The 112,028-nt window shown below is 68.8% G+C and carries 120 protein-coding genes, 2 tRNA genes, 1 rRNA gene, 2 pseudogenes and 1 riboswitch (2 of these 126 only partly in view); of the genes and pseudogenes, 46 read left to right on the top strand and 79 right to left on the bottom strand.

The genetic code is table 11. The features are described 5' to 3' along the window. The 8 genes from GC106_RS21675 to GC106_RS21640 all read right to left on the bottom strand — a co-directional run. Positions 1 to 1,321: ribosomal RNA gene (locus tag GC106_RS21675) — 16S ribosomal RNA — on the bottom strand; it reaches 198 nt to the left of the window's first position. Between the two features lie 317 nt (positions 1,322 to 1,638). Further along, on the bottom strand, positions 1,639 to 3,036 hold the full coding sequence (locus GC106_RS21670; protein WP_173133579.1) for an NAD(P)(+) transhydrogenase (Re/Si-specific) subunit beta: 1,398 nt from the start codon (positions 3,034 to 3,036) through the stop codon (positions 1,639 to 1,641). Then, complete coding sequence (locus GC106_RS21665) at positions 3,033 to 3,320, bottom strand: NAD(P) transhydrogenase subunit alpha part 2 (protein ID WP_173133655.1); 288 nt, start codon at positions 3,318 to 3,320, stop codon at positions 3,033 to 3,035. The genes GC106_RS21670 and GC106_RS21665 overlap by 4 nt, the downstream gene beginning before the upstream one ends. After that, the gene (locus tag GC106_RS21660) at positions 3,320 to 4,396 is read right to left on the bottom strand and encodes an NAD(P) transhydrogenase subunit alpha (protein WP_173133576.1); all 1,077 of its coding nucleotides are present in this window, start codon (positions 4,394 to 4,396) and stop codon (positions 3,320 to 3,322) included. The genes GC106_RS21665 and GC106_RS21660 overlap by 1 nt, the downstream gene beginning before the upstream one ends. Before the next feature lie 84 nt (positions 4,397 to 4,480). Then, positions 4,481 to 5,131 (bottom strand): phosphatidylglycerol lysyltransferase domain-containing protein, encoded by a 651-nt coding sequence (locus GC106_RS21655; protein ID WP_173133573.1) that lies wholly within the window; start codon positions 5,129 to 5,131, stop codon positions 4,481 to 4,483. A gap of 34 nt (positions 5,132 to 5,165) precedes the next feature. Beyond that, on the bottom strand, positions 5,166 to 6,548 hold the full coding sequence (locus GC106_RS21650) for an FAD-binding oxidoreductase (RefSeq protein WP_173133570.1): 1,383 nt from the start codon (positions 6,546 to 6,548) through the stop codon (positions 5,166 to 5,168). An 80-nt stretch (positions 6,549 to 6,628) separates the two neighbouring features. Continuing rightward, positions 6,629 to 8,173 (bottom strand): acetolactate synthase large subunit, encoded by a 1,545-nt coding sequence (locus GC106_RS21645; RefSeq protein WP_173133567.1) that lies wholly within the window; start codon positions 8,171 to 8,173, stop codon positions 6,629 to 6,631. A gap of 36 nt (positions 8,174 to 8,209) precedes the next feature. After that, positions 8,210 to 9,598 carry an FAD-binding oxidoreductase gene (locus tag GC106_RS21640; protein ID WP_376777759.1) on the bottom strand — a complete coding sequence of 463 codons (1,389 nt, stop codon included), beginning with the start codon at positions 9,596 to 9,598 and terminating at the stop codon, positions 8,210 to 8,212. Between the two features lie 246 nt (positions 9,599 to 9,844). Here GC106_RS21640 and GC106_RS21635 point away from each other — a divergent pair, with 246 nt between their 5' ends. Together GC106_RS21635 and GC106_RS21630 are read left to right on the top strand one after the other, a co-directional pair. Next, the gene (locus GC106_RS21635; RefSeq protein WP_173133564.1) at positions 9,845 to 10,426 is read left to right on the top strand and encodes a 23S rRNA (adenine(2058)-N(6))-methyltransferase Erm(C); all 582 of its coding nucleotides are present in this window, start codon (positions 9,845 to 9,847) and stop codon (positions 10,424 to 10,426) included. Continuing rightward, positions 10,426 to 11,337, top strand: a complete 912-nt coding sequence (locus tag GC106_RS21630; RefSeq protein ID WP_217280758.1) for a S1 family peptidase — start codon at positions 10,426 to 10,428, stop codon at positions 11,335 to 11,337. The genes GC106_RS21635 and GC106_RS21630 overlap by 1 nt, the downstream gene beginning before the upstream one ends. Positions 11,338 to 11,390: 53 nt before the next feature. Here the strand turns inward: GC106_RS21630 and tuf are convergent, their stop codons facing one another. After that, positions 11,391 to 12,584 carry an elongation factor Tu gene (gene tuf, locus GC106_RS21625; RefSeq protein WP_173133561.1) on the bottom strand — a complete coding sequence of 398 codons (1,194 nt, stop codon included), beginning with the start codon at positions 12,582 to 12,584 and terminating at the stop codon, positions 11,391 to 11,393. A gap of 256 nt (positions 12,585 to 12,840) precedes the next feature. Then, positions 12,841 to 13,899 carry a WD40/YVTN/BNR-like repeat-containing protein gene (locus GC106_RS21620; RefSeq protein ID WP_173133559.1) on the bottom strand — a complete coding sequence of 353 codons (1,059 nt, stop codon included), beginning with the start codon at positions 13,897 to 13,899 and terminating at the stop codon, positions 12,841 to 12,843. Between the two features lie 99 nt (positions 13,900 to 13,998). Between GC106_RS21620 and GC106_RS21615 the strand changes: the two genes are divergently transcribed. Then, entirely contained in the window at positions 13,999 to 14,574 is a 576-nt protein-coding gene (locus tag GC106_RS21615) for a DM13 domain-containing protein (RefSeq protein ID WP_173133556.1), read from the top strand. Between the two features lie 2 nt (positions 14,575 to 14,576). On the opposite strand, the pseudogene GC106_RS21610 reads toward GC106_RS21615, so the two are convergent. The 4 genes and pseudogenes from GC106_RS21610 to GC106_RS21590 all read right to left on the bottom strand — a co-directional run. Continuing rightward, positions 14,577 to 15,056, bottom strand: a pseudogene (locus GC106_RS21610) (methylated-DNA--[protein]-cysteine S-methyltransferase); the annotation flags it as partial. Positions 15,057 to 15,105: 49 nt separating this feature from the next. Beyond that, complete coding sequence (gene xylB / locus GC106_RS21605) at positions 15,106 to 16,383, bottom strand: xylulokinase (RefSeq protein ID WP_173133550.1); 1,278 nt, start codon at positions 16,381 to 16,383, stop codon at positions 15,106 to 15,108. Positions 16,384 to 16,478: 95 nt separating this feature from the next. Further along, positions 16,479 to 17,615 carry a hemerythrin domain-containing protein gene (locus GC106_RS47960; RefSeq protein WP_246366422.1) on the bottom strand — a complete coding sequence of 379 codons (1,137 nt, stop codon included), beginning with the start codon at positions 17,613 to 17,615 and terminating at the stop codon, positions 16,479 to 16,481. Then, positions 17,612 to 18,784 carry a hypothetical protein gene (locus GC106_RS21590; RefSeq protein WP_173133547.1) on the bottom strand — a complete coding sequence of 391 codons (1,173 nt, stop codon included), beginning with the start codon at positions 18,782 to 18,784 and terminating at the stop codon, positions 17,612 to 17,614. Before GC106_RS21590 ends, GC106_RS47960 begins: the two co-directional genes overlap by 4 nt. A gap of 95 nt (positions 18,785 to 18,879) precedes the next feature. Here GC106_RS21590 and GC106_RS21585 point away from each other — a divergent pair, with 95 nt between their 5' ends. Next, entirely contained in the window at positions 18,880 to 19,053 is a 174-nt protein-coding gene (locus tag GC106_RS21585; protein WP_173133544.1) for a hypothetical protein, read from the top strand. Between the two features lie 10 nt (positions 19,054 to 19,063). Here GC106_RS21585 and GC106_RS21580 read toward each other — a convergent pair whose 3' ends face one another. Beyond that, entirely contained in the window at positions 19,064 to 19,732 is a 669-nt protein-coding gene (locus tag GC106_RS21580) for an alpha/beta hydrolase (protein ID WP_246366420.1), read from the bottom strand. 147 nt (positions 19,733 to 19,879) lie between these two features. On the opposite strand from GC106_RS21580, the gene GC106_RS21575 reads away from it, so the two are divergent. Beyond that, positions 19,880 to 20,371, top strand: a complete 492-nt coding sequence (locus GC106_RS21575; protein ID WP_173133542.1) for a hypothetical protein — start codon at positions 19,880 to 19,882, stop codon at positions 20,369 to 20,371. Continuing rightward, on the top strand, positions 20,368 to 20,811 hold the full coding sequence (locus GC106_RS21570) for an SRPBCC family protein (RefSeq protein WP_312872775.1): 444 nt from the start codon (positions 20,368 to 20,370) through the stop codon (positions 20,809 to 20,811). Before GC106_RS21575 ends, GC106_RS21570 begins: the two co-directional genes overlap by 4 nt. Here the strand turns inward: GC106_RS21570 and GC106_RS21565 are convergent. Continuing rightward, positions 20,808 to 21,812, bottom strand: coding sequence for an NAD-dependent epimerase/dehydratase family protein (locus GC106_RS21565; protein ID WP_173133539.1), 1,005 nt, complete (start codon positions 21,810 to 21,812; stop codon positions 20,808 to 20,810). The genes GC106_RS21570 and GC106_RS21565 overlap by 4 nt on opposite strands. Further along, the gene (locus tag GC106_RS21560) at positions 21,809 to 23,404 is read right to left on the bottom strand and encodes a phytoene desaturase family protein (protein ID WP_173133536.1); all 1,596 of its coding nucleotides are present in this window, start codon (positions 23,402 to 23,404) and stop codon (positions 21,809 to 21,811) included. The genes GC106_RS21565 and GC106_RS21560 overlap by 4 nt, the downstream gene beginning before the upstream one ends. 222 nt (positions 23,405 to 23,626) lie before the next feature. Between GC106_RS21560 and GC106_RS21555 the strand changes: the two genes are divergently transcribed. Further along, positions 23,627 to 24,046 (top strand): hypothetical protein, encoded by a 420-nt coding sequence (locus tag GC106_RS21555; RefSeq protein WP_173133533.1) that lies wholly within the window; start codon positions 23,627 to 23,629, stop codon positions 24,044 to 24,046. A 242-nt stretch (positions 24,047 to 24,288) separates the two neighbouring features. Here GC106_RS21555 and GC106_RS21550 read toward each other — a convergent pair whose 3' ends face one another. The 4 genes from GC106_RS21550 to GC106_RS21535 all read right to left on the bottom strand — a co-directional run bounded on the left by GC106_RS21550 (position 24,289) and on the right by GC106_RS21535 (position 30,461). Next, positions 24,289 to 26,778 carry a DNA gyrase/topoisomerase IV subunit A gene (locus GC106_RS21550; protein WP_173133530.1) on the bottom strand — a complete coding sequence of 830 codons (2,490 nt, stop codon included), beginning with the start codon at positions 26,776 to 26,778 and terminating at the stop codon, positions 24,289 to 24,291. 34 nt (positions 26,779 to 26,812) lie between these two features. Beyond that, positions 26,813 to 28,864: a DNA gyrase/topoisomerase IV subunit B gene (locus GC106_RS21545; RefSeq protein WP_312872774.1), complete on the bottom strand. Its 2,052-nt coding sequence runs from the start codon at positions 28,862 to 28,864 to the stop codon at positions 26,813 to 26,815. Positions 28,865 to 28,948: 84 nt separating this feature from the next. Continuing rightward, complete coding sequence (locus GC106_RS21540; RefSeq protein WP_173133524.1) at positions 28,949 to 29,767, bottom strand: GNAT family N-acetyltransferase; 819 nt, start codon at positions 29,765 to 29,767, stop codon at positions 28,949 to 28,951. A gap of 28 nt (positions 29,768 to 29,795) precedes the next feature. Continuing rightward, entirely contained in the window at positions 29,796 to 30,461 is a 666-nt protein-coding gene (locus GC106_RS21535; protein ID WP_173133648.1) for a methyltransferase domain-containing protein, read from the bottom strand. 298 nt (positions 30,462 to 30,759) lie between these two features. Between GC106_RS21535 and GC106_RS21530 the strand changes: the two genes are divergently transcribed. Both GC106_RS21530 and GC106_RS21525 read left to right on the top strand, forming a co-directional pair. Next, on the top strand, positions 30,760 to 31,101 hold the full coding sequence (locus tag GC106_RS21530) for an RNHCP domain-containing protein (RefSeq protein WP_173133520.1): 342 nt from the start codon (positions 30,760 to 30,762) through the stop codon (positions 31,099 to 31,101). 1 nt (position 31,102) lies between these two features. Next, positions 31,103 to 31,516 (top strand): RNHCP domain-containing protein, encoded by a 414-nt coding sequence (locus GC106_RS21525; RefSeq protein ID WP_173133517.1) that lies wholly within the window; start codon positions 31,103 to 31,105, stop codon positions 31,514 to 31,516. Here the strand turns inward: GC106_RS21525 and GC106_RS21520 are convergent. Both GC106_RS21520 and GC106_RS21515 read right to left on the bottom strand, forming a co-directional pair. Beyond that, the gene (locus tag GC106_RS21520) at positions 31,509 to 32,381 is read right to left on the bottom strand and encodes an exodeoxyribonuclease III (RefSeq protein ID WP_173133514.1); all 873 of its coding nucleotides are present in this window, start codon (positions 32,379 to 32,381) and stop codon (positions 31,509 to 31,511) included. The genes GC106_RS21525 and GC106_RS21520 overlap by 8 nt on opposite strands. A gap of 87 nt (positions 32,382 to 32,468) precedes the next feature. Beyond that, the gene (locus tag GC106_RS21515; RefSeq protein ID WP_415830325.1) at positions 32,469 to 32,957 is read right to left on the bottom strand and encodes a DinB family protein; all 489 of its coding nucleotides are present in this window, start codon (positions 32,955 to 32,957) and stop codon (positions 32,469 to 32,471) included. A gap of 128 nt (positions 32,958 to 33,085) precedes the next feature. Here GC106_RS21515 and GC106_RS21510 point away from each other — a divergent pair, with 128 nt between their 5' ends. After that, the gene (locus GC106_RS21510) at positions 33,086 to 33,970 is read left to right on the top strand and encodes an SPFH domain-containing protein (RefSeq protein ID WP_173133511.1); all 885 of its coding nucleotides are present in this window, start codon (positions 33,086 to 33,088) and stop codon (positions 33,968 to 33,970) included. An 8-nt stretch (positions 33,971 to 33,978) separates the two neighbouring features. Here the strand turns inward: GC106_RS21510 and GC106_RS21505 are convergent, their stop codons facing one another. Continuing rightward, positions 33,979 to 35,091 (bottom strand): trans-sulfuration enzyme family protein, encoded by a 1,113-nt coding sequence (locus GC106_RS21505; protein ID WP_217280757.1) that lies wholly within the window; start codon positions 35,089 to 35,091, stop codon positions 33,979 to 33,981. 131 nt (positions 35,092 to 35,222) lie between these two features. On the opposite strand from GC106_RS21505, the gene GC106_RS21500 reads away from it, so the two are divergent. Next, positions 35,223 to 35,696, top strand: coding sequence for an Lrp/AsnC family transcriptional regulator (locus tag GC106_RS21500; RefSeq protein ID WP_173133505.1), 474 nt, complete (start codon positions 35,223 to 35,225; stop codon positions 35,694 to 35,696). Between the two features lie 272 nt (positions 35,697 to 35,968). Here GC106_RS21500 and GC106_RS21495 read toward each other — a convergent pair. Both GC106_RS21495 and GC106_RS21490 read right to left on the bottom strand, forming a co-directional pair. Next, a tRNA-Ile gene (locus tag GC106_RS21495) sits at positions 35,969 to 36,042 on the bottom strand. Between the two features lie 41 nt (positions 36,043 to 36,083). Further along, positions 36,084 to 36,156, bottom strand: a tRNA-Asn gene (locus GC106_RS21490). A 136-nt stretch (positions 36,157 to 36,292) separates the two neighbouring features. Between GC106_RS21490 and GC106_RS21485 the strand changes: the two genes are divergently transcribed. Continuing rightward, positions 36,293 to 36,487, top strand: a complete 195-nt coding sequence (locus GC106_RS21485; protein WP_173133502.1) for a hypothetical protein — start codon at positions 36,293 to 36,295, stop codon at positions 36,485 to 36,487. Here GC106_RS21485 and GC106_RS21480 read toward each other — a convergent pair. From GC106_RS21480 to dnaG, 3 genes are read right to left on the bottom strand one after another with little or no spacing between them, the layout of a single operon-like run. After that, a complete protein-coding gene (locus tag GC106_RS21480) occupies positions 36,480 to 37,235 on the bottom strand; it encodes a trans-aconitate 2-methyltransferase (RefSeq protein ID WP_173133499.1) in 756 nt (251 codons plus the stop codon). The two genes, GC106_RS21485 and GC106_RS21480, sit on opposite strands and share 8 nt — an antisense overlap. 33 nt (positions 37,236 to 37,268) lie before the next feature. Continuing rightward, positions 37,269 to 37,802, bottom strand: a complete 534-nt coding sequence (locus GC106_RS21475; protein WP_312872773.1) for a hypothetical protein — start codon at positions 37,800 to 37,802, stop codon at positions 37,269 to 37,271. Next, complete coding sequence (gene dnaG / locus GC106_RS21470; RefSeq protein ID WP_173133496.1) at positions 37,799 to 39,703, bottom strand: DNA primase; 1,905 nt, start codon at positions 39,701 to 39,703, stop codon at positions 37,799 to 37,801. The genes GC106_RS21475 and dnaG overlap by 4 nt, the downstream gene beginning before the upstream one ends. A gap of 36 nt (positions 39,704 to 39,739) precedes the next feature. On the opposite strand from dnaG, the gene GC106_RS21465 reads away from it, so the two are divergent. Continuing rightward, positions 39,740 to 40,666, top strand: a complete 927-nt coding sequence (locus GC106_RS21465; RefSeq protein ID WP_312872772.1) for a sigma-70 family RNA polymerase sigma factor — start codon at positions 39,740 to 39,742, stop codon at positions 40,664 to 40,666. 9 nt (positions 40,667 to 40,675) lie between these two features. On the opposite strand, the gene GC106_RS21460 is transcribed toward GC106_RS21465, so the two are convergent. The 6 genes from GC106_RS21460 to GC106_RS21435 form a co-directional block, all read right to left on the bottom strand. Then, positions 40,676 to 41,245, bottom strand: a complete 570-nt coding sequence (locus tag GC106_RS21460; RefSeq protein ID WP_173133493.1) for a carboxymuconolactone decarboxylase family protein — start codon at positions 41,243 to 41,245, stop codon at positions 40,676 to 40,678. Positions 41,246 to 41,311: 66 nt separating this feature from the next. Further along, on the bottom strand, positions 41,312 to 42,088 hold the full coding sequence (locus tag GC106_RS21455) for a crotonase/enoyl-CoA hydratase family protein (RefSeq protein WP_173133490.1): 777 nt from the start codon (positions 42,086 to 42,088) through the stop codon (positions 41,312 to 41,314). Between the two features lie 26 nt (positions 42,089 to 42,114). Beyond that, positions 42,115 to 43,260, bottom strand: a complete 1,146-nt coding sequence (locus GC106_RS21450) for a serpin family protein (RefSeq protein ID WP_312872771.1) — start codon at positions 43,258 to 43,260, stop codon at positions 42,115 to 42,117. Next, positions 43,257 to 43,478, bottom strand: a complete 222-nt coding sequence (locus GC106_RS21445) for a hypothetical protein (RefSeq protein ID WP_173133487.1) — start codon at positions 43,476 to 43,478, stop codon at positions 43,257 to 43,259. Before GC106_RS21445 ends, GC106_RS21450 begins: the two co-directional genes overlap by 4 nt. A 36-nt stretch (positions 43,479 to 43,514) precedes the next feature. After that, positions 43,515 to 44,777: a deoxyguanosinetriphosphate triphosphohydrolase gene (locus GC106_RS21440; RefSeq protein WP_312872770.1), complete on the bottom strand. Its 1,263-nt coding sequence runs from the start codon at positions 44,775 to 44,777 to the stop codon at positions 43,515 to 43,517. After that, complete coding sequence (locus GC106_RS21435) at positions 44,777 to 45,352, bottom strand: YdcF family protein (RefSeq protein ID WP_173133633.1); 576 nt, start codon at positions 45,350 to 45,352, stop codon at positions 44,777 to 44,779. Before GC106_RS21435 ends, GC106_RS21440 begins: the two co-directional genes overlap by 1 nt. A gap of 492 nt (positions 45,353 to 45,844) precedes the next feature. On the opposite strand from GC106_RS21435, the gene GC106_RS21430 reads away from it, so the two are divergent. Next, on the top strand, positions 45,845 to 46,771 hold the full coding sequence (locus GC106_RS21430) for a hypothetical protein (protein WP_173133485.1): 927 nt from the start codon (positions 45,845 to 45,847) through the stop codon (positions 46,769 to 46,771). Positions 46,772 to 47,357: 586 nt separating this feature from the next. Here GC106_RS21430 and GC106_RS21425 read toward each other — a convergent pair. The 3 genes from GC106_RS21425 to GC106_RS21415 all read right to left on the bottom strand — a co-directional run bounded on the left by GC106_RS21425 (position 47,358) and on the right by GC106_RS21415 (position 50,115). Beyond that, complete coding sequence (locus GC106_RS21425) at positions 47,358 to 48,743, bottom strand: glycine--tRNA ligase (protein WP_173133483.1); 1,386 nt, start codon at positions 48,741 to 48,743, stop codon at positions 47,358 to 47,360. Between the two features lie 332 nt (positions 48,744 to 49,075). Then, positions 49,076 to 49,231, bottom strand: coding sequence for a hypothetical protein (locus tag GC106_RS21420; RefSeq protein ID WP_173133481.1), 156 nt, complete (start codon positions 49,229 to 49,231; stop codon positions 49,076 to 49,078). A 509-nt stretch (positions 49,232 to 49,740) separates the two neighbouring features. Beyond that, complete coding sequence (locus GC106_RS21415) at positions 49,741 to 50,115, bottom strand: antibiotic biosynthesis monooxygenase family protein (RefSeq protein WP_173133478.1); 375 nt, start codon at positions 50,113 to 50,115, stop codon at positions 49,741 to 49,743. Positions 50,116 to 50,183: 68 nt separating this feature from the next. Between GC106_RS21415 and GC106_RS21410 the strand changes: the two genes are divergently transcribed. The 3 genes from GC106_RS21410 (at position 50,184) to GC106_RS21400 (ending at position 51,326) form a co-directional block, all read left to right on the top strand. Further along, positions 50,184 to 50,459, top strand: coding sequence for a hypothetical protein (locus GC106_RS21410; RefSeq protein ID WP_312872769.1), 276 nt, complete (start codon positions 50,184 to 50,186; stop codon positions 50,457 to 50,459). Positions 50,460 to 50,529: 70 nt separating this feature from the next. Further along, positions 50,530 to 50,910, top strand: coding sequence for an ArsR/SmtB family transcription factor (locus tag GC106_RS21405; protein ID WP_173133476.1), 381 nt, complete (start codon positions 50,530 to 50,532; stop codon positions 50,908 to 50,910). Continuing rightward, positions 50,910 to 51,326, top strand: coding sequence for a Fur family transcriptional regulator (locus GC106_RS21400; protein WP_173133474.1), 417 nt, complete (start codon positions 50,910 to 50,912; stop codon positions 51,324 to 51,326). The genes GC106_RS21405 and GC106_RS21400 overlap by 1 nt, the downstream gene beginning before the upstream one ends. Before the next feature lie 51 nt (positions 51,327 to 51,377). Here the strand turns inward: GC106_RS21400 and GC106_RS21395 are convergent, their stop codons facing one another. The 12 genes from GC106_RS21395 to GC106_RS21340 form a co-directional block, all read right to left on the bottom strand. After that, a complete protein-coding gene (locus tag GC106_RS21395) occupies positions 51,378 to 52,115 on the bottom strand; it encodes a TIGR03943 family putative permease subunit (RefSeq protein WP_173133471.1) in 738 nt (245 codons plus the stop codon). Then, positions 52,115 to 53,134, bottom strand: coding sequence for a permease (locus GC106_RS21390; RefSeq protein WP_173133468.1), 1,020 nt, complete (start codon positions 53,132 to 53,134; stop codon positions 52,115 to 52,117). The genes GC106_RS21395 and GC106_RS21390 overlap by 1 nt, the downstream gene beginning before the upstream one ends. Beyond that, the gene (locus GC106_RS21385; RefSeq protein WP_173133465.1) at positions 53,131 to 53,550 is read right to left on the bottom strand and encodes a YbjN domain-containing protein; all 420 of its coding nucleotides are present in this window, start codon (positions 53,548 to 53,550) and stop codon (positions 53,131 to 53,133) included. Before GC106_RS21385 ends, GC106_RS21390 begins: the two co-directional genes overlap by 4 nt. Next, positions 53,547 to 54,374: an isoprenyl transferase gene (locus GC106_RS21380; protein ID WP_173133462.1), complete on the bottom strand. Its 828-nt coding sequence runs from the start codon at positions 54,372 to 54,374 to the stop codon at positions 53,547 to 53,549. Before GC106_RS21380 ends, GC106_RS21385 begins: the two co-directional genes overlap by 4 nt. 129 nt (positions 54,375 to 54,503) lie before the next feature. Further along, positions 54,504 to 55,241 (bottom strand): DNA repair protein RecO, encoded by a 738-nt coding sequence (gene recO, locus GC106_RS21375; protein ID WP_173133459.1) that lies wholly within the window; start codon positions 55,239 to 55,241, stop codon positions 54,504 to 54,506. A 27-nt stretch (positions 55,242 to 55,268) separates the two neighbouring features. After that, positions 55,269 to 55,703: an RDD family protein gene (locus tag GC106_RS21370; RefSeq protein ID WP_173133456.1), complete on the bottom strand. Its 435-nt coding sequence runs from the start codon at positions 55,701 to 55,703 to the stop codon at positions 55,269 to 55,271. Continuing rightward, on the bottom strand, positions 55,703 to 56,602 hold the full coding sequence (gene era, locus GC106_RS21365) for a GTPase Era (protein WP_173133627.1): 900 nt from the start codon (positions 56,600 to 56,602) through the stop codon (positions 55,703 to 55,705). The genes GC106_RS21370 and era overlap by 1 nt, the downstream gene beginning before the upstream one ends. 20 nt (positions 56,603 to 56,622) lie before the next feature. After that, a complete protein-coding gene (locus GC106_RS21360; RefSeq protein WP_173133453.1) occupies positions 56,623 to 56,946 on the bottom strand; it encodes a cytidine deaminase-like protein in 324 nt (107 codons plus the stop codon). Beyond that, entirely contained in the window at positions 56,939 to 58,255 is a 1,317-nt protein-coding gene (locus GC106_RS21355) for a hemolysin family protein (protein ID WP_173133450.1), read from the bottom strand. The genes GC106_RS21360 and GC106_RS21355 overlap by 8 nt, the downstream gene beginning before the upstream one ends. Positions 58,256 to 58,267: 12 nt before the next feature. Further along, a complete protein-coding gene (gene ybeY, locus GC106_RS21350; RefSeq protein WP_173133447.1) occupies positions 58,268 to 58,816 on the bottom strand; it encodes an rRNA maturation RNase YbeY in 549 nt (182 codons plus the stop codon). 10 nt (positions 58,817 to 58,826) lie between these two features. After that, on the bottom strand, positions 58,827 to 59,876 hold the full coding sequence (locus GC106_RS21345; RefSeq protein ID WP_312872768.1) for a PhoH family protein: 1,050 nt from the start codon (positions 59,874 to 59,876) through the stop codon (positions 58,827 to 58,829). A gap of 180 nt (positions 59,877 to 60,056) precedes the next feature. Continuing rightward, complete coding sequence (locus GC106_RS21340) at positions 60,057 to 60,407, bottom strand: histidine triad nucleotide-binding protein (protein ID WP_173133441.1); 351 nt, start codon at positions 60,405 to 60,407, stop codon at positions 60,057 to 60,059. A 520-nt stretch (positions 60,408 to 60,927) separates the two neighbouring features. Here GC106_RS21340 and GC106_RS21335 point away from each other — a divergent pair. Further along, complete coding sequence (locus GC106_RS21335) at positions 60,928 to 61,554, top strand: hypothetical protein (protein WP_246366416.1); 627 nt, start codon at positions 60,928 to 60,930, stop codon at positions 61,552 to 61,554. Continuing rightward, positions 61,457 to 61,738, top strand: a complete 282-nt coding sequence (locus GC106_RS49370; protein WP_173133438.1) for an alpha/beta hydrolase — start codon at positions 61,457 to 61,459, stop codon at positions 61,736 to 61,738. The genes GC106_RS21335 and GC106_RS49370 overlap by 98 nt, the downstream gene beginning before the upstream one ends. 21 nt (positions 61,739 to 61,759) lie before the next feature. Here GC106_RS49370 and GC106_RS21325 read toward each other — a convergent pair whose 3' ends face one another. The 3 genes from GC106_RS21325 to hrcA form a co-directional block, all read right to left on the bottom strand. Further along, positions 61,760 to 62,500, bottom strand: a complete 741-nt coding sequence (locus GC106_RS21325) for a 16S rRNA (uracil(1498)-N(3))-methyltransferase (RefSeq protein WP_173133436.1) — start codon at positions 62,498 to 62,500, stop codon at positions 61,760 to 61,762. Between the two features lie 9 nt (positions 62,501 to 62,509). Next, positions 62,510 to 63,661 (bottom strand): molecular chaperone DnaJ, encoded by a 1,152-nt coding sequence (gene dnaJ / locus GC106_RS21320; protein WP_173133624.1) that lies wholly within the window; start codon positions 63,659 to 63,661, stop codon positions 62,510 to 62,512. An 82-nt stretch (positions 63,662 to 63,743) separates the two neighbouring features. Beyond that, on the bottom strand, positions 63,744 to 64,766 hold the full coding sequence (gene hrcA, locus GC106_RS21315; RefSeq protein WP_173133433.1) for a heat-inducible transcriptional repressor HrcA: 1,023 nt from the start codon (positions 64,764 to 64,766) through the stop codon (positions 63,744 to 63,746). 244 nt (positions 64,767 to 65,010) lie between these two features. Here hrcA and GC106_RS21310 point away from each other — a divergent pair, with 244 nt between their 5' ends. The 5 genes and pseudogenes from GC106_RS21310 (at position 65,011) to GC106_RS49365 (ending at position 68,805) form a co-directional block, all read left to right on the top strand. Beyond that, entirely contained in the window at positions 65,011 to 65,691 is a 681-nt protein-coding gene (locus tag GC106_RS21310; RefSeq protein WP_173133430.1) for a hypothetical protein, read from the top strand. A gap of 95 nt (positions 65,692 to 65,786) precedes the next feature. Continuing rightward, the gene (locus GC106_RS21305; protein WP_173133427.1) at positions 65,787 to 66,887 is read left to right on the top strand and encodes a helix-turn-helix domain-containing protein; all 1,101 of its coding nucleotides are present in this window, start codon (positions 65,787 to 65,789) and stop codon (positions 66,885 to 66,887) included. A 269-nt stretch (positions 66,888 to 67,156) separates the two neighbouring features. After that, positions 67,157 to 67,920, top strand: a pseudogene (locus GC106_RS21300) (SDR family oxidoreductase). Further along, on the top strand, positions 67,898 to 68,269 hold the full coding sequence (locus tag GC106_RS21295) for a helix-turn-helix domain-containing protein (RefSeq protein ID WP_173133424.1): 372 nt from the start codon (positions 67,898 to 67,900) through the stop codon (positions 68,267 to 68,269). Before GC106_RS21300 ends, GC106_RS21295 begins: the two are co-directional and overlap by 23 nt. Before the next feature lie 41 nt (positions 68,270 to 68,310). After that, positions 68,311 to 68,805 carry a permease-like cell division protein FtsX gene (locus tag GC106_RS49365; protein ID WP_173133421.1) on the top strand — a complete coding sequence of 165 codons (495 nt, stop codon included), beginning with the start codon at positions 68,311 to 68,313 and terminating at the stop codon, positions 68,803 to 68,805. Here the strand turns inward: GC106_RS49365 and GC106_RS21285 are convergent. Together GC106_RS21285 and GC106_RS21280 are read right to left on the bottom strand one after the other, a co-directional pair. Continuing rightward, complete coding sequence (locus GC106_RS21285; protein ID WP_173133418.1) at positions 68,795 to 69,208, bottom strand: Hsp20/alpha crystallin family protein; 414 nt, start codon at positions 69,206 to 69,208, stop codon at positions 68,795 to 68,797. The genes GC106_RS49365 and GC106_RS21285 overlap by 11 nt on opposite strands. An 80-nt stretch (positions 69,209 to 69,288) precedes the next feature. Further along, positions 69,289 to 70,800, bottom strand: a complete 1,512-nt coding sequence (locus GC106_RS21280; protein ID WP_312872767.1) for an FAD-dependent monooxygenase — start codon at positions 70,798 to 70,800, stop codon at positions 69,289 to 69,291. Between the two features lie 82 nt (positions 70,801 to 70,882). On the opposite strand from GC106_RS21280, the gene GC106_RS21275 reads away from it, so the two are divergent. Next, positions 70,883 to 71,575 (top strand): TetR/AcrR family transcriptional regulator, encoded by a 693-nt coding sequence (locus GC106_RS21275; protein ID WP_312872766.1) that lies wholly within the window; start codon positions 70,883 to 70,885, stop codon positions 71,573 to 71,575. Here the strand turns inward: GC106_RS21275 and hemW are convergent. Next, the gene (gene hemW, locus GC106_RS21270; RefSeq protein ID WP_173133413.1) at positions 71,572 to 72,789 is read right to left on the bottom strand and encodes a radical SAM family heme chaperone HemW; all 1,218 of its coding nucleotides are present in this window, start codon (positions 72,787 to 72,789) and stop codon (positions 71,572 to 71,574) included. The genes GC106_RS21275 and hemW overlap by 4 nt on opposite strands. Positions 72,790 to 73,141: 352 nt before the next feature. Here hemW and GC106_RS21265 point away from each other — a divergent pair, with 352 nt between their 5' ends. From GC106_RS21265 to GC106_RS21230, 9 genes are read left to right on the top strand one after another with little or no spacing between them, the layout of a single operon-like run. After that, positions 73,142 to 74,824 carry a nitrite/sulfite reductase gene (locus tag GC106_RS21265; RefSeq protein ID WP_173133410.1) on the top strand — a complete coding sequence of 561 codons (1,683 nt, stop codon included), beginning with the start codon at positions 73,142 to 73,144 and terminating at the stop codon, positions 74,822 to 74,824. Continuing rightward, positions 74,821 to 74,976, top strand: coding sequence for an Insertion element protein (locus GC106_RS21260; protein ID WP_173133407.1), 156 nt, complete (start codon positions 74,821 to 74,823; stop codon positions 74,974 to 74,976). The genes GC106_RS21265 and GC106_RS21260 overlap by 4 nt, the downstream gene beginning before the upstream one ends. Beyond that, positions 74,973 to 75,671, top strand: a complete 699-nt coding sequence (locus GC106_RS21255) for a phosphoadenylyl-sulfate reductase (RefSeq protein ID WP_173133404.1) — start codon at positions 74,973 to 74,975, stop codon at positions 75,669 to 75,671. The genes GC106_RS21260 and GC106_RS21255 overlap by 4 nt, the downstream gene beginning before the upstream one ends. A gap of 12 nt (positions 75,672 to 75,683) precedes the next feature. Next, on the top strand, positions 75,684 to 76,595 hold the full coding sequence (cysD, locus tag GC106_RS21250; protein WP_173133401.1) for a sulfate adenylyltransferase subunit CysD: 912 nt from the start codon (positions 75,684 to 75,686) through the stop codon (positions 76,593 to 76,595). Beyond that, positions 76,595 to 77,884, top strand: coding sequence for a sulfate adenylyltransferase subunit 1 (locus GC106_RS47945; RefSeq protein WP_246366407.1), 1,290 nt, complete (start codon positions 76,595 to 76,597; stop codon positions 77,882 to 77,884). The genes cysD and GC106_RS47945 overlap by 1 nt, the downstream gene beginning before the upstream one ends. Positions 77,885 to 77,915: 31 nt before the next feature. Next, positions 77,916 to 78,968: an ABC transporter substrate-binding protein gene (locus tag GC106_RS21245; RefSeq protein WP_246366405.1), complete on the top strand. Its 1,053-nt coding sequence runs from the start codon at positions 77,916 to 77,918 to the stop codon at positions 78,966 to 78,968. A gap of 13 nt (positions 78,969 to 78,981) precedes the next feature. Further along, positions 78,982 to 79,758 (top strand): ABC transporter ATP-binding protein, encoded by a 777-nt coding sequence (locus GC106_RS21240; protein WP_173133396.1) that lies wholly within the window; start codon positions 78,982 to 78,984, stop codon positions 79,756 to 79,758. Continuing rightward, on the top strand, positions 79,745 to 80,623 hold the full coding sequence (locus GC106_RS21235; protein ID WP_173133393.1) for an ABC transporter permease: 879 nt from the start codon (positions 79,745 to 79,747) through the stop codon (positions 80,621 to 80,623). Before GC106_RS21240 ends, GC106_RS21235 begins: the two co-directional genes overlap by 14 nt. Further along, positions 80,620 to 81,357, top strand: coding sequence for a sirohydrochlorin chelatase (locus GC106_RS21230; protein ID WP_173133390.1), 738 nt, complete (start codon positions 80,620 to 80,622; stop codon positions 81,355 to 81,357). The genes GC106_RS21235 and GC106_RS21230 overlap by 4 nt, the downstream gene beginning before the upstream one ends. Before the next feature lie 58 nt (positions 81,358 to 81,415). Here the strand turns inward: GC106_RS21230 and GC106_RS21225 are convergent, their stop codons facing one another. From GC106_RS21225 to GC106_RS21205, 5 genes are all read right to left on the bottom strand, one after another. Next, positions 81,416 to 82,168, bottom strand: coding sequence for an enoyl-CoA hydratase-related protein (locus tag GC106_RS21225; RefSeq protein WP_173133387.1), 753 nt, complete (start codon positions 82,166 to 82,168; stop codon positions 81,416 to 81,418). Positions 82,169 to 82,265: 97 nt separating this feature from the next. Then, positions 82,266 to 82,895 (bottom strand): cyclase, encoded by a 630-nt coding sequence (locus GC106_RS21220; protein WP_173133384.1) that lies wholly within the window; start codon positions 82,893 to 82,895, stop codon positions 82,266 to 82,268. 208 nt (positions 82,896 to 83,103) lie between these two features. Then, positions 83,104 to 83,364 (bottom strand): barstar family protein, encoded by a 261-nt coding sequence (locus GC106_RS21215; RefSeq protein ID WP_173133381.1) that lies wholly within the window; start codon positions 83,362 to 83,364, stop codon positions 83,104 to 83,106. 2 nt (positions 83,365 to 83,366) lie between these two features. Continuing rightward, positions 83,367 to 83,780, bottom strand: coding sequence for a guanyl-specific ribonuclease (locus GC106_RS21210; protein ID WP_173133378.1), 414 nt, complete (start codon positions 83,778 to 83,780; stop codon positions 83,367 to 83,369). Positions 83,781 to 83,791: 11 nt separating this feature from the next. Beyond that, on the bottom strand, positions 83,792 to 83,986 hold the full coding sequence (locus GC106_RS21205; protein WP_173133375.1) for a hypothetical protein: 195 nt from the start codon (positions 83,984 to 83,986) through the stop codon (positions 83,792 to 83,794). Positions 83,987 to 84,052: 66 nt separating this feature from the next. Here GC106_RS21205 and GC106_RS21200 point away from each other — a divergent pair, with 66 nt between their 5' ends. The 3 genes from GC106_RS21200 (at position 84,053) to GC106_RS21190 (ending at position 87,244) form a co-directional block, all read left to right on the top strand. Further along, positions 84,053 to 85,018, top strand: a complete 966-nt coding sequence (locus tag GC106_RS21200) for a zinc-binding dehydrogenase (RefSeq protein ID WP_173133373.1) — start codon at positions 84,053 to 84,055, stop codon at positions 85,016 to 85,018. 64 nt (positions 85,019 to 85,082) lie between these two features. Beyond that, positions 85,083 to 86,564 (top strand): amino acid permease, encoded by a 1,482-nt coding sequence (locus GC106_RS21195; protein ID WP_173133371.1) that lies wholly within the window; start codon positions 85,083 to 85,085, stop codon positions 86,562 to 86,564. Between the two features lie 56 nt (positions 86,565 to 86,620). Beyond that, positions 86,621 to 87,244, top strand: coding sequence for a DUF4230 domain-containing protein (locus GC106_RS21190; protein WP_173133368.1), 624 nt, complete (start codon positions 86,621 to 86,623; stop codon positions 87,242 to 87,244). Here the strand turns inward: GC106_RS21190 and GC106_RS21185 are convergent. Genes GC106_RS21185 through GC106_RS21175 form a run of 3 tightly spaced genes read right to left on the bottom strand, consistent with a single transcriptional unit; the run spans position 87,213 to position 90,645 of the window. Next, positions 87,213 to 88,862 carry a DUF885 domain-containing protein gene (locus tag GC106_RS21185; protein WP_173133366.1) on the bottom strand — a complete coding sequence of 550 codons (1,650 nt, stop codon included), beginning with the start codon at positions 88,860 to 88,862 and terminating at the stop codon, positions 87,213 to 87,215. The genes GC106_RS21190 and GC106_RS21185 overlap by 32 nt on opposite strands. An 11-nt stretch (positions 88,863 to 88,873) precedes the next feature. Beyond that, on the bottom strand, positions 88,874 to 90,505 hold the full coding sequence (locus GC106_RS21180; RefSeq protein WP_312872765.1) for a DUF885 domain-containing protein: 1,632 nt from the start codon (positions 90,503 to 90,505) through the stop codon (positions 88,874 to 88,876). Beyond that, positions 90,502 to 90,645 carry a hypothetical protein gene (locus GC106_RS21175; RefSeq protein ID WP_173133364.1) on the bottom strand — a complete coding sequence of 48 codons (144 nt, stop codon included), beginning with the start codon at positions 90,643 to 90,645 and terminating at the stop codon, positions 90,502 to 90,504. Before GC106_RS21175 ends, GC106_RS21180 begins: the two co-directional genes overlap by 4 nt. 34 nt (positions 90,646 to 90,679) lie before the next feature. Between GC106_RS21175 and GC106_RS21170 the strand changes: the two genes are divergently transcribed. Together GC106_RS21170 and GC106_RS21165 are read left to right on the top strand one after the other, a co-directional pair. Further along, a complete protein-coding gene (locus tag GC106_RS21170) occupies positions 90,680 to 91,183 on the top strand; it encodes a GNAT family N-acetyltransferase (protein ID WP_173133361.1) in 504 nt (167 codons plus the stop codon). Between the two features lie 14 nt (positions 91,184 to 91,197). Beyond that, the gene (locus GC106_RS21165) at positions 91,198 to 91,698 is read left to right on the top strand and encodes a GNAT family N-acetyltransferase (protein ID WP_173133360.1); all 501 of its coding nucleotides are present in this window, start codon (positions 91,198 to 91,200) and stop codon (positions 91,696 to 91,698) included. Here GC106_RS21165 and GC106_RS21160 read toward each other — a convergent pair. From GC106_RS21160 to GC106_RS47940, 3 genes are all read right to left on the bottom strand, one after another. Beyond that, on the bottom strand, positions 91,658 to 92,692 hold the full coding sequence (locus GC106_RS21160) for an NAD(P)H-dependent flavin oxidoreductase (protein ID WP_173133357.1): 1,035 nt from the start codon (positions 92,690 to 92,692) through the stop codon (positions 91,658 to 91,660). The genes GC106_RS21165 and GC106_RS21160 overlap by 41 nt on opposite strands. A gap of 68 nt (positions 92,693 to 92,760) precedes the next feature. After that, positions 92,761 to 94,425 carry a chitinase gene (locus tag GC106_RS21155; protein WP_173133355.1) on the bottom strand — a complete coding sequence of 555 codons (1,665 nt, stop codon included), beginning with the start codon at positions 94,423 to 94,425 and terminating at the stop codon, positions 92,761 to 92,763. A gap of 77 nt (positions 94,426 to 94,502) precedes the next feature. Next, positions 94,503 to 94,874: a hypothetical protein gene (locus tag GC106_RS47940; RefSeq protein ID WP_246366403.1), complete on the bottom strand. Its 372-nt coding sequence runs from the start codon at positions 94,872 to 94,874 to the stop codon at positions 94,503 to 94,505. A gap of 196 nt (positions 94,875 to 95,070) precedes the next feature. On the opposite strand from GC106_RS47940, the gene GC106_RS21145 reads away from it, so the two are divergent. Together GC106_RS21145 and GC106_RS21140 are read left to right on the top strand one after the other, a co-directional pair. After that, entirely contained in the window at positions 95,071 to 95,913 is an 843-nt protein-coding gene (locus tag GC106_RS21145) for a pentapeptide repeat-containing protein (protein ID WP_173133353.1), read from the top strand. Positions 95,914 to 96,063: 150 nt separating this feature from the next. Then, on the top strand, positions 96,064 to 96,264 hold the full coding sequence (locus GC106_RS21140; protein ID WP_173133351.1) for a hypothetical protein: 201 nt from the start codon (positions 96,064 to 96,066) through the stop codon (positions 96,262 to 96,264). A 33-nt stretch (positions 96,265 to 96,297) separates the two neighbouring features. On the opposite strand, the gene lepA is transcribed toward GC106_RS21140, so the two are convergent. Beyond that, complete coding sequence (gene lepA, locus GC106_RS21135; RefSeq protein WP_312872778.1) at positions 96,298 to 98,145, bottom strand: translation elongation factor 4; 1,848 nt, start codon at positions 98,143 to 98,145, stop codon at positions 96,298 to 96,300. 62 nt (positions 98,146 to 98,207) lie between these two features. Between lepA and GC106_RS21130 the strand changes: the two genes are divergently transcribed. The 3 genes from GC106_RS21130 (at position 98,208) to rpsT (ending at position 99,858) form a co-directional block, all read left to right on the top strand. After that, a complete protein-coding gene (locus GC106_RS21130) occupies positions 98,208 to 98,603 on the top strand; it encodes a type II toxin-antitoxin system PemK/MazF family toxin (RefSeq protein ID WP_173133346.1) in 396 nt (131 codons plus the stop codon). 2 nt (positions 98,604 to 98,605) lie between these two features. Further along, positions 98,606 to 99,430, top strand: a complete 825-nt coding sequence (locus GC106_RS21125; RefSeq protein ID WP_173133344.1) for a M48 family metalloprotease — start codon at positions 98,606 to 98,608, stop codon at positions 99,428 to 99,430. A gap of 167 nt (positions 99,431 to 99,597) precedes the next feature. Next, a complete protein-coding gene (rpsT, locus tag GC106_RS21120) occupies positions 99,598 to 99,858 on the top strand; it encodes a 30S ribosomal protein S20 (protein WP_173133341.1) in 261 nt (86 codons plus the stop codon). Between the two features lie 68 nt (positions 99,859 to 99,926). On the opposite strand, the gene holA is transcribed toward rpsT, so the two are convergent. Further along, positions 99,927 to 100,907, bottom strand: a complete 981-nt coding sequence (gene holA / locus GC106_RS21115) for a DNA polymerase III subunit delta (protein WP_312872764.1) — start codon at positions 100,905 to 100,907, stop codon at positions 99,927 to 99,929. 108 nt (positions 100,908 to 101,015) lie between these two features. Beyond that, positions 101,016 to 101,130: riboswitch (SAM riboswitch) on the top strand. Between the two features lie 11 nt (positions 101,131 to 101,141). Between holA and thrC the strand changes: the two genes are divergently transcribed. Further along, positions 101,142 to 102,398, top strand: coding sequence for a threonine synthase (gene thrC, locus GC106_RS21110; RefSeq protein ID WP_173133335.1), 1,257 nt, complete (start codon positions 101,142 to 101,144; stop codon positions 102,396 to 102,398). A 58-nt stretch (positions 102,399 to 102,456) separates the two neighbouring features. On the opposite strand, the gene GC106_RS21105 is transcribed toward thrC, so the two are convergent. From GC106_RS21105 to nadD, 7 genes are all read right to left on the bottom strand, one after another. Next, entirely contained in the window at positions 102,457 to 104,856 is a 2,400-nt protein-coding gene (locus GC106_RS21105; RefSeq protein ID WP_376777758.1) for a DNA internalization-related competence protein ComEC/Rec2, read from the bottom strand. A 175-nt stretch (positions 104,857 to 105,031) separates the two neighbouring features. Continuing rightward, positions 105,032 to 105,745 carry a ComEA family DNA-binding protein gene (locus tag GC106_RS21100; protein ID WP_173133332.1) on the bottom strand — a complete coding sequence of 238 codons (714 nt, stop codon included), beginning with the start codon at positions 105,743 to 105,745 and terminating at the stop codon, positions 105,032 to 105,034. Between the two features lie 137 nt (positions 105,746 to 105,882). Continuing rightward, positions 105,883 to 106,725, bottom strand: coding sequence for a DegV family protein (locus GC106_RS21095; RefSeq protein WP_173133329.1), 843 nt, complete (start codon positions 106,723 to 106,725; stop codon positions 105,883 to 105,885). A gap of 11 nt (positions 106,726 to 106,736) precedes the next feature. Then, positions 106,737 to 107,456: a diglucosylglycerate octanoyltransferase gene (octT, locus tag GC106_RS21090; protein WP_173133326.1), complete on the bottom strand. Its 720-nt coding sequence runs from the start codon at positions 107,454 to 107,456 to the stop codon at positions 106,737 to 106,739. Continuing rightward, entirely contained in the window at positions 107,453 to 108,067 is a 615-nt protein-coding gene (locus tag GC106_RS21085) for a histidine phosphatase family protein (protein WP_173133323.1), read from the bottom strand. The genes octT and GC106_RS21085 overlap by 4 nt, the downstream gene beginning before the upstream one ends. Continuing rightward, entirely contained in the window at positions 108,064 to 108,450 is a 387-nt protein-coding gene (rsfS, locus tag GC106_RS21080; RefSeq protein ID WP_173133321.1) for a ribosome silencing factor, read from the bottom strand. Before rsfS ends, GC106_RS21085 begins: the two co-directional genes overlap by 4 nt. A 69-nt stretch (positions 108,451 to 108,519) precedes the next feature. After that, the gene (gene nadD / locus GC106_RS21075) at positions 108,520 to 109,134 is read right to left on the bottom strand and encodes a nicotinate-nucleotide adenylyltransferase (protein ID WP_173133319.1); all 615 of its coding nucleotides are present in this window, start codon (positions 109,132 to 109,134) and stop codon (positions 108,520 to 108,522) included. 124 nt (positions 109,135 to 109,258) lie between these two features. On the opposite strand from nadD, the gene GC106_RS21070 reads away from it, so the two are divergent. After that, positions 109,259 to 109,930 (top strand): nitroreductase family protein, encoded by a 672-nt coding sequence (locus tag GC106_RS21070; protein WP_246366397.1) that lies wholly within the window; start codon positions 109,259 to 109,261, stop codon positions 109,928 to 109,930. A 28-nt stretch (positions 109,931 to 109,958) separates the two neighbouring features. Here GC106_RS21070 and GC106_RS21065 read toward each other — a convergent pair whose 3' ends face one another. The 3 genes from GC106_RS21065 to GC106_RS21055 all read right to left on the bottom strand — a co-directional run. Beyond that, entirely contained in the window at positions 109,959 to 110,189 is a 231-nt protein-coding gene (locus GC106_RS21065; protein WP_173133315.1) for a ferredoxin, read from the bottom strand. Continuing rightward, on the bottom strand, positions 110,186 to 111,418 hold the full coding sequence (locus tag GC106_RS21060) for a cytochrome P450 (RefSeq protein WP_173133313.1): 1,233 nt from the start codon (positions 111,416 to 111,418) through the stop codon (positions 110,186 to 110,188). Before GC106_RS21060 ends, GC106_RS21065 begins: the two co-directional genes overlap by 4 nt. Before the next feature lie 84 nt (positions 111,419 to 111,502). Continuing rightward, positions 111,503 to 112,028, bottom strand: the 3' portion of a protein-coding gene (locus GC106_RS21055; protein ID WP_173133311.1) for a TetR/AcrR family transcriptional regulator. The gene runs 56 nt beyond the window's last position; only the last 526 of its 582 coding nucleotides appear in the window; the start codon falls outside the window, past its right edge — the gene reads right to left on this strand; its stop codon occupies positions 111,503 to 111,505.

Below are 112,028 nucleotides of genomic sequence, written 5' to 3'. Positions count from 1 at the left end.
ACTAGCGACTCCGACTTCATGGGGTCGAGTTGCAGACCCCAATCCGAACTGAGACCAGCTTTAAGGGATTCGCTCCACCTCACGGTCTCGCAGCCCTCTGTACTAGCCATTGTAGCATGTGTGAAGCCCTGGACATAAGGGGCATGATGACTTGACGTCATCCCCACCTTCCTCCGAGTTGACCCCGGCAGTCTCCCATGAGTCCCCGGCATTACCCGCTGGCAACATGGAACGAGGGTTGCGCTCGTTGCGGGACTTAACCCAACATCTCACGACACGAGCTGACGACAGCCATGCACCACCTGCACACCAACCACAAGGGAAGCCCTATCTCTAGGGATGTCTGGCGCATGTCAAGCCCAGGTAAGGTTCTTCGCGTTGCATCGAATTAATCCACATGCTCCGCCGCTTGTGCGGGCCCCCGTCAATTCCTTTGAGTTTTAGCCTTGCGGCCGTACTCCCCAGGCGGGGCGCTTAATGCGTTAGCTACGGCACGGAACCCGTGGAAAGAGCCCCACACCTAGCGCCCAACGTTTACGGCGTGGACTACCAGGGTATCTAATCCTGTTCGCTCCCCACGCTTTCGCTCCTCAGCGTCAGTATCGGCCCAGAGACCCGCCTTCGCCACCGGTGTTCCTCCTGATATCTGCGCATTTCACCGCTACACCAGGAATTCCAGTCTCCCCTACCGAACTCAAGTCTGCCCGTATCGACCGCAAGCCCAGGGTTAAGCCCCAGGTTTTCACGACCGACGCAACAAACCGCCTACGAGCTCTTTACGCCCAATAATTCCGGACAACGCTCGCACCCTACGTATTACCGCGGCTGCTGGCACGTAGTCAGCCGGTGCTTCTTCTCCAGGTACCGTCACTCTCGCTTCGTCCCTGGCGAAAGAGGTTTACAACCCGAAGGCCGTCATCCCTCACGCGGCGTCGCTGCGTCAGGCTTTCGCCCATTGCGCAATATTCCCCACTGCTGCCTCCCGTAGGAGTCTGGGCCGTGTCTCAGTCCCAGTGTGGCCGGTCGCCCTCTCAGGCCGGCTACCCGTCGTCGCCTTGGTAGGCCATCACCCCACCAACAAGCTGATAGGCCGCGGGCTCATCCTGCACCGCCGGAACTTTCCACCCCATTGGATGCCCAACGAAGTCGTATCCGGTATTAGACCCAGTTTCCCGGGCTTATCCCAGAGTGCAGGGCAGATTACCCACGTGTTACTCACCCGTTCGCCGCTCGTGTACCCCGAAGGGCCTTACCGCTCGACTTGCATGTGTTAAGCACGCCGCCAGCGTTCGTCCTGAGCCAGGATCAAACTCTCCAACAATGCTTGTGAAGTGTTCGACGTCCTGACAAACCAGAACCAATCTGGTCCATCTGTCCATCTCAAAGGAACCTCACGACGAGGTTCATATAAAAGCTCTACTGGCTTTCAATAGATCGACACACTGTTGAGTTCTCAAACAACACACGCACACCCATCGGACTGAGATACAGCCTATCAGGGGGCTTGTACTGCTAAATTTTGGGGTCTTCGCTCCGTTCCCCTTGGCTTTCCGGGGCCCGTTCCGCTCTGACTTGGATAAGATTACACGCCCCGGAACGGCCGTTTCAGGGGGGTCCCCTTAACGGCATCACCGCAGGTCAGAGGGCACGTAGCTCCTCCACGACGGCGGAGACCGACTTCTTGGCGTCGCCGAACAGCATCGAGGTCCTCGGGTCGTAGTAGAGGTCGTTGTCCACTCCGGCGAACCCGGGGCTCATCGAACGCTTCAGGACGATGACCGATTTGCTCTCGTTCACGTTCAGGATCGGCATGCCGTAGATCGGCGAGCCCGGGTCGGTGTGCGCGGCCGGGTTGGTGACGTCGTTCGCGCCGATCACCAGCGCCACGTCCGTCCGGGAGAACTCCCCGTTGATCTCGTCCATCTCCTTGAGGTGCTCGTACGGCACGTCAGCCTCGGCGAGCAGCACGTTCATGTGCCCGGGCATGCGCCCGGCGACCGGATGGATCGCGTAGTAGACGGCGACGCCCTTGCTCTCCAGTTCCTTCGCCATCTCCCGCACGGCGTGCTGCGCCTGGGCCACGGCCATGCCGTAACCAGGGACGACGACGACCTGACGGGCGTAGCTCATCTGGATAGCGGCGTCCGAGGCGCTGGTCTGCCGGACGATCTTGTCCGTCGGCCCGGACGAACTCGGGCCACCGGTCCCGCCGAACCCGCCGGCCACGATGGCGGGGATCGACCTGTTCATCGCCTTCGCCATCAGGTTGGTCAGGATCGTGCCGGACGCTCCGACGATCATCCCGGCGACGATCAGCGCGGTGTTGTCCAGCGCGATGCCGGTCGCCGCCGCGCTGAGCCCGGTCAACGCGTTCAGCAGCGAGATCACCACGGGCATGTCCGCGCCGCCGATCGGCAGCACGACCATCAGGCCCAGCAGCGCCGACGACACCAGAATCCCGATCATCAGCCACTCGGAGGTGCCACCGGCCACGACCGCGACGCCGCAGGCCACCCCGAGCACCAGCAGCAGGAGGTTCAGCGGCTGCTGCAGCCTGCCGACACTGATCGGCCTGCCGGGCAGGATCTCCTGCAGCTTGCCGAAGGCGACGTTGGATCCCCAGAACGACACCGACCCGATCAGCGCGGCGAACAGCGTCGCGATCGACACGTGCGCGGGTTCGCCGGCGAAGCCGTGCGTCTGCCGGAACTCGACCCACGCGACCAGGGCGACCGCACCGCCACCGACGCCGTTGAACAGCGCGACCATCTGCGGCATCGCGGTCATCTTCACCTTGCGCGCCGCGGGAATCCCGATCGCGGTGCCCAGGACGACGCCCAGCAGGATCAACCACCAGTTGCCCATGCCCGGGGTCAGTGCGGTCGCCAGGATCGCGATCGCCATGCCGACGGCGGCCAGCATGTTGCCGCGTACGGCGGTCCGCGGACCGGTCAGGCCCATCAGGCCGTAGATGAACAACGCGAACGCCACGATGTACAGGCACTGGATCGTGACGGGGTCCTGGAGCCAGCTCATTCCCGTGGCTCCTTCGCTTTGAACATCCCCAGCATTCGGTCTGTCACAAGGAATCCGCCGACGACGTTGATCGTGCCGAACGCGATCGCGATCACGAGCAGGATCTGGTCGAGGGTGCCGGTCGCGCCGAGGCCGAGCACGATCAACGCACCGAGCAGCACGATGCCGTGGATCGCGTTGGTGCCGGACATCAGCGGGGTGTGCAACGTGTTGGGCACCTTGGAGATCACCGCGAAGCCCACGAATCCCGCGAGCACGAGGATGGCCAGGTTCTGCACCAGCATCATGACCTCCTCGTCACGCACGCGGACGCGATGATCTCGTCGTCGAAGTCCAGCTTCAGCCGGCCGTCGGCGATGAGGAGTTCCAGCAGGGCTTGGACATTGCGCGAGTACAGCTCGCTCGCGGACTCCGGCATGGCGGCCGGGAGGTTCAGCGGCGCCACGATCGTCACGTCATGCCGCACCACGGCCTCCCCTGGCACGCTGAGTTCACAGTTGCCGCCGGATTCCCCAGCGAGATCGACGACAACGCTGCCCGCGCGCATCGCGGTCACCGAGTCCTCGGTCACCAGCACCGGCGCCTTCCGCCCCGGCACCTGCGCGGTGGTGATCACCACGTCGTAGCCGATCACGGCTTCGTTCAGGCGTTTCAGCTGTTCGGCACGTTCCTCGTCGGTCAGCGCACGGGCGTAACCACCGTCGCCGACGGCCTCGATCCCGAGGTCCAGCCACTTGGCGCCGACCGAACGCACCTGCTCGGCGACTTCCGGCCGGACGTCGTAACCGGTGGTCTGCGCGCCCAGCCGTCGTGCCGTCGCGAGTGCTTGCAGGCCCGCGACACCGGCGCCAAGGACCAGCACCTTCGCCGGCGGCACAGTGCCCGCGGCTGTGGTGAGCATCGGATAGAAGCGCGTAAGGTGTTGCGCGCCAAGCAAAGCAGCGAGATATCCGGCGACACTGCTCTGTGACGACAGCGCGTCCATCGCCTGCGCGCGGGAGATCCGCGGAATGGCTTCCATGGCCAGGCCGTGCACGTCCCGGGTGGCCAGCGCGTCGGCGACGTTCGTGCCGAGGAAGCCGATCAGCACGCTGCCGGGTTTCAGACGGCCGATCTCCTCGTCCGTCGGGGCCGCGACCTTGACGACCACGTCGCAGGCCCAGGGATCGCCGAGGGTGGCCCCGGCTTCCTCGTAGAGCCAGTCGGACATCAACGCCCCACCACCGGCGCCGGGTTCGACCACGATGTTCAGCCCTGCGGACCGCAGGCGTCCCACGACTCGGGGGACGAGCGCAACCCGTCGTTCTCCAGGGGCCGACTCGCGCGGCACACCGACCACGATGTTCTGGGTATCCGCCATTGGAGACCCTCCCATGGAAACAGAACGTACGTCTTCCGTTTTACCACTGTGTGGCGTGCACCACACCCGTCGAAGGGTGGCGATTCAGTCTCGAACGAGGGTTTTCTGTGGTTCCTGGGCCTCACGCGCCCGCGGCACCACGGCCTTCGGCGGACGCGTGACGTACGGACGGACCAGACGGATCACGACCAAGCCGACAGCCAGCAGCGGGACCATCGCGGCCATCGCGGCGGCTGTCGCACCCGCACGCACCACGTCGCGAGGCACCAGCGTGATCCGGTTGCTCATCACCGAGACCTTGCCTGGCAACGACAACAGCCAGAGCAACAGGATGAAGCCGATCATCGAGAACACCGCACGCAGGACCGCCGGGTGGTAGCCGATCCCCTCCGCCGCCACCAGCACGGCGAGCCAGCCGAAGACCGCGGTGAGCTGGGCGCGTTCCGTGGTCGCCGCCCAGAGCAGGCCGCCGCAGACGGCCAGCACCGCCAACACCCACCATCGGGACGGGTCACGGGTCCAGCCCGCGGCCGCGTCGAGCCAGCCGACCGGGACGCCTGCCCAGCCGAGCAGGGCCCTGGGGACTTCCAACGGGGTCATCGGCGCCGCGATCGCCTGGCCGACGACCCACGCGAGCGTCCAGGCCGAGACCACACACGCCAGCACCAGCTGCCACCGTGGCCGATCTGTCACGCACGCCCAGATCCGCGCCAGTTCCCGCCGCAAGGTTCGCATCGCTACAACACTCCCTCGCCGGCACCTCTCCCGTCTAAAAGGATCTTTGATCGTTTTCGCCGCGTCCAGTGGCAGTCGAGTTGATCACTCGACCGGGGTTGAGGATTCCGCGTGGGTCCAGGGCCTGTTTGATCTGGTGGTGCGACCAGAGGGCGGTCTCGTCGAGCTCACGGGCCAGCCACGCGCGCTTGAGGAAGCCCACGCCGTGCTCACCCGTGATGGTGCCGCCGAGTTTCAGGCCCAGCCGCATGATCTCGTCGAACGCCCGTTGCGCGGCATCGGCCTGGGCGAGGTCGAACAGCACGGCCGGGTGCATGTTGCCGTCGCCCGCGTGGCCGCACGTGGCGATCGTGACTCCGTGTTCTTCGGCGATCCGCTCGATCCCGTCGACCAGGACGGCCAGGTTGCGGCGCGGCACGCAGATGTCGTCGACGAGCGAAGCCGGGTACTGCTCAAGGGCCAGGCCGACCAGCCTGCGGCCCTGCATGAGCAGGTCCGCTTCGGCCGGATCGTCGGAGACGATCACCTCCGTGGCCGAGCACCTGCGGGCGGAGCCCTCGAAGGCGGCGAGTTCCTCCGGCGCCCGGGTGCCCGCGTCGGACTGGGCGATCAGCACCGCGCCCACGCCGGGCGGGAAGCCCAGGTCGCGCATCCTGCCGACGGCCTCGATGGTCGCGGCGTCCATCAACTCCAGCGCCGCGGGCCGGAACCCCGCGCCCAGATGGTCGGCGACCGCCCGGCAGGCGTCAGACATGGTGTCGAAGAACGCGACAGCGGCCAACGGACGGGCGGCGGCGGAGCGCAACGCCACAGTCACCTCGGTGACGACACCGAGCGTGCCCTCCGAGCCGACGAACAAGCGCGTCAGGTCGTAGCCCGCGACGCCCTTGGCCGTCCGACGGCCGGTCCGCATCACACGGCCGTCCGCCAGCACGACTTGGAGCGCACGGACGAAGTCGCCCGTCACGCCGTACTTCAGACAGCACATGCCGCCCGCGTTGGTCGCGACGTTGCCGCCGATCGACGAGATGTCCTTCGATCCCGGGTCCGGCGGGTAGTACAGGCCCTTCTCGGCGACCGCCGCGGCCAGCGTCCCGTTGATCACGCCCGGCTGGACCACGGCGATCTGCTCCTCGACGTCGATCTCGAGGATCTGGTCGAGCTTCTCCACGTTCAGCAGCACACACCCGTCGAGCGCGTTCGCGCCGCCGGACAGCCCGGTGCGCGCACCCTGCGGGACGACAGGGACGTTGTTCTCGTTGGCCCACCGCAGGGTCTCCACAACGTCGTCGAGTGACCTCGCTCTGACCAATGCCCGAGGTGTGCCGCTCGGGCAGAACGCCGCCCGATCCGTCCGGTACGCGGCGAGGACGTCAGGATCGTCCGTCGTGGCATCAACCGGTAGTTGCGAGGTCACTCATAAGACGTTACTTCAGACCGAGAGCCAACAGGACGTTTCCGTGGCCGCTCTGGTAGCCCGTCCTGCCGGCTCCGCCGTCAGAACAGCGTCGGGATGGCGGCCTCGATGACGTGCGGGCCGGGCTGCGCCAACGACTCCCGGAACTGGTCGGCCAGGTCCTCCGCGGTCGCCGCACGGGTCGCCGGCACGCCCATCGCCGTGGCCAGCGACACGAAGTCCAGGTCCGGCCGGGACAGGTCGAGCCAGTCGAGCGCCTTCGGCCCGGTGCTGTCCGCGCCGACCCGTTGCAACTCCAGCTTGAGGATCGCGTAGGACCGGTTCGACAACACGACCGTGGTGACGTTCAGGCCTTCCCTGGCCATCGTCCACAGCGCGGACGCCGTGTACATCGCGCTGCCGTCGGCCTGCAGGCAGATGACCGGGCGGTCCGGGACCGCGACCGCGGCACCGACCGCGGTCGGCAGGCCGAAACCGATGGAACCGCCGGTCAACGTGAGCACGTCGTGCTTCGGGGCACCGGCGGTCGCGGTCGGCAGGAGCAGGCCGGAGGTGTTCGACTCGTCGACGATCACCGCGTTCTCCGGCAGCAACGCGCCGATCACGTCGACCCAGTTCTGCGGCGTGAGGTCACCCTGCGGCAACTCAGGGCGCTTCGCCTCCTGCAGCACCGGTTCCACGTCCGGCGCGACGACGTCCGCGATGGCCTCCAGTGCCGCGGCGATGTCGTCGTCCGGCTGGGCCAGCACGTGCACCTTGCAGTTGTCCGGCACCAAATCGCTGGCCTTGCCCGGGTAGGCGAAGAACGACACCGGCGACTTGGCGCCGGCGAGCACGAGGTTGCGCACGTCCGTCAACTGCCACGTGACCTGCTCGGCCAGGTAACCGAGGCGGTCCACCGCGGGCACACCAGCGCCGCGCTCGATGCGCGTCGGGAACGTCTCGGCGAACAGCTTCACGCCCGTCGCCTGCGAAATCCGGCTCGCCGCACGCAGCGCGCGCTCCCGCGTACCGGCGTTGCCCAGCAGGATCACGGTCGATTCGCCCGACCGCAGCACGTCGACGATCGCGTGCACGACGTTCTCGGCCACCGTCGGCCGGACCGGCGCGGCGAGCGGGGCCGCGGCCGCGCCGCCGTCGCCCCAGGACACGTCGGCGGGCAGGATCAGCGTCGCGATCCGGCCGGACTGCGCGACTTTCACGGCCTCAACGGCGTCCGCGGCGAGCGCCTCCGTCGACGTGCTCGTGCGCGTCCAGCCGACTGTGGTGGCCAGTGCCTCGATGTCCGACTCGAGCGGGGCGTCGTACTGCTTGTGGTACGTCGCGTGGTCGCCGACGACGTTCACGATCCCGGTCCGTGCCCGGCGGGCGTTGTGCAGGTTGGCCAAGCCGTTGGCCAGCCCGGGGCCGAGGTGCAGCAGGGTGGCGGCCGGTTTGTCGGCCATCCGGGCGTAGCCGTCGGCCGCGCCGGTCACCACGCCCTCGAACAGCCCGAGGATGCCGCGCATCTCCGGCACTGAGTCCAGTGCCGCGACGAAGTGCATCTCGGAGGTGCCCGGGTTGCCGAAGCAGACGTTCACACCCGCGTCGACGAGCGTGCGGAGGAGGGCCTGTGCGCCGTTCATCGTTCTCAAGAACTCCAACTCGGTCGATAAGGACACTCAGTCAAAGAGGACACCGGGGTTGAGCACGCCGGCCGGGTCGAACGCGGTCTTGATCCGCCGCATCAGGTCCACTTTGGCCGGATCGGTCAGCGCGAGGAACCGCTCGGTGTGCTTGCGGCCGATGCCGTGCTCGCCGGAGATCGCGCCGCCGAGGCTGATCCCCGCTTCGAACAGGCCGTGCAGCACGCGGTCGCGTACCTCGTTGTCCTTCTGCAGCACGGCGAGGTGGACGTTGCCGTCACCGGCGTGCCCGCAGCCGACCACGAAAGTGTTGTTCTCCTGCGCGATCTGCCGCACCCGCTCCATGAACTGAGGCAACGAGGCACGCGGGATCACCGTGTCGATGATGTCGTCGGCGCCTGCCTCCTTGGCCGCCCAGAACGCCTTCTCCCGCGCGTCGATCAGCTTGTTGGCCGCCGAGCCCTCCAGCACGTAGACGTCCTTGGCGCCCAGGCCGGACAGCAGCTCACCGACCTCGGCGATGTCCTCGTCCAGCCGGTCGGCGTTGCGGTTCTCCAGCTGCACGACCAGGTACGCGTGCGAGGTTTCCCTGACCTCGTCGGGAATGCCGAGCTGCAACTGCGCGCGGTAGGTGATCGCGCCCATGGTCAGGCCGTCGATGTACTCCAGGATCAACGGCCCGATGCCGCTGCCGACCACCTTCGGCACCGCGCGTGCCACCTCGTCGAGGTCGACGAACGGCGCCAGCACCGTGCCCTGGTACGGCATCCGTGGCTGGACCTTCAGCACCGCCTCGGTCACCACCGCCAGCGTGCCCTCGGACCCGATGATCAGCTGGGTCAGGTCGTAGCCGGTGCTCGCCTTCACGAACTTGCCGCCGGTCCTGATCAGTTCACCGGTCGGCAAGGCGGCTTCGAGGCCGAGGACGTGGTTGCGGGTGACGCCGTACTTGATCGCACGCATGCCGCCCGCGTTCGTGCCGACGTTGCCGCCGATGCTCGCGCTGAGCTCACCGGGATAGACCGGGTAGACCAGGCCGTGCTTGGCCAGCTCGCCGTCGAGGTCCTCCAGGGTCACGCCCGGCTGCACCACCGCGACGTGGTTCTCGGTGTCGATCTCGAGGATCGCGGCCATCCGCTCGAACGAGATCAGCAGCCCGCCCGGCCGCGGCCGCGCGGCACCCGACATGCCCGAGCCCGACCCGCGCGCGGTCACCGGGATTCGGTGCTCGGAGGCGGTTTTCAGCAACTGCGCGACCTGCTCGGCGGTCTCCGGGCGGGCCACGTACGCCGGTTTCACCGGCTCGCTGCTCAGCGCCTCGTCATGCGCGTAGTCCGCGCCGATCGCGTCCCCTGCGAGCAGGTGCCCGGCACCGACGATCCCGGCCAGCGCTGACTCCGCCTGGTGTGTCCCGATGTCCGCCACTGGACGCTCCTCTCGTACCCGGGGAGTAACCCTAGTCCGTCGGCGGAAAATTCGATTGTGCCTGGTTGATAACGTCGCCGCCATGGGGACTTTGTTCAGCATGGGCCGCCTCCGCGGCCAGTGAGGCGCACGACCTCTGCCACCTGCTGATAGTCCGCCGAGCCCGGTTCTGACCGCTCGGCAGGTCGTTGTCGCCTCCGAACAACAGCGCTCATCTGCCATCCCGTTCCGCGCTGGAGACGACCCATGCTTCCCAACCCCTCCGGGGTTCATTTCCTCTGTTCCCACGCCGTCATCCGTGGGTTGATCCGCTCGTCCGGGGTCGGCCCCGGCGATCTGGTGATCGACTTCGGGGCCGGTCCCGGCACGATCACCGCGCCGCTCGCCGCGACCGGGTCACGCATCCTCGCCATCGAGCGGGACGCGGCGTTCGTTCGCAGGCTCACCCGGCGGTTCGCCGACCAGCCACTGGTCAAGGTGGTGCACGCCGATCTGCGGACGGTGCCGTTGCCGAGCCGCGATTTCTCTGTCGTGGCAAGCATTCCCTACGCACTGTCCACAGTGCTGCTCCGACGGCTGTTGTCCCGGCCACGACGGTCCCTGGTGGCCGCGGACCTCGTCGTCGAGTGGGGCTTCGCTCGCCGGATCGTGGCCGCACAGTCGAAGGAGACCGCCAAGTGGGCCGAGAAGTACGAGCTACGCGTGGCACGGCGAATCCCGGCGAACTGTTTCCGGCCCGCCCCGCGCGTGGACTCCGCGCATCTGGTGATCAGAAGGCGTGACGCGAAAAGGTCTGAACCGCCCCGAGTCGTTCGCTCGTACGGGTAGTGAAGGACTTACCGCTGAAGGGCTACGACATGCGCAACGCACACAGGAAGATCACCCGCAAGAAGGCGATCATCGCGGCCGCGGGTGTCGCTGTGGCCGCCACGGCCGCCTTCGCGATTCCCCAGGCCAGCGCGGGTTCCCGGCAACCCGTCGCCGTCCCGACCGTCGCCGAGATGCGCACCATGACAGGCACGGCGTGGGCGACCGATCCGGAGACCGGACAGACCCTGGTCACCGCCGACAGCACGGTGAACACCGAGCAGTGGAACAACCTGCTGACGACCCGCAGCGACAAGGTGCGGGTGGAGCGTGCACCCGGCCGGTTCACCCTCCTCGCCGAGGGCGGGGACGCGATCTTCGCCGGCCGGGGGCGGTGTTCGCTGGGCTTCAACGTCACCCTGGACAACGGCGCCCCCGGGTTGCTCACCGCCGGGCACTGCACGGCGGCCGGGCGCCAGTGGTCGCTCACGCAGGGCGGTGCGCCCGTCGCCACCGTCCAGCAGTCGACCTTCCCCGGGGACGGTGACTTCGCCGTGCTGTCGTACAACAACCGCAACACCCAAGCGCCGAGCTCGGTCGACACCGGCAACGGCACGGTCCAGATCAGGCGGGCCGCTGACCCGCGCGTGAACCAGCGCGTCCTGCGAATGGGAAGCACGACCGGGCTGCGTGACGGCCGGGTGACCGCGTTGAACGCCACCGTGAACTACCCGGAAGGCCGTGTCACCGGGCTGATCCAGACCACGGTCTGCGCCGAGGGCGGGGACAGCGGCGGTCCGCTGTTCACCCAGGACGGCACGGCACTCGGCCTGACGTCGGGCGGTTCCGGGGACTGCCGGCAGGGCGGCATCACGTTCTTCCAGCCGGTGACCGAAGCCCTGAACGCCTTCGGCGCCCAACTGGCCCAGTAACCCCCTCGTGAGTGGTTGTCCGGGTTCTAACCCTGACAACCACTCACGAGTGTTCACGAGAGGATTTCGGCGACGGTGCCTGCGGCCACGGTGATGCCGCCTTCGCGGATGGCGAAACCCTGGCCCTTGGTCATCGCGACCGGCTTGCCGAGCTCCACGATGAACTCGGTGCTGTCACCCGGCATGACCATCGCCGTGCCGAGTGCCGGGTTGATCAGCACCGCGCCGGGCACGTCGCTGGTCCGGAAGTGGAACTGCGGGCGGTAGTTGTCGTGGATCGGCTTGCGCCGGCCGCCTTCCTGCTCGGTCAGCACGTACGCGTCCGCACGGAACTTCCGGTGCGGCGTGACACTGCCCGGCAGGGCCAGCACCTGACCACGCCGGATCTGGTCGCGCTTGACGCCACGCAGCAGCACCGCGGCGTTGTCACCCGCCTCGGCCCGCTCCAGCGACTTGCCGAACATCTCCAGCCCGGTCACCACGCTGGCGAACGTCTCCTCGAGACCGACCACTTCGACGGTGTCGCCGAGCTTGATCGTGCCCTGCTCCACCGCGCCGGTCACGACGGTGCCGCGGCCGGTGATGGTCATGACGTTCTCCACCGGCATCAGGAACGGCAGGTCGAGCCGCCGCACCGGAGTCGGCACGTACTCGTCGACCGCCTCCAGCAGCTCCACGATCGTCCGCTCCCACACCGGGTCGCCCTCCAGCGCCTTCAGGCCCGAGACGCGCACGACCGGAACCGCGTCGCCGTCGAAGCCGTAGCGGCTGAGCAGCTCACGGACCTCCAGCTCGACCAGGTCGAGCAGGTCGCCGTCAGCCACCATGTCCGCCTTGTTCAGCGCGACGACGATGTGCTCGACGCCGATCCGGCGCGCGAGCACGACGTGCTCACGGGTCTGCGGCATCGAGCCGTCCTCGGCCGAGACGACCAGGATCGCGCCGTCCAGCTGGGCCGCACCGGTGATCATGTTCTTCACGTAGTCGGCGTGCCCCGGCATGTCGACGTGGGCGTAGTGCCTGGTCGGCGTCTCGTACTCGACGTGCGAGATGGTGATCGTGATGCCGCGCTCGATCTCCTCGGGCGCGCGGTCGATCTTGTCGAAGGCCACGTACTTGGTGCCCTCGCTGTGCTGGGCGAGCACCTTGGTGATCGCGGCGGTCAGCGTGGTCTTGCCGTGGTCGACGTGGCCCATCGTGCCGATGTTGACGTGCGGCTTGCTGCGCACGTACGCCTGCTTGCTCATTGGTCCTTCGGTTTCTGGAAGCCGGGACGCGGAACCCGCGAAGCCGCAACCCTCCTCCTCGGGTTCCGCGGAGGAAGGTGCGGAAGGGAGGAGGGTCAGCTATCCAGTGCCGACGACACGGCGGACAGAGCGGATGCCGACAGTGCGCTCAGCAGGTTCATGCCTGCGAGCGTCGCCACGTCGATCATCCGGAACACAGCGAAGGACTGTAGCCCGGCCACAGTCCTTCGCCAAATGTATTTACCGCTGTGCTGACTTACCTTTGCCGCAGTTTCGCGATGCGGCCCTGCTCGCCGGCGGCCCAGCATGAGGCGTCCCAGCCGCAGTCGACGGTGTCGAAGCTGCCGGAGTCGAACTGGTGCCAGTGGTTTCCGCCGTCGATGCTCAGGTCGCTGCCGGTCGGTCCAACCGCGACGATCGCGAACGGCAGGTACGGCACGTACGTCGCGCCGGAGCGATAGCCCTTCGGTGCCTGCGGGGGTTTCCTCCACGTGGCGCCGCCGTCACCGGTGCGTGCCACCGCGTCCTTGGTCTCGTTGGCCGGGTCGAAGTCACCGCCGATCGCGATGCCGGTGCGGGAATCGCGGAACGCCACCGAGAACACACCCGCGCTCGGCCCGCTCCGCAGCGGCGTGTCGCTGACCGTCCACGTGCGGCCACGGTCCTTCGAGTGGAACACGCGGGCCTTGGCGTCGCCGCCGGTCGCGATCCACGCGTCCTTGTTCCCTGCCCCCTTCGTTCTGGCGGTGACCAGGCACTGGCCGCTGGCGGCGAACGCGAACTCGGCGGGCTGCGCGGCGGGCATGCCGTCGCCGGGCAGGACGTTCCAGCTTCTGCCGCCGTCGCTGGTGGACAGAATCCGGAACTTGCCGTCCACCGGGTCGCTCAGCGCGAGGCCGGTGCGGCGGTCGAAGAAGGCGATGCAGTCGTAGAACGCCTTGGCGTCGAGGTTGCGGAACGACTCGGTCCAGGTCTTTCCGCCGTCCGACGTCCGGTAGATCCGGGAGTCCTCGCCGTTGCCGATGGACAGGATGACGGCCGTGTTCGCGTCGAACGCCTCGATGTCACGGAACTGAAGCGCTTCGGTGCCGGGCGGGCCGACGCTCGCCCATGTCCTGCCGCCGTCGGTGGTGCGCAGCACCGTGCCGAGGCTGCCGCTCGCCCACACGGTCTTGCCGTCCACAACGGACAGACCACGCAGCCGGGCCTCCGACCCGGTCGGTGTGAGCTGCCACGCCGGGCCGACGGACGCGCCCGCCGGCGCCGCACCCGCCATGAGCAGGGCGATCACGGATAAACCAGCAATCCACCTCATGCCGGCGCAAGCTACCGGATCGACGTCGCAGCGGCCACCGCCGAGAGTCGTAAGGATCCGGTAAGGGCGATTCTTCGGGTTCACCGGTCTAATGGAGGCATGCGTGCACTGTTCCGGAGGAAAGTCACCTGGGCGGTCCTGGCCGTCGTCGCGGTCGCGGGTGCGTTCGCACTGTGGGCGTTCCAGCCATGGCGGCTGTTCACGAGCAGCACCATCGACGAGGCACTGCCCGTCGCGGCGGTCCAGCAGCCGCCCGCCACTGAGCAGATCCAGCGGGCCCCGGCCAGTTCCGGCGCCGCGCCCGCCACATCCGCGCCCGCCGCGCCCCCGCAGCCGAAGGAGCTGACTTCCGGCGCGTTCGTCTCGCAGGAGCACACCACCTCGGGTCAGGCCGCGGTGCTGGAACTGCCGGACGGGCAACGGGTGCTGCGGTTCACCGGACTGGCCTCGTCGGACGGTCCGGACCTGCACGTCTGGCTGACCGACGCGACCGCGGGCGGCGACTGGCACAAGTACGACGACGGCCGGTACGTCACACTCGGCAAGCTCAAGGCGACCCACGGCAACCAGAACTACGCGATTCCGGCGGGTACCTCGCTCGACGGCGTGCGCAGCGTGGTCATCTGGTGCGACCGGTTCAACGTCGCCTTCGGCTCGGCCCCGCTCCAGCTGTAGGCCAGAGTCCCGCCACGTTCGAAGTCCAGCAGGAACCGCTTGCGTGCGATGCCGCCGCCGTAGCCGGTGAGGTCACCGGTCGAACCGACTACCCGGTGGCACGGCACGATGATGCTGATCGGGTTCTTGCCGTTGGCCAGGCCGACCGCCCGCGAGGCGGTCATGGTCCTGCCCAGCCGCAGCGCCAGTTCGCCGTACGAAATCGTTTCGCCGTAGGGGATGTCGCACAACGCCTGCCACACCGTGCGCTGGAATTCGGTGCCCTCGAAGGCGATCGGGACGTCGAACGTGGTCCGGTCGCCCGCGAAGTACTCCTCCATCTGCCGGACGACGTGCGTGAACGGCGCCGGGTCGGGCTCGCCGAACACCTCCTGGGCCGGCCGGTACCGCTGTTGTTCCATGTACAGGCCGCTCAGCACGCCATCCGTCGCCACCAGCGTCAACCTGCCGACGGGGCTGTCCATCACGGTGTGGCTTCTCATGCTCCCAGTCTGGCGCACGCCCGGCGGCCGGACTGGCGATATTCGGACATCACCATGTGGGCTGCTGACCGGTCCACGCCCAGGCCGCCTGCCGAGCCGCGCCGAGCGCGACGTACTCCGCCGCGGCGGGCACTTCGACGGGCACACCGAAGACCTCCGGCGCGATCGCCTGCACCGCGGCCGAACGGGCACCCCCGCCGATGAGCAGAATCCGTTGCGCCTCAAGGCCGACCGCCCGCAGCGCGGACAGTCCGGCGCCGAGACCGCCGAGCATTCCCTCGACCGCGGCGCGAGCCACGTTCTGCGGAGTCATGTTGTCGCGGCGCATGTTCAGCAGGGAACCCGTGGCGTCCGGCAGGTTCGGCGTGCGTTCACCGTCCAGGTAGGGCACGAACTCCAGGCCGCCCGCGTCCTTGACGGACAACGCCATCGCGTCCAGTTCGGACAGTTCGACGCCGAGCATGCCCGCCGTCGCGGTGAGCACCCGCGCGGCGTTCAAGGTGCACACCAACGGCAGGAAGTTGCCTGTGGCGTCGGCGAATCCGGCCACCGCGCCGGAGTCGTCCGGGGTGATCTCGCCGGCGACGCCGAACACCGTGCCGCTGGTGCCGATGGACACGACCACGTCCCCGACACCGAGCCCGAGGCCCAGCGCGGCGGCCATGTTGTCACCGGTGCCCGCCGAGACCAGGACTCCGTCCGGTGTCCTGCCCGCGGGCTCGTCGGGCGCCAGCACCCGCGGCAGCCGGGGAACCCGGCCGAACGCCTTGGTGAGGAGGTCCTCGCGGTAGACGCCCTGCGCCGCGGAGTAGTAGCCGGTGCCGGAGGCGTCGCCGCGGTCGGTGACCACCTCGCCGGTCAGCTTCCAGGTCAGCCAGTCGTGCGGCAGCATCACCGTGGCGACCCGGGACGCGAGGTCTGGTTCGTGTTCGGCCAGCCACCGCAGTTTGGTCACGGTGAAACTGGCGACCGGCACCAGGCCGACGGCGGTGGCCCACTCGTGCGGCCCGCCGAGTTCGGCGATCAGGTCCTCGGCGGCCTTGGCCGACCGGGTGTCGTTCCACAACAGGGCAGGCCGGACGACCTCGTCGTGCTCGTCGAGCGTGACCATGCCGTGCTGCTGACCTCCGACGCCGATCGACGCCACGCCTTCCAGCAGGCCGTCCGCCGTGGCCTCCTGGAACGCCCGCCACCACTCATCCGGGTGCACCTCGGTGCCGTCCGGGTGGGCCGCCCGGCCCTCCCGCACGATCTGCCCTGTCTCCGCGTCGCACACGACGACCTTTGTGGACTGCGTGGACGAGTCCACGCCCGCGACCAACGCCATTCGACCATCTTAGGGCCAAATTCGTTTACCGACTGAACTGATTGCCGGTTTCCGGACGACCGATGTGACGCCGGTCACGATCCATGGTCGTCGGTTCAGCCTTTCCTCCCGGCGAGGAGCCTGGCCAGCTCGTCCTTGGACGCGCTGGAGCGCACCGTCAACCCGGCGTTGTGCGCCTGGGTCACCAGGTGGTCCTTCCGCGCCTCACCAGGCACTTCACCCATGTGCTCCCGGCGGCTGCGGGCGAACTGGCGGGCCAGCTTCATCCGCGCGCTGTGGCTCAGCCGCTCCCGCATCCCGGGCAGAACCGTCGATTCCTCCTCCTGGACATGGTGGGTGACCGACTTGATCAGCCTGTCCAGCACCTGCTCGAACTTCTTCGACTGCGGGCTGGTCCGCGTCAACCGGGCCAGCAGCCGCTCCACCTCCAGGTGCTCGCGCTGGCTGTGCGCGATCTCGTCGGGCTGACCGGCCTTCTCCCTGGCGACCGGGTACACCTCGGCTTCCTCGGCGCGGCTGTGCGCGGTCAGGATCATCGCCAGCACGGGCACGAGCAGCGGGCGCTTCTCCGGGGCGGACTTCAGTTCGTCGAAGAGCCGTTCCACCTCGCGGTGGTCCTGCATGATTAAGTCCACCACGTCGCCGTCCTCCGGCCGGGACGCCGACCGGCGGTCCGTGTCCCCGTCGGAGGACGACATGACCTTGCTGACGGCGTCCTTCACCCGGTCGAACAGCGACAGCACCGGCCCGGCGACCACGTTCTCGGTCATGGTCTCCACGCCGGGATGCGGATGCGTCGGCGCGGTCTTCTCAGCCGCGCGGACCGCCGTCGCCAGTGCCTGCAACCGCGCGGGCTCGTAGTGCTCGCGCAGGTACCGGAACTCGTAGTTCTCCTCGCGGTGAGCGTGCAACAGCACCGAATCCCGCAACTGGCGCAGCATCGCGGGGAAGTCGCCGTGGTCCGGCCCGATCTCCTCGAGTTTGCTCAGCAGTTCCTTGGCCTCATGCTCCTCGTGGAGCCGTTCGTCGACGACACCGTCACCGCCGTCGAGCACCGTGCGCGCCAGCGGGTGCACGACTTGTTCCTCGGCGGTCTCGTGCACGGCCAGCAGCCGGACGAGCCGCGCGAAGGCATCCTGCCGCTGCTCGCCGGTCGTGTTCTCGACCTCGGCGAACAGGTCCCGGATCTGCATGTGCTGACCGAGCAGCAGTTCGATGACGTCCTCGGTCATGACCGCTCCAGCTCATGCCGGTAGTCGCTGCCGAACTTCTCGGTGTGCATGTCGACCACGACGTCGCTCGGCGGCTGCTCGCCGCCCATGACCGTCTCCTGCATACGCTCGAACCGTTCGTGCGCGTCCCGCACGTAGCCCGCGCCGAGCGTGGTCAGGTCGATCTGGGTGTCCAGCAGCTCGCGCAGGTACTCCTTGTTCGGCTCGAACGTGACCGGCACGGGCAGTTCCGGCGCCACGACCTCCTCGGGCTCACGGCCGTCGTTCGCGCGCATCAGGTCGCAGGCCGCCTGCAGGTGCGCGAGCTCCATGTTCAGGTGCAGTTCCCAGATCGCCTTGACCCGCGGGTCGCTTTCGGTCTCCATGAACGAGTAGTAGAGATAGCACTCGGCGTACTCGTGGTTGACCAGTCGTTCCCACCAGGTCTCGCCGGGGTCCACCAGCGACTCGTAGTGGGTGACGTGCTCTTCCTCGATCAGCCCGATCTCCTGGTAGAGCTGCCGGGCGATCGGCTCCATGTACTGCGGGCCGACGTTCATGTAGAAGTTCATCGTCTGCTGCTCGGCGGCCATGATCGTCAGCGCGTGCAGCTTCGACAGCGGGTCGGCGGTCGTCTTCTCGTACGGCTCGCGGACGTTGTCGTGCGGATGCCGGTGGTGGTACCTGGTCGGCCTGCCCGGGATCACCTCGGTCAGTCCGTCGACGATCTTCTCCGCCTTGCGGTGCTGGATCATCTCGTACAGGTTGGCGTACCGGTAGAGGTGGTCGAAGTCCTCCAGCACGCCGAACTCGTAGGCCTGCCTGAGCTGCGGGTCGGGCTCCATCCTGGCCACCCACGCGGTCAGGTCGACCGCGACCTGCTCGTAGGCGATCGTGGTCTCCAGCGGCGAGGCGGCACCCGGCAGCAGCCAGTTGACCACCTTCTGCTGCTGCGCCTCGATGTAGCGCACCTCGGCCAGCTGCCGCTTGACCTCCATGTCCGGGCAGACCCGGGCGAAGTGGTGGCTGAACATGATCGACTCGATCTCGATGCCGTTCAGCGCGATGATCCGGCAGCGGGTGTACGGGTCGGCGTCGTCCGGGTCCACCGGTGCCACGTCCAGCTCACGCCAGTTGCGCAGCTGCTTGTCCAGTGGGATTCCCTTGTGCTCCAACGGGTTGAACGTCATCAGGGGTCCTTAACGTGGTGGGTGAATCCATCGGTTACCCCGGGTTCGGACCAGGAAACACGTGTCGGCGGACTCGATCAGGGCTACCCGGAGACATGAGCGATCAGGACGAGTTCACCCCCATCACGCCGGATCCGCCGCACTCCCCCGGAACGCCGGAGCCGCCGGATCTCGACGTCGACCCACGCGCGATCCAGCGCAAAGTCGAGAAGGAACACGCCGGCGACACCCAGGAGGACGACACGGAGGGTGAGGAACCACCCGACTAGGCGGCCCTGATCAGGTGACCCAGGCGGCCAGCCTGGGTCCCAGCACCCGGTAGAAGTCCGGGACCAGGGCCATTCCCACATGGGTGGACTCGACCTCGACCCACTCCGCGCAGGGATCCAGGCACAGCTCCCACGGCACCACCCCGTCGGTGCGCGAGTACATCGACACCGCGGGGATCCCGGGCGGTAACGCCGTGGCCAGAGCCGCGGCGTTGCTCTCGTAGCAGTTGCCGGAGAAACAGCTCTCCCGCAGGAAACCCGGCAGGCCGAGCGCGGAGAGCCGGGTCAGCATCCGGGCGGTGCGGACCGCTTCGGGTTTCGCACCGAGGGGGTCGAGCACCGGCGTACCGAACATGAACAACCCTCGCACCAGTTCCGGGCACCGGGACGCCACCAGCCTCGCCAGCCAGCCGCCCCGGCTCTGGCCGAGCAGGATCACCTTGTCGCCGGTGGCCTCGGCGTGGCGCCGGAGCCTGCGCTCGATCCGGTCGACCAACGTGGTGGTGCAGCCGACGTTGAACCCGATCCGGGCACCGGCCGGGCGGTACCCGCGAGCGGTGAGCCAGGTGCGCGTCAGGCCGAGACTCAGATCGGGCGCACCGAACCCGGGAACGAGCAGCACCCCCGTCCCCCGGCCCTGCCCGGGGTCGGCGATGCGCCACACGGGATCACGCAGCAAACCACGGATCCCCGACACAGCGGCCAGAACCCTTTCGCGCGAACGAGATCGCGGCTGCAGCAATGTCCACATTGCATCGTGATACCCGCAAGCCACCGTACCAAACCGGTTCGGCGTGCGGCGACGAATATCGGGTACCCCGGTTCGGTGAACGACTTCCTAGGGATCTACCTCAACGACCAACTCGCCATGGGCGTGCTGTGGCGCGACATGGCCAGGCGCTCGCAGCGCAGCAACCGCGGCACGGACTTCGGCGACGCGCTGGCCGAGGTCGCGCAGGGCATCAGCGAGGACGTCGAGACCTTCCGGGAGATCATGCGGCGGGTCGGCGTGCCGATGAACCCGCTCAAGGTCGGCCTGGCGTCGGCCGCGGAACGGCTCGGCAGGCTCAAGCTCAACGGCAGCCTGACCTCGTACTCGCCGCTGAGCCGGTTCGTCGAACTGGAGTTCCTGGCCATGGGCATCGACGGCAAGAAACAGATGTGGACGACGTTGCGCGACCAGGCCGGGCTGGCCGAGCGCATCCCGGAAGTCGACTTCGACGCGTTGATCGAACGCGCCGAGGCACAACGCCAGATCCTCGAGCCGTTCCGCGCCCGCGCGGGCACCGACGCGTTCCAAGCCGGGAGGATGTCGTGACCTCAGTCAGCATGACCATGCCGGTCGGCCGCCAGCACGTGTTCGACGTGCTGGCCGACGGCTGGTTGTACGTCTGTTGGGTGGTCGGCGCGTCGCACATCCGTGACGTCGACGACAAGTGGCCTGCCGAAGGCACCCGGCTGCACCACAGCGTGGGTGTGTGGCCGTTGATGGGGCACGACGTCACGGTGGTCCGTGCCGTCGAACCACCCGCGATGCTGGAGATGGAAGCGAAGCTGTGGCCGTTCGGCTCCGCCCGGATCCGGTTGGACCTCAAGGAGATCCAGCCCGGCCGGACCGAGGTGACGATGACCGAGCACGGGATGAGCGGCTTCGGCCGGCTGATTCCCGGGCCGGTCGAGTCGGCGGTGCTCGTTCCCCGCAACCGCGAGTCACTCACTCGTCTGTGCCATCTCGCTGTCGGCAGGGCCAAGCGCTAGGGCGACTGGCTTTGATGGCTCGGCCGGCCTGGGCGGATGCGGTACGGGGCCCGGCCGAGTGACCGCATCGCGCCGACCAGTTCGTCCAACGTGCCGAAGGGGTCGTGGCGGGCGGTCCAGCCCAGCTCCGTCCGCGCCTTCGCACTGTCCACAAGGGACGCTTGGTCGGCCAGCCTGACCCAGCCGGGGTGCAACGGCTGCAGACCCGCGCGCCACGTGGCCCACGCGGCGGCGGTGAGGACTCCGAGCGGCACGGGCACTCGCCTGCCACCGAACCGGCCCGCGATCTCGTCGGCGTCCAGAACCGGCTCGGCGGCCAGGTTGAACGCGCCCACCGCACCGTGCTCGACGATCAGCCGCAAGGCGTCCGCGACGTCCTCGGAGTGCACCAGCTGCAGCCGCATTCCGGTCCACAGTGGAACGGGCAGCCACCGGCGGCCGATCAGTGACGTCGGCACCAGCGGGCTGAGCAGCCACCCCCGGAACGTGGCGGCGGAACTTCCCTGGACCACACCGCACGGCCGGATCCGGGCCACCTTCACGCCGGGATGCCGGCGCTCGAACGCGTCGAGCTGCGACTCCAGCACGGACTTTCCCAAACTGTACGCACTGCCCCGAACGCCGGTGCACGGCCAGTTCTCGGTCACGAACCGCCAGCGGTCCGCGGACGCGTAGGCGGCGACCGAGGAAGCGCAAACGAAGTGCGGCACACCGGCGGCGACGACCGCGCGCAGCACATTCGTCGTTCCGCCGAGGTTGGTACGCCACATGTCCGGCTCGGTGGTCCGTGGATGAATCGCCCACGCCAGGTGCACCACCGCGTCCGCACCGGCGAACGCCTCCGTCAACTGGGCGACTGCCGTTGGACCGCCGATGTCGCATTCGACGTACGGCAGGTTCGTCTCCGGCCGCCGCCGTGACACACCGACAGCGCACCAAGGGTGGTCACGCAGCAGGGCGGCACCGATGTTGCCGCTCGCGCCGGTGACTACGACCTTCATCCGTACAGGATTCGGTTGAGAGTCTTGTTCATGGTCGCGTACGCGCCTCCGGTCCATTTGCCGCGCGCCAACGCCGCGCGGGCCGCGTTCGCTCCGGCCGCGCCGTGCACCGCACCGCCGGGGTGAGCCGACGCGCCCGCTAGGTACAGGCGGTCGATCGGGGTGTCCGGGCGTCCGGTGCCCGGCACCGGACGGAAGATCAGCTCCTGGTGGATCGCGGAGGTGCCCTGGTTGACCGAGCCGTCGACCAGGCTGGGGTTGCGGTCCTGCAACTCGGCCGGGCCGTTGATCGCGCGAGCCTGGATCAGGTCACGGAAGCCGGGCGCGTGTTTCTCGATCACCTGCTCGATCCGGTCCGCGCGGCGCTTGAGCCGGTCGGCCGTCCACTGCTGACCCCGGGGGACGTGCGTGTACGCCCACATCGCCTCGGTGCCCGCGGGCGAGCGGGTCGGATCGGTCGTGGTCATCTGGCCGATCAGCAGGAACGGGTTGCGTGGGACCCGGCCGCAGGCCAGGTCGTTGCTGACCCCGGCGAGGGCGTCGACGTCCCCGCCGAGGTGGATCGTGCCCGCCAGCGTGGCCTCCTGCGCGGTCCACGGCACGGGCCCGGACAAAGCCCAGTCCACCTTGATCGTGGCGGCGTCCCATTCGAAGTGCTCAAGGTCGGCCAGCAACCGGTGCGGCAGGTGCTCCTCACCGACCAGATCCAGGTACAGCACCGGTGCCGGGACGTCGGCGAGGACCGCGCGCGTCGCACGCACAAGCTCGCCGTGCACGTCCTGCACACCGACTGCCGTGTGCCCGCCTGTTAAGACCTTGGTGACGCGCCTGCCGCACTCGACCCGGCCACCTCGTTCGGCCAGCCGGGTGACCAGTGCGTCGGTCAGGCAGCCCGCGCCGCCTTCCGGGACGGGGAAGCCGATCTCCTGGCCGAGCATGGTCAGCAGCCAGCCGAACATCGCGCTCGCCGCCTGGTCCGGACCGAGATCGGTGTGCATCGCGTTGCCCGCCAGCAGGACCTTCGCACCCTCGCCGTCGAACCATTCCTCGCCGAGCCTGCGCGTCGGCAACGTGGCCATCCGCAGGAACCGCAACAGCTCCGCCGGGCCCAGCCGGCGCGCCAGCCCGCCCGCGGCCCGGACCGGCGGGAACGGGTGCGTGATCGCGTTCAGCAGGTCGTCGCGGACCCGCTGCCACTTGGCGAACTCCGCGCGCCAGACGTCGCCGTCCCTGGGCGCGAACGTCTCCAGCGACTTCGCGGTCGTGTTGAGGTCACGGGAAAGCAGGACCGCCCGGTCGTCCGGCAGCACGTGCGCCAGCACTTCCGGAGCGTGCCGCCATCGCAGGCCGTACCGTTCCAGCTCGAGTTCTCTCATGACAGGCGACGCGGCGCCGAGCGGGTAGAACGCGCTGAACAGGTCGTTGCGGAAGCCGGGGGCCGTGATCTCGGCCGTGCGCACGGCGCCGCCGGGCTCGTCGGCCGCCTCGAGGACCAGCACCGACCAGCCCGCGTCAGCCAGTTTGTTCGCCGCGACCAGCCCGTTCGGGCCAGAGCCGATGACCACCGCGTCTACCGTCTCGACGTCCCGCATGGTTCTGAGTACCACAGCCGCGCCGGTTCGATGCCGGTTTCACCGGCCGAGCCCGGCTCCGGGTGATCGTATTCGGCACGGTTACTTACCGGCGCTGGTGTTGTAGTGTGCGACGACCGGCGAATCCGCAGCCCTGTCGGCGGGGCCCCCTGTTCGGTGGTGATGCATACGCTTTCGGACAAGTTCGGAGGACCGCTCCGGCGAACCAGCCGAAGAGCGGCGGTGGCGCTCAGCTCGGCCGGCATCGCCGTCGTGCTGGTGACCACCGCGTGTACACAGGCAAGCGAGGGCAAACCGGTCCGCATCCCGACGTTCGGCGAGACACCACCGGCCGGCGGCACATCCCTGACAGGGCCGTCCACGACGTCGTCCACATGGACACCGACGTGGGAGGCGAGCATCCCCGCACCGGTCGTCAAGCCCACGACCAAGCCGCCCGCACCGAAACCGAAACCGACGAAGCCGCCGGTCACCACGACCGCGGAACCGACCTTCACCATCCCCACGCTGCCCGGCGTGCCGTTCGCCCGGGAAGGTGGCCGGTGTGACCGCGAAGGCGCGGTGGCCATCACCAGGTCGGGCGAGCCGTTGGTGTGCGTGCGCTCCGGCCGCGGCGACGCGCTGCGCTGGCGCAAACCCTGACGGGCGCGTCACTCACGTAGCGGTACGTGCATGAATACCGCGTGGCTACCGTGAACCTTGGGTGCGGCCTCGAAGGAGGAGCGATGCAAGGTACATGCGGATGTTGCGGTTCGTGCAGTGGTCCGGGTTGCGGTTGCTGCTCCGGCTGCTCGTAACCCCATTCCCCCCGCCCAACCCCGTTGACCACCTCGTGAGTGGTTATCGGTGTTCTAACCCTGATAACCACTCACGAGGGGATTCCGTCAGTCCCGTTCGATGATGTGCCCGACGACGTCCGGCCCTGGGTGCGCGTGGCCCGATCCGTCGCGGCGCGTGTCGGGTTCGGGCAGTTCCACGGCCGAGCCGGTGCTGGACGCGCCGGCCGGGCGTGGCCCGACCCAGGCCAGTGCGAGCCGGGACTCGCCCTTGAGGAACCGGTGTGTCCGCACGCCGCCAGTGGCCCGGCCCTTCGCCGGGTACTGCGAGAACGGCGTGACCTTGACGCTCATCCCGGTCGACGTCACGACCATCGGCTCGCCGTGCTCGTCGTCGTCGGTACGGACCGCGCCGAAGAACACGACTTCGGCTTCCTTGCCCAGGTTGATCCCGGCCATGCCGCCGCCCTTCAGGCCCTGGGGACGAACCAGCGACGCGGGGAAGCGCAGGAGTGACGAGTCGGACGAGACGAACGTCAGCGTTTCCGTGCCGTCGGTCAGCCAGGTCGCGCCGACGATCTCGTCGCCGTCCTTGAGTGTGATCACTTCGAACTCTTCGGACCGCACCGGCCATTCCGGCGCACAGACCTTGACCACACCGTGCCTGGTCCCCACGGCCAGGCCCGGCGATCCGGCGCCCTGCTCGCCGAGCGGCGCGATGCCGACGACCTTCTCGCCCTTCTCCAGCGGCACCAGTTCCTTGGCCGCCATACCGCCGCCGAGCGAGACCGTCCCGGACGCTTCCGGCAGCACCGGCAACGGCAGGACGTCGGTCTTGAACGCCCGGCCCTGGTTGGTGACCAACAGGATCTGGCCACGCGCGGTCGAATGGACGACCGCGGCGACGGTGTCATGTTTGGCGCGGCCGTTGCGGCGGCGCGCCTCGCTGGCTTCCTCGGACTCCGCCGCGGTCCTGGCCACCAGGCCGGTCGCGGAGAGGATCACCTGGCACGGGTCGTCGGCGACCTCCAGCGGACCGGCCGGCTTGGACGCGGCCAGTACCTCCTTGAGGTCACCGTCGATCAGCGCGGTCCGGCGCTCGCCCGCCAGGTCCTTGGCGACCTTGGCCAGTTCGGAGGACACGACTTTGCGCAGGACCGCCTCGTCGTCCAGGATCTTGGACAGCTCGGCGATCTCGGAGTTGAGCTTCTCCTGCTCGTCCTCGAGCTCGATCCGGTCGTAGCGGGTCAGCCTGCGCAGCGGGGTGTCCAGGATGTACTGGGCCTGGATCTCGGACAGCTTGAACTGCTTCATCAGGCCGTCCTTGGCGTCCGCCGCGTTCTCGCTGTTGCGGATCAGCCGGATCACCTTGTCGATGTTCAGCAGCGCCTTGAGCAGACCTTCGACCAGGTGCAGCCGCTCTTCGCGCTTGCGGCGGCGGTAACGCGTGCGCCGGGTGACGACCTCGTAGCGGTGCTTGAGGAAGACCTCCAGCAGGGCCTTGAGCCCCAGCGTTTGCGGCTGACCGTCCACCAGCACCAGGTTGTTGATGCCGAACGACTGCTCCATCGGCGTCAGCCGGTACAGGTCCGCCAGCAGCGCCTGCGGGTTCACGCCGACCTTGCACTCGATGACCAGGCGGGTGCCGTTCTCCCGGTCGGTCAGGTCCTTGACGTCCGCGATCCCGGTGAGCCGCTTGGACTTGTTCACCTCGTCGGTGATCTTCTCGATGATCCGCTCGGTGCCCACGCCGTACGGCAGCTCGGTGACGGTGATCGCCTGACGCCCGCGGCTGCCTTCCAGCGGACCGGTCTGCGCGCGGGCCCGCATGCGCACGACACCACGGCCGGTCTCGTACGCCTTCCGGACCTCGTCCAGCCCCAGCAACATGCCACCGGTCGGCAGGTCCGGCCCGGGCACGAACTCCATCAGCTTGTCCAGCGAGGCGTCCGGGTGGTTGATCAGCCACCGCGCCGCGGCGACGACCTCACCCAGGTTGTGCGGGATCATGTTGGTGGCCATACCGACCGCGATGCCCGACGTCCCGTTCACCAACAGGTTCGGGAAAGCCGCGGGCAGCACGGACGGCTCCTGCAGCGAGCCGTCGTAGTTCGGCCGGAAGTCGACGGTGTCCTCGCCGAGTTCGCCGACCAGCAGCATGGCCTCCGGCGACATCCGTGCCTCGGTGTACCGGCTCGCGGCCGGGCCGTCGTCGGGGGAACCGAAGTTGCCGTGCCCGTCGATGAGCGGCGAGTTGAGCGAGAAGTCCTGCGCCATCCGGACCATGGCGTCGTAGATCGCCGTGTCACCGTGCGGGTGGTAACGACCCATCACGTCACCCACGACACGCGACGACTTCACGTACGCGCTTGTCGGACGCTGCCCGTTCTGCTCCATCGAGAACAAAATCCGGCGGTGCACGGGCTTGAGGCCGTCACGCGCGTCGGGCAGGGCGCGGGAGTGGATGACCGAATAGGCGTACTCCAGGTAGGAGTCCTCGATCTCGGTCTTCAACGAGTTGTCGATGACGGTGGCGCCCGCGCTGTCGAAGGCGCTCGGGTCCACCCGCGTTGTCGTGGTGCCTTTACGGCGTGCCATTGGTCAGTGCTTCCTGTTCCCGGACGTCGGTTTCTCAGACGTCGATCGCCTCGCGGTCCACCCGGCTGGACGACTCCACCAGCCAGTTGCGCCGCGGCTCGACTTTCTCGCCCATCAGCAGTTCCAGCGCGTCCTCGGCGGCCTGCGCGTCGTCGAGGGTGATCCGGCGCACCGAGCGGGTCGCCGGGTTCATCGTGGTCTCCCACAGCTCGTCCGCGTCCATCTCGCCGAGGCCCTTGAACCGGGGCACCGGCATGACGACCTGCTTGCCCGCCTTCTGCAACGCGGCGACCGTGGTCTCCATCTCACGCTGGGTGAACGTGAACCTGGTCTGCGGGTTGCGGCCCTTGGTGACGACCTTGTGCAGCGGCGGCATCGCCGCGTACAGCCTGCCGTCCTCGATCACCGGCCGCATGTACTTGGCGAACAACGTGATCAGCAGGGTCCGGATGTGCGAGCCGTCCACATCGGCGTCGGCCATCAGGATCACCCGGCCGTAGCGCATCTGCGACAGGTCGAACGTGCGGCCCGAGCCCGCGCCGAGCACCTGCACGATCGAGGCGATCTCGGCGTTGCGCAGGGTGTCGGCCAGGCTGGCCTTCTGCACGTTGAGGATCTTGCCGCGCAACGGAAGCAGCGCCTGGTACTCCGAGACGCGCGCCATCCGGGCCGATCCGAGCGCGCTGTCGCCCTCGACGAGGAACAGCTCACTGCGGGACACGCCGGTGGTGCGGCAGTCGACCAGTTTCGGCGGCATGGCCGCGCCTTCCAGCGCGGTCTTGCGGCGGGCGGCGTCCTTCTGCTGCTTCTGCGTCAGCCGCACGCGGGCGGCGTCGACGATCTTCTGCAGCACCACCTTGGCCTCGGCCTTGGTCTTGCGGTCCTCGGTCCACGCCTTGACGTACTTCTCGACGATGCCCTGGATCACCTTGGTGATGCCCGCGGTGGACAGCTCGTCCTTGGTCTGCGAGGTGAACTGCGGCTCGGGGATGCGCACGTGGATGACCGCGGTCATGCCTTCGAGCACGTCGTCGAGCGTGGGCGGGTCCTCTTTGGGCTTGAGCAGGCCGCGGGTCTTGGAGATGGCCTCCTGCAACGACTTCAGCGCGGCCCGTTCGAAGCCCTTGCGGTGCGTGCCGCCGTGCACGTTGCGGATGGTGTTGGTGAACGACTCGATGATCCGCTCGTAACCGGTGCCCCAGCGGAACGCCACCTCGACCTCGGCCTGGCGCTCCACTTTGGACCGCATCACGCCGTTCTCGTCGGCGGCGTTCTCGAAGTACGTGCCGGTGCCCTGGATCACCATCGTGCCGGTGACCGGCTTCTCACTGTCCGGCGCGAGGAACTCGACCATGTCGGTCAGGCCGTTGGGGAAATGGAACGTCTCTTCCTCGATCGCGCCCTGCGTGGCGTCACGCAACACATAGGTGACGCCGGGCACGAGGAACGCGGTGTTGCGCAGCTTCTGCCGCACGGCCTCGTGGTCGAGCGCCGCGCCGTTCTCGAAGTACCGGGAGTCGTACCAGTAACGGGTCGACGTGCCGGTCGACTCGCCCCGCTTCATCCGGCCGGTGACCACGAGGCCGGGCTGCGGGACGAACTTCGCCTTGGGGCCGGGACCGTCGAACACACCGGCCACGCCCTGCTTGAACGAAATTTCGTGGACTTTGCCCTCACGCCGGACTGTGACGTCGTACCGGAGCGACAACGCGTTCACCGCGGACGCGCCGACACCGTGCAGACCACCGGAAGCCTTGTAGCCGGCACCACCGAACTTGCCCCCGGCGTGCAGCCGGGTGAGCACCAGTTCGACACCGGACAGACCGGACTTCTTGTGCACGCCGGTCGGGATGCCACGGCCGTCGTCGTCGACCTGGACGCTGCCGTCGGCGTGCAGGGTGACCACGATCCGGGTGGCGAACCCGGCGATGCCCTCGTCGGTCGAGTTGTCCACGATCTCGGTGAACAGGTGGTTGATGCCACGGCTGTCGGTCGACCCGATGTACATCCCGGGGCGCTTGCGGACAGCCTCAAGCCCCTCGAGGTGCGTCAGGTCGTCGGCCCCGTAGATGCTCTCGGCTGTCACGACGTCGCTCTCCCCAAGGCTGTAGTTGCTACGTACGGCGTCCGAAAGAGTATCCGTACCCACCGACAGTGTGTTCGAAGACTCTCAGCCGGTCGCTACGCTGAGAGGCAGGAACAGCCTGTCCCGGTCACCGGGCAGTGACGCTCCGTGCACCATCACCGTGGTCCGCATACCCCGCCCGACACCCTGACTTTCCACCCATTCACGCAGCTCAGGATGGGTATCGTCGATGTCGAGGCGAATCGGCCCCTCGATCCCGGCGGCCAGATCGGCGATCAGATCCCTGGCCATGCCGTCGTTCTCGGCGAGCAGCGGCCCGATCACCGTGTAGTCCACGTTACGCCAGGCCGCGCCGTACCCACGAATCGAGCCCGTGCCCTCGATCACACGCAGCCGCTCGGCGAACACCGGCAGCCTGCGCAGCACCTCCGGCCGCGGCGCGCCGAAGACCTCGCGGTCCAGGTCCCCGATCGCCGCCAGGTCCCTTGTGGACGCTGCGCGGGAGGTGCCGGGCGCCGGTGGCCGGAACTCGCCGAGGTGGATGCGGGACTCGCCGATCGCCCGGAAGCCGAGCCGCTCATAGAGCGGCCTGCCGTAGGAGGTCGCGGTCAGCCAGGTCGACTCGGTGCCCGCCTCGCTGAGCGCGTGTTTCATCAGCTGCGTACCCAGGCCCCGCCTGCCGAACTTCTCGGCGACGAGCATCATGCCGATCCCCGACAGGCGAGTGCCGTACCTGGTCGACACCACACAGCCGGCCAGCCCGCCGTCCGGGTCGTCGATTCCCCAGACGTCGCCGACCTCGAACAACAGGGTCCATTTGTGTGGCTCCGGCGACCACTCGCGGCTCGCTGCCAACGCGAGGCAGTCGTCCAGTCTGGTCGCGTCCAAACGCCTGATCAGCATCAGGCCACCGTACGGACGGCGTTGTGGTTCAGCGACTGAGTATCAGCCGGAATCCGGCGTCGTATTCGTCCAGTTCCAGCAGATCCCTGTGCCGTTCGTGCCAGCTGCCGTCAGCCAGGTCGGCCCGGAGCCGCGCCAGCCCGCGCTCGACCGCGTGCCGAGGCGCCTGCGCCAACGCGGAACACGTGTCCCGCACGGTCAGGTACGCCTCCGGCCTGCGCCAGTAGGCCGGGAAAACGCCGTCGGTGAAGTCCCACGGCACCGGCAACGGGATCATGGTGTCCGCGCCGAGTTCACCGGCGATGTCCGGCGCCGAGGGCCGGGACAGCTCCAGCTCGGCGATCTCGGGCACGTACTCGCGGACGAACCAGAACTCCGTGTGCAACCTCGTGTCGTACGCCAGCACGACACGACGAGGCGCCACCCGGCGCAACTCGGCGATGCCCTTGCGCCAGTCCGCCCAGTGGTGCACGGTGAGCACCGCGAGGACCGCGTCCACCGCGGAGTCCTTGACGGGCAACGCTTCCGCGACAGCGCGGACCACGGGCGGAGCGCCGTCGCGGCGCTGGCCGATCATCTCGCTCGACGGCTCGACGGCGTAGACGACACGATCCGTCGGTTCGTAGCTGCCCGTGCCCGCACCCACATCGAGCACGGTCCGTGCCCCGCCAAGCGCCGCGAGGATCGCGGACATCCAGCGCGGATCGGTCCGCCGTGCGGTCGTGTATCCGACGCCGATCGAGTCGTACAGCACCCCTGTCACCTTACGATCACGGGATCACTTCGAGACGCTGCTGGCGAAAAAACCAGTGGTGTGATCCTGCGGGACGTTGCTACCTTGCCGGCGAACTCCGACCCGGGCCGCGGGGCCCTAGAAAGCAGATGATTTGATGACCGTGCGCTCCGAGGGCGCCGAGTAAGCGCGATTTCCGGCGCTGTGGCGCCCTCCTTCCGGTGATCTTCTCTTCAGTTTCCCGGCTAGGAGCACACAGTTGTCCATCAAGAACCCATACCTCAGCACGGACACGTTCACCTGCGTCCGATGTGGACTCGTCGTGTCCAGGCAGGCCCCGGACGGGCGGCTGCGCAACCACTGCCCCAGCTGCCTGCACTCCCGGCACACCGAGGACGCCGAGTGCGGCTCCCGGATGATCCCGATCTCGATCGCCGTGCTGCGCAACGGCGACTGGATGATCATCCACCGCTGCACCCGGTGCGACGAGCTGACGTCCAACCCGATCAGCGGCGACGACAACCAGCTCATCCTGGTGCGGATGGCGGTCCGGCCGCTGGCCCAGCCGCCGTTCCCGCTGGAAGCGTTCGGGGACCTCTGACATGCCCCGCAAGAACCAGCACAGCCGCAATCCCGCTCGGGGCAGGCCACAGCGCGCCAAGGACAAGCGCCGGGACAGTCCGGGCGACGCGTTCCGGTGCGTCGGCTGCCGTCTCGACGTGCCGTTCCACGCCCCGGGCACGGCTCACCGCAACCACTGCCCGAACTGCTTGACCAGCCTGCACGTCGACGGCCGGATCCCGGGTGACCGGCGGTCGACGTGTCGCGGGCGGATGGTCGCGCTGAGCCTGTCGGTCCGCCCGGACGGCGAATGGATGGTCATCCACAGCTGCCTGGCGTGCGGCGGGCTCAGCGCCAACCGGGTCGCCGGCGACGACAACGCGCTGGTGCTGCTCCGGATGGCGTTGCGGCCGTTCGGGGCGCGCCTGCCGGAACGGGCGTTGCTCGCTATTTAGCCTGGGGCAGTTTCCTCGACCCGCGCCTGGCGGCGGGAGCGGACGGCGGCGGCACGACCGGGCCGATGTCGCCGTCAGGCGCGGTGTCGAGGTCGGCGATCACGGGTGCGTGATCGCTCGGCCCGGTGCCCTTGCGCGCGTGCCGGTCCACCCAGGACGCCTGGACCCGTTGTGCCACTGGGGAACTGGCCAGGATGAGGTCGATCCGCATGCCCAGGTCCTGGTGGAACATGCCGGCCCGGTAGTCCCAGTAGGTGAAGACGCGCTTGTCCGGCCACCGGTCGCGCATCACGTCGTGCAGGCCCAACGCCTGCAACTCCGCCAACGCGGCCCGCTCAGGCGGCGTCACGTGCGTCTGCCCGATGTAGGCGTCCGGGTCGAACACGTCCGCGTCAGCGGGCGCGATGTTCATGTCCCCGCACACCACAACCGCCTCAGGGCCGGCCTTCACCGCGTCACGCAGGGCAGCCAGCCACGCGAGCTTGTAGTGGTAGTGATCCGAATCGGGCGTCCGGCCGTTGGGCACGTACACCGAGTGCACCCGTACGCCGTCGCAGGTCGCGGAGACCGCACGCGCCTCAGCGTGCGGGAATCCCGGTGCGCCTGGCAAACCGACCGTCACGTCCTCCAGGCCCACCTTGGACAGGATCGCGACGCCGTTCCACTGCACCTCGCCGTTCAGCGCGATCTGGTAGCCGCGGTCACCGAGCTCCGCGCCCAGCAGGGCCAGGAACGCCTCGTCGGCGAGCTTGGTCTCCTGCAGGCACACGACGTCGGGCCGGCGCTGGTCCAGCCAGGGCAACAGCCGCGGCACACGCTGCTTGACCGAGTTCACGTTCCACGTCGCTACACGCACGACGCCCACGTTAGTCCCCTGGAAAGCAGTCGGCTCACGGACGCGAGCTTGGCAGCGGCGAGCACGGTAACGGCCGCGTCCGGGCAGTACCCGCACTTATGCCGAATTGACGCGCAGCAACCTCAATTGCCCTATCTCGGCCACGTTCTTCATCAGTTCGGAATTCACCCAGCCCGCCATATGGGCCACAGTCATCGTCGGATCGTCCTGCCACGGAAAGGAGGCCTGCGCGGTCAGGTCGATGTCGCCGAGAACCGTGATCCACTCCTCCCGCAGGTCCCGCAACCACTGGACGGCCGGTTCACCGTCACCGGGCCAGCCGATTTCGGTGCGGTCGCGCGGCGAGCGGACCTGCGCGTGGTCCAGCGTGACCGACCACCACCAGCCGATGTGCCAGGTGATCCAGCCGATCGTGGGCACCGGGATCGGGTCCGGTTCGGTGTCCGCCCAGTCGGGGACACCATCGCGGACGGCCCAGGTGCACCCCGAAGGCTCCCACCGGAAATCCGCCGCGGTCAGTTCGGCGAGGTGGAGTTCCAGCAGCGACCAGGTCAGGTCGAACTGCCATCGCAGCAAGTCACGCACCGGACAATGGTGGCATCCGGGGGAAACGCTTTACCGGAATGTTCCGCGCCTGTACCGGGATCGGTCCCGGGTGGCCCATGACACAATCTGCGCTCGGCCGTTCCGGCACTTGTGACTGAGGGGAAACCATGACACGCCGTCTCACCGCGTTATCGACACTGGCCGCAGCCGCCCTGCTGACCGGGTGTTCCATCGCCAACCCGACCTCGAGCGAGGTCTCGTTGCAGTACGGCGCCGGACCGTTCGACTCCCGCAAGTTCGTGGAGTGCGAGACCGACCGGGACGTCAGTGACGTCAACGACGACCACTACTACTACCCGAAAGGGCAGCGGGATTTCACGTTCGGCGACGGTGACGGCATCGACTCGGCACCGCTGACGTCGACGACGCAGGACTCCCAGGAGATCAAGGTGACCGGGACGGTGAAGTTCACCCTGAACACCGACTGCTCGGAGTTCACCGACCCGACCGGGAAGGTCTGGCCCGGCGGCAAACTGCAGATGTTCCACGAACTCATCGCGTACAAGTACGACGCCGCCCCGACCGACGGCGGCGAGCAGATGAAGACCGGCTGGAACTCGTTGCTGCGCAACTACGTCGGCGCGGCGCTGGACCGCGCGACGGACAACGAGGCGCTGAAGTACCCGTGGCAGAAGCTGTACAACGACGCGCCGTCGAAGTCGCAGTGGGAGCGTGACGTTCTGGCGCAGCTGCCGGAGGTGCTCAAGAGCCTCACCCAGGGCGTCGACCTGATCAGCATCAACTCGGTGCTGCTGCAGAAGCCGGGCATCCAGCCGGCCCTCGTGCAGGGCCTGACGGACAAGCAGGCGGCCGAACTGCGCAGCCAGGCCGCGGACGTGGACAAGCAGGCGGCCGCCAACTTCCCCGGCGGTATCCCGGGATACCAGGCCTACCAGCAACAGCAGGCGGTCAACGAGGCGATCAAGTCCGGCAAGGTCCAGGTGCTGCCGGTGCCGCAGGGATCACCGATCATGGTGTCGCCGAACAAGTAGGCCTGTTTCTAGGCCTTCTGCAGTGCCTGGTCGAGGTCGTGCCAGAGGTCTTCGACGTCCTCGAGGCCGACCGACAGCCGCAGCAGCTGGTCGCTGATCCCCGCGTCGCCGCGGTCGGCCTCCGTCATGATGCGGTGGGTCAGCGATCCCGGGTGCTGGATGAGACTGTCGACGCTGCCCAGGCTGACCGCGGGCGTGAACACCCGTACCCCGGAGACGACCGCGAGCGGGTCACCGGCCACCTCGATGGACACCAGCGCTCCCCCGATCTTGGGGTAGTGCACGCGCTGGACCTTCGGGTGCCGCGTGAGCCGCTCGGCGAGCACGGCGGCGTTGGCCGAGGCCGCGCGGATGCGGACCGGAAGCGTGGAAAGGCCGCGCAGCAACAGGTATCCCGCCAGCGGATGCAGGACTCCGCCGGTGGCGAACCGCAGCTGACGCAGCAGACGGGCGTACTCCTCGTCGCACGCGACGATCCCGCCCATCACATCGCCGTGCCCGCCCAGGAATTTCGTCGCGCTGTGCAGCACGATCTTGGCGCCGTACTCGACGGGCCGCTGCAGCACGGGAGTCGCGAACGTGTTGTCCACCAACACAGGCACGTCACCGGCGGCGTCGACGAGCCGTGCGATGTCCACTTCGGTCAGGGTGGGGTTGGCGGGTGATTCGACGATGACCAGTCCGGTGTCCGGGCGGATCGCGCCCGCGACCAGGTCGGCGCTGGCCCAGGTGACGAAGTTGCCCAGCAGTCCGGACGCCACGAGGTGATCGGTCGTGCCGTACAACGGCCTGATACCGACGACATGCGGCTTGCCCTGGGTGACGGCGGCCAGCAGGCACGCCGAGAGGGCAGCCATGCCACTGGCGAACGCGACAGCGGCGTCGCATCCCTCCAGTTCGGCGAGGGCCGTTTCGAACCGCTCCACCGTCGGGTTGCTCACCCGGCCGTAGATGGGCAGGCCACCGTCCAGTTCGCCGGTGGCGAAGGCATCGAGCCGGGACGCTTCGGCGCCGCTGTCCCTCGCCGGGTAGGTGGTGGACAGGTCCAGCGGAACGGCGTGGACGCCGAGGTCAACGAGATCATCACGACCAGCGTGGATCGCACGGGTGTCGAGAGTCATGACCGCAGCGTGCCTGGCCATCCGGGTTCGTGGCACGTTCTCCGTATTCAGTTCGGTTGTCCGCCCTGATCGTTCCTCCCGATTCGGTGCACGAGTCGTTAACCTGGTGTCGACCGGATACGGTTCGGCGCATGCCCGACAACGAGACCCTGGATTCGGTGGACGTCGCGATCCTGCGGATCCTGCAGGCCGACGGCCGGATCGCCAACAAGGACCTCGCCGCCCAGGTCGGCGTGGCGCCGTCGACCTGCCTCGACCGGGTGGCGCGGCTCAAGCGCCTCGGCGTGATCACCGGCTACACCGCGACGGTGGCTCCCGAAGCGGTCGGCCGCAGCATCCAGGCCCTGCTGGCGGTACAGGTCCAGCCGCACGCACGGCCGTTGGTGGACCCGTTCGTCAAGCATGTGCTGTCGCTGCCGGAAACCTTGGCCCTGCACCACGTGACCGGAGCCAGCGACTTCGTCGTGCACGTCGCCTGCACGAGCACGGCCGACCTCCAGCGCCTCGTGCTCGACGAGTACACGGCCCGCCGCGAGGTCGGCCGAGTGGAGACCCACCTGATCTTCTCCACCTGGACCGGCGGCCCAGTCCTGCCGACCCGCTAGCCGCGTTGGCGCAGCGAAAACCGCAACGCCCGAAACCCTTGGTACACCACGTCATCCGCTCGACTCATACCTCGTGATCGAGTACGCCAACCCCCGAGCCCGGCCATATCCGGACATCACCGCCGGTCCTCAGTGGTCCAACACCACAGAACGCCCGAACCCACTGCGAACGCAAGAAACCCGACCGTGGGGATATGGGGGCTCGGCCCCCAAAATGATGACGGGCGACCCGGCGAGGCGCTCCAGCGCCGAGCAGGGTCGCCCAGAGCCCGTGGGCCGGGTGGGGCTCGAACCCACGGCCAAGGGATTATGAGTCCCCTGCTCTGACCAACTGAGCTACCGGCCCTCGGATATAAAGAACCCCAGGTGCGCTGACCTGGGGTTTTGCTCCTCCAGCTGGACTCGAACCAGCAACCCTTCGATTAACAGTCGAATGCTCTGCCAATTGAGCTATGGAGGACTGCCGCTGCCCGGCCTGGGGTTGCCTTGGCCTGACAGGGGGTAACTCTAGCGCATACCCCCGGGGCAGCGCGGCAGGGGGGTGGTTGTTGCGGGAAGATGGACTTCACGCAGTCGACGCACAGGAGGCAGTGACGATGAAGGTGTTCCTGGCTGGAGTTGCTGTTGGCTACGTGCTCGGCGCGAAGGCCGGACGCGAACGGTACGACCAGATCATGCGCGCGTACCACAGCCTGATCGAGCACCCGGCGTTGCAGAGCGCGGCCGGGGTCGCCCGGCAGAAGATCGGCGAGAAACTGGGCCGCAACAACAACCGGCAGCCGGTCAGCTGACCCGCGCGACAGCGAACACCCTGCGGAACGGGAACCAGGTGCGGCCGTCGTTCCTGGGCGGGTAGGCCTCGCGCAGAGCGGGCGCCAGGTCGGCACGGAACCGCGCCCATTCGTCGTCGGTCAGAGCCGCGCGGATCGGGCGCAGTGCTGTCCCGGTGATCCACTCCAGCACGGGGTCGTCGCCGGTCAGTACCTGGGTGTACGTCGTCTCCCACGTGTCGACTTCGCAGCCGTCGAAGACGTCGGCGTAGCCGACTGGCGTGAGCACGGCGTCCGCGGGGCGAAGGTCGACGTCAGCCAGACGTGAGCGCCACGAGGTCGCGACGAGTTCACGGACCAGCGTGTGCGACGGGCCGTCGAAGTTGCCAGGCACCTGCATGGCTATCCACGCGCCCGAGGGCAGTTCCGTCACCCAACGGCGCAGGATGTCCGGGTGCCCAGGCACCCACTGCAGTACGGCGTTGGTGACGACGACATCGGTGTCCGGCTGCGGTTTCCACGTGGTGACGTCGCCGACGTAGGCGTCGATGCCACGCGCTCGCGCCGCCTCCACCATTTCAGGGGACGAGTCGAGCGCCTCGATCTTCGCGTCGGGCCAGCGGTCAGCGAGGACCGTGGTCAGATTGCCGGGGCCGCATCCGACATCGACCACACGACGGGGCGCCTTGGCCTGGATGCGGGCGATCAGCTCGTAGAACGGGCGTGCGCGGTGATCAGCAAAGGTCAGGTACTTGTCCGGATCCCACATAGAACCACCTCCAGCAAACCGTACGTACGTACTTTATTGCTCGAGGTCCGGCTTCATCAACCTCAACTTCGCGGCGACCTCCTCGGCCACCCGCCGCACCGCGGCCTCGTCGGTCCCTTTGTCCGGCCGCACCTGCAGCACGACGCCATCCTGCCCAGGCACTCTGCGCTGCACGAACCACGCGCCGCCACCGGGCAGTTCCTGGCGATGGCGGGACACGATGGACTTCGTCACCCGTGCGTGGACGATGTCCGGCAGCTTGCCGCTCTGCACGAACACGAACCGCACCGGCGGCTGGTCCGCCAGTACGACCGCGTCCCCGGCCTTGGCCGCCTCGACCGCCTCGATCAGCACCAGCGTGCCGCCGCCCCAGGTCGCCTTGCTGATCATGTGCCAGCCGACCCGGCGGGACCCCGGCAGCCAGAGGCCTCGCGAGGTGGCCACCATGTGCCCGCCCGACTTCACCTCCGCCGAGGCGATCACGTACTCGCCGTCTTCGAGGGTGCCGTCGAAGTCGTCGGGCGTCCGCCGGCCGGTCAGCCGGTTGACGAATCGGCGCAGGATCACGGGTAGCTCCCGGCGGCCTGCTCCCCCAGCGCTTTGTGGTACTGCTCCATGGCCACCAGATCGCCGAACAGCTGCCGGTACTCGTCGGCGTTCTCCAGCGGGCTCAGCCGCTGCAGCCGGGACTTGATGTCCGCGATCTGCCGCGCCACCAGGCTCTTGTTCAGCGCCGCGATCAGGCTGTCCACGTACCGCAGGCTCGGCTCGCCGTGCGAGTGCATCGCCTCCACGGACAACTCGCTGACCAGCGACTGGACGACCTGGTGCTGGCAGTTCTTGCTGACCGCGTCGAACAACGCGGGCCCGGCCAGCCCGCAGGACGCGCCACCGGCGGCGTGCAGCGCCTTGTGCAGCTCGAGGTACGCGGGCTCGGTGAACGCCTCGCTGGGCAGGCTGTCGAAATGCGGCCCGGCCAGGTGCGGGACCTGCAACGCCGCTTTGAGCGCCTCCCGCTGCAGGTGCAGCTCCGGGTCGTTGGGCTTCGGGCGCTTCGGGCCTTCGACCTCGATCGCCAGCGCGCCCTGGTTCTGGTCGACGGCAGGCGCCTTGCGCGCCGGCGTGGGCGCGGGTTTGCCGTTGGCCGTCTCCCGGACCCGGCGGACCACGGTCTGGATGTCGTCCCAGCCGATCCAGCCGGCGAGCTGGCGCGCGTACTCGTCCCGCAGGGAGAAGTCCTTGATCTGCGCGACCATCGGAACGGTCCGGCGCAGCGCCTGGACGCGCCCCTCAGCGGCGTCGAGATCGTGCCCGGCCAGCTCCGACCGGATCCAGAACTCGATCAGCCGCTGCCGCCGGGCGACCAGGTCACGCACCGCCGTGTCGCCCTTGGCCTGGCGCAGTTCGCACGGGTCCATGCCGTCCGGGGCGACGGCGATGAACGTCTGCGAGGCGAACCGCTGGTCCTCCTCGAACGCTTTCATCGCGGCCTTCTGGCCCGCTTCGTCACCGTCGAAGGTGTAGATGACCTCGCCACGGAAGAACTTGTCGTCCATCAGCAGCCGGCGCAGCACAGCGATGTGCTCGTTGCCGAACGCCGTGCCACAGGACGCCACCGCGGTCGGGACACCCGCCAGGTGCATCGCCATCACGTCGGTGTAGCCCTCGACCACCACGACCTGGTGGCGCTTGGAGATCTCCCGTTTCGCCAGGTCCAGGCCGAACAACACCTGCGACTTGTGGTAGATCGGCGAGTCCCGGGTGTTGAGGTACTTGGCCTGGATCGGGTCGTCGTCGTAGATCCGGCGGGCACCGAAGCCCACCACGTCGCCGCCCAGATCCTTGATCGGCCACAGCAGCCTGCGGTGGAACTGGTCGATCGGGCCCCGCCTGCCCGGTTTGGACAGCCCGGCCTTCTCCAGCTCGGTCAGCTCGAAGCCGCGGCTGAGCAGGTATTTCGTCAGGGTGTCCCAGCCCGCCGGCGCGTACCCGCAGCCGAACATCACGGCGGCGGCCTGGTCGAACCCGCGCTCGGCGAGGAACTCGCGCGCCGGTTTGGCCTCCGGGGTGTGCAGTTGCTCGGCGTAGAACTCGGCGGCCGCGCGGTGCGCGTCGATCAGCCTGGTCCGGGTGCCGCGATCACGCTGGACGCTCGCGCCGCCGCCCTCGTAGGTCAGTTTGATCCCGGCACGTTCGGCGAGCCGCTCGACGGACTCGACGAAGCTCAGGTGATCGATCTTGCACAGGAAGGCGATGACATCGCCGCCTTCACCACAGCCGAAGCAGTGGAACGTGCCGTGCGTCGGGCGCACGTTGAACGACGGCGTCTTCTCGTCGTGGAACGGGCACAGGCCTTTGACCGCTCCCCCACCGACTTGACGCAAAGCGACATACTCGCCGATTACGTCGTCGATCCTGACGCGCTCACGCACGAGGGCGATGTCGCTCTCCCGGATCCGTCCTGCCACACGGTCCATGTTAGGCCTGGCGCCTACGATGCGATTGTGACGGTCAGCCTGGACACTCTCGCCGACGAGTTCTCCGAGTACCGGAGCCACCTGCTCGGGGTGGCGTACCGGCTGACGAGCACGCTCGCCGACGCCGAGGACGCGGTGCAGGAGGCATGGCTTCGACTGTCCACTGTGGACCGTTCGGAGATCAGGGACCTCAAGGGGTGGCTGACCACCGTGGTCGGCCGGATCTGCCTGGACCGCCTGCGATCCGCGGCTGTTCGCCGTGAGCGCTACACCGGTTCCTGGCTGCCCGAGCCGGTCGTGACCTCCTTCGGCGGGCAGCCGAGCGAGGACCCGCTGGATACGATCGTGCGCGACGACGGCGTTCGTATGGCGGCTCTCATCGTGCTCGACAAGATGACGCCGGAACAGCGGGTCGCGTTCGTGCTCCACGACGCCTTCGGTGTCCCGTTCGACGAGATCGCCGAGATCCTCGGTGTCTCCCCGGCGACCGCCCGCCAGTACGCCTCCCGGGGCCGCAAAGCCGTCGCCGACGCCAATCCCCCGCCCCGGGCGTCCCTGGACGAGCAGCGGGACCTGCTGGAACGCTTCATGACCGCGCTGGCCAGCGGTGACATGCAGGCGGTCGTCGAACTGCTGCACCCGGACGTGGCGCTGGTCGGCGACGCGGACGGCAAGGCCCGCACCGCGCGCCAGGTCATCCACGGCGCGGACAAGGTCGCCCGCTTCCTGCTCGGCCTCATGGTCCGCTACGGCCTCGCCGAGACGGGCATGGCAGGCGTCGGGCAGCCGGTGCTGGTCAACGGCGATCTCGGCGTGTTGTTCCCTGACCGTCCCGGCGACGCGGAACACCTGGACCTCACCCGCCGGGTGTCCGCGTTCGCCATCCGGGACGGGAAGATCGCCGGGTTCTACGACGTGGCGAACCCGGAGAAACTCACCCGCGTCACTTTCTAGGGCCAGGCGTCACCGGGTGAGCGGTACCCGGCAGGCGTCGCCGGACGAGAAGCCCTGTTCGGTGATGCCCAGCCCGCTGTTGAAGCGAGCCCGCATGTTCTCCAACGCGATCTGATAGGTGAGTTCGATCACGCCCTTCTCGCCGAACGCCTCCGTCAACTCGGCGACCTGCTCGTCGGTGACCTGTACGGGTGTCGCGGTCATCGCGTCCGCGTAGGCGATCGCGAGCCGCTCCTCGTGGGTGAACCTCGGCGAGGTGGCGTAGTCGTCGATCTCCCGCAGCCGCTCCACGTCCAGCCCGTCCAGCCGCTGAAGCATCGTGCCGAAGTCGATGCACCACTCACAGCCGAGCCGCACCGCGGCCCGGTAGACCGCCAGCTCACGCACGGATTTCGGCAGCGTCCTGCTGACACGTTCGGCCATCAGCTCGTGGACCGCGTACGTGTAGAACACGCCGCCGTGGTGCCGGGAGACGGCCAGCGGCTCCATCAGGACGCCGTACCGCTTGGCCGCCATCCGGTAGATCATCCGGCCGAAGAAACCCGCTTTCTTCGGTGCCACACCAACAATCCGAGACATCGTCCTCGTCCTCTCGTCTGGGTCACCCCTCAGACGAGACAGCCCCGGACTGTGTGACAGCCCAGTTCACTGTTCCTCGGCGGCCGTGGCGCCATGACGTCCCGCACCGGCGGCGAACCGTGCCGCGCCCGCCAGCGCCTTATCCGCCAGCGAGATCAGCCCGTGCTCGAGTTCCTGTGCCATCGCCGCCCGCTCGTCCAAGCCCCACTGGTCCAGCACCGACAGCCGGTCCTGACGCATGCACGTCTGCGGCAGCCGCGCCAGGTCGGCCGCGAGCGACTCGGCGGCCACACGCTCCTCACCCACCGGAACGACCCTGTTCACCAAGCCCATCGCCAGCGCTTCCTCCGCCGGCACGGCCCGCCCGGTCAGGATCATGTCCATGGCCCGGCTCTGCCCGATCAGTCGCGGCAGCCGGACAGTGCCGCCGTCGACCAGCGGCACGCCCCACCGCCGGCAGAACACGCCGAAGACCGCGTCCTGCGCCGCCACCCGCAGGTCGCACCACGTGGCCAGTTCAAGCCCGCCCGCCACCGCGTACCCGGCCACGGCCGCGATCACCGGCTTGCCCAGCCGCATCCGGGTAGGTCCCATCGGACCGTCGCCGTCCCGCTCGACCCGGTTGCCCTTCCGGGTGCCGACCGCCTTCAGGTCCGCCCCGGCACAGAACGTTCCTCCTTCGCCCCACAACACCGCGACCGACGCGTCCTCGGCCGCGTCGAACTGGCGGAACGCGTCCGCCAGCGCGTGTGCCGTTTCCCCGTCCACGGCATTGCGTGCCTCCGGCCGCGACAGCACGACCGTCCACACGGGCCCAGACCGCTCAACTCGCACAGGTGACATCGCGCCAGCCTATGCCGACGGACTCCTCAGTCCGTCTTGGCCGGGTCGTTGACCCGTGCCGAGAAGTACACGACACCGCTGTCCTTGTGCCGCACCAGCAACAGGAACGGACGGTCCACGTCGACCTCGACCGGCGGTGTGAGGTCGAGTGACAGCGTCCGCATCATCACCGCGGTCGCGGCCGCACCCTCCAGCCCCTGCTCGTCGATCTTGAGCACCGACTCGTGGATGACCGCCTGGACGGCCAACGGGTCCGCACTGATCCCACTCAGGTCCGCGTCGTCGGTGAAGACGGTCCGCACCCCGAGCTGGTTCAGCGCGTCGGTCAGCTCGGCACCCAGCTTCAGCCGCAACTTCGGCATCCGCAGGCTGACCTTCTGCCGCTTCGGCTTGTCCAGCAAGGTCTCCAACGTCGTCGCGTCCACCGCCAGCCGGTCCACTGTGGACGAGTCATCGTCCGGAAGCAGCACGACCGCCTCGACGCCGCCGACCGCCGGCATCACCACCACCTGCCAGCCGGAAGTCCTTGCGTAGCCCAGCGTTTCACTGAGCCACATGGTCGGCACCCGCACCACACCACCCGGCGTGTGGAACGGGCGCGGCTCCGTGGCGGCCTCCTCGAACCTGTTGCGCCAGGAGACCTTCAAGTACAGCGCGTTGACCAGTGCGGCGATGGTGTCCGCCTGGATCACGCCGGGTGGAAGCAACTCGGGGATCAGGTCCCTGGTCGTCGCCGCCACGTCGGCGTTGATCTGCCCACGCGCGCCCTCCGGGTCGTCGCGGAACGGCGCCGGACGGACCGAACCGCTCGGCATGGCCTCGAGCGCCGCGGCGAACGCCTGCCGGATCCTGACGCGCTTGTCCGCCCACAACGTGTTGGCCACTTCCAGGACCGGCGTCTGCTGGTCCCCGTGCGGCTCGGCGAGCCGTTCGGCCTTGTCCAGCAACCGGATCAGGTCCTCGACCTGAGCCGACTTGTCGCCGAGCAGCAGCGAGACCAGTTCGTCCTTGGTCGTGCCCGCCGCACCACGGGTGACCAGCGCCAAGGCGCTGGCGACCGAGAACGGCGACCAGACGGTGTTGCCCGCCGGGTCACCGGCCGCCGCGATGACGTCCTGCAACGCGACCGTGAAATCCAGATGCGCCCGCACGTTCAGCGACTGCCGGCTCACCGGCGCGGGTCCTGCAATGTGATCGTCTGTCCCTCCTGGGGGTCCGGTTTGACGCCCGCGGCGGACTGCGGGCCTGTGGGTTTCGGGCGGCGCGGCTCGCGGACTCCTGCCGAACCGCCTGCCTCGCCGGGGCGCCCCGGCCCGCCACCGGCGGGCACCCGGCGTCGCAGTAGTCGCCGGAGTACCGAGCGAATCGCGCGCTTAAGTGGGTTGGCCATATCCCGAGTGTGCCATTGGCCACACCTGACGGCAGTTCACCGCGAGCGAACGAGCGCCGCGTGCCAGGCCACGGCCTGTGCGTCGGTCAACGACGCGACCTGGTCGATCAGCACCCGGAACCGCTGCGTGTCGTCACCCGCGTCTCGCCACGCGGGCTGGAACGCCGGTTCCAGCTTCTCGGGTGCTCGCTCCTGCAGCGCACTGAGCAACTCGGTCAACAGCACACGCTGCCGGTCCTGCATCGCGAGCCGCACCGGGTCGCTCATCACGTACCGCAGCGCCAAGGATTTCAGCAACGCCACCTCGACAGCCGCCTGCCGTGGCACCACCAGGCCCGCCCCGTACCTGGTCAGTTCCCCCTCGCCGTGCACCCGCCTGGTCTCGCTGACCGCCGCTGACGCGAACCGCCCGACCAGTTCGCTCGTCAACCGCTTCAACGCGACCTGCGCGCCGATCGACCCGTCGTACCCGACCGCCGCCGCGACAGCGGGCAGGTCCAGCAGGTGCGCCGCGCCGGCCTCCAGTTCGGAGAACGGCTCGGCGGAGAAGTGCTTGGCGGCCAGTTCCGCGATGGCCGCCCGTTCCTCCGCGTCCGCCAGCACGCCGAGAACGATCCGGCCCGCCCGTACGCCGTCTTCCACGTCGTGCACCGAGTACGCCACGTCGTCCGACCAGTCCATCACCTGGGCCTCGATGCAGCACCGCCGCTCCGGCGCGCCCTGCCGGAGCCAGTCGAACACCGCCCGGTCGTCCTCGTACACGCCGAACTTGCGCGTCCCCGCCGTCCGCGGCCACGGGTACTTCACCGACGCGTCCAGCACGGCCCTGGTCAGGTTCAGCCCGACATCCCCGGCCTTCGGTTCGAGCCTGGTCAGGATCCGGAGCGTCTGCGCGTTGCCTTCGAATCCGCCGTACTCGGCCGCGGCCTTGTCCAGTGCCGACTCGCCGTTGTGACCGAACGGCGGGTGGCCGATGTCGTGGGCCAGTCCGGCGGTGTCCACGATGTCGGGGTCGCAGCCCAGTTCCTCGGCGATCTCCCGGCCGATCTGCGCCACTTCGAGCGAATGCGTCAGCCGTGTCCTCGGCACGCCGTAGACCTCGGTGCCCTCACCGGGGCCGACGACCTGCGTCTTGCCCGCGAGCCTGCGGAGGGCCGCCGAATGCAGCACCCTCGCGCGGTCCCGCGCGAACGGACTTCGTCTCGGCTTCGCCAAACCCGGCAGCCCACCTCCTTTCGTTGGCTCGTTGAGCATCCGAGCCACGTCGTGCTCGGTGTAGCCCGGTCTGGTCCCGCTCACTACAGATCAACACCGATGTCGTCGGCCGGGGCGTTGAAAACGCGGTAGTACAGCAGCGCGGCCGTCTCCCTGAGGATGTAGCGCGCCTGGATCTCCCTGGTCTGCACGACCGGGCCCCGGTGCGTCGGCGATGTCCACGCCGACAGCCCCGCGTCGTGCGCCATGGTGCGGGCGCGTAAAGAGTGCCATGGGTCGCTGACGATCACCGCGGTGTGCCAGCCCCGGTCCAACGCGGTCTTCGCCACCGCGTCGATCGTGCCCAACGTGTCGCTGCCCTCGCCGACAGCGATCACTTTGTCCTGCGGCACACCACGCGACGTCAACCACCGCGACCCCGCTTCGGCCTCGGTGTAAAGGTCGCCTGTCTGGCGGCCGCCGCCGGTGATGATGTGTTCGGCCACGCCACGGTCGTAGAGGTTCTTCGCGTGTTGCAGCCGGGCCTCCAGGATCGGTGACGGGCGGCCCGCGTACTGCGCCGCGCCCAGCACGACCACCGCGTCCGCTTTGGTCCGATCGTCCTGACGGGCATGCTGCCAGACCTGGAACCCCGTGCCGCCGATGACCAGGGCGAGCATCAGCACGAAGCCGATCAGGCCTCGCCTGATCCACTTCTTGATCCCCACAGTCCGGGTTTCGACGTTCACTCCGGCATCATCCCAGACGGGTCCGACAGTTCTCGTTCGCCGCTGGTCCAGGCCTGAATCCGGGCAGAGCAAGCCCCGTTCCCGGCGAGTCCGGCCGCCTCGGCCCTGACGAGCAGGACCGCCGGTAGGCGATCTTCATGCCGACAAGTCTTTTTGCTACAAGGTATCCGGCGCCAATCCGGCGATCCGGATCGCCGCTCCGCGCTCTCGCATGGTGGCCATGATCGCTCGTTTCCGACCCTGAGCATCAGGCCGCCCGTCACGATCACACCCATGACATCTGTCGTGGGCCCTCTACCACGAACCGCCGACAATCCGCGCGCCACAAAGATCATCTACGTCGAGTTATCCACAGTCGACAGTTGTCCACAGCCCGCAACCCGTCCGCTTTCGCCCAGCGCCCCCGCCCGCGAGAGTGGACGCATGACGAACCGCGACCTCATCAACCTCGACGCTCTCTCCACTCTCTTTCCCCATCGCATCGCCCGTACCTCGGATCTGGTGGATCTCGGTCTGACGGGTGCCACAGTCAAACGAAGATGCTCGCCGGGCGGGCCGTGGCAGAGTCTTTTACCCGGTGTCCTGCTCCTGGACAGCAGGGCGCCCACCCGGGGGCAGCTCGTTCAGGCAGCACTGCGCTACGCGGGCCAAGATGCTGTCGTCACAGGCCATGACGCGCTCGCACTCCATGGTGTCCGCACGGCTCTTCCCCACGGGCGCGTACACCTTCTGATCCCCAGCAAGCGTTTTGTCCGCAGCAGTGTGGACGTACTCGTGGAACGAACGCCGACTCCGCCTCGTCCTGTGCTGCGGCAAGGATTGTTGACGGTCCCGCTCGCCCGGGCCGCCGTTGACGCGGCGCGGCGGATCACCAGCCGGGTTTTGGTGAGCGCCCTGTTCGCCGAAGTCGTGTTCCAGAAGGGTGTCCGGCTCGACGAGTTGAACACCCAGTTGGTCATGGGCAAACACCGTGGCACCGCACTGTGTCTGGAGGTGTTGCAGGACATCGGCGCCCGCATCCGCTCAGGCGTCGCGTCCTCCGCCCGCGGTCTTGTCCTCCGCGCTGGGCTACCCCCGCCGCGGTGGAACGTGCCTGTCGACGACGCCCGAGGCAATCCCTTGGGCACCGTCACAGGGACATGGGAGGAGGCGAAGCTCGCGTGGGATGTGCACGCCTTCGACTTCGACCCCGCTCCGGCCAGTTACCCGACCGCACTGAAACGAGGTTCCCGGCTGGCCGCGACCGGCCTCCTCGTCCTGCACACGCCCGCCGCCCGGATCCGCTCCGACCCGGAAGGAGTGATCGCCGAACTGATGGCCGTCTTCGACCAGGCCCGCGCCCGCGTCTGACCCGCGGCACCGCCCCTTCGACAGCCGCAGACCCCGCGTGGCCGGGTTCACCGCCCCAGCCCGCCCGATCACGCGGAACCCTGTCACTTCAACGGAAAGGAGATCCTAGTGCCCTTATGACGCCACGCACTGACCGTCCACACGGGCCATCCTGATGGTCTCCGCGTCGCGGGGCGGTCACCAGCCGAGGCACCACACAGAGGGCCGGATACCGGCTTCCCCCTACCGCTCCGGCCCTCTCCTCACTCATGCCCTGGCGCCATGTGACCAGTTCGGACCGTGTCCCGACCGCGGCCCGGGCAGGCGCCTCCCGCACACCGTCCGGAGTCCGGCAACGCCCGGAAAGGAGTGATCACTGAGACCCTGAGGTCGATCAGGAACAACGCTTGACGGCTCTCGCAGCCGCACCTCGGACCTTCCCACGGCGACGACAGGTGGAGCCGGACAGCCGATGGGATGCGAAGGGTGACGGCCGGGAATGCGACGTGGCGGCGCGCACCCGGACCTCCCCGATACCCCCTCGTGAGTACTCGCTGGCTGAGTACTCACGAGGGGCCGGGAAAGCCACAGCCGTCGAACAGGCTGCTCAGCAGCCCGGCAACTGAGCGGCCAGGTAGGCCTCGAGCTTGTCGATCGAGATTCGCTCCTGGGTCATGCTGTCCCGTTCCCGGACGGTGACGGCTTGGTCGTTGAGCGAGTCGAAGTCGACCGTGACACAGAAGGGAGTACCGATCTCGTCCTGGCGACGGTAGCGACGGCCGATCGCGCCGGCGTCATCGAAGTCCGTGTTCCAGTTGCGGCGCAACGTCGAGGCGACATCGCGCGCCTTCGGCGAGAGGTCCGCGTTACGGGAAAGGGGAAGCACCGCGACCTTCACCGGCGCGAGCCGGCGGTCGAGCCGCAGCACAGTCCGCTTGTCCACGCCGCCCTTGGCGTTGGGTGCCTCGTCCTCGTGGTAGGCGTCCAGCATGAACGCCATCAGCGAGCGGCCGACACCGGCGGCCGGTTCGATCACGTACGGGCGGTAGCGGGAGTCCGTGGTCTGGTCGAAGTAGGACAGGTCCACACCGGAATGGGTGGAGTGCGTCGTCAGGTCGAAGTCCGTCCGGTTGGCGATGCCTTCCAGCTCGCCCCACTCACCGCTGGCCAGGCCGTAGCGGTATTCGATGTCCACAGTCCTCTTGGAGTAGTGGGACAACTTCTCCTTGGGGTGTTCGTAGAGACGGAGGTTGTCCGGGTTGATGCCCAAGTCGACGTACCAGCGCATGCGCTCGTCGATCCAGGTCTGGTGCCACTCTTCATCGGTGCCGGGCTCGACGAAGAACTCCATCTCCATCTGCTCGAACTCGCGGGTGCGGAAGATGAAGTTACCGGGCGTGATCTCGTTGCGGAACGACTTGCCCATCTGGCCGATGCCGAACGGCGGCTTGCGGCGGGAGGTGGTCTGCACGTTCAGGTAGTTCACGAAGATGCCCTGCGCGGTCTCGGGGCGCAGGTAGGCCATGCCCTCGGCGGTCTCGACCGGGCCGAGGAAGGTCTTGAGCATCATGTTGAACGCGCGCGGCTCGGTGTACTGGCCGCGGGTGCCACAGTTGGGGCACGGCACGTCGGACAGGTCGGCTTCGTCGGTCGGCTTGCCGGACCGCTGCTCGTACTCCTCGGCCAGCTGGTCGGCACGGAAGCGCTTGTGGCAGCTCAGGCACTCCACGAGCGGGTCGGTGAAGACCTTCTCGTGGCCGGAGGCGACCCACACCTCACGGGGCAGGATCACCGAGGAGTCGATGCCGACGACGTCCTCACGGCCCTGGACGACGGCCTTCCACCACTGGCGCTTGATGTTCTCCTTGAGCTCGACACCGAGCGGCCCGTAGTCCCAAGCTGACCTCGTGCCACCGTAGATCTCCCCGGACGGGTAGACGAAGCCACGGCGCTTGCAAAGGCTGACGATGGTATCTATCCGATCGGCGGGCACGAACACTCCATATGCAGGTACACGGGGAAAAGCTCGGGGAGTGCCAGGGTAGCCGCCTGTCACCGGCCACCACGAGGGGATTCCCCTATCACTCCATTGGCTTGATCGTCACGGATCCGAGTTGTGATGCACGGATACGAATACGACCATTCAGTAGGAAGGATACCGCCGAAGGGACCAACCATGACCACGGTCGCGCACCAGCAGGCCGAAGCCCACCGCCACACCCATGGCCCAAGTTGCGGACACGAGGCGATCGTGCACGCCGACCACGTGGACTACCTGCACGACGGTCACGTGCACCGGGAGCACGTGACCGACCGCGGAGTGCACTACGACGAGTGCGACGCCTGCACCTGTCCGCATTGCTCGGACTCTTGTGCGGTGTGTTCCTGCTCGGACTGCGCCTGCCCGACGTGCAACCACGCGGCCTGCTCGTGCGGGTCTTGTGCGGACTCGTGCGCGAACTGCACGTGCGCAGACTGCACCTGCCCCACCTGCGCACACGCAGCGTGATTAACGCCTCCGCCAGGCCGCACACCGCACAACCGAACAGCACCCGAAGACGCCCGCCCGGCGATCTCGGCCACGGCACTAACCCGATCGTCAGTGCCCTGAGCTCGCCACGGCACTGGCCCAACCAGGGGGTCTTCGCCCGACGGCTCTCATTCCTGCGCGCTCGCCCGGGACAAACCGACGTCCCGGGCCGGATGAGGCTGTGACGAGCGCGCCCTCCCAGGTCGCCGAAGCCACATCGGCCCAGCTCACGGAGGTGGTGGCGGGGGCGGGGCGGGCCCAAGGGGCCAGACGGAGAGGGGTATGGGGCGCGGCGCGGTGACGGCGCGACGGGGGGCGATAGGGGCGACGGGGCAACAGGCGCGACGCGGTGATGACGCAGCACGGTGATGGCATGGCAGGGGTGGGTAGGCGCGGGCAGGTAATGGGCGCGACGGGATGGCAGGAACAGGCCGAAGAGACCGAAGGAGGCCGGTGAGGGTCAGGCGCGAGGAGTGGCGGGGCCGCTGGCGTCGCGGGGCCCTGCGGTGCCCGCATCGGCGGCGACCACACTGACTCGCTGGTCCACGGCGCCGTCGGTGCCGGTTGCCAGGATTTCGTAGGCCGACGCGTCTCCGCGGGACAGGAAGGGGATCACGTGCTCGCGGACGTCGAAGGGCGACATCGCTCGGCGGTAGGCGACCACGGACGTGAACTCGACTGTCAGTGCCCAGCGGTCGGGTTCGTCGGCGGAGCGGCCGAGGACTGCGCGGACGCAGCCGGGCTGGGCCGTCAACAGCTCCACCGCTCTGGTGGCTTGGGCCGTGAATCCGGCCGAGTCCGTGTCCGGCACGGTGAAACCGCAGACCAACAGCACGCGCTTGCGCCTCTCTGCACGACACTACGATGCGACGACACGGTATCGCCGAGCCGAGGAGGCACGCCGTGCGAGGCAGAAGGAACATGCGGGCGCCGCTGATCTCCGGGGACGGGCCGCTGGCCCGGGTGCGGCCGATCGCGGTCTTCGTCGTGGTCATCGGGATTTTCGCCGCTGGTGTGCTGGTCGGCGGCGTGCTCGGTGCCGCTTTGCTCGGGGTGCTCGTGGTGGGCGTCGGGGTGCTGCTGGCCACCACGTGGTCCGTACTCAGCGTCAACGAACGGTTGCTGCGGGTGCTTGTTCTCGGCATTCTCGTCGCCGTTGCGATCGCTCAGCTGCGCTGAACACGACTACCGAATTCATTAGCGACTAGACTTGAGTCACCAGGGTGCACCCTAGTCAGTGAGGTGGCTGATGTTCGAGGAGTCGACCACAGACGTGAGCGTTGACCCGGCCACCAGCGAGCATTCGCCGGGCCGGACGTCCACAGAACCCGCGCCCGCACGCGCCCCGGCGACGCTGACGGCCGCGGGTGATCTGCTGCGTGCGTTGGCCGCGCCGGTGCGGATCTCGATCGTCCTGCAGCTGCGCGAGTCGGACCGGTGTGTGCACGAACTGGTCGACGCTCTGGGCGTGGCCCAGCCTCTGATCAGCCAGCATCTGCGGGTGCTCAAGTCCGCGGGGGTCGTGCACGGCGAGCGGCACGGCCGGGAGGTGGTCTACCGGCTGGTCGATGAGCATCTCTCGCATATCGTGGTGGACGCGGTCACCCATGTGGAGGAGGCTCACAATTGATGACGATCAACCGCACGCCGCCGGCCACGGCCCGGCGCTCGACCAAGCAGCGCGCCGCGGTCGCCGAACTCCTCAACGACCTCGACGACTTCAGGTCCGCTCAGGACCTGCACGAGGAACTGCGCAAACGTGGTGAGGGCATCGGGCTGACGACGGTCTACCGGACGTTGCAGTCCCTGGCGGACGCGGGCGAGGTCGACGTGCTGCGCACGGACACCGGCGAGGCCATCTACCGCCGGTGCTCCAGCCACCACCACCATCACCTGGTGTGCCGGGTGTGCGGCCGCACCGTCGAGGTCGAAGGACCCGCGGTGGAGAAGTGGGCCGACCGGGTCGCCGAGGAGAACGGGTTCTCCGAGGTCAGCCACACCGTCGAGATCTTCGGCACGTGCGCGGAGTGCACCAAGTCGAACTGAGGCACGGCTCGGCTGGGGCGCCGCGTGCGGGACGCGGCGCCATGACACGGGTCAGTACTCGTAGGGGTCCGGTGGCTCCGGGACCGACTGGATGTCCGCCAGCGTCACCGTCGGCACGTGGCGGGATTCCGTCGTCGACGAACCAGGCTGGTAGCGCACGACCGCCTTCACCCACGTGTCGCTGACAAGCGTGCCCAGCCCGGGACCGTCGAGCTTCACCTTCACCGGATACGCGTCGGCCGCGCAGCAACCGATGGCCAGGCGTGCCAGGTACGTCGAGTCGTCCTTGTGCACGATGAACCCGGTCAGCCGGACGTTGCGGTCGTTCAGCGAGCCGGACTTGTCCCACGCCGCGCGTTCGACGAAGTCCATCACGCGCTGGTCGATGACGTCACCGGCGGGCAGTGCCGGGAAGCTGAAGTCCTGACTGGACGACGGCGGCGGTGGCGTCCGGCCCGCCGCGCGGTTGACGGCGTCCTCGCCGAGGGCTGGTGGCGCCAGGAAGACCGCCAGGACAGGCAGGATCAGCAACCACGTGCTGTGCGACTGGAAGCCGCCGTGGCTGTGACCGTGGTCGTCGACTTCGGCCACCACCTGTTCGGGCCGCCGGGCCGCGATGATGTCGCGGGTGATCGACACGAAGGCCAGCACGACCATGATCGCGCCCGCGCCGATCAGCCAGGCCTGCTGACCGGGCTTGACGTAGCGCAGGTACGTGCCGTTCAAGGCGATTTTCAGCAGCGCGCCGCCGAGCAGCACGAGCAGGATGTTCTGCGTCTCACGCTTCATCACACACCCACCAGATATCCCGCCGCCAGCGCGCAGGCGATCGCCACCAGGAACGTCGCCGGCGCGAACCGGAACGCGAACGACTTGCCGAACGTGCCCGCCTGCAGGGCGACCAGCTTGACGTCCACCGCCGGGCCGACCACCAGGAACACCAGTCGCGGCAACAGCGGCAGCATCGACAGCGACGCGGCCACGAACGCGTCCGCCTCACTGCAGATCGCCAGGATCACCGCGAGCAACGCCATCACGATCACGCTCAGAACGATCTGCTCGCTCAGGCTGTCCAGCCACGACGCGGGCACCACCACGCCCAGGATCGCCGCGGTCAGGCCACCGATCACCAGGAACCCGCCGGAGTCAACCAGGTCGTGCCGGGCCGTCTCGACGAAGGTCAGCCAACGCGAACGGCCGTCGCGGTCGGGGATGCGCCGCAACGCGCGCTCCGCCATCCACTCCAGCTTGCCGAAACGGGCCCACAGCCACCCCATCACGATGGCCGTGGCCAACGAGCCGAAGAACCGGCCTGCCACCATCTCCGGATTGCCGGGGAACGCCACAGCCGTCGCGACCAGAACGATCGGGTTGACCGCGGGTGCGGCGAGCAGGAACGCCAGCGCGACCGACGGGGCCACGCCTTGCTGCATCAGCCGCCGCGACACAGGCACGGACGCGCATTCGCAGCCGGGCAGGGCCACACCGGCGACGCCCGCGACCGGCACGGCCAGCGCTTGCCTGCGCGGCAGGACTTTCCGCAACGCGCTGGCGGGGATGAACGCCGCGATCGCGCCGCTGATGAGCACGCCGAGCACGAGGAACGGGATCGCCTGTACGCATACCGCGACGAATCTCGTCGCCGCGGTGCGGATCAGTTCGGAGCCGAGCAGGCTCGCCAGCGAGTCCTGGAACACCACCGCGACCACGAGCAGGACGCAGAGGATCTCCAGTGATCCGATCGGCAGCCGCCGTCTGGGTTTGGGATGGTGATGCGTGTCTTCTTGGTCCGCCGCGACTGTGGTCACCGTTGCGATCCCGCCAGTAGGTCCGTCCGGAACTGGGACGCACCGGACACGACCAGCATGAACAACGTGCCCAGTGCGTTGACGTCAAGACCCTCCGCGGGGAACGTGTAGCGCAGGGTCACGTCGATGCCGTGATCAGTGTGCACGACCGCCGCCGTGCCGAACAGAGCTTCTCCGCCCCTGTCGGCGACCGACGTCACGACCTCCGGGGAATCCGGCAGATCCCACGCCACCACGCACTGCACGCTCAGCACGTTGAGGCCTTCCGCCAGCTGCATCGCCTGCACGGCGCAGGGTACGTCGCCGTGCCGGAAGGTCAGCGTGCCGTCGTCGTCGATGAAGATCTCGTGGTACAGCTCCAGCGCCTCACGGGCCCTGGTCAACAGCGCGGCCGTGCGCGCGGCCTCGCTCGTCACGTCGTCTCCTTGGCGGCTTCGGCCGCGTCGATGGCTGCGTCGATGGCACTGCCGAAGCGACGGTCGCGGTTGGCGTACGCCTCGCAGGCGCGCCAGAGGTCACGGCGGTCGAAGTCGGGCCAGAGGATGTCCTGGAACACCATCTCGGCGTAGGCGGCCTGCCACAGCATGAAGTTCGAGGTGCGCTGCTCACCCGACGGCCGGATGAACAGGTCCACCTCGGGCATCTCGGGCTGGTACAGGTACTTGGCGATGGTCCGCTCGTCCACCCGGTCCGGGTTGATCTTGCCGGCCGCGGCGAGCTTGGCGATCTCCCTGGCGGCGTCCGCGATCTCGGCCCGGCCGCCGTAGTTGACGCACATGGTCAGGTTGAGCACGTCGTTGTCCTTGGTGCGCTCGTCGGCGATCTTGAGCTCGTTGACCACGCTGCGCCACAGCTTGGGCAGCCGGCCGGCCCACCGCACGTGCACGCCCAGCGCGTCGAGCTCGTCGACGCGGCGGTGGATGACGTCGCGGTTGAAGTTCATCAGGAAGCGGACCTCGTCGGGGCTGCGCTTCCAGTTCTCGGTGGAGAACGCGTACACCGAGAGCCACTTCACGCCGATCTCGATGCAGCCCTTGACCACGTCGAGGACGACCTCCTCGCCTCGCTTGTGGCCTTCGGTGCGAGGCAGGCCGCGCTGGTTGGCCCACCGCCCGTTGCCGTCCATGACGATGGCGACGTGGGCGGGCACCTGGTCGAGCACGGGCGGCTTGGCGCCGGACGGATGCGGATCCGGCGGACGGAACTCAGGCCGCTCGCGGTCGCGGCGTCGGCGAAGCAACGGTACTGCTCCTTCAAGATGCGAACTGGCAAAGATGCGAACAACACTGGCACCAACAAGGTACTCACTCGCCGGCGCACCCTCCGATCGACCGGGCCCGGCCGCGGCCAGGGGTTCTCGCCGGAGCGGCTACTGGCTGCGGCGTTCCACCAGGGGCAGGGACCGCAGCTGGCGTTCCAGGTGCCACTGCAGATGGGCCGCCACGAGCCCGCTGGCTTCCCGGCGGGTGGCGGGTGTGGAGAGGTCCGCGGTGTCCCACACGCCGTGCATGAGGGCGTCCATCAGGACGAGGGTGTCGCGTGCGGGGCTGGCCGAGCCAGGCGGGCGGCAGGTGGGGCACACCGCGCCCCCGGCGGGCACGCTGAAGGCCTGGTGCGGCCCGGGGGCGCCGCATTTGGCGCACTCGAACACGGCCGGGGCCCAGCCCGCGAAGGCCATCGCGCGCATCAGGAAGGCGTCGAGCAGCAGGGACGGGTCGCGCTCGCCCGCTGACAGGGCTCGTAAACACCCGGCGACGAGCATGTAGAGCCGCATCACCGGCTCGCCCTCTTCGGCCGACAGGCGTTCGGCTGTCTCCAGGACCGCGCAGCCCGCGGTGTAGCGCTGGTAGTCGTCCACCAGGCGCGGGGCGAACGCGTCGATGGTCTCGACCTGGGTGATCACGTCCAGCGTCCGGCCGGTGTAGCACTGCACGTCGACGTGGCAGAACGGCTCGAGGCGCGCACCGAACCGCGAGGTCGTCCGGCGCACTCCCTTGGCCACCGCGCGCAGCTTGCCGTGGCGGCGCGTGATCAGGGTGATGATCCGGTCGGCTTCACCGAGTTTCTGCACACGCAGCACAACGCCGGTGTCGCGGTACAGGGTCACCCGGCGATTATCGCACCTACCAGGGCGTCATTCGGCAATGACGAGGGTTCCGGCCACACGGTCGTGCCAGCCGCGGTGTGTGCGTTCGTCGAACAGCGCCGTCACGGCGGGCACCAGGCTGAGGGGCACACCGAGAACCGCTCGGACGAACGCCCGCGATAAGCCGGGCGGCGCCCCTGTGTCCGTCCGCACGACCCTGACCCGGGCTATGCGCTTTCCCGGTGTGGCACCGGTCCTCATGGTCAGCAGGGTGTCGTAGGGCACCATGCCGAGCACGACGGTCCCGATCACGGCCAGGAGATTGTCCGGGCTGACGACGCTGAGCACGACGTACACCGGCAGGAACACGATCAGGACGTCGACCAGCCGCGCGGCGATCCGGCCGCCGGGCGTGGCCAACGCCACTTCGCCGCGCCCGCCGGCCTCGGCCGTCCGCACGTCGAGCCGGTGCCGCCCGAGCATCAGAAACCCAGCCGGCGCAACTGTTTCGGATCGCGCTGCCAGTCCTTGGCGACCTTCACGTGCAGGTCCAGGAACACCTTGGCGCCCAGCAGCGCCTCGATCTGGGTCCGCGCCGCGGTACCGACCTTCTTGAGCCGTTCGCCCTTGTGCCCGAGGATGATGCCCTTCTGGCTCGGGCGTTCCACGTACAGCTCGGCGTACACGTCGATCAGGTCGTCCCGGCCCTCCCGGAACGCCATCTCCTCCACCACGACGGCGATCGAGTGCGGCAGTTCGTCCCGCACGCCCTCCAGCGCGGCCTCCCGGACCAGCTCGGCGACCAGCGTGACCTCGGGTTCGTCGGTCAGCTCGCCTTCCGGGTACAGCGGCGGTCCGTCGGGCAGCTGCGCCACCAGCAGATCGCTGAGCTGGCCCACCTGGAAACCGTCCACCGCCGACACCGGGATGATCTCGGCGAACTCCATCAGCGACTGCGCGGCCACCAGCTGCTCGGCGATCTGCGCGGGGCTCGCCAGGTCGGTCTTGGTGACCACGCCGACCACCGGGGTCCGCTTGGACACTTTGGCCAGCTGCTGGGCGATGAACCGGTCGCCGGGCCCGATCCGCTGGTCCGCGGGCAGGCAGAAGCCGATCACGTCCACTTCGGACCACGTGGACATGACCAGGTCGTTGAGCCGCTGGCCGAGCAGCGTGCGCGGCCGGTGCAGCCCCGGCGTGTCCACAATGACCAGTTGGGCGTCCGGCCGGTGCACGATGCCCCGGATGGCGTGCCGGGTGGTCTGCGGCTTGCTCGAGGTGATCGCGACCTTGGTGCCGACCAGCGCGTTGGTCAGGGTGGACTTGCCCGCGTTGGGGCGACCCACGAAGCACGCGAAACCTGACCGGTGGCCGTCGGGAATGTTCACCGGTCCATTCTCGCCTACGGCAGTTCGCCCTTGGTATTGGCACGCAACACCGGCGCGGTCGGCGCCAGATCGTGCACCGCGGCGAGCGAATCGGCGTCCACGGAGTCCGCTTCGGTCACGACAGCGGCCGCCTCAAGACCGTCGGCGCCACTGGCCACGGCGGCGGCGACAGCGGCCTGCAACGCGGTCAGTTTCAAGGAGGGCAACGAGACCGTGCACGCGGCGTACGTCCGGCCCATCGTGTCGCGCACCGCGGCGCCCTCGGCGGCGCCGGTCCGAGCCCGCGCCGACCGCGCCAGCGTGATGATCTTGCTGTCCTCCGGGTCGAGCTCAGCCACGCTCGCCGCTCCTTTCCTTCACCGGTACGTCGTCCAGCGACTTGGCCGAACGGCACACCACCACGGTCGTGATACGCATCCGGCCACGATTGTCCTTGCCGCCCTCCGCGCGCATCCGCAGCCCGGCGACCTCGGCCTCGGCGCCCGGCAGCGGCACCCGCCCGAGGCTCTGCGCCAGCAGGCCGCCGACGGTCTCCACGTCCAGGTCGTCGAACTCGGCGCCGAACAACTCGCCGAGGTCCTCGACGGGCAACCGGGAACTGACGCGGACAGCGCCGTCCTCGAGGTGCTCGATCGGCGGGCGGTCGTCGGTGTCGGACTCGTCGGTGATCTCGCCGACGATCTCCTCGATGATGTCCTCGATGGTCAGCAGGCCCGCGGTGCCGCCGTACTCGTCGACCGCGATCGCCATGTGGTTGCGCGACAACTGCATCTCCTTGAGCAGGTCGTCGAGGCGCTTGGTGTCCGGCACGAACTCGGCGGACCGCATCAGGTCCTGGACCTGGCGGGTCATGTCACCGCCGTCGAGCACTCCCTGGACCAGGTCCTTGAGGTTCACCACGCCGACGATGTCGTCGACGGTCTCGCCGATCACCGGCAGCCGGGTGAACCCGGTGCGCAGCGACAGCGCAAGCGCTTGCCGCACGGACTTCGACTGCTCGATCCAGATGATCTCGGTGCGCGGCACCATCACCTCACGCGCGATGGTCGCCCGCAGCTCGAAGACCGAGTGGATCATCTCCCGCTCGTCCTCGTCCACCACGCCGCGCTCCTGCGCCAGGTCGACCAGTTCCCGCAGTTCCACCTCGGACGAGAACGGACCCTCCCGGAAACCACGACCCGGCGTGATCGCGTTACCGATCACGATCAGCAGACGGCTCAACGGCCCGAGCACCAGGCCGAGCGCACGCACAGGCGCCGCGGCGACGAGACTCACGGTGTACGGGTGCTGACGGCCCAGGGTCCGGGGACCGACACCGACCAGCACGTACGACACGACGACCATGCCCACGCCCGCGATGAGCACGGCCAGACCGTCCGGCTGGATCAGGTTCAGGCACGCGACCGTCAACAACACCGTCGCGACGAGCTCGCACGTCAACCGCAGCAGCAGCAACAGGTTCACGTGCCGTGGCCGGTCGGCCACGACGTACAGCAACTGACGCGCACCCGCCCGCCCGGCCCGGGCCAGCCCTTCGACACGGGCCCGGGAGACCGCGCTGAGCGCCGCGTCGGCCGCGGCGAACAAACCCGCGAACAGCACCAGTAACACCGCGACTACGAGCAGCGTGGCGGAGTTCGACGTCACCGCGGCCTCGATTCAGTTATGGGGACGTTTCGGCTCGTCCAGCCCCACCGCGCCGAGCACCTTGTCGTCGGCGCTGCGCTGGACGGCCAGCCGCCTGGCCTCGGCTCTGGCCACCCGGAAGTCGGCGAGGATCCGGTTCTGCAGGGAGAACATCTCCCGCTCCTCGGCCGGCTCGGCGTGGTCGTAGCCGAGCAGGTGCAGCACGCCGTGCACGGTCAGCAGGTGCAGCTCGTCCAGCAGGCTGTGACCGGCCTTGCGGGCCTGGTCCTTGGCGAACGCCGGGCACAGCACGATGTCGCCGAGCAGCGCCGGACCGGCCTCGGAGGCGTCCGGGCGGCGCACGGAGTCCAGTTCGTCCTGCGGGAAGGCCATCACGTCGGTCGGGCCCGGCAGGTCCATCCACCGCTCGTGCAGGTCGGCCATCACGTCCAGGTCGACCAGCATGACCGACAGCTCGGCCAGCCTGCTCACGCCCATCCGGTCCAGGGCGAACCGGGCGGCGGCGACGATCGACGCCTCGTCGACCGCCACGCCGGATTCGTTGGCTATCTCGATGCTCACTGCGGAAACCTCATCGACCCCGGCGGTGGTCACTGCCGGTGCGTGGCTTGCGGATCTCGGCCTGGTCGTCGACCGCCTGCCAGCGCTCGTAGGCGTCCACGATGTCCGCGACCAGCTTGTGGCGGACCACGTCCGCGCTGGTCAGCGTGGAGAAGTGGACGTCTTCGACGCCGTCGAGGATCTCCCGGACCACTTTCAGGCCGCTGCGCTGCCCGCCGGGCAGGTCGACCTGGGTCACGTCACCGGTCACCACGATCTTGGACGAGAAGCCGAGCCGGGTCAGGAACATCTTCATCTGTTCCGGCGTGGTGTTCTGCGCCTCGTCCAGGATGATGAACGCGTCGTTGAGCGTGCGGCCACGCATGTACGCCAGCGGCGCGACCTCGATCGTGCCCGCCTGCGTCAGCCGCGGGATCGACTCCGGGTCGACCATGTCGTGCAGCGCGTCGTACAGCGGCCGCAGGTACGGGTCGATCTTCTCGTAGAGGGTGCCGGGCAGGTAGCCCAGCCGCTCCCCCGCCTCGACCGCCGGCCGGGTCAGGATGATCCGGTTGACCTGCTTGGCCTGCAGCGCCTGCACGGCCTTGGCCATCGCCAGGTACGTCTTGCCGGTACCGGCCGGGCCGATGCCGAACACGACGGTGTGCTTGTCGATCGCGTCGACGTAGTGCTTCTGGTTGAGCGTCTTCGGCCGGATGGTGCGGCCGCGCCGGGACAGGATGTCCAGGCTGAGCACCTCGGCGGGTGACTCGGCGGTGCCCGCGGACAGCATCGCGATCGAGCGGCGCACCGCGTCGACGGTCAACGGCTGGCCGCTGCCCGCGAGGGTGGACAGCTCGGCGAAGACCCGCTCGCCGAACGCCACGTCGGCGGGCGCGCCGGACAAGGTGACCTCGTTGCCGCGGACGTGCACGTCCGCGGCGAGCAGTTCCTCGACCATGCGGAGGTTCTCGTCACGCGAGCCGAGCAGCGACAACAACGTCGCGTCGGGCACGGAGAACCTGGACTGCGCCGTGTGGGCGGGCTGGTCCGAGGAGTCGGCGGACGCGTTCGGGTCCACCTGAGATGAGCCGTTCTTCCCGGTGAGGGGAGTCTCGGATGATCGGGCGGCTCCACCCGGTGCGGTACCGGCCACGAGGCCTCTGGCCTGCTTTCTGCGCTGACGCGCCCTGCTAGTCGTTCGGTGCTGACAAGAGACGATGCTAGCCGGACGCACCGGCAAGTCGCAGCGAATACCTGTTCACGGGGCGCCGAAGTGACCCAGCTGCTCGCCGCCGAGCAGGTGCATGTGCACGTGGAAAACGGTCTGGCCGGCGTCCCGGCCGGTGTTGAACACCAGCCGGTAGCCCGGCTCGGCCAGGCCCTCCTGCTCGGCGATCCGGCCGGCGGCGAGCGTCACGTCCGCCAGCAGCGCGGGCTCGTTCTTGGCGAGGTCCACCGCGTCGCTGTAATGCGCCCTCGGCACGATCAGGATGTGTGTCTTCGCCTGCGGGTGCAGATCGCGGAACGCGAAAGTGGTCTCGGTCTCGTGAACAACGGTGGAAGGCAATTCACCGGCGACGATCCGGCAGAACAAGCACTCGGAGTTCATGCGCGAATGCTAATGGGCACGCTCGGGCGGTTTTCACGGAGCACGTCCACTGCAGTGGACACCGGCCTCGAAAAACTGCTAGTCAAAGCACCAGTGGCACGCTGGAAAACGAGGAGCACGCCTCGTGGGGGTTTGGGGGGCTCGGCCCCCCGACATAATCGGCGAAGCTGAAAGGCCCAGACGCGGCGGGCAACACAACCGGGAGCGCGAAGCGCGAGCGAGTTGGACGCTCCGCTGCGGCTGGGCATACGCCCGCCGCAGCGGAGCTCCGCCGGACCGAGGGGGGAGGTGTCCGGCGGCTTCTCTGACGCCCTCGCAGACGTCAAGTCGGTGTCGGTGCCCAGGTGGGCACCAAGGCCTCGGCCTTCGAGGCAGAGCGTAGACCGTCCATCACCAAGTGCGCCACCAGGTCGAGAAAATTGATCTTTCCCGATGGACGGCAACCTCCCTCAGTGTACGCGCGTCCAGTGGCTCGGGGCGTTCGCTCCGTGTTCCCCTCGCCAAGGACGGATGCCTGCCTGTGCGCAAGACTGCTGGGGGTGTCGTGGCCCGTTTCGCCGTAATGGCGAGCGCGGCCGCGGCTGTCTGTTCCGGGGCCGTGTTACCCGTCGCCGCTGCCCAAGAAGCAGCGGCACCGGCGCTGACCTGGTCGGACTGCGATGACGGATTCCAGTGTTCGACGGTTTCGGTGCCGCTGGACTACGACAATCCGTTCGGGACGCGCATCGACCTCGCGGTGATCAAGCTGCCCGTGACCGATCAGGCGAAACGGATCGGCACACTGTTCGTGAACTTCGGCGGGCCCGGCGCGGGCGGGTTGCAGCGCCTTCGAGAACGGGCCAAATGGCCATGGTTGTGCTCCGGCGAGCTGAAGTCGCGGTTCGACCTCGTCTCGTGGGATCCCCGAGGCATCGCCGGCAGCGCGGCCGTGCGGTGCTTCGACACACTCGCCGAGCAGCAGGCGTTCTTCGGCGATTTCCCCGAAATGCCGGTCACCCCCGCGGGGGAGGCGCCGTTCTACGACAAGTCCAAGGAGCTGGCGTACCGCTGTGAGCAGAAGGCGGGCCCGATCCTGCGGCACGCCTCCACCGCGAACACCGCACGGGACATGCTCCGGCGAGCGGCCGGCGAGGAGAAGATCAACTAACACGGGATCTCCTCCGGCCACGGAGCTCGCCAGGGCAAGGGTTTTCCTGACCGAGGGCTACGGCCACTCCACCATGCTGGCGCCGAGCACGTGCACCGAGCAGGTCAAGCGGGACTACCTGATCTCGGGGAAGTTCCCTGAGGCGGGCAACGTCTGCAAGCTAGACGCGAACCCGTTCGGCTGACACCTCGCGGCATCAGCACGGTCATGACCAGCGCGCGGTGAGCGCGCCGATGGCTCCGAGAGCCACGGCCGCCGCCGTCGAGGCGCGCAGGACGCTCGGCCCAAGCCGGACGGTCTGCGCGCCCGCGCTTTCCAGCACCGCGATCTCCTCGTCGCTGACGCCGCCCTCCGGCCCGACGACGATCACGATGTCCCCTTGCGCGGGCAGGGAAACGTCCGCCAGCCGGCGCTGGGCGGAACCTTCGAGGACCAGGCCGAGCGCGCCGTCCATCAGGTCCACCAGACCCTTGGTGCCGACCGGATCGAGCACCTCCGGCACCCACGCGCGACGAGCCTGCTTCGCGGCTTCCCGTACCGTGTTCCGCCAGCGCGCCAACGCTTTCTCGCCGCGCGGGCCGTCGTCCCACTTGGCCACGCAGCGTGCCGCGCGCCAGGGAACGATCGCGTCGGCGCCCGCCTCCGTGGCCAGTTCCACCGCCAGCTCACCGCGATCGCCCTTGACCAACGCCTGCGCGATGACCACGCGCGGCTGCGGCGCGGGCACGCCGGATCGTTCGGTCACCCGCAGCCGCAACGAATCCCGGCCGGCCGGGCCGTCGACGACACACGTCGCCAAGCCGCCCGCGCCGTCCGACAGCGTCAGGATTTCGCCTTCGCGCAAGCGTTTCACCGTCGCCGCGTGCCGTCCTTCAGGGCCGTCCAGGACGATGTCCGGCCCGTTCGGGAGCGCGTCGACGAGAAACAGCGGTGGTGTGCTGCTCACCGGGGATCCTTACCGGGAACGGTGTGACCGCATCCGGGAGAAGAACCCGCCGCCCTTGCCGTTCGTCGTGGCCAGGCCGCCTTCGTCCTCACCACGCAGCGTCGCCAGTTCCCGCAACAGCTCCTGCTGCCGCGCGTCCAGGCGCGTCGGCACCTCCACGTCCACATGCACATGCAGGTCACCCCGGCCGTCGACCCGGCCCGACTGGCGCAGCTTCGGCATGCCCCGGCCGCTCAGCACAAGCTCGGCGCCGTGCTGGATGCCGGGTTCGAGCTCCAGCTCCTCGACGCCGTCGAGCGTCTCCAGCGGGAGCACGGCACCGAGCGCGGCCGTGGTCATCGGGACGCGCAACGTGCAGTGCAGGTCCGCGCCGGACCGCTCGAACGTCTGGTGGGGCTGTTCCTCGACCTCGACGTACAGGTCACCGGCCGGGCCGCCGCCAGGACCGACCTCGCCCTGGCCGGACAACCGCACGCGCATGCCGTCCGCGACACCCGGCGGCACCTTGGCCACGATCGTGCGGCGCGACCGGACACGGCCGTCGCCCGCGCACTGGCGGCACGGGTCCGGGATGACCTCGCCGAGGCCACGGCACACCGGGCACGGCCGTGCGGTGACGACCTGACCGAGGAACGACCGCTGCACGGCCTGGATCTCGCCGCGTCCGCCACACGTCTCGCACACCTCGGGCGACGTGCCCTCGGCACACCCCGAACCGCGGCACAGCTCGCAGAGGATGGCGGTGTCCACCGTCAGCTCACGGCTCACGCCGGTGAGGCACTCCTCAAGGGTCAGCCGCATCCGGATCAGCGCGTCCGCGCCCGGCTGGACACGGCTGCGCGGCCCGCGCGTGCCGCCACCGGCCGCGCCGAAGAAGGCGTCCATGATGTCGCCGAGACCGAACCCGGCGAACGGGTCCCGCATACCGCCGCCCGCGGCGGCGTTCTCCAGCGGGTCGCCGCCCATGTCGACGATCTTGCGCTTCTGTGGGTCGGACAGCACCTCGTAGGCGGCTGTCACCTCCTTGAACCGCTGCTGCGCCGCCTCATCCGGGTTGACGTCCGGGTGCAGCTCACGCGCCAGCTTGCGGTACGCGCGCTTGATCTCGTCGGCACCCGCATTGCGCTGCACGCCCAGGATGCCGTAGTAGTCCCTGGCCACCTTCGTCATGTCCTCCTGCCGCAGTGCGGTCCGCGGTGTGACACCGCACCCGGCTCTGCCCCGTCTTGAATCGACTTGTGGTTCATCGAGCTGTCAGAATCTCCCCGACGTAGTTGGCAACCGCGCGGACGGCCGCGATAGTTCCCGGATAGTCCATCCGCGTGGGACCGACGACGCCCATCCCACCGAGCAGTTCCGTGCCGCCGTAGCCGATGGAGACGACGGAAGTGCTGCGCATCTCCTCGGCCTCGTTCTCGCCGCCGATGTGCACCGTCAGTGTGCCCGCGTCGCGCGCCGAGGCGAGCAACTTGAGGATGACGACCTGCTCCTCGAGTGCTTCCAGCACCTGGCGCAGCGACCCTGGGAAGTCTGCCACGTTGCGTGTCAGGTTGGCCGTGCCGCCGAGCACCAGCCGCTCCTCGGGGTGCTCGACCAGGGACTCCACCAGCACCGAGCCGACCCGCGTCATCACGTCCCGCAGCTCGTTGGGCGAGCTGTCGATCAGCTCGGCGACCTTGGCCGCCGCGTCGGTCAGCCGCTGGCCGGCCAGCGCGGAGTTGATGCTGGTGCGCATCCTGGCCAGCGATTCGTCGGTGATCACGTCGCCGAGGTCGACCATCCGCTGGTCCACCCGGCCGGTGTCGGTGATCATCACCAGCATCAGCCTGGCCGGTGTGATCAGCACCAGCTCGATGTGCCGGACCGTGGACCTGGTCAGCGTGGGGTACTGCACGACGGCGACCTGCCTGGTCAGCTGGGCGAGCAGCCGTACGCTGCGGCGCAGCACGTCGTCCAGGTCGACCGCGCCTTCCAGGAACGTGCCGATCGCCCGGCGCTCGGCCGTGGACAGCGGCTTGGCCTCGGAGAGCCGGTCGACGAACAGGCGGTAGCCCTTGTCTGTCGGGATGCGGCCCGCGCTGGTGTGCGGCTGCATGATGTAGCCGTCCTCCTCCAGCGAGGCCATGTCGTTGCGGACCGTCGCGCTGGAAACACCCAGGTTGTGCCGGTCGACGATCGCCTTGGAGGCCACCGGCTCGTGGTTGGACACGTAGTCGGCGACGATGGCCCGTAACACTTCGAAACGACGCTCGTCCGCGTTCACCACTGCCCTCCCCGCTCGACCCTGACATTGCTCACCTCAAGTTTACGGAGCCACCCGCCGGGTGTGCGCCACCACTTGGTGCCGAGTGCCCGGAGCACGTCTTCCCGGCGGGCCGGGGCGGCGTGTTCAGGGCCTGGGCCACGGCGACACGCCCGGCGACCGCCCCTCCCCGGCGGTGACATGATCGCGTGTGAAAATCAAGCAGGGGCAGCACGGCGGCCACGAGGACTCAAGTGAGGAGGGTGTGGTGACGGGCAACGATCCGGCGCACGTCGAGCGGCTGGCGGCCTTGCTCCGGCCGGTGGACCTGCTCGACTTCGTCACACACATCTGCCAGTGGCTGCAGGACGCGCACGACGCCGCGGCCGAGCTCCAGCCGTTGCGGAAGAACAACCACCGGGGCAACTGGAACAACAACACCAGCTTCGGCACCGACCGCTACGAGTACCTGCTGCGGACCGCGCAGTCGCTGGGTGTCGACCTCCCGGGGTTCGACGCCGATCCGGCGTTCCAGTCGGTGCTGCTCAAGCTGGACCACGTCGGGGTGTACCAGTTCAACGCGCCCGCGGGCCCGCACGGATCCCTGGGCGACATCAGCGACCTGCGGCGGGAGTTGCTGGCGCCCCGGGAGGACGAGGCGCTGATCGGCAGACGGGACGCCTGGCTCGACGGGCGGCAGCTGCTCCTGCTGCCGTGGGCGGGCACCGAGGAAGGCGGGCTGACCGACGCCTGGGCCGGACAGGGCACCCTCGTCGACGGGCACATCACGTGGGACTGGGTCGTCCGGTTGCAGGACATCGCGGCCACCGAGACCGGCAAGGCCAGTCCATGGCTGGGCAGTCCGTCGGGGCCGACCCTGTTCGACCAGTCGCCGCCGGAGATCCCGATCCGGCCACGGACGGAGCAGCGGCACGGATCCGCTGGGTGACGGGTCGCCCGGTTGGCGCCACTCTCCGTACTTGGACCACGATGTCACGCGTCCAGTGATGATCACCTGTCCGCCCACCCGACGGGAGCTCGACCGTGTACCCGGATGCCGCCGCGGCCGCCCAGGCGTTCGCGCCCGCCCGGCTGACGATGGCGCGGGAACTCGCCGGGTGGCGGAAACGGGACCTCGCCGAGGCGATCGACCGGACCGCGGCGGCGGTGTCGCAGTACGAGCTGGGCCAGTCGCGGCCGAGCGCCGGGACAGTGGCGCGGTGCGCCGAGGCCCTGGGGGTTCCGCCGTCGTTCTTCACGGTCGGCCGGCCGCAGCTGCACCTGGACACGGCACAGGCGCACTTCCGTTCACTGCGGGCGACGACGGCGGTGCAACGCCAGCAGGCGCTCGCCCATGTCGAGCTGCTGTGGGAGATCGTCGAACAACTGGACCGGGTGATCGAGCTCCCCGCGGTGGACGTCGGCATTCCGATGGGCATCCCGCACGGCGACCCTGCCACGACAGCACGCACGGTACGCAAGGCGTGGAGCGTGTACGCCGGGCCAACCGCGCACCTGGTCCGCAACCTCGAAGCGCGCGGGATCGTCACCACCCGCATTCCCATGCTGGACAGCGACACCATCGACGCCTTCTCGTCCGCACTGCACGGCCGGCCGGTCATCGCGTTGACGTACAAGGGAAATCCGATGCGTCAGCGGTTCTCGGTCGCGCACGAGCTGGGGCACCTGTTGCTGCATCCGGAACCGGAGCCCGGAAGCCCGCGGCACGAACGCGAGGCGAATCTGTTCGCCGCCGAGTTCCTCATGCCCGCCGACGAGATCCGGGACCAGTTGCCGTCACCCGCCGACATCGCCGCGCTCAAGGAACTCGCCGACGCCTACGGGGTCTCGACCGTCGCGCTGGCGTACCGGGGCAAGGATCTGGGCGTCTACAGCGAATCCACGCTGCGACGCGTGATGGCCGCGCTCACCAGGCTCGGCTGGCGCACGGACGAGCCGGTCAACTCCGGTTATCCGGGTGAGCAACCGGAACTGCTGCGACTGGCCATCGATCTGGCCGCCGCGAACGGCCTCACGTTGCCCGCCCTGGCCGAACGGCTCCACATTGGACTGCCTCGGTTGCGGATGTTGATCGGACTGACCGACGCACGGCCCAAACTCCGGCTGATCCACGGCGCGGGCTGATCTCACCTGTTCAGCGCCTCACAGCGGAGATCCGGGCGCCGTCCCCGACGACCACCCGAATGGACCAGTGGTCTAAACCTTCCCTGGGTTTGGCAGGTTTGTTAACGTTCGCCCTCGATCATCGGTTCACCGTCCCGGTCAACGCGCATTGGAGGAACCGTCGACGTGCGGTACTCGACCAGCCCGGCGGAGGCACGCGGGTTCGGCACCGCGGCGCCGCGCCGGAACCACCTGGCCGGGAACGACACCGGTTCCGTGGCGGACCCGCGATGAGTTACCTGGACAGCCTTTTCTCGCTGGCGGGCCGGACCGCACTGGTGACCGGGGCCCGCACCGGCATCGGCCGGGCGGTCGCGGTCGCCCTGGCCGGGGCCGGCGCGGATGTGGTGCTGCTCGGCCACGGCGGCGACTTCGGCCCCGTGCGGCGGGAGATCGAGGCGCACGGCCGTAGCTCCACTGTGGTCACTGTGGACCTGTCCGAGCCGGCGGACGTCTCCGCCAAGGCGCGGGAGATCCTGGCGGAGCACCGGATCGACATCCTGGTCAACAACGCGGGCATCATCCGGCGCTCGGCGGCGGCGGACCATTCCTATGAGGACTGGCGCGCGGTCATGTCGGTCAACCTCGACTCGGTCTTCGAGCTGACCAAGACGGTCGCCGCGCCGATGCTGCGGCGGCGCTCCGGCAAGGTCATCACCATCGCCTCCCTGCTCAGCTTCCAGGGCGGGATCAGGGTCGCCGCGTACACCGCGAGCAAGCACGCGGTCGCGGGGCTGACGAAGACGCTGGCCAACGAATGGGCAGCAAGCAACGTACAAGTCAACGCGATAGCCCCTGGCTACTTCGCGACGGACAACACCGCGGCGCTGCGCGCCGATCAGCGGCGCACGCGGAAATCGTGGGTCGTATCCCGATGGGCCGGTGGGGCTCCCCGGAGGATCTCGGCGGCGCCGCGGTGTTCCTGGCCGGTTCGGCTTCTGACTACGTAACTGGACACGTATTGGCGGTGGATGGTGGCTGGCTCGCTCGCTGAGAACCTGTACCGGGATGTCGTCCCGATCAGCAACGGGACCCCACAGGAGGCGTCCGTGCCCCCGGCCGGGAAGGAGAGGAAAAGCCACACCGGAACGCTGGAGCGCGGGCTGGCCGTGCTGGAGCACGTCGGGCTGCGCCAGGAGATCTCCACGAACGCGATCGCCACGCAACTGGGCCTGTCGCGCAGCGCGATCTACCGGATCGTGCACACGCTCAAGGAACTGAAGTACCTGGAGGCCGACGACGTCACCGGTCGCGTCCGGCTCGGCGCGCGCCTGGTCGAACTCGGCGCGCGGGCCATGTCGTCCGCCGATCCGCACAAGGCGCCGCCGCAGGCCGAATCCTGACCTGGACGACCGCCACACGCTGACTGCGTTACGGTCGAGATGTGAAGCCCCGCCTGCTCCTGTCGATCATCGCCGTGGTCGCGCTGGCCATCGCGGGCGCGGCGGTCATCATCCTGACCGCGAGACAGCCGCAGCGCACAGAGCCGCAGCCGTACGACTCCTTCGCGACCCGCGACCCGGCCCGGCCGCCGAACTGCCAGGACAGCATCGAGATCCTGTTCGACACCGACGCCGAGATGGAGCAGGCGTCGAACGACCTGGAGAACGACTCCCGGTTCCACTACGCCTCGTTCATGACCAAGGCGCAGAACTACGAGCGGTTCAAGCGCGCGTTCGCCGATCAGCCGGAGCTGCTCGCGCGGGCCCGGCCGGAGTCGATGCCCGCGGTGGCTACGCTGATGGTGTCCTACGCCGGTCAGACCGCCGATCTGGTCGAGAGCCTGCAACAGCGGTACGGGTCCGCCAAGGTGACGGTCCCGTGTGACATGCCGGCCAGCAGCACCCGGCCGGTCCCGGCCACCCGCACTACGCGGTGATCTCGATGCGGCGTGGCTTGGCCGCGTCCTTCTTGGCGACCGTGACGGTCAGCACGCCGTCGGCGAGCTTGGCCGCCACCTTGTCGGCGTCCAGGTCACGCGGCAGTGACAACCGGTAGGAGAACTTGCCGGTGCGGCGAGTGCGGTGCCGGAACAGGCCCACCTTCTCGCGCTCCTTGAGCTCACCGGTGACCGACAGGTCGGTGCCGGTCAGGTCGACGGTGACGTCCTCGCGCCGGACGCCCGGAACGTCGAGCTCGACGACGTAGCCGGTCTCGGTCTCGGTCACGTCCGCCAGGGGTGCCCATCCCTCCCGGTCGTACCGGCTCAGCTGCGTGAACAGGCTGTCGAACTCACGGAACGGGTCCCAGCGGTCCAGCGTACGAACAGCAGGCAGCGCCATGATCCTCAAACCTCCCATCACACCTTTCGGCCACCCTGGCCGAACACCGGTGTCAACGAGGTTGAGTCAAGCTTTGTTCCCTAACTTGAGCCTAATTCGCTCAACTTCAGGACGTCGTGAAGGCCGGCCGCGAGGTCTCCGTGGGCGTCCGGCGTGCGCCAGGCCACGAAGAAGTCCGGCCGCACCAGTACCGCACCCGACTCCGTCACTCCGTAGGCCTTCACCCAGTCGCCGCCTTCGAGCAAGTGAGCTGTCAGCCCAAGGGCCTCCGCTTGGGAAACCCAGGCCTGGGAGCCGGTCAGGACGACGAAGCCGCGGCCGAACAGGTCGATCGTCGAGGTCCCGTCCGGCAGCACGACGTGCGGAGCACGTGAGCCGGGACGCCCGGTCGGCGCGGCCTCCAGCAGTTCGCCCTCATCGCCGGGTTCGAGCACGACGGCGTCGCTGATCTGCCGATAGCCGAAGAACAGCATCGAGATCGGGTCGGCCATCGGCGTCAGCGTGCCGTCATCCAGGTCAGGACGCATCCGCTGGACATAGAAGGTGTACTGCTGTTCGGCGATGTACTGCGAGTACGGCCGCCGTTCGGGCGTGTGGCTGTCCAACAGCCCAGGACCTGCCTGACCACGGACCACCATCGCGAGTTTCCACGCCAGGCAGAACCCGTCCATGATCGCCGTGTTCCCGCCGAAGGCACCGGTCGGCGGCATCACCCTGGCCGCGTCGCCGACCAGGTGCACACGTCCCGAGCTGAACCGGTCCGCCACCCACTGCTTCATGTCGGTGTTGCCGCCGACTTCCACCAGCCGCACGTCCAGACCCGGAACACCGGCGGCGACCCGGATCGTCTCGATCCAGCGTTCGTCGGTGTACTCCCCCGCGCCGACCCCGAGCGAATACCGTCCCGGTTCGTCGGTGCTCACCAGCGTGCCACCGCCACCGGGCAGGTCAGGATTCCGCAGGTACACCAACGCGTTGCGCGGCAACATGGCCGACAGGTCCGCCTCGAAGATCGCGCCGACGCCGGTGCCGAGCACGCCCCGTCCGGTCACGCCGATGCCCAGCGCCTGACGGATCGGGCTGCGGTGGCCGTCCGCGCCGACCATGTACCCGGCTTGGACGGTCTCCTCACGTCCCGTCTCCAGGTCACGCAGCAACGCCGTGATTCCGTCCTGGTCCTGGGTGAACCCGACCAGTTCGGTGCGGAAGCGGATGGTGGCGCCGAGCTCACGGGCGCGGCCGGCGAGGATCGGCTCGAGTCGTTCCTGACTGGTGTTGGCCCAGCCCGCCGACGAGAACGCACTGAGGTCAGGACCTTCGCTGTCGACCAGGATCTCGGTGAAGACCGGCCCGGCGGCCGACGGGGCGACGATGATCCGGAATTCGAAGTCCGGCGGGGACGCGTCGATCACCCGCTGATCGACTCCCGCCAGCCGTAACACCTCCATGGTCTGCGGGAACTGCCCTCGCGCTTTGGGATGCAGCGACGTAGTGGCGTGCCGTTCGACAACCAGCGACTGCACACCGTGCAGCCCCAGGAACATCGCCGTCGACAGCCCGGACAAGCCCGCGCCAACCACCAACACGTCCACGATTCCTCCATAACGAACGGTGTTCGACTCGACGAACACCGTTCTATCTACGAACGATGTTCGTGTCAAGTAGAGTGCTCGCGTGGAGCTACCGGACCCGCCGTGGCGCACGGGCGCCCGTAAGCCCGTACGACAGCCGCTGAGCCGCGACAAGATCGTCGACACGGCGCTGGGCCTGCTGGAGAAGGAAGGCATCGAGGCGCTGTCGATGCGCCGGGTCGCCCAGGCGCTGAACACCGGACCGGCCTCGCTGTACGCGCACGTCCGCAACCGCGACGAGCTGTGCGAGCTGATGTTCGACCGCGTCCTCGGCGATGTGGAGCTGCCCGAAGCGGATCCGGCGCGCTGGCGGGACCAACTGAAAGAGCTGTGCTTCGGTCAGGTGAAGGCGATGATCGCTTATCCGGGGATCGCCGCGGTCGTGATGAACGCGATGATCCCCGCCGGCCCCAACGCCTTGCGCCACGGCGAGGCGATGCTGGCGATCCTGCGCGCCGGTGGGCTGTCGGAATCCCAGGCGGCGTGGGCGTTCGACGCGCTTGGCCTGTACGGCAAGGCCTACGCGGTCGAGGTGACCTCGTGGCGGGACGGTTCCCAGGAGGAGATGGCCGAACGCGCCCGTCAGATGACCGAGTACGTGCGGTCGCTGCCCGCGGGGACGTTCCCGAACCTGATCGCCATCGGACCGCTGTTCTCGGCGCAGACCGCGCACGAGCGCTTCGAGTTCGCGATCGACACGTTCATCGCCGGACTGGACGCGCTGATCAAGGCTTAGGGCAACAGGCGGCGCACGATCCCGTCGGCGAGCAGCCGGCCTTCGTCGGTCAGCACGGCGCGGCCCGCGTCGAACGCGGACTGGCTGAGCAGCCCGTCGGACACCGCGACCTTCGCCTCGGCCACGCCGGACTCGTCGAGCACGCCCAGCGGAAGTCCTTCCGCCAGGCGGAGTTCGAGCAACACGCGCTCGACCCGACGGTCCTCTTCGGACAGGATCTCCCGCGCGGCGGCCGGTGATCTGCCTTCCGCGAGGGTCGCGGCGTATCGCGCCGGGTGCTTGACGTTCCACCACCGCACACCACCGACGTGGCTGTGTGCTCCCGGCCCGGCGCCCCACCAGTCACCGCCGCGCCAGTAGTTGAGGTTGTGCTGGCAGCGAGCGGCCACGGACGCCGCCCAGTTCGACACCTCGTACCACCGGAAGCCACTCGTGGACAGCACCGAGTCGACCTGCTCGTACCGCTCGGCCAGTACGTCGTCGTCCGTCGACGGCAACTCGCCACGGCGGATGCGCCGCTCGATGGCCGTGCCTTCCTCGATGATCAACGCGTACGCCGACACGTGGTCGACTCCGGCGTCGAGCACCGCGTCCAGCGACGCCTGCAGGTCGTCCGGCCGCTCCCCCGGCGTGCCGTAGATCAGATCCAGGTTCAGGTGCTCGAACCCGGCGGCCCGGGCCTCGCCCGCCGCGGCGACCGGCCGGCCGGGTGTGTGCTTGCGGTCCAGGATCCGCAGCACGTGCGGCGCCACGGACTGGGCGCCCAACGACACCCGGGTGTAACCGGCTCGCAGGATCTCGGCGAAGAACTCGGGGGACGTCGACTCCGGGTTCGCCTCGGTGGTGACCTCCGCCGCCGAGGTGAGGCCGAACGCGCCGCGGACCGCGTCCAGCACCGACGCCAGCCCGTCGGCGCCGAGCAGCGACGGCGTCCCGCCGCCGACGAAGACCGTGCTCGCCGGAGGCGCCGATCCCAGGACACGAGCGGCCAGGTCGAGCTCGCGGCGCAGAGCCTCGAGCCACGACTGCGGCGAGGCGGAAGTCCCCAGCTCACCGGCGGTGTACGTGTTGAAGTCGCAGTACCCGCAGCGGGTCGCGCAGAACGGCACATGGACGTAGACCCCGAAGGGTCTGCTGCCCAGCCCGGCGACCGCCTCGGGCGGCAGCGTGCCGTCGGCCGGGGCGGGATCACCAGGGGGAAGCGTGGAGGCCACGCCTTCGATTCTCGCACCCGCCGCCGACGGACTGATCCAGGCGTCCGTCGCCGGACAGAGGGTTCACCCGGCGACGGTCAAGGGCGGGTGACCATCGTCCCAGCATGCGGATGGCAGTAGACCACCTGATGGACGCGTGGCACGCTGAAGTCATGTCTGCTGTCGTGCCGGTCCTCCTCGTGGCTCGTCGTCACGTGGATTTCCTGCGCGTCAACAGCGACTTGTGCCGGCGTTGACCCGTTCGCCGGAACAGTTGTTTCTTCTCACCGGCGTCGGATACGCCGGTTTTCCCCTCTTCGGGTGAGGCGGGGCTGGCGTGTGCGAGCGCCCCGACTCCCGAAGAGGACGCCACATGGCTCCGCCAACCACCACCCCCAAGCGGGCCAAGCAACGCCGGGGCGAGGGACAGTGGGCACTCGGCTACCGCGAACCGCTCAACCCCAACGAGCGCAGCAAGAAGGACGACAACCCGCTCAACGTCCGTGACCGGATCGAGAACATCTACGCCCACGGTGGTTTCGACTCGATCGACCCGGCCGACCTGCGGGGCAGGTTCCGCTGGTACGGCCTCTACACCCAGCGCAAGCCCGGGATCGACGGCGGCCGCACGGCCACGCTCGATCCCGAAGAGCTGGACGACGAGTACTTCATGCTCCGCATCCGGATCGACGGCGGGGCGGTCACCACGCAGCAGCTGGCCGTGATCGGCGAGATCTCCCAGACGTACGCGCGGGACACCGCCGACATCACCGACCGGCAGAACATCCAGTACCACTGGATCCGCATCGAGGACATGCCGGTGATCTGGCAGAAGCTCGAAGCCGCCGGGATGACCACGATGGAGGCGTGCGGCGACAGCCCGCGCGTCATCCTCGGCTCCCCCGTCGCGGGCATCGCGGAGGACGAGATCGTCGACGGCACCCCGGCCATCGAGGCGATCAGGAACACCTACATCGGCGACAAGGCCTTCTCGAACCTGCCGCGCAAGTTCAAGACCGCGATCTCCGGCCTGCAGGACGTCGCCCACGAAGTGCACGACGTGGCGTTCGTCGGCGTGGTGCACCCGGAGCACGGGCCCGGTTTCGACGTGTGGGTCGGCGGCGGGTTGTCGACCAACCCGATGCTGGGCAAGCGGCTCGGCGCCTGGGTTCCGCTCGACGAGGTGCCCAAGGTCTGGGAAGCGGTCATCAGCGTCTTCCGGGACTACGGCTACCGGCGGCTGCGGCACCGCGCCCGGATCAAGTTCCTCGTCGCCGACTGGGGCCCCGAGAAGTTCCGCGAGGTGATGGAGGAGAAGTACCTCGGCTACCGGATGATCGACGGCCCCGCGCCGCAGATCCCGGAGGTCGTCCTCGACCACGTCGGCGTGCACAGGCAGAAGGACGGCAAGTTCTACGTCGGCGCGGCGCCGATCGCGGGCCGGGTGTCCGGGTCGATCCTCGTCGAGGTCGCCAAAGCCGCGGAACGCGCGGGCTCCACCCGCGTCCGGTTCACCCCGCAGCAGAAGCTTCTGGTCCTGGACGTCGCCGAGCCGGAGGTGCCGGCGCTGCGGGCGGAACTGACCAAGCTGGGCCTGCACACCGACCCGTCACCGTGGCGGCGCGGCGTGATGGCGTGCACCGGCATCGAGTTCTGCAAGCTCGCCATCGTCGAGACGAAGGCCCGTGCGGCCGAACTGGTCTCGGCGATGGAACAGCGGCTGGCCGACGTCCAGGCGGGCGTCGAGCACCCGGTGACCGTGCACATCAACGGCTGCCCGAACTCGTGCGCCCGGATCCAGACCGCCGACATCGGGCTCAAGGGCCAGATCGTCACCGACGAGGACGGCAACCAGGTCGAGGGCTTCCAGGTGCACCTGGGCGGCGGCCTGGGCCTGGACGCCGGGTTCGGCCGGAAACTGCGGGGCCACAAGGTGACCGGCGCCGAACTGTCCGGCTACGTCGAGCGGGTCGTGCGCAACTACGTCAAGCAGCGCTCCGAAGGCGAGCGGTTCGCACAGTGGGTCCAGCGCGCGGATGAGGCTGATCTGAAGTGACTGAGCGCGCAACACCCTTCTACTGCCCCTACTGCGGTGACGAGGACCTTCGCCCGCAGGAGGAGCCGCACGCGGCCTGGCTGTGCACCGGCTGCCGCCGCGTGTTCGTCGTGAAGTTCGTCGGGATCTCAGTGGGGCAGGTGTCCAGGTGACAACAGCGACCGATGAGTTGAAGGACCTCGCCGAGCGGGCCTCGGCGGAACTGGCCGGCGCCAGCGCGCTGGAGGCGTTGGCGTGGACCGCCGAGACGTTCGGCGACAACTGGATTCTGGCGTCGAACATGCAGGACGCGGTGCTGATCGACCTGGCCGCCAAGGTCAAGCCGAACTTCGACGTGTTGTTCCTGCAGACCGGGTACCACTTCCCGGAGACCATCGGGTTGCGGGACGCGGTCGCGGCCACCTACTCGGGCATCAACATCCTGAACGCCGCCGCCGACCAGAGCGTCGCCGAACAGGACGCCGAGTACGGCCCCAAGCTCTACGAACGCGCCCCTGACCAGTGCTGCAACCTGCGCAAGGTGATCCCGCTGCGGCGGACCCTGGCCAACTACGACGCGTGGGTGACCGGGGTGCGGCGGGTCGACGCGCCGACCCGTGCGGGCACTCCGATCGTGCAGTGGGACGAGCGCAACAACCTTGTGAAGATCAACCCGATCGCCCCGTGGAGTGACGAGGAGTTCCGGGCGTACATCGACCGCAACGGGATCCTGGAGAACCTGTTGGTGGCCGAGGGCTACCTGTCCATCGGCTGCGCGCCCTGCACGGCGAAGGTCGCGCCCGGCGCCGATCCCCGCAGTGGCCGGTGGGCGGGCCAGAACAAGACCGAGTGCGGACTGCACGGTTAGAAGGGGGTATCTGTGACGCTCGCGCTTGACCGGAGAACGGCCAATCTCGACGCGCTGGAGTCCGAGGCGATCCACATCTTCCGTGAGGTGGCCGGCGAGTTCGACCGCCCGGTGATCCTGTTCTCCGGCGGCAAGGACTCCACGGTGCTGTTGCACCTGGCGCTCAAGGCCTTCTGGCCCGCGCCGGTGCCGTTCGCCCTGTTGCACGTGGACACCGGGCACAACTTCCCCGAGGTGATCGACTTCCGGGACCGGGTGGTCGGGAAGCACGGGCTGCGGCTGCTGGTCGCGCACGTGCAGGACTGGATCGACGACGGCAGGCTGACCGAACGCCCGGACGGCACCCGCAATCCGCTGCAGACAGTGCCGTTGCTCGACACCATCGCGGAGAACAAGTTCGACGCGGTGTTCGGCGGCGGCCGCCGTGACGAGGAGCGGGCCCGCGCGAAGGAACGGATCTTCAGCCTGCGCAACGCGTTCGGCCAGTGGGAGCCCAAACGGCAGCGTCCCGAACTGTGGAACCTGTACAACGGCAGGCACCGTCCGGGAGAGCATGTGCGGGTGTTCCCGCTGTCGAACTGGACCGAACTGGATGTCTGGAACTACATCGCCCGCGAGAAGATCGAACTGCCGGACATCTACTACGCGCACGAGCGCGAGGTCTACCTGCGCGACGGCATGTGGCTGGCCGAAGGCCCGTGGGGCGGCCCCCGCGACGGGGAAACGCTGGAACGCAGGACGATTCGCTACCGCACGGTCGGCGACGGGTCCTGCACCGGTGCGGTCGACTCGGACGCCCGCACCATCGAGGACGTCATCGCCGAGGTGGCCGCGTCGCGGCTGACCGAGCGCGGCGCGACCCGCGCCGACGACCGGCTTTCCGAAGCCGCCATGGAAGATCGCAAACGGGAGGGTTACTTCTGATGAGCGATCTGCTCAGGCTCGCGACCGCGGGCAGCGTGGACGACGGCAAGTCCACTTTGGTCGGACGGTTGCTCTACGACACCAAGTCGGTGCTGGCCGACCAGCTCGACGCGGTGCACCGGGCGAGCGCGGACCGCGGACTGGCGACGCCGGACCTGTCGCTGCTGGTGGACGGTCTGCGGTCGGAACGCGAACAGGGCATCACGATCGACGTGGCGTACCGGTACTTCGCCACGCCGAAGCGGTCCTTCGTGCTCGCCGACACCCCGGGACACGTGCAGTACACCCGCAACACCGTCACGGGCGCGTCGACCGCGCAACTGGGCGTCCTGCTCGTGGACGCACGCAAGGGCGTGATCGAGCAGACCCGCAGGCACGCGGCGGTTCTGGCGTTGCTCGGTGTGCCCCGGCTCGTGCTGGCGGTCAACAAGATCGACCTGGTCGGCTACGACGAGGCGAACTTCAAGCTGACCGCCAAGGAGTTCACCACGCACGCCAACGCGTTGGGCTACGCGGACTCCGACGTGCTGACGATCCCGGTGTCGGCGCTGGTCGGCGACAACGTCGTGGAACGCTCGGCCAACACGCCCTGGTACACCGGGCCGACGTTGCTGGAGCACCTGGAGACCGTGCCGGTCGAACCCGACCCGCACCACGTGCCGTTCCGGTTCCCGGTGCAGTACGTGATCCGCCCGCGCACGCCGGAGTACCCGGACTACCGCGGCTACGCCGGGCAGGTCGCGGCGGGCACGATCACGCCCGGCCAGGAGATCGTGGTGCTGCCGTCCGGCGGGCGCAGCGTCGTCCAGCGCATCGACACCCCGGACGGTGAACTGGCCGAGGCGACCGCGGGCCAGTCGGTCACGCTGGTGCTGTCCCATGATCTGGATGTTTCCCGCGGCGACTTGATTTCCGCCGCGGACGCTGCCCCGGCCGTGGTCGACGAGTTCGACGCGACGCTGTGTTGGTTGGCGGACAAGGCTTTGCGCGCGGGAGCGCGGGTCCTGGTCAAGCACGGCACGAAGACCACGCAGGCGTTCGTGACCGACCTGGTGACCCGTTTCGACGAGCAGAGGCTGTCCAGCGTGGAGTTGCCGGACTTGTTGCAGTTGAATGACATCGGCCAGGTCAGGATTCGCACCGCGGAGCCGCTGCCGGTCGACGACTACACCGTCAACCGGCGGACCGGGGCGTTCCTGGTCATCGACGCGAGCGACGGCACGACGTTGGCCGCCGGCCTGGTCGGCGCGCCGTTGCCCGTCCGGGACGCCGTCAACCCTGGCCCCTGATCCCATTTCCCTGCGCCTGAGAGGAACGTCCTTGAGCACGAGTCGCGCACTTCGCTCACTGGCCGCCGCGGCGGCGGCACTAGCCCTCGCAGCGGGGTGTACCCGTGCCGGCGGAAGCGATGAGCCGGTTGCTCAGGCACAGGGGCCTGCCGCGGAGGTGCGGCTCGGGTACTTCCCGAACGTCACCCACGCGCCGGCCGTCATCGGGCACAAGAAGGAGTTCTACGCCAAGGAACTCGGCTCGACCAAGCTCTCGGTGACCACGTTCAACGCGGGCCCCGAGGAGGTCAACGCGCTGCTGGGCGAGTCGCTGGACATCGGGTTCATCGGCTCCGGCCCGGCGATCAACGCGTTCACCAAGTCCAACGGCACCATCCAGCTGGTCTCCGGCGCGGTGTCCGCGGGCGCGCAACTGGTCACCAGGCCGGAGATCACGTCGATCGACCAGCTGGCCGGCAAGAGCATCGCCACACCGTCACTCGGCAACACCCAGGACGTGGCGCTCAAGAAGCTGATCACAGAGAAGAACCTGCCGGACGTCAGGATCACCAACCTGGACAACCCGAAGACGCTGGACGCGTTCCGCAAGGGCGAGCTGGACGGCGCGTGGCTGCCGGAGCCGTGGTCGTCGCGGCTGGTGCTGGACGCCGGCGCGAAGGTGCTGCTGGACGAGAAGTCACTGTGGCCCGGCGGCCGGTTCCCGACCACGGTGATCATCGTGCGGCAGGAGTTCCTGCGGCAGTACCCGCAGACCGTGCAGGCGATCCTGCGGGGGCACGTCAACGCGATCGAGTGGGCCAAGGGTAATGCGGCGGACGCGAAGAAGGTCGTCAACGACACGCTCAGGCAACTGACCGGCAACTCGCTCAGCGAGCCGGTGCTGGACAGCTCGTTCACCGCGATCGAACTGACCACCGACCCGATCGCGTCGACGTTCCCGCAGCTCGCCAAGGACTCGGTGACCGCGGGGATCGTGAAGTCCGCCGCCGACCTGAAGGGCTTCGCGGACCTGTCCGCGCTCAACGAGGCGTTGCGGGCGACCGGCAAACCGGCGGTGGACGCCGCCGGACTGGACCAGAAGTAGGAGACGAGGGGCCATGACCGCCACACTCGAGCACGTGCAGTCCGGTACCGCTGTGTCCCTTTCGGGGGTGAGCAAGGTCTTCGGCCGGGGCCCGCAGGCGGTGGTCGCGCTCGACGGAGTCGACCTGAAGGTCGCGCCGGGCGAGTTCGTGTGCCTGCTCGGCGCGTCCGGCTGCGGCAAGTCCACGCTGCTCAACCTGGTCGCGGGCCTGGACGCGCCGACGGGCGGCAGCATCGAGCTGAACACCTCCCGTCCCGCGGTGATGTTCCAGGAGGCCGCGCTGATGCCGTGGCTGACCGCCGCGCGCAACATCGACCTGCCGTTGCGGCTGGCCGGGTTCGGCAAGGCCGACCGCAAGGCGAAGGTGGCCGAACTGCTGGAGCTGGTGCGGCTGGGCGGCGCCGGGCACAAGCGTCCGCACGAGCTGTCCGGCGGTATGCGCCAGCGGGTCGCGCTGGCCCGTTCGCTGGCCGCGACCCAGCGCGTGCAGGGCACCGACGAGCCCGCGCTGCTGCTGATGGACGAGCCGTTCGCGGCTCTCGACGCGATCACCCGGGACGTGCTGCAGGGCGAACTGCTGCGCGTCTACGAGCGGACGTCCACCGCGGTCCTGTTCGTGACGCACGACGTCCGTGAGGCCGTACGCCTCGGGCAGCGCGTGGTCCTGCTGTCGTCGCGGCCCGGTCGTGTCGTCCAGGAATGGTCCACTCAGGACGGTGCCGCCGAGGCGCTCACCGAGGAGATCACCGCCCGGCTGCGAGAGGTGATCAGCACCCATGCCAAGTCCTGACGTCCAGGACCTGTCGAAGGTCGAGGAAGGCCTCGACGCGCTGGACAGCCCGGCCACCACCCGGACCGAGCCCGGCTGGCGCCGGTTCGTGCGGTCCGCGTTGCCGCCGCTCGTCGCGCTGGTCCTGCTGGTGGCGGTCTGGCAGGCGCTGTGGGCGGCGGCGTTCTGGCCGGAGTTCCAGCTGCCCGCGCCGCTGGCGGTGTGGTCCCGCTTCGAGGAACTGGCCGAGACCGGCCGGATCTGGGAAGTGCTGTGGACGTCCATCCACCGTGCCGTGCTCGGGTTCCTGACCGCGCTGGTGATCGCGACGCCGCTCGGTCTGCTGGTCGCCAAGGTCCGGGTGGTCCGGGCCGCGATCGGCCCGTTGCTGAGCGGGTTGCAGTCGTTGCCTTCGGTGGCGTGGGTGCCCGCCGCGATCCTGTGGTTCGGCCTGAACGACGCGACGATCTACTTCGTGGTGCTGCTCGGCTCGGTGCCGTCGATCGCCAACGGCCTGGTGGCCGGGATCGACCAGATCCCGCCGATCCTGCCGCGCGTCGGCAAGACACTCGGCGCCGGCCGGTTCGCCGCCGCCCGGCACATCCTGCTGCCCGCCGCGTTGCCCGGCTACATCGCCGGCCTGAAACAGGGCTGGGCGTTCTCGTGGCGGTCGCTGATGGCGGCCGAGTTGATCGCGCAGAGCCCGGACCTGGGGCTCGGCCTCGGCGCGTACCTCAACGAGGGCTCGAACTTCAACGACATGCCGACCGTGATCACGGCGATCCTGCTGATCCTGCTGGTCGGGATCGGCATCGACCTGCTGGTGTTCCGCCCGATCGAACGGGCCGTGCTGCGAACGCGCGGCCTGACCGGAGCCTTGACGTGATCCCTCTCATCGCAGTCGCCCACGGCAGCCGCGATCCCCGTTCCGCCGCGACGATCACCTCGCTCGTCGGCGTCGTGCGGGCCATGCGGCCGGGGCTGGACGCCCGGGTGTCCTTCATGGACCTTTCGGCGCCCCGGCTCGGCGACGTCCTCACGGGCCTGCGAGGGCCTGTCGTCGTGGTGCCTTTGCTGCTCGGCCGGGCCTACCACGCCAAGGTGGACGTCCCGGCCCTGGTGCACGAGGCGTGCCAACGCAATCCCCGGTTGTCGGTCTCGGTCACCGACGTCCTCGGCCCGTCACCCCGGTTGGAGTCCGCGGCCTTGCGTCGGCTGACCGCCGCCGGGGCCGCTTTCGGCGACCCGTCGCTGGGCGTGATCCTGGCCGGCGCGGGATCGTCCGACGCCCGCGCGAACGCCCGGGTCGCGGCGATCGCCCAGCGGTGGGCCGTCCAGTCCGGCTGGGCCGGGGCGATCGAGGCTTTCGCGGCCTCGGCGACTCCCGACGTGCCCACCGCCGCCGCGGCCCTGCGGGCACGCGGAGCGTCCCGGATCGCCGTGGCGTCGTGGTTCCTGGCTCCGGGCTTGCTTCCCGACCGGGTCTACGACGCGGCCCTGAAGATGGACCCGGATGCCGTGATCGCCGACCCGTTGGGCGCGGACCCGGACGTCGCCGAACTGATCCTGCACCGCTACGACGAAGCCCTCCAGGGCACCACCCTCGAACAAACCGGCTGACCACCCCTCGTGAGTGTTTGTCAGGGTTAGAACACCGATAAACACTCACGAGGGGTGATCAGGGGATCCAGGTGGGTTTGCGCTTCTGCGCGAAGGCCGTGATGCCTTCCTGGCCTTCCTGGCTGGCGAAGAACTCGGCTGAGAGCTTCAGCATGGCCGGGAAGTCGCCGGGTCCGGAGCGCAGCAGCTCCTTCGTCGCGGCCAGGGCGACCGGGCCGCCGAGGACCAGCATGCCGGTGTAGCGCCTGACTTCGGCGTCCAGCTCCTCGGCGGGCACCGCGGAGTTGATCAGGCCGATGGCCACGGCACGGGCCGCGTCGAAGGTCTCGCCGGTGAGGAAAAGTTCGTGCGCGGCGCGGGGAAGCAGGCGCGGCAACACGGTCACGGAGATCACGGCGGGCACGACGCCGATGCGTACCTCGGTGAAGGCGAAAGTCGCGGTGGAGGCGGCGACGGCGATGTCGGCGGCCGCCACGATGCCGACGCCGCCAGCACGGGCGGGCCCGGCGAGCTTGGCGACGACGGGTTTCGGGCTGGTACGGATCTGCTCGAGGATTTCGGGGAACTCGTTGACGCCCTGGTCGCCCGCGGACGCTCCGCCCGCCTCCTTGAGGTCCATGCCCGCGCAGAACACCGGGCCGGTGTGGTCGAGCACGATCACGCGGACGTTGTCGTCGCCGACCGCGGTCGAGAGATGCCCGCGCAGTTCGCTCCGCAGCTGCCGGGACAACGCGTTGCGGTTGTGCGGTGAGTCGAGCGTGATGGTTGCGACGCCGCGGTCGACGGCGATGTGGACCAGTTCGTCAGCCATGGCTCAATCTTCGCCGATGGGGGAACGGGAACGGGTGCTGAGGGCCACCCCGCGCCGGGTGGCCCTCAGCACATGTCTCTTCCTGACCGGCCGGAACTCACCCGATCGTCGTGCTGGTCAGCACCGGGTTCGGGTCCGGATAGGCGACGGTGGCCGCGTCGATCGGCAGGCCGAACGCCGTGATCACCGTGGTGAAGGTCAGCCCGGGCGCGTCGTAGCTGGTGCCGCCGAGCTTGGTCTCGATCGTGCCGGACGAACCGGCGGTCAGCGTGATGGTCACCGTCGGCAGTTCGAAGGCCGCGCCGCCCTTCAGCGGACCGGCGATCTTCAGCACGACGTCACCGCCTTCGAGGCCGACGGTCGGCGCGGCCGGGCCGAGGCCCGAGCCGCCGGTCGCGGTGGCCGAGACGAAGGTGGAGTTGGCCGGTACCGGCAGCTTCAGGGCGATGTTCTTGATCTCCCTGATCTCGTAGCCGCCGCCCTCGGCCGGAACCGTGTTGGGTGCGGGGTCGATGGTCACCGTCACCGCGCCGCCCGCGGCGACGCCGGCCGGCGCGGTGGCGTCGATGTCCTGGTTGAGCACGAGTTCCGCGGTCTGCCCGAAGGCTGAGGCGCGGACCTGGTAGTTGATGGTCTGGACCGCCGCCGATGCTGTCGTGCCCAGCGCGAGCAGGGGTGCAAGGGCGAACGCGGCCACCGTGGCCAGCCGCAGGGGAGCCAGCTTCATCGATGCCTCCTTGTGGTGTAATCCCTCAAGGCTCGGTACCCGAGGGTAACTCACGTTTCAACGCTTGACCTTTCCCACGGTATTCACAGAGCTACCGACGGTGGAAGGCTTCGGCCGGATGGTGGTGCGGATGCGACAACACGCCGCAGATGTGTTGGTCCGGACCGACAACGGCCGAGCGGCCCAACGCCGATCAGCCAGTCGCCGATCAGTCCTCGAGCACCAGCGTGAGCCGGTCGGCGTTGCCCAGGATGTCGGCGAACTGCTCGTAGTCGCCGGGGTCGGCCTCGCGCAGGGTCCGCGGCGACCGCCAGACCAGCGTGTGCTCGCCCGGCGGCAGGTCGTTCACCACGTCGTTGAGCGCGTCCAGGTTGCGCCCGAAGTAGTCCGGGAAGTCCATCGCCTCGGCCAGCGCGTCCAGCATCGCGGCCTTGGTGCGGATCTCACTGCCGTCCAGCACGTAGCGCATCGTCACTTCCCCGGGTCCACCAGAACGAACGAGTCGTAGTGGTTCTCGGTGTAGTACAACTCACTTTCCTGGCCATGGACCAACCGGCGGGCGCCGCGGTCGTCACTGCCCGGCGTCGGCACGGTGTACTCGCGGTAGTAGTCCCTGGCCTTGACCGGCAGGCGTTTCTCCCGGTTCTCGAACGTCGCACCGTCCCGAGTGGACGGGAAGGGGCCGCCCTTCTCGATCAGCCGCCAGGTGGCCGTGGCCTCCGGCGGCAGCTGCGACAGCGCGGTGACCGGCAGGCCCGAGTCGTGGCCGGGCAGGTGCGCCGGTCCCGGGGACGATCCGGAGGAGGCGTCGCGGATCAGCCAGCCCGCCACCACCAGCACGACCAGGCCGATCAGGGCGAACGTGATGCGTTTGCGCGACCCCATGGCGCCCAACCCTAATCGCAGTCGGGTTCCGCGTTGCGCGACGGGCTGACCTTGCTCGCGACGAAGTCGACGACGCGGTCGATCGCCCACGCGCCGACCGTGCAGACCGGCAACAGGACCGCGATCACGATCGCGAACTGGGCCGGGAACGGCAGCTGCGTGATCCACAGCTCCACGCCGTTCCACCAATCGGACAACCATGACACGCCCCGAGGCTACGCCGTGGCCGAGCCCACAGGCGCACGAATGGCGTAATCGGTAAGTTGCAAGGCATGTTCGCCGTGTATGCAGCGTCGCCTCAGCCGGACAACCCCCTCGCCGCGTTGACGATCGGTGACCGGCCGTCGCCGGACGTGCCGGACGGCTGGGTGCGGGTCACGATCAAGGCGGCGAGCCTGAACATGCACGACCTGTGGACGCTGCGCGGGGTGGGCATCAAGCCCGAGCAGTTCCCGATGATCCTCGGCTGCGACGGCGCGGGCGTGCTCGACGACGGCACCGAGGTCGTGCTCCACTCGGTGATCAGCTCGCCGGGCTGGACCGGCGACGAGACCCTCGACCCGAAGCGCACCCTGCTGACCGAGAAACACCAGGGCACGTTCGCCCAGACCGTGGTGGTCCCGGCGCGCAACGTCCTGCCCAAGCCCGCCGGGCTGTCGTTCGGCGAAGCGGCCTGCATGGGAACGGCATGGCTGACGGCCTACCGGATGCTGTTCGTGAAGTCCGGTCTGCGTCCCGGTCAGACGATCCTCGTGCAGGGCGCGTCCGGCGGCGTGGCCACCGCCCTGATCCAGCTCGGCCGCGCGGCGGGCTTCCGCGTCTGGGCCACCGGCCGATCAGCGGAGAAACGAGAGCTGGCGGTGTCGTTGGGCGCCCACGAGACGTTCGAGTCCGGCGCCCGCCTGCCGGAGCGGGTGGACGGCGTGTTCGAGACGGTCGGCAAAGCGACCTGGTCCCATTCGATGAAGTCGCTGAAGCCCGGCGGAGTGGTGGTGGTCTCCGGCTCGACCAGCGGCCCGGACGCGAACGCGGACCTGCAGCGCCTGTTCTTCCTGCAGCTGAGCGTGATCGGCTCGACCATGGGCACCCGCGACGAACTGGCCGACCTGCTGGCGTACTGCGACGTGACCGGCGTCCGCCCGAAGATCGGCACTCAGCTGCCGATGGACCGCGCCGAGGAGGGTTTCCGGGCCATGCTGGACGGCGACACCGCCGGGAAGATCGTCTTCACCCGGTAGGCCGCGAGCGTAGTGGGAATTTCCTCATCCGGCCGCCGGGCGATCACGGGACTATGTTCGGTGGATGTCTGACCTACAGAGAAGTGGGTTGGGTGGCGGGTCGGGGATCTTCCGCCGCAAGCCCATCGAGCAGATCGAGGACAGTACGGGCACAGGACTCACCAAGACGCTGGGTCTGTGGCAGCTCACGGCGATCGGTGTCGGCGGGATCATCGGCGCCGGCATCTTCAGCCTGGCAGGCAGTGTCGCGCACGGCGATCCGGCCAACGGGGTGGCGGGGGTCGGGCCCGCCGTGGTCATCTCGTTCCTGATCGCCGGGGTGGCCAGCGCGGCGGCGGCGTTCTCGTACGCCGAGTTCGCGGGGCTGATCCCGAAGGCCGGGTCGGCCTACACGTACGGCTACGCCGTGCTCGGCGAGGTCGTCGGCTGGTTCATCGGGTGGGACCTGTTGCTGGAGTACACGGCCATCGTGGCGGTGGTCGCGATCGGCATCTCGGGGTACTTCAACTTCCTGGTCGACCAGATCGGCATCGACCTGCCGCAGTGGATGCTGGGGGCGCCGGGCACCGAGCCGGAAGGGGTGGCGGCGGGCACGTACAAGGTCAACCTGATCGCGGTCGTGCTGTGTCTGCTGATCGCGTTCCTGCTGACCAGAGGGATCAAGTCGGCCGCACGGTTCGAGACGGCGGTGGTCGCGATCAAGGTCGCGGTCGTGCTGCTGGTCATCGTGGTCGGGTTCTTCTACGTCCGGACCGGCAACCTCACGCCGTTCGCCCCGGACGGTCTCGGCGGCGCGATGAGCGGAGCGGCGCTGGTGTTCTTCGCGGTGTTCGGCTACGACGCGATGTCCACCGCGGCCGAGGAGTCCAAGGACGCGCAGCGGCACATGCCCAAGGCGATCATCTACTCACTGGTCATCTCGATGGTGCTGTACGTGCTGGCCTGCCTGGTGCTGACCGGCATGCAGGACTACACGCAGATCGACCCGGCCAGCGGGTTCTCCACGGCCTTCGCCAGCGTCGGCCTGGGCGGGCTGGGCACGGTGATCGCGGCGGGAGCGATCGTCGGCATCCTGACCGTCATGTTCACGTTCATGCTCGGTGTCACGCGGGTGTGGTACGCGATGAGCCGTGACGGTCTGTTGCCGCAGTGGTTCGCCAAGACGCACCCGGTGCGCAAGGTGCCGGTGCGGGTGGCGTGGCTGGCGGGCATCATCTCGGCCGTGCTGGCCGGGCTGCTGCCGATCATCGAGGTCGCCGAGCTGACGAACATCGGCATCCTGCTGGCGTTCGTGGTGGTCTGCATCGCGGTCATCGTGTTGCGTTATCGCAGGCCGGACCTGCCGCGCACGTTCCGTCTGCCGGGCATGCCGGTGGTGCCCGCGATCGGCGTCGTCTTCTCCATCTGGCTGATCACGTTCCTGCAGCCGATGACCTGGCTGCGGTTCGCCGGGTGGTTCGCCGCCGGTCTGCTGATCTACTTCCTGTACAGCAGGCGCAAGTCGCTGCTGAACACCGGCCGCGACCGCTCCGGCACCTCCGAATAGCGGAGTATCCGCCTCTCAGGAGTGGGTACCCCACGCCTGAGAGGCGGTGGTGGCCCGTGAAAGCACGCTGGATCAAACCCGCGGCACTGACCGCCGCGGCACTGCTCGTGATCGCCGCGGCACTGCAGATCGCCGGCCTGATCCCGAAGTTCGGTTCGTCCACAATAGACAGATCACAACCCGCTGTGCTGCAGGCGATGCGCGACCTGAGCCAGTACCACGCCGCGGCGGGCGACTACCAGGTCGTCGTGGACATCGAGAAGGACGTCCCGTGGGTGCCGTCGTCCATCGCCGGTGAACGGACCCTGTTCGTCGCCGCCGGGTCGGTGGACGCGTTCGTCGACTTCGGCGGGATCGCCGACGGCAACATCGTCGTGTCCGAGGACCGGACCTCGGTCGAGTTGAAGCTGCCGCCGCCGCAGTTGGCCAAGCCGAACCTGGACAACCAGCGCAGTTACGTGTTCAGCCAGGAACGCGGCCTGATCGACACGATCGGCGCGCTGATCGAACCGCCGCAGCAGCAACAGTTCTACGTCGCCGCCGAACAGAAGATCAGCGAGGCCGCGCAGCGGTCAGGGCTGGTCGAACGCGCCCGCACCAACACCAGGTCGATGCTCACCGGGATGATGCAGGCGCTCGGCTACCGCGTCACGTTCCAGGAGACGCCCCGCCCCGAGTGACCGCCCACTCGCCGACGACCTCGTCGAGCACGGGCATCGGCAACGCTCCTCCGCCGAGCACGACGTCGTGGAACTCCTTGATGTCGAAGCGATCCCCGAGGTCGTGTTCGGCGCGTTCGCGGACCCGCTGGATCTCCAGGCGGCCGACCATGTACGCCAGCGCCTGCCCCGGGTCCTCGATGTAGCGGTCGGTCTCGGACTGGATGTCCACTTCGGTCATCACCGTGTTGGCCCGCAGGTACTCCACGGTCTGCTCACGCGTCCACCCCATCGCGTGCAGACCGGTGTCCACCACCAGCCGCGCGGCTCGCAAGGAGTCCTCGGCCAGCATGCCGAGCCGCGCCAGGTCGTCGGAGAACAGGCCCATCTCGTCGGCCAGCCGTTCGGCGTACAGCGCCCATCCTTCGACGTACGCGGTGATCGACGCCAGCCGCCGCAACAGGTGCAGGCCGGTCGACTGCTGGGCGAGCGCGATCTGGAAGTGGTGCCCCGGCACGGCTTCGTGGAACGTGATCGACTCGGCGCCGTAGCGGTCCCGCTCGGTCGCCCGGTACGTGTTCGCCCAGTAGGTGCCTTCCCGTGACCCGTCCAGCGCGGGCGCGGTGTAGTACGCGCCGGCGGCGTTGGGTGCCTCGGCGTCCGGAACCGCCTCGACCTGGCACCGCTTCTCCGGCAGGCGCGCGAACCATTGCGGCGCGGCACGTTCCGCCCGTTCGATGGTCGCCCTGGCGTGCGTCAGGATCTCCTCGGCGCTCCCCCAGCGAAGCGAATGGTCCGTCCGCAAGCGTTCCTGCACCTCAGCCGCGGTGCGCACACCGAACACGCGACCGCCGATGGTCGCGTACTCGTCCGCCAGCGCCTCGATCAACTCCAGGCCCGTACGGTGCAACTGTTCCGGCGTGCGCGCAGTGGTCGTGTGCACGCGGACCATCGCGTCGTACGCCGCGTCGCCGCCTGGCAACCAGCACAGCCCGGGCTTGTCGTCCGATCTGCCGTGCGGCGCGATCTCCTGGTCCAGAACCTCCCGGTACCGCGCGAACGCCGGGCGTACGGCGTCCGTGAGCAGCCGGTCGCGTTCGGCGGTCCGGCCGCCGCTCAGCACCGCCTCGGCGAACAAGTCACCGTCCTGGTTCAGATAACGGTCGATGTGCGCGACCGCGGTCCGCACCATCCTGGCCACGGGGAAGCGCCGCGCCGCGACCGCGGCACGGTTGCGCTCCGCGGCCTGGCCCAGATAGCGCGGGATCGCCGAAAGCCGCTCCAGGTAAGCACGTTCGGCCTGTTCGGTGATCGGCACGACGCGCGGGATGTACGTCGCGAGCCGGATCGCCGGCGCGGTGAGGAAGTTCGCCACCACGTGGTCGGACAGGCCCGCGTTGAGCTTGTCCACCAAGGACGCGGCCAGCTGCAGCACCACGCTGCGGGTCACGCTCGGCTCGGCCAGTTCGGCCTCGGCGGCGAGCTGCACCGCACGGTCGCGGAACCGCCCGTCCGCACTGAGATCACGCAGCTCGTGGTCGTGTCCCGGGATTCCCGACAGGCTCGCCTCCAGCGGGTCCTCCGAACCGATCAGCTCCAGCAGCCGGTCGGCGATCCGGTCGATCTCGCCGGCGGTCACGCGGCCACCGTTCACGCGGCAGCCTTCGTCCACTCCGCGACGGCCTGGTCCAGCGCGGCCATCGGCAACGGGCCGCTGCCCAGCACCAGGTCGTGGAACGCCTTGATGTCGAAGGCCGCACCGAGCTCGTCCGCGGCTCGCGCGCGCAGCCGCTGGATCTCCAGCCTGCCGACCATGTAGGACAGTGCCTGGCCGGGCATCCCGATGTAGCGGTCCGTCTCGCTCTGGATCTCCACATCGGACATCACGGTGTTGTCCCGCAGGTAGTCCACGACCCGCTGCCGCGACCAGCCGAACGCGTGCAGCCCGGTGTCCACCACCAGCCGGGCGGCACGGACCGAATCCATCGCGAGCATGCCGAGCCGCGCGACATCGTCGGAGTACAGGCCCATCTCGTCCGCCAGCCGCTCGCAGTACAGACCCCACCCCTCCGCGTACGCGTTGATGGCCGCGCAGCGGCGCAACATCGGCAACGTGAGCTCCTGCGCGATCGTGCACTGGAAGTGGTGTCCCGGCACGGCCTCGTGGAACGCGGTCGCCTCGGAGATGTACCGGTCGCGCTCGGTCGCCCGGTAGGTGTTGGCGTAGTAGATGCCCGGCCTGCTGCCGTCCAACGCGGGCGGGTGGTAGTACGCACCCGCCTCGTGTTCCTCGCTGGCAGCCGGGCTCCTCTCCAGCACACAGGCCTGCGAAGGCAGTAACCCGAACCACCGCGGCGCCGCGGCTTCGGCACGGTCCATCGCCGCACGAGCCCCGGCCAGCAACTCCTCGGCGCTGGTCCACTTCAGAGCCGGGTCGGTCCGCAGCCGGTGGTGCACCTCGGCGACGGTCCGCACACCGAACGCCCGGCCGCCGATCTCGGCGTACTCCTCGGCCAGCGCTTCGATCAACGCCAGACCGGTCTGGTGCAGATCCTCTGCTGTCCGGTCGGTCGTGGTGTGCACGCGGGCCAGGGACGCGTACGTCGCCTCGCCGTCAGGCAGCCAGCACAGACCGGGCTTGTCGTCCGGCCGGCCGTGCGGTGCGACGTCCTCGGCGATCGCCGTCCGATACTTCGCGAACGCGGGACGGACCAGCTCGTCGATCAGCCGGTCACGCTCGGCCGTGTCCGTCACCGGCACCTGGCGCAACGGGTCGGACTCCGGGTGGGCGAGGTAGTTGTCCAGGTGAGTCAGGGCGTACGCGGCCCGCGACGCGACCGGGGTGCGTCCCGCCGCGATCCCGGTCCGGTGCCGCTGTGCCGCCTTGGCCAGGTACTCCGGAATCGTCGCCAGCCGGGTGAAGTAGTCGCGCTCGGCCTCGGCGTCCTTCGGCCGGACCATCGGCAGCATCGAGTGCAGCCGGGCGATCGGGCTGACCATCAGGTCGGCGACCTCGGTCTCGACCAGTTTGGCGTCGATCCGCGCGACGATCGCCTCGGCCTGGTCGATCGCCACCGCCCGGGTGCCCCAGTCGTCGGTCTCCAGCGCCCGGGCCCGGCGGGCGGCGTCGAGCGCCCGGGACCGCAGGCTCGCCTCGGCGGCCTCGTCGAGGTCGCTCAGCCTGCTGTCCACGCCGGGCAGGCCCTGGATCATCTCGCCGAGCGGGTCCTGTTCGATCAGCAGCTCGAGGACCTCGTCGGCGAGTTTCTCTGTCTGGGTCACAACTCCCCCGTCACCACGTCGGCCGGTACGCCCATCGGTACCGGTTCCAATCTGCCACACGGGTCCGACAACCGCGCCGCCACGACCGGCCGGGCACCAGGCTCCCCGATCGCGGCCTCGTCGGCGACCGCGTCGATCACGAGACCATTCTGTCCAGTGGGGTAGACATGACGCATGCGAATTCGCGCTGGTGACGAGACCGACCTCGACACGATCCTGGCGTTGGGCGACGAGGCAGTCGCGTGGATGGCGGCGCGCGGCAACATCCACCAGTGGGGCACCATGCCGTGGACACAGAGCGCCGGCCGGGCCCAGAGCGTCCGGAACATGATCGCCGCGGCCGACCTGTGGATCGCCGAACTGGACGGCGAACCGGTCGGTGCCATGATCACCGGCGACCACCCCGTGCCGCACGTCCAGCCGGTCGACGAGCCGGAGGTCTACGTGTGGTTCCTGATCACCTCGCGGCGGCACGCGGGCAAGAAGATCGGCTCCCAGCTGCTGGACAAGGCCGTCTCGCTGGCCCGCGAACGCGGCATATCGCTGGTACGCGTCGACTGCTACGCCGGCGGCACGGGAGACCTCGTGCGCTACTACGAACGCAACGGCTTCGTGAAAGCAGAGACATTCACAGCCATCAACGACTGGCCCGGCCAGGTGTTGGTCCAACGGATCTGAGGTAGACAGAACACATGCGAATTCGTGCCGGTGACGACACCGACCTCGACACGATCCTGGCGTTGGGCGACGAGGCCGTCGCGTGGATGGTGTCCCAGGGGAACACCCAGCAATGGGGCACGCAGCCGTGGTCACAGAACGCCGCGAGGATCACGCGCGTGAGGGACATCCTCGCCGAAGGCGAACTGTGGGTCGCCGAGCTGGACGGCGAGCCCGTGGGCGTGTTGGTCACGGCCGGCAAGCCCGATCCGCACGTGCCGCTGGTCGACGAGCCGGAGATCTACGTCCGGCTCCTGCTGACCTCGCGGCGGCACGCGGGCAAGAAGATCGGCTCCCAGCTGCTGGACAAGGCCGTCTCGCTGGCCCGCGAACGCGGCATATCGCTGGTACGCGTCGACTGCTACGCCGGTGGCACCGGCGAGCTCGTCCGCTACTACGAACGCAACGGCTTCGTGAAGACGGACACGTTCACCGTCAACGAGTGGCCTGGTCAAGTGCTGAGCCAACGGACCTGATCGCGTCCCGCAGCTGCTTGTCCAGCAGGGCGACCACTTCGGCCACTGGTCCCTGCGGCGCCTGCGAGTAGGTCTGGCCCGCGTACAACGACATCGCCTCGGGATCGCCGGCTTTCGCGGCGGCCGCGCGGATCGGCTTGGTCATGCTGTTGATCTGCGGATACGCCCGCGGAGCCGGGTCGTTGCCGGTCATGAACCGGTTGACCATGGCCCGGGCGGACCGGCCGCTGAACGCCCGGGTGATCGCGGTTTCCCGGCTGCCGCCGAGGGCTTCCCGGTGCAACGGCTGGGTCCCGGCCTCGGGGCAGCGCAGGAAGGCGGTGCCGAGCTGGGCGGCGACCGCACCCGCGGTGAGCACCGCGGCGATGTCCGCGCCGTGCACCAGACCGCCCGCCGCGATCAGCGGAAGGTCGACCGCGGCACCGACAAGCCGCAGCGCGGCAAGCAAACCGTACGTCGGGGCGTTGTCGTCGACGAACACACCACGGTGTGCTCCTGCCTCGAAACCCTGCACGCACAAGGCATCCGGGCTCAGCTCGGCGGCCTGCCGGGCCTCCGCCGGACTGGTCACCGTGATCACGATCCTGCTGCCGACGGCCCGCAACCGGGCGACATCGTCGCGCGACGGCAGCCCGAAGGTGAACGAGACGGTGTCCACCGGGTCGTCCACCAGCACGTCGATCTTCGCCGGGTAGTGGTCGTCGGTCCACGTCGAGTCACCCGGCTCGGTGCCGTACGCGGCCTTCAGCCTGTCCCGGTAGGCCGCCAGGTCCGCGGCGACATCCTCAGTGGACTCCTCGCCGGGGACGAACACGTTGACCCCGAAGGGTTTCGAGGTCAGGTCCCTGGTCCTGGCGATCTGCCCGGCCAGGGCCTCCGGCGTGACGTACCCGGCCGCGAGGAAGCCGTACGCTCCCGCGTTCACCGCCCCCGCGACGAGTTCCGGCGTGGACGGACCACCTGCCATGGGCGCGACGATGACACGAGGGAACATGAGCCGAGGATAGAACTCGGGAGTGGCTCTCGCCCGTGGGCTGAGGCGAGAGCCACTCCCGGTGCACCTCAAGGCAGGGTGTCGAGGTGCGGTGCGACAGTGTTCGCGAACTGGTAGCCGTTCGAGGCGTCCCAGTTGATCGACCAGGTCATCGCGCCACGGATGCCCGGCCAGGTGGTGCTCGGCTTGAAGGTCCCGCAGTTGGTCCCGCGCGCCAGGCAGTTCAGTGCGTTGTTGACGTTCGACGGCGACTGGTAGCCGCCTCCGGCGCCGCTGGGTGACGCCGGCAGGCCGAGCCCGACCTGGTCGGGGCGCAGGCCGTTCTGCAGCTGGATGCACGCCAGCGCGGTCAGGAAGTTGACCGTGCCCTGGCCGTACACCCCCTGGTCGCAGCCCAGCATGGTGCCGGAGTTGTAGTACTGCATGTTGACGATGGTCAGGATGTCCTTGATGCTCAGCGCCAGCTGGAAGTACCCGGCCTGGGTGCTCTGCATGTCGATGGTCTGCGGCGCCATCGTGATGATCTTGCCGCCGCCCGCGTGGATGCTGCGCAACGCCGTCGCCATCGGGCCGGGGTGGATGCCGTTCTCCAGGTCGATGTCCACGCCGTCGAAGCCGTAGGTGCTGATCAGGCTCTTGATGTCGTTGGCGAAGTTGGTGGCCGCGGTGTTGTCGCCGACCACCACCGTGCCCTTCTCACCGCCGACCGAGATGATCACCTTCTGGCCGCGTGCCTGCACGGTTTTGACGTCCTGCCGGAACTGCGCGTCGGTGTATCCGCCCAGCTGCGAGGAAAGACCGGAGTCGAGCGTGAACGTGACACCGCCCGCACGGCCCGCGACCGCGTCGGCGAAGGAAACCGCGATGATGTCGTAGGTCGTCGGCACGTCGGCGAGCCGCAGCGCCTTGGCGCCGTTGTAGAAGTTCTGCCAGTAGCCGGTCAGCACGTGTTTGGGCAACGGACCGCCCGGGTTGCCGCCCCCTGTCGGCGGTGTCGTCACGGAAACCGCTGTGGTCCTTGGCGATTCACCGACCGAGTTCACGGCGCTGACCTGGTAGCTGTAGGTCGTTTCCGCCGTCAGGCCACTGTCACTGTACGAACTGGCCGTCGGTGAGGCGACGAGTTGGTTGTTGCGGTAGACGCGGTAGCTCGTCGCGTTGGACGGCCCGTTCCAGGACAAGCTCGCGCTCGTCGGGCTCGTCGCGTTCGCGCTCAATCCTGTTGGTGCGGCGGGGATCGTCGGTGTCCCACCAGGACCGTCGAGGGACACGTCGTCGGCGTAGTACGTGGGTTGGCCGTACCAGCCGTGCAGGTAGACCGTGACGTTGCTCGTCGACGCCGCGGTGGTGAAGTCGAGGCTCAACTGCGTCCAGCCGGTTCCCGGTGCCCAGGTGTTGCGGTCGGCCAGGCCGTTGCCGTTGACACCGAGGTAGGTGTAGCTGCCGTTGACCCACGCGGTGAGTTTGTAGGCGGTGTTGGGCTGCACGGGGATCTGCTGGGTGCAACGGGCGAAGTCCTGCCCGCTCGGCGTCCCGGCCAACGCCTTCGTGCCGGACCGGACGGGACTGCTCACGACGGTCGCGCCCGTGCACGACCAGCCGGATAACGTGCCCGTCTCGAAGCCCGGGTTGCCCACTATGTTGGCGGCGACGGCCTGCCCGGCCGGTACCAGAGCGAGCGCGGCAATAGCGGCGGAGACGGCTGCGAGCAGCCGCCTGGTCCTGCTGACCATGTTCTTTTCTCCACACCCGCGCCCGGCTTGTGGTCTACACCACTAAAATGGATTAGACCAATAGTCGCTGTCAACCCCTAGTTCGGCTCTTGTGTGCGAAGCGCACAATGACGCGCATGGGTTTCGTACTCGATGACGCCATCCGGATCGCCCGCGAGGCACACGCCGGCCAGGTCGACAAGAGCGGCAACCCGTACATCGACCACCCGCTGCGCGTGATGGCGCGGGTGCGGGGCGCGCATGCCCAGATGACCGCCGTGCTGCACGACGTCATCGAGGACACGTCGCTCACGGCCGCGGACCTTCGCTCCGCGGGCTGCCCTGAGGACGTGATCACGTCGGTCGTGGCGTTGAGCAAGGTCCCGGGCGAGGCGATGCCGGACTACCTCAGGCGCGTGGCCGCGGACCCGATCGCCGTTCAGGTCAAACGCGCGGACATCGGCGACCACCGATCCGGTCCGGTTGGCGGCGCTCGACGCCGAGACGCAAGATCGGCTTCGCGCGAAGTACGCCGAGGCGATCCGCCTGCTGGACGAGTTCGCCGCCCACACCTTCGAGTAGTGCTGGCTCGCCGGCGCACTGCCGATGTTCCCCTACGTGGCCAGATCACGCAGGAAACGCGGGTCATTCGACTGGGTTCAACTGGTGACCGCGCTGACCGCGGCGGGCGCGCTGGTGTTCACCGGCCTTTCCCTGGGCGAGACGCGGCGGCAGGTCGAGATCGCCGAGCGCGGCCAGGTGACCGATCGCTTCAACCGGGCGATCGACCACTTCGCCAGCACCGACGAACTGGTCAAGCTCGGCGGGATCCACGAACTGGACAGCATCGCCCGGGAATCGCCCCGTGACCGGGCCGCGGTCACCGCGATCCTGGCGGCTTCGGTGCGCAAACACCGGGCCCTGGTCGGGAAACCGTGCGGCTACGACGGCATCGACACCGAAACGCACACCGTCCTGACTGTCCTTTCCGGACTCGAAGCCGGTCGCGCTGTCGATCTGCGGCACACGTGCCTCAACCTGCTCCTATTGCCCGGAGCCAGATTCCGGTGCGTCCAGCTGCAGGGCAGCGCGTTGCGCGGAGCCACGCTGATCGACGCCGACCTGACCGGCGCCTATCTCGTCGGCGCGAACTTCAGCGAGCCCACCCTGCCGTCCGACCATCCCCAGGGCGCGGTGCTGAGCCGGGCGCGGCTGGCGGGTGCCCAGCTCAACCGGGCCCGGCTGGCACACGCGCACCTCGACAAGGCCGACCTGACGCAGGCGAACCTGTCCGGTGCCGTCCTGACCGGCGCGAACCTGTCCGGGGCGACGCTGCACGGCGCCGATCTGTCCGGCGCGAACCTCACCGGCGCCGTCCTGTCCGGAGCCGATCTCTCCGGCGCCTCCATCACGGGAACTGTATTCCCGGCCGCGGACCTCACTCGAGACGACGCCATTCGTGCCGGGGCGGTGGAATCCCCGCCGGGAAAACCGGCCGACCGGTGTTGAGCCGCGAAGTCTACAGATCCGCGGGACCACCCGGCACACCCCGGCGAGTTGTCCTGCTCACGTCACCCGAAGGGGGAAATACGCTCGACTTCACCGGCCGCGATCCGGATTCTCGGGATATCCGGTCACGAACGACATAGGAGAAGAATCATGGACAGCACACGCGGCACCGGCACCGACCTGCCGTTGACCCGGGGCGGCACGATCTGCCAGACCACCGGTTACTACTACCCGAACAACCAGGTCCACGCCGAGGAATGCGTCCGGGCCGGGACACCGTTCGGCGGCGACCCGAGCTGGGTCTGGCACCTGGTCAGGGCATGTGACTGCCATCCGCCCATCGACCAGTGAGCGGCCGGAGCCGGCCGCTCACCCACACGGGTGCTATTTTTTGCCCTTGGGTTTGTCGCCCGTCTCGTCGGTCGACAGGGCCGCGACGAACGCCTCCTGGGGGACCTCGACGCGGCCCACCATCTTCATCCGCTTCTTGCCTTCCTTCTGCTTTTCCAGCAGTTTGCGCTTACGGGTGATGTCACCGCCGTAACACTTGGCGAGAACGTCCTTGCGCATCGCGCGAATTGTCTCCCGGGCGATCACGCGAGAACCGATGGCCGCCTGAATGGGCACCTCGAACTGCTGCCGCGGAATGAGCTCGCGCAGTTTCGTGGCCATCCGGGTGCCATAGGTGTAGGCGGCATCCCGGTGCACGATCGCGCTGAACGCGTCGACGGGTTCGCCCTGCAACAGGATGTCGACCTTGACCAGGTTCGCGGTCTGCTCGCCCGCCTCCTCGTAGTCCAGCGAGGCGTAGCCGCGGGTGCGGGACTTCAGCGAGTCGAAGAAGTCGAAGATGATCTCCGCGAGCGGCATCGTGTAGCGCAGCTCGACCCGGTCCTCCGAGAGGTAGTCCATGCCGCCGAGCTGGCCGCGCCGGGCCTGGCACAGCTCCATGACCGTGCCGATGAACTCGCTCGGGCAGATCACGGTCGTCTTCACGATCGGCTCGTAGACCTCCATGATCTTGCCGTCGACCCAGTCGGACGGGTTGGTCACGGTCGTCTCGGTGCCGTCGTCGGTCACGACGCGGTAGACCACGTTCGGCGCCGTGGAGATCAGCTCCAGGCCGAACTCGCGCTCCAGCCGGTCGCGGGTGATCTCCAGGTGCAGCAGGCCGAGGAAGCCGCAGCGGAAACCGAAGCCCAGGGCCGCCGAGGTCTCCGGCTCGTAGGTCAGCGCCGCGTCGTTGAGCCGCAGCTTGTCCAGCGCCTCCCGCAGGTCCGGGTAGTCCGAGCCGTCCAGCGGGTACAGCCCGGAGTAGACCATCGGCCTCGGCTCGCGGTACCCGGCCAGGGGCTCGGTCGCGCCCTTGCGTTCGGAGGTGACCGTGTCACCGACCTTGGACTGGCGGACGTCCTTCACACCGGTGATCAGGTAGCCCACCTCGCCGACCCCGAGGCCCGCGCTGGGCTTGGGCTCCGGCGAGATGATGCCGACCTCGAGCAGCTCGTGCACGGCACCGGTGGACATCATCCGGATGCGCTCCCGCGGGGTGATCCGGCCGTCCACCACCCGGATGTAGGTCACGACACCCCGGTAGGTGTCGTAGACCGAGTCGAAGATCATCGCCCGGGCGGGCGCGTTGTCCTCGCCGACGGGCGGCGGGACCTGGCGCACGACCGCGTCGAGCAGCTCACGCACGCCCTCGCCGGTCTTCGCGGAGACCCGCAGCACGTCCTCCGGCTCGCAGCCGATGATGTGCGCCAGCTCACGGGAGTACTTCTCCGGGTCGGCCGCGGGCAGGTCGATCTTGTTCAGCACCGGGATGATCGCCAGGTTGTTCTCCAGCGCCAGGTACAGGTTCGCCAGGGTCTGCGCCTCGATCCCCTGTGCGGCGTCGACCAGCAGGATCGCGCCCTCACAGGCCTCCAGCGCCCGCGACACCTCGTAGGTGAAGTCGACGTGCCCCGGCGTGTCGATCATGTGCAGGACGATCTCCTCGTCGTCCACCACCCACGGCAGGCGCACGTTCTGCGCCTTGATCGTGATGCCGCGTTCCCGCTCGATGTCCATCCGGTCCAGATACTGAGCCCGCATGGCGCGTTCCTCGACCACGCCGGTGAGCTGCAGCATCCGGTCGGCCAGGGTGGATTTGCCGTGGTCGATGTGCGCGATGATGCAGAAGTTCCGGATGCGCTCCGGCGGCGTGAACGTCGTATCGGCGAACGTGGCCACTGATTCCCTCGCTGTTTGCATGCCTGACCGCTCAATAGTCCCATGACCAGTACGCTCGCCGCGTGCGTGATCCCGGCGAAGACCCCAAGCCCGCCCACGGCCGTGTCCGGCAGGTGCATGTCATCGAGCCCGGCTCGACGCTGGACTACTCCCCCGACCTCGACGGCCTCGCGGATCCCGGCGAGATCGTCTGGGCCTGGGTTCCCTATGAGGAGGACCCGGACAGGGGTAAGGATAGGCCGTTGCTGGTGATCGGACGAAACGGTCAGCGGCTGCTGGCCATGATGCTGTCGAGCAAGGACCGCACGGGCCAGCGTGGCTGGGTCGGGCTGGGCAACGGCTCGTGGGACCGGATGTACGAGCTGGACGAGGACGACATCCGCAGGGAGGGCGCGGTGCTGGAACCAGAGCGGTTCGCACGGGTGGCCGCCGCGGTGGCCGCACGTACCAGGGGCTGACCATGCTGGCCGGGTACCTCGTACTGCTCGCAACACTCGCGGCCGGGGTACTCACGGCCGTGGCCATGCTCTTCAGTGCCACGTGGGCGGCGCTGCTGCTGATCGTCGTGCTGCTGTGGCTTTTCGTGCGGTACGTGCTGATGCGCCGGACGAAGCCGGAGACGCAGGGCGCGTGGATCAACCGCAAGTTACATCCGGGTCTGTGGCAGATGGTCGACGAGGTGGCCGAGGTCGCCGGGTGCCGCACGCCCGACGAGATCCGGCTGGGCCCGGACATGCGCGCGGACGTCCGGGAGTACAGCGGCGGTTTCCGGTGCCTGGTGCTCGGCCTGCCGCTGCTGGGCGGGTTGTCGGTGAGCGAGTTGCGCGCGGTGACCGGCCGGGAGCTTGCGCACTTCCAGCTGGTCTCGCCCTGGGAGTCCCGGCTTCCCAGGGCCGTGCTGCGGCCGTATCAGCTGATCACGAAGTCGCACACCCGCACACGGGCCGAGCAGGCCGAAGCCGTCGCGGCCAGTGCGTCCGACGACCAGGCCGCGAAGTCCGCCTTCGTCAAGCTGCCCGCGTTGGCGGCCGTATGGCGCGATTTCCGTTTCTCCTCCGCCCGGGTGTCGTACCAGTACCGCACCCCCGACCTGGTGCAGCGGTTCAACGCCTACCTGACCACGCCAGAGGGCACGGAAGCGCTGGCCAAGGCAGGCGTCACGGAGTGGCCCGAGCACGGCGGGCCCGCCTGGGAACTGCTCACCGAACCGGACAAGTCCCTGCCCTACCTGCAGCGTCAGCTGTTCGAGGAACTCGGCCCGGACCGGGAGGAGAAGACCGTCTGATCCGGCGGTGCTCCAGGTCTCGCAGGGGCGGATTCGCCGGCCGCGGTAACGGGTTGTTACCCTTGTGCGGTCGTGCCGTGTGGCATTCCGCCCTGGAGGAAACCCGCGATCGCGGGGCCGGCTGGCGCGGTACGGCAATCCGGATAGCGACACTGAGGAGTACCCGCGTGGCCAACATCAAGTCCCAGATCAAGCGCATCAAGACCAACGAGGCCGCTCGCCTGCGCAACAAGTCCGTGAAGTCCTCGGTGAAGACGGCGATCCGGAAGTTCCGCGAGGCCGCCGACGCCGGTGAGAAGGACAAGGCCATGGAGCTGTTGCAGGTCGCCAGCCGTCAGCTGGACAAGGCCGCCAGCAAGGGCGTCATCCACGCCAACCAGGCCGCCAACCGCAAGTCGTCGATGGCCAAGCGCGCCAACAGCCTCTGACAACCGCGACAAGGCCCGCACCGCTCTCGGCAGGTGCGGGCTTTTTCGTGCCCGGACCAGGGCGTAGGTCAGGCGCGGCGGTGGGCGCGGGCGATCTTGATGATGGCGAGTTCCAGCGCGTAGCCCGGGTCGGCCGCGGCGCCTTTCACGTCGGCGTTGAGCTGGGCGACGATCTGCATCGCGTCGGCCAGTCCGGCCGGGTGCCAGCCTCGGGTCTGGCCCATGGCCTTGCGGATCTTCCAGGGCGGCATGCCCAGCTCACCGGCTGATTTGAAGGGGTCGATCCGGCCCAGCGGGGCAACCCGCGCGACGGTGCGCACGGCGTCGGCGAGGGCGTCCGCGACGAGGACGTGCGGCACGCCGAGTTGCATGGCCCAGCGGAGTGCCTCGAGGGCTCCGGGCAGGTCACCGACGACCGCCTTCTCCGCGACGGCGAAGCCGTTCACCTCGGCGCGGCCGTTGTGGTAGCGGCGGACGGCGTTCTCGTCGACCTTGCCGTCCGTGTCGGCGACCAGCTGCGCCGCGGCGGACGCGAGCTCGCGCAGGTCCGAGCCGACGGTCTCGATCAGGGCGGCGACGGCCGCGGCATCGGTGCGGCCGCCCGCGACGCGGATCTCGTGCCGGACGAACTCCTCACGCTCCGAAGCCTTGGTCAGCTTGGGGCACTCGGTCACCTTCGCGCCCGCCTTCTTCAGCGCCGCGGGCAACGCCTTGGCCACCTTGCTGCGCCCGCCGCCGGAATGCAGCACCACGAGCACGACACCGTCCGCCGGATTCCTGCCGTAGGAGATGATCGCGTCGGCGATCTCCTGGCTCGCCTCGTGCGCCGCCTCCAGCACGACCACGCGGGCCTCGGCGAACAGCGACGGGCTGACCAGCTCGGTCAGCAGCGGGGTTGTGAGATCAGCCACCCGGACCCTGGTCAGGTCCGCTGTCGGGTCGGCCAGCCGGGCGGCTTCCAGCGCGGCCCGGACCGCGCGGTCTACCAGTAGCTCTTCCTCGCCCAGCACCAGTTGCAGCGGCTCGGGCGTCACGGCCGGGGCGTTCACACCCAGCATCCTGCCACGGGCCGCGCTCCCGGATAGTGGGCGCCTTGGGTGGCATCGGGTAACCGCCGTGCCGTAACGTGTCCGGCTGAAAGACCCACAACCGAATATTGCTCATCCAGAGGGGCAGAGGGATCGGCCCGAAGAAGCCCCGGCAACCGGCGCACACCGTTCAGGTGGCGAACACGGTGCCAATTCCGACCGGCGAAAGCCGGAAAGATGAGGAGATACCTCGCGATGACGACCACAGTCGGTGCGCCCACCACCTTCGACCTCGGACCTGCCCAGGCACTGTCGTGCCGCGAGTGCGGTCACCAGATCCCCCTCGCCCCGGAGTTCGCCTGTTCGGAGTGTTTCGGCCCGCTCGAGGTCAAGTACTCGTTCGGCCCGATCCGGCGGGAGGACATCGAAGCGGGCCCCAAGAACATCTGGCGCTACCGTGACCTGCTCCCGGTTCCGTCCGATGTGGACAGCCACCCGAACACCGAGCCCGGCCTGACCCGGCTGGTGAAGGCCGACCGGCTCGCCGCCGCGCTCGGCGTGAAGAGCCTGTGGGTCAAGGACGACACCGGAAACCCGACGCACTCCTTCAAGGACCGCGTCGTCGCCGTCGCGCTGGCCGCCGCGCGCCAGCTTGGTTTCCGCGTGCTGGCCTGCCCGTCGACCGGCAATCTGGCCAACGCCACCGCCGCCGCGGCCGCCCGCGCCGGCTGGGAGTCGGTCGTGCTGATCCCGTCCTCCCTTGAGCGGGCCAAGATTCTCACCACGGCGGTGTACGACGGCGCGCTGATCGCCGTCGAAGGCAACTACGACGACGTGAACCGCCTGGCCACCGAACTGGCCGCGGAGCACGAGGACTGGGCGTTCGTGAACGTCAACGTCCGGCCGTACTACGCCGAAGGGTCCAAGACCCTGGCGTTCGAGATCGCCGAGCAGCTCGGCTGGCGGCTGCCTGAGCAGGTGGTCGTGCCGATCGCCTCCGGTGCGCAGTTGACCAAGGTGGACAAGGGTTTCCGCGAGCTCGGCTCGCTCGGGCTCGTCGACGAGACGCCGTACCGGGTCTTCGGCGCGCAGGCCACCGGATGCTCGCCGGTGTCGGCGGCGTACAAGGCGGGCCACGACGTGGTCCAGCCGGTGCGCCCGGACACCATCGCGCGTTCGCTCGCCATCGGCGCCCCCGCCGACGGCCCGTACGTGCTCGATGTCGTCAACCGCACCCAGGGCGCGATCGAGGACGTCAGTGACGAGGAAGTCGTCGAGGGCATCCGGTTGCTGGCCCGTACCGAGGGCATCTTCACCGAGACCGCGGGCGGCGTGACCGTCGCGACGGCGAAGAAGCTGATCGAGACCGGCAAGCTCGACCCGGAGGCCGAGACGGTCCTGCTGATCACCGGTGACGGACTGAAGACCTTGGACGCCATCGAGACCAAGGTCGGCCCGCGCGCCACCGTCCCGCCGTCGGCTGACGCCGTCCACAAAGCACTCGGCTTCTGACAGCGGCTTCCGGCTTCCGGGACGGGCTGCCGGCATCCGGCCGGCGGCCCGTCCCGGGCTACCGGGGTGGGCCGCGTGGATTGCCTCGCCGCACCACGGAGAGGTCACCTGTGACGGCCACGTCGCCGTCCTGATCCGTGCGGAGCACCGTGGCCCCGCCGGTGATCAGCCGTCCCAGCGTCGTCGAGTTCGGGTGCCCGTAACGGTTTCCCGCACCGACGCTGATCATGGCGATGCGTGGCCGGACGGCGGCGATGAACTCCGGCACGATGGACCGGCTCCCGTGGTGCGGGACTTTCAGGACATCGGCCCGCAGGTCGGTTCCGGTGTCCAGCAAGTCGGTCTGGGCGGCCAGTTCGACGTCACCGGTCAGCAGAATCCGCCCGCTGCCTGTGGTCGCGCGCAGGACGACCGACCCGTTGTTGATCTCTGTGCCGTTCGCCTCGCCTTTCTCCCGGCTGTCGGTGTGCCGCGGGCCGAGCACCTCTATCGCCAGACCTGGCCAGTCCAGCCGCTGACCGGCGGTCAGCCTCAGGAGCGGAACCCGCGACCGGCCGGCCTCCGTCCGCACCTGCCGCCACGCCCACTCCGGCAACCTCCCGGAGCCGACCGCGACTGCCCCGATCGTGTGTTCGTCGAGGACCGCCGACAGTCCGCCCACATGATCCGCGTGCAGATGGGTGAGGATCACCAACGGAATCCGCGACACTCCCAGCCTGCTGAGGCATCCCGCGACAGCACCGGGATCCGGGCCGGTGTCGACGAGCACGACGCGCCCCGGCTCCGCGGTCGACAGCACGATCGCGTCGCCTTGTCCCACATCGCACACTACCGACGACCAGCCGGACGGCGGCCATCCTGGTGCCAGGACCCGGACGGGGACGAGCACGACCACCAGTCCGACGACCACGGCGATCGTCAGGACGCGCAGTCGCCTGTGCCGCAACAGCACCACGCCGACGGCCAGGACCAAGGCCAGCAGTATCCCTCCCCACCATCCGGCGGGCCAGTCCAGCGCCGCGCCGGGGATCGCGGCGGCGTGCCGCCCGACCTGGATCATCCAGAACAGCGCGGGTCCGGCGAGCCAGACGAAGAACTCCGCCAGCCACGGCAACGGCGCGGCGACGAGCGCTGCCAACAACCCGAGCACCGTCGCCGGCGCGACCACTGGCGCGGCAAGCAGGTTGGCGCCGACCGCCACGAGGCTGACCTGTCCGCTCATCCCGGCGACCACCGGAGCCGTCGCCAAGTGCGCCGCAGCAGGGACCGCCACTGCCTCCGCGAACAACCTCGGCACACCACGGTCGGCCATCGACCGTGACCACCTTGCGGCCAGAAGGACCAACGCACCCGTGGCCAGCACGGACAGCACGAAGCCGAGGTTGGTGGCCATCATCGGGTCGTGCAACACCAGCAAGACGACTGACGTCGCCAACGCAGGCAACGCGGCCCGTTCACGCCCGATCACCAATGCCAGCAACCCGACGCCGCCCATGACCGCGGCCCGCAACACACTCGGTTCCGGTCCCGCCAGCACTACGAACCCCAGGAGGGTCACCGCGGCACCGGCGGCGCAGAGCCGCGGTCCCAGCCGCAAGGTCCGTAGCAACAGCAACGTCGCCACACCCACGATGGCCAAGTTCGCACCGCTGACCGCGAGGAAATGAGCCATCCCGGCCGCACGGAACTCCTCGACCACACGTTGCGGCAACACCGACGTGTCGCCGACGACCAACGCGGGCAACAACCCTGCCGACTCCGGCGGAAGCACTCCCGCGGCCCGACGCAGTCCGGCTCGCATCGCTTCGGCCACCCGCTGCCACACCGGTGCGGGCGTGACCTCCTCAGGCGGACCTCGCACACGGAGAACGGCTACCGCCGAGTCACCGGGCGCCAGCTGCCCGCCTGCGCGGACTTCCTGCCCGGGCAACAAGTCCGACCAGTTCTTCAGAGGAACGAGGAGCACCACCGCCCCTGTGGACGGGACCGGTTGTCCGTCCACTGTGGCGTGCTCGACCTCACCGGACACCGAGGCCAACCGCGCACCGGCCTGCTGCCCGCCGAATCCCGCCGAGAAGATCGGCCGGGGCCGGTCCGACAGGACGACCGTCAACCGCGCCGATTCGCCTCTTGCCGCGTGCGTTCTCAGCGGATCCTGCTCCCACGCGCGCAACCGCAGGGAAGTCGGCACCACCGAGAGCACCCCGCACACCAGCAGGGACCACCCCATGCCACGCCGCAACCACCGGCCACGGACGTCTCCGCCCAGCCGCGGCCACCGTCTTCGCAGGACAAGGATTCCGGCCACACCGCCGAGCAGACCGATCACGACCGCGCACCACCAACTGACGAGCAGGCCCAGGAGCGCGGCGAGCCACACGGCCAGCGCGGCCGGCACCAGCCGCCAGTCCCGATTCTTCAGCGGGTCGCGGGATTTGACGTCTGCCAATGAATTCACCTCCTTTCAGGCACAGCGCCGCTGGAGAGTCGCGCACGGCAGTTGTGCGCAGGGGCGGCTCACGGTGGGAGGCGGAGTTTCGCGACGAGCAGGAGGCCGAAAAGGGCGGTGAGCCAGAACGTTTCCGCGGGCGGGAAGGGCCAGCTGTGGGGTGTTGTGGGCAGGAAGGGGATGGTCATCGTACGGTCACCAGGTCCTTCAGTCTGGAGTAACGGGTTTCGCCGATTCCGTCTATGTTGCGAAGTTGGTCCACGGCCGTGAACGGGCCGCGTTCGGTGCGCCAGTCGATGATGCGTTGCGCCGTGACAGCGCCGACGCCCGGCAGACTGTCGAGTTGCGCCGCTGTGGCTGTGTTCAGGTCGATCTTGGCTGGTTTGGACTGGGGTGCGGGCGCCGCCTCCGGTGGTGGTGGGATGCCGACGTAGATTTGTTCGCCGTCACTCAGGCGACGAGCCATGTTGAGAGCAAGAGTGTCCAGATCGGACGCTCCGCCTGCCGCGTGAACCGCGTCGGCCACGCGGGCGCCTTCCGGTAAGGTCACCAGCCCTGGTCTCGGTACGCGACCGACCACGCTCACCACGATTCTTCCCGTGGCGGTACTGGTGTTCGTGGTGACGACAGCGGCCGGGAGTGGCGGCGGTACTTCTTTGTCCGGTTGTGCCACAAGGATTCCGATCGTGGCGCAGGCCGCGATGACCACGGTGGCCGTAACGACGACCGGCAGCCGGAGGTTCTTGAGGCGTGGCCGGGCCACGGGTTCCGGTGGTGTCTCGTCTATCCATTCCTCGGTGTGTTCGGGGACGGTGACCGTACTGGCGGTCGCCAGCTCCCTGAGCCTTGTCCTGGGGTCCTTGTCGTCGGCCGTTTTCCGCCGGAGCGTTTCGAACATGTCTTCGACGTTAGGCCGGTTCCGCGGGGGACGCCCGGGGCCGGGGTGGGTGGCTGTGGACAGAGGGGGCTCTGTGGACAAGTCCGGGCTTCGACCCGGTTTCCGGGGCGGGATTGTCGGTGGGTTGTGGTAGCGGGTCAGTCCGGGAGGACCACTACCCCCAGGACACCCGGGCCCGTGTGCGCGCCGACGACCGCGCCCAGCTCGGACACCACGCAGCCCGAGGACCGAGGCAGCCGTTCCTCCAGCCGGGTGGCCAGTTCGGCGGCCCGGTCCGGTGCGGCAAGGTGGTGCACGGCAAGGGAAACCGGTCCGCTGCCGGCCGAGTCGACCGCCAGTTCCACCAGGCGCGCCATCGCGCGGCTGGTCGTCCGGACCTTCTCCAGCGGCATGATCCGCCCGTCCGCGACGTGCAGAACCGGCTTGACCGCCAAGGCCGTTCCGACCAACGCCGCCGCGGCACCGATGCGCCCGCCCCGGCGCAAGTACTCGAGCGTCTCGACCATGAAGTACGTCTTGGCACGGGCCGCGGTGGTCACCGCCTCCGCCTCGACCTCCAGTGCCTTCGCGCCGTCAGCGGCGGCCGCGGCGGCGCGCAACGCGGCGAACCCGAGTCCCATCCCCGTGGTCCGGGAGTCCACGACGCGGACGCGGTCAGCGCCGACCTCCTCCGCTGCCAGACGCGCCGAATCCCACGTTCCCGACAGGTGCCGGGACAGGTGCACGGACACCACCGCGGACGCGCCAGCGTCCAATTCGTCCCGGTAGACCTTGGCGAACTCGTGCGGCGACGGTCGTGAAGTCGTCACCACCAGCCGTTGCGACAACGCCCCGGCCAGCTGTGTCGGGCCGATGTCGATACCGTCCAAACCGGTCCGGTCGTCCATCACGACGTGCAGGGGCACCACGCGCACCGCGTGCCGGACGGCGAAGCCCTCCGGCAGGTGCGCCGTGGAGTCAGTGACTACGACGACCGGCATGAACGACGAGCCTACGTCTCTTTCACCCCGGCGGAGCCGACCGACTCGGCCAAAGCCCGGCCGACGACTTTGTGGGCGTCCCAGCCCCAGTGCATCCCGTCGGCGTTGCCCTGCCCGCCGAGCACGTGGTCCCTGGTCAACGCTGCCAGGTCCAGCAGGGGGACACCGGCCGAAGCGGCCCACCGGGAGATCGCCCGAGCGCCGGGCACCCGCCCGGTGTGCACCCCGCGGTACGAAGGCGCGCGGTGCTCGGGCGGCAACACGCCGACCGCGGGCAGGGTGGGGCGGAGCGCCCGGATCGAGGTCAGGATCAGATCGAGGTACCGGACCGTCAACGCGGGCGGCAGGGCGACCGGGCGTCCGCGCATGACTTGCGAGAGCCAGGGCTGAGCGGCCAGGTACTGGGAACGAACCCATCGCCGCAGCCCGTCCGGACGCAGGTACCGCAGGCCTTGCCGCAGGTACGTCGGCAACGGTGAAGGCAGCGTGTCCATGCTTCCGACGCCAAGAACGAGCACGTCGGCCTTGGGCAGCAACGTCCACACGCGAGGATCGCCGACCAGCGACCAGTAGGCGTCCCGGGCCGTCCAGCCGAAACCGGCGACGAGCTCCGTCGTGCCGCCGAGCTCCGCGGCCGCGACGTTGGGCCACAGCCGCGGGTCGTCAGCGGGCATGGGGCCATCAGGGCCGTGGAAACTCAGCGAGTCGCCGAAGAACAGCAGTCTGGTCATCCGGTTATGCCGGCGTTGTACGCGATCAGCCGCCAAGCCTGTCCTGTGCTCTCCCGCCGGGCCAGCACGGTCCAGTGGCAGTTGCCGATGCCGCCGAGCAGCGGCCAGTTCTCCACCGGCAGGCCGAGCAGCTTGCCCGTCAGCGCGGTGATCAGGCCGCCGTGCGTGCCCAGGATGACGGTCTGTTCGTCCCCCTTGTCGAGATCGGCGACGACCTCGATGGCACGAGCGGCGACCTCGACACGTGACTCGCCACCGGGCGGTGCCCAGGTCGCGTCGTTCTGCCACAGGGTTCGTGCCCCCGGGGACATCTCGTCGACCTCGGCACCCGTCATGCCCTGCCAGCTGCCGAGGTTGGTCTCACGCAAACGCTTGTCGATGCGCAACGGCACCCCGGTCGCGTTGACGAACACCGTCGCCGTGTCGGTCGCCCGGCGCAGATCGGACGCGACCACCAGATCCGGGGAGAACCGGGCCAACGCGGGCACGGCGAACCGCGCCTGGTTCCAGCCGACCTCGGTCAGCGCGGAGTCCAGATGCCCCTGCATCCGGCTGGAGGCGTTGTAGTCGGTCTCCCCGTGCCGCCACAGCACGAGGCGGCGAAGCGTCACGTCTCCTGCCCGGCCTGGGTGGGCTCGGCAGGGTCGAACTCGATGCGCGGGCAGTCCTTCCAGAGCCGCTCAAGCGAGTAGAACGAGCGTTCCTCGGTGTGCTGGACGTGCACGACCACATCGACGAAGTCGAGCAGCACCCAGCGGCCCTCGCGGGCGCCTTCGCGGCGGACCGGCTTGGTGCCGGCTTCGCGCATCTTCTCCTCGACGTTGTCGACGATGGCGCCCACCTGGCGTTCGTTGGGCGCGGAGGCGATCACGAAGCAGTCGGTGATCACCAGCTGGTTGGACACGTCGAGCACGACGATGTCACTGGCCAGTTTGTCAGCCGCCGCGTTGGCCGCCACCAGCGCCAACCTGCGTGCGTCGGGCGTAGCAGCCACATCTCTCCTTGTCCGGCCTTCAGCGATTGAGGTATGAGGGTACCTGGGCGTGGCCGTGCGGGCTCCAGGCTATTCCGGCCGGCATTCGATGGTCCGATCGGAGTACAGGTTGCGCTTCTGGATGTACTGCACGACACCATCCGGGACCAGGTACCAGACCGGCTCCCCGAGCGCGACACGGTCGCGGCACGCGGTCGACGAGATCGCCATCGCGGGGACCTCGACCAGGCTGACCGAACCGTCCGGCAGGTGGTGGTCGTCGAGCGTGTACCCGGGCCTGGTCACGCCGATGAAATGGGCCAGGCCGAACAGCTTCTCGGCGTCCCGCCACGACAGGATCTGCGCGAGCGCGTCGGCGCCGGTCATGAAGAACAGCTCCGCGTCCGGCCGTGCGGCCCGCAGGTCCTGCAGCGTGTCGACGGTGTACGTCGGCCCGTCGCGGTCGATGTCCACCCGGCTGACCGAGAACCTCGGGTTGGACGCGGTGGCGATCACCGTCATCAGGTACCGGTCCTCGGCCGGGCTGACCTCGCGTTCGCCCTTCTGCCACGGCTGGCCGGTCGGGACGAAGACGACCTCGTCCAGGTTGAACCGTGCCTGGACCTCGCTGGCCGCGACGAGGTGACCGTGGTGTATCGGGTCGAAGGTGCCACCCATGATCCCGATGCGACAGTTCGCCGACATAGCTCGGGAGGGTACGCGGCATCAAGGGGGCACAAGGGGCCATTACCTGCCTTTTTCACCTCTTGTGCGCGCATTTCACCTGATCACCGGTGCAGGATGAACGGCTATGAGGAGTTGGACACCCATGCACGGCCAGCCCTACCAGCCCGTGCCGTACCAGCCGGCCCGGATTCCGGCGAAGGCGTCCATGGCGATCTCCGCTGACCTGCGGGAACGGATGAGCGAACGGCGTACGGTCCGTACGTTCGCCACTGACCCGGTCCCTGAGCAGGTCGTGCTCGACGCCATCGCCGTGGCCGCGACCGCACCGTCCGGTGCGAACCAGCAGCCGTGGACCTACGTTTTGGTCACGAGCCCCCAGACCAGGGCGGCCATCCGGACGGCCGTGGAGGAGGACGAGCAGCGTTCCTACGAGGGGCGGCTCGGCCAGGAGTGGCTCGCCGCGCGGGTGCCGCTGGGCACGGACGCGCACAAACCGCATCTCACCGACGCGCCCTATCTGATCGCGGTGTTCGAGCAGCAGTTCTATCTCGACGCGAACGGTGCGAGCCACAAGCACTACCACGTCGACGAGTCGGTCGGGATCTCCGTGGGGATGCTGCTGACCACGCTGCACCTGTCCGGCCTGTCCGCGCTCGTGCACGCGCCGAACTCGATGGACTTCCTGTCGGACATGCTCTGCAGGCCGCACAACGAGAAGCCGTTCGCGGTGATCGCGGTCGGCTACCCGGCGCGGGACGCGGTGGTGCCCGACCTGGTGCGCAAGTCGCTCGACGAGGTGATCATCCGGGCGTGAAGGCGTTCACGCCCGGAGTTCACCGATCTCAGTCGGTCGGTGCGACGAGCTCGTTGCTGGCCGCGCTGAACACCTTGATCGCCTCGACCGGGCACGACTCGGCCGCGTCGACCACGGCCTCGTCCTGGTCGACGACGTCAGCCAGCGCATGCGAGCCGTCGCCTTCGAGTTCGAAATGGTCCGGCGCGATGCCGACGCACATCCCCGACGAGATGCACAGGTGCCGGTCGACTTCGAGCCGCCACTGTGAATCGCTCACTCGCGTACCTCCGCCCAGGTGACCGGCAACTCTTGCAGGCCACGTACCAGGCGGCCATGTTTCCACGGCACCTCCCGCGCGTCCACGGCCAGTGACAGGTCCGGGAAACGCCGGATCACCGTGCCGAGCGCGACCTGCAGTTCCAGCCTGGCCAGCTGGGCGCCGATGCAGTGGTGCACGCCGTGGCCGAACGCGATGTGCGGGTTGACCTGACGCTCCAGCCGCAGCTCGTCGGGGTGGTCGAACATCCGCGGGTCACGGTTGGCCGCCTGCGCGTCGGCGAACACGCCTTCACCGGCCCGTATCGTCACGCCACCGAGTTCCACGTCCTCCTTGGCGATCCGGACGAAAAGCCCGCCGGTCGCCCCAAGCGGCGTGTGCCGCAGCAGCTCTTCCACGGCGCTGTTCACCAGGTCGTGGTTCGCCCGCAGTTTGGCCAGTTCGTCCGGGTGGGTGAGCAGGCTGTAGACGAAGTTGCCGAACTGGTTGGCGGTCGTCTCGTGCCCGGCGGCCAGCAGCGAGGCGGCCAGCTGGACGATCTCGTCCGGGTTGAGCCGGTCGTCGTTGTCCCTCGCCTGCAACAACGCGGTGAGCAAGTCGTCGCGGGGGTCTTCGCGGCGCTGTGTCAGCAGGCCCTTCATGTAGTCCCGCAGGTCCTGCTGCGCCTGCTGGATCTCCTCCGGCGTGTACGCCGTGATCGCGAGGGAAGTGTCGGTCCACGCCCGGAACTCGGCCCGGTCCTCGTAGGGAACGCCGAGCATCTCGCAGATCACGGTGATCGGCAGTGGCCACGACACCGACGCCATCAGGTCGGCGGGCGCACCGTTGGCGATCATGGCGTCGAACAGGTCGTCCACGATCTGCTGGACGCGGGGCCGGAGCATCTCGATCCGTCTGGCCGTGAACGCCTTCGTGGCCAGTTTGCGCAGCCGTGTGTGGTCCGGCGGATCCATGCTGAGGATGCTGCGTACGGTCTGGATCACCGGTGACCAGCGGGGCACGTCCTTGCCGAGCGTGGCCTCGCGGCTGAACCGCTGGTCGGCCAGCACGACCTTGACGTCCTCGTAACGGCGTGCCAGCCACGCGTCACCGCCGTACGGCAGCCGGACCCGGACCAGTGGTTCGCCGTCGGCGAGGCCGGCCTGCTCGGCCGGCGGGACCAGCGCGACGTAGTCATCGGTGCCGCCGCCGCTGAACGGGAAGTCGATCGGGTTCTGGGTGGTGGTCATCGATCTGCCCCCTCCGATGGTAAGCGCTTGCTTACATCACCGGAAGGTACTCCGGCCATAACTCGCCGTCAATGAAACGTCGCACTATGTGTCCGAATGGGACGGAATGTCCTGCACCTGTTCGAGCAGCGTCCGGACAGCGGGCAACACGCACGCCATGACGTGGTCGCTGTCGGCACCGGCGAGCGGCTCGGCACCGGTCACCGACCGCAGCAGGTCGATCCCCACGATCCAGGCCAGCACGAGGTGCGCCCGCAGAGCGGCGTCCGGATGGCCGGTCGTACCCGCCAGCGCCCGGATGTAGTCCTGGCCGAGCCGGTCGTGGATCTCCCGGGCCACGGCGTCCTCCCCGGTCGACCGCAGCATGATCCGCATCGCGTGGTCGCCGTGGTGCTCCTTGTCGAGGATGCCGCGCAGGATCCGGGCGAACACCTGATCGGGTGGTGATCCGGCGAGCCGGTCCCGGCCGGAGCGGGCGACGACCGCCGCGAACAACGCCTCCTTGCTGCCGAAGTAGCGGAACAACAACGCCTGGTTCACCCCGGCGCGGCCGGCGATGTCGCGCACCGTGGTCCGGTCGTAGCCGCGTTCGGCGAACAAATCCCTTGCG

It is taken from the genome of Kibdelosporangium persicum (assembly GCF_013280595.1).
GTDB classification, from domain to species: domain Bacteria; phylum Actinomycetota; class Actinomycetes; order Mycobacteriales; family Pseudonocardiaceae; genus Kibdelosporangium; species Kibdelosporangium persicum.
This window is presented reverse-complemented; position numbering and strand designations above follow the sequence as displayed.

Bases quoted from the DNA above. Each gene is read 5' to 3' on its own strand.
- xylB (WP_173133550.1), bottom strand. From the start codon at position 16,383: ATGGCGTTGGTCGCGGGCGTGGACTCGTCCACGCAGTCCACAAAGGTC.
- GC106_RS21670 (WP_173133579.1), bottom strand. From the start codon at position 3,036: ATGAGCTGGCTCCAGGACCCCGTCACGATCCAGTGCCTGTACATCGTG.
- GC106_RS21405 (WP_173133476.1), top strand. From the start codon at position 50,530: ATGTTCGAGGAGTCGACCACAGACGTGAGCGTTGACCCGGCCACCAGC.
- GC106_RS21430 (WP_173133485.1), top strand. From the start codon at position 45,845: ATGACGAACCGCGACCTCATCAACCTCGACGCTCTCTCCACTCTCTTT.
- GC106_RS21240 (WP_173133396.1), top strand. From the start codon at position 78,982: ATGACCGCCACACTCGAGCACGTGCAGTCCGGTACCGCTGTGTCCCTT.
- GC106_RS21285 (WP_173133418.1), bottom strand. From the start codon at position 69,208: ATGGCGCTGCCTGCTGTTCGTACGCTGGACCGCTGGGACCCGTTCCGT.
- GC106_RS21445 (WP_173133487.1), bottom strand. From the start codon at position 43,478: ATGGCCAACCCACTTAAGCGCGCGATTCGCTCGGTACTCCGGCGACTA.
- GC106_RS21395 (WP_173133471.1), bottom strand. From the start codon at position 52,115: ATGAAGCGTGAGACGCAGAACATCCTGCTCGTGCTGCTCGGCGGCGCG.
- GC106_RS21215 (WP_173133381.1), bottom strand. From the start codon at position 83,364: ATGCGCTACGTGCTGGACGGCAGTGAGATCCGCACCAAGGCCGCGATG.
- GC106_RS21400 (WP_173133474.1), top strand. From the start codon at position 50,910: ATGACGATCAACCGCACGCCGCCGGCCACGGCCCGGCGCTCGACCAAG.
- GC106_RS21095 (WP_173133329.1), bottom strand. From the start codon at position 106,725: ATGCCGGTCGTCGTAGTCACTGACTCCACGGCGCACCTGCCGGAGGGC.
- GC106_RS21620 (WP_173133559.1), bottom strand. From the start codon at position 13,899: ATGAGGTGGATTGCTGGTTTATCCGTGATCGCCCTGCTCATGGCGGGT.
- GC106_RS21645 (WP_173133567.1), bottom strand. From the start codon at position 8,173: ATGAACGGCGCACAGGCCCTCCTCCGCACGCTCGTCGACGCGGGTGTG.
- tuf (WP_173133561.1), bottom strand. From the start codon at position 12,584: ATGAGCAAGCAGGCGTACGTGCGCAGCAAGCCGCACGTCAACATCGGC.
- GC106_RS21195 (WP_173133371.1), top strand. From the start codon at position 85,083: ATGTCTGACCTACAGAGAAGTGGGTTGGGTGGCGGGTCGGGGATCTTC.
- nadD (WP_173133319.1), bottom strand. From the start codon at position 109,134: ATGTCGGCGAACTGTCGCATCGGGATCATGGGTGGCACCTTCGACCCG.
- GC106_RS21585 (WP_173133544.1), top strand. From the start codon at position 18,880: ATGAGCGATCAGGACGAGTTCACCCCCATCACGCCGGATCCGCCGCAC.
- octT (WP_173133326.1), bottom strand. From the start codon at position 107,456: ATGACCAGACTGCTGTTCTTCGGCGACTCGCTGAGTTTCCACGGCCCT.
- GC106_RS21480 (WP_173133499.1), bottom strand. From the start codon at position 37,235: ATGTGGGATCCGGACAAGTACCTGACCTTTGCTGATCACCGCGCACGC.
- GC106_RS21210 (WP_173133378.1), bottom strand. From the start codon at position 83,780: ATGGGGTCGCGCAAACGCATCACGTTCGCCCTGATCGGCCTGGTCGTG.
- GC106_RS21340 (WP_173133441.1), bottom strand. From the start codon at position 60,407: ATGAACTCCGAGTGCTTGTTCTGCCGGATCGTCGCCGGTGAATTGCCT.
- GC106_RS21160 (WP_173133357.1), bottom strand. From the start codon at position 92,692: ATGTTCCCTCGTGTCATCGTCGCGCCCATGGCAGGTGGTCCGTCCACG.
- GC106_RS21140 (WP_173133351.1), top strand. From the start codon at position 96,064: ATGGACAGCACACGCGGCACCGGCACCGACCTGCCGTTGACCCGGGGC.
- GC106_RS21590 (WP_173133547.1), bottom strand. From the start codon at position 18,784: ATGACGTTCAACCCGTTGGAGCACAAGGGAATCCCACTGGACAAGCAG.
- GC106_RS21455 (WP_173133490.1), bottom strand. From the start codon at position 42,088: ATGTCACCTGTGCGAGTTGAGCGGTCTGGGCCCGTGTGGACGGTCGTG.
- GC106_RS21560 (WP_173133536.1), bottom strand. From the start codon at position 23,404: ATGCGGGACGTCGAGACGGTAGACGCGGTGGTCATCGGCTCTGGCCCG.
- GC106_RS21165 (WP_173133360.1), top strand. From the start codon at position 91,198: ATGCGAATTCGTGCCGGTGACGACACCGACCTCGACACGATCCTGGCG.
- GC106_RS21225 (WP_173133387.1), bottom strand. From the start codon at position 82,168: ATGGCTGACGAACTGGTCCACATCGCCGTCGACCGCGGCGTCGCAACC.
- GC106_RS21370 (WP_173133456.1), bottom strand. From the start codon at position 55,703: ATGCTCGGGCGGCACCGGCTCGACGTGCGGACGGCCGAGGCCGGCGGG.
- GC106_RS21220 (WP_173133384.1), bottom strand. From the start codon at position 82,895: ATGAAGCTGGCTCCCCTGCGGCTGGCCACGGTGGCCGCGTTCGCCCTT.
- GC106_RS21235 (WP_173133393.1), top strand. From the start codon at position 79,745: ATGCCAAGTCCTGACGTCCAGGACCTGTCGAAGGTCGAGGAAGGCCTC.
- GC106_RS21525 (WP_173133517.1), top strand. From the start codon at position 31,103: ATGCCCCGCAAGAACCAGCACAGCCGCAATCCCGCTCGGGGCAGGCCA.
- GC106_RS21535 (WP_173133648.1), bottom strand. From the start codon at position 30,461: ATGTCCGCGATCCTCGCGGCGCTTGGCGGGGCACGGACCGTGCTCGAT.
- GC106_RS21460 (WP_173133493.1), bottom strand. From the start codon at position 41,245: ATGTCTCGGATTGTTGGTGTGGCACCGAAGAAAGCGGGTTTCTTCGGC.
- GC106_RS21665 (WP_173133655.1), bottom strand. From the start codon at position 3,320: ATGCTGGTGCAGAACCTGGCCATCCTCGTGCTCGCGGGATTCGTGGGC.
- GC106_RS21265 (WP_173133410.1), top strand. From the start codon at position 73,142: ATGGCTCCGCCAACCACCACCCCCAAGCGGGCCAAGCAACGCCGGGGC.
- GC106_RS21070 (WP_246366397.1), top strand. From the start codon at position 109,259: ATGCACGGCCAGCCCTACCAGCCCGTGCCGTACCAGCCGGCCCGGATT.
- GC106_RS47960 (WP_246366422.1), bottom strand. From the start codon at position 17,615: ATGACCGAGGACGTCATCGAACTGCTGCTCGGTCAGCACATGCAGATC.
- GC106_RS21510 (WP_173133511.1), top strand. From the start codon at position 33,086: ATGACACGCCGTCTCACCGCGTTATCGACACTGGCCGCAGCCGCCCTG.
- GC106_RS21485 (WP_173133502.1), top strand. From the start codon at position 36,293: ATGAAGGTGTTCCTGGCTGGAGTTGCTGTTGGCTACGTGCTCGGCGCG.
- GC106_RS21295 (WP_173133424.1), top strand. From the start codon at position 67,898: ATGGTGGCTGGCTCGCTCGCTGAGAACCTGTACCGGGATGTCGTCCCG.
- GC106_RS21435 (WP_173133633.1), bottom strand. From the start codon at position 45,352: ATGCTCGCCCTGGTCATCGGCGGCACGGGGTTCCAGGTCTGGCAGCAT.
- GC106_RS21565 (WP_173133539.1), bottom strand. From the start codon at position 21,812: ATGAAGGTCGTAGTCACCGGCGCGAGCGGCAACATCGGTGCCGCCCTG.
- GC106_RS21060 (WP_173133313.1), bottom strand. From the start codon at position 111,418: ATGACCACCACCCAGAACCCGATCGACTTCCCGTTCAGCGGCGGCGGC.
- GC106_RS21125 (WP_173133344.1), top strand. From the start codon at position 98,606: ATGCTGGCCGGGTACCTCGTACTGCTCGCAACACTCGCGGCCGGGGTA.
- GC106_RS21635 (WP_173133564.1), top strand. From the start codon at position 9,845: ATGCTTCCCAACCCCTCCGGGGTTCATTTCCTCTGTTCCCACGCCGTC.
- GC106_RS21100 (WP_173133332.1), bottom strand. From the start codon at position 105,745: ATGTTCGAAACGCTCCGGCGGAAAACGGCCGACGACAAGGACCCCAGG.
- GC106_RS21200 (WP_173133373.1), top strand. From the start codon at position 84,053: ATGTTCGCCGTGTATGCAGCGTCGCCTCAGCCGGACAACCCCCTCGCC.
- GC106_RS21500 (WP_173133505.1), top strand. From the start codon at position 35,223: ATGCCCGACAACGAGACCCTGGATTCGGTGGACGTCGCGATCCTGCGG.
- GC106_RS21655 (WP_173133573.1), bottom strand. From the start codon at position 5,131: ATGCGAACCTTGCGGCGGGAACTGGCGCGGATCTGGGCGTGCGTGACA.
- thrC (WP_173133335.1), top strand. From the start codon at position 101,142: ATGACGACCACAGTCGGTGCGCCCACCACCTTCGACCTCGGACCTGCC.
- GC106_RS21550 (WP_173133530.1), bottom strand. From the start codon at position 26,778: ATGGCACGCCGTAAAGGCACCACGACAACGCGGGTGGACCCGAGCGCC.
- GC106_RS21170 (WP_173133361.1), top strand. From the start codon at position 90,680: ATGCGAATTCGCGCTGGTGACGAGACCGACCTCGACACGATCCTGGCG.
- GC106_RS47945 (WP_246366407.1), top strand. From the start codon at position 76,595: ATGAGCGATCTGCTCAGGCTCGCGACCGCGGGCAGCGTGGACGACGGC.
- GC106_RS21615 (WP_173133556.1), top strand. From the start codon at position 13,999: ATGCGTGCACTGTTCCGGAGGAAAGTCACCTGGGCGGTCCTGGCCGTC.
- GC106_RS21505 (WP_217280757.1), bottom strand. From the start codon at position 35,091: ATGACTCTCGACACCCGTGCGATCCACGCTGGTCGTGATGATCTCGTT.
- GC106_RS21155 (WP_173133355.1), bottom strand. From the start codon at position 94,425: ATGGTCAGCAGGACCAGGCGGCTGCTCGCAGCCGTCTCCGCCGCTATT.
- GC106_RS21660 (WP_173133576.1), bottom strand. From the start codon at position 4,396: ATGGCGGATACCCAGAACATCGTGGTCGGTGTGCCGCGCGAGTCGGCC.
- GC106_RS21540 (WP_173133524.1), bottom strand. From the start codon at position 29,767: ATGCTGATCAGGCGTTTGGACGCGACCAGACTGGACGACTGCCTCGCG.